This window comes from Sphingobium sp. B10D7B, from assembly GCF_025961955.1.
Lineage (GTDB): Bacteria > Pseudomonadota > Alphaproteobacteria > Sphingomonadales > Sphingomonadaceae > Sphingobium.
On sequence record NZ_JAOQOQ010000001.1, the window covers coordinates 2,607,753 to 2,720,640 of the forward strand.

Sequence of the window (112,888 nt, forward strand, 5' to 3'; positions counted from 1 at the left end):
ATACGGCGACGCAGGCCTCGCCCAAGGGGGCAGGTTCGGTCAGAGCCATTCCATCACCGCCTTCCCGATGTAGAGCATGCCAATCGCGGTGACGATCCACGCCGTATAGCGCCGGAAGTGGCCGTCACTGATCCGGTCCAGCAGTCGCCCGCCAAGCATCGTGCCGACCATGGACAGCGGCACGGCGATGGCGAACACCCACCAGGGCGGCATGGCACTCCGACCGGCAAGCAACATGGGCATACCAAAGACGCCAATCTTCGCGATATGGCTGAAAACCTGCCCCGCCGCCTTGGTCGAGACGATCTGGTGGCGGGTCAGCGGGGTGCGAACGAAGAACACGTCCATCATCGGGCCGGCAACGCCCGCCGTCAGGTTGAGACCAGAGACAGTGAACCCGGCGAGGAAGGCGTGGGAGGGCCGGGATGCATCGAGGGCGATCCAGCGGCGGGGCAGCCAGACGACCAGTGGCACCAGTCCGAGGAGCAGAAACAGCAAGGGCCGCGAGGGCGAGAAGCCGACCATCGCGACCACCGCACCTGCAGCAAAAACGCCCAGTGCGTACGTGCGCATGATCGGCCAGACGACATGTTCGCGATGCACCACCGCGCGCCAGCCATTGGCGACAAGCTGGAGGATGCCATGCGTAACGAACGCCGCGGACACCGGCAGCAGGAAGGCGAGGATGCCCATCAGCAGCAATCCCCCCGCCATACCGAAGATGCCGGAAAGAAACGCGGTGGCGAAGGCCGCGATTATGATCAGGACGCCCGTCATCGTCGGCGCGGTTAGCCGCTTTTGGTCGGCCCGTCACCCGCCTGCTTGCCCATCACCAACGCGCCGCCGCATCAGTCTTGCCGGGCGAGAACGACGCGCCTAGGGCGAAACCGTGTGACGGATCAATGATCGCGACAGCACGGAGGGGCCAGGCATGATGAGCGCGCAGCAGATGAGGGACCAACGGCCATGAGCAGCGGGGGCACCTTCTCTCCCTTGCGCCACCGGACCTTCCTGCTGATCCTGCTCGGCAGCCTGTTCTCGCACTTCGGCAATGCCATCCAGTCCGTGGGCGCCGCCTGGCAACTCACGATCACGGGTCAGCCGGCCGACGTCATCGCCCTCGTCCAGAGCGCGACCAATCTGCCGATCATGCTGCTGGCCCTGCCGGCCGGCGCCTGGGCGGACATGTTCGACAAGCGGCTGGTGATGCTTGGCGCGCAGACCGGCATGGTCTCGCTTTCCATCCTGCTGGCGGCGCTCGCCTTTGTCGGGACGACACCGCCGGGGCTGCTCATCGGCCTCACCGCCCTGCTCGCGTGCGGCGTGGCCTGCTTCAACCCGGCGCTCGCCTCCTCCATCGGCAGCATCGTGCCGCGCAGCGAACTGGCCGCGGGCGTCGCGCTCAACATTCTGGCCTTCAACATCGCCCGCAGCCTTGGCCCGGCCATCGGCGGCGGCATCGTCGCGCTGGGCGGCGCGAAGGCCGCCTTCGTCGTCAATGCCCTCTCCTATCTGATGGTTATCGTCATCCTGCTGCGCTGGCGCACCGCGCCGCCAGCGCCGGCCACAAGGCGCCCGCTGCTGACGGTGATCGGCGAGGGCTTCCGCTTCGCGCTCGGCTCCCCGGCGATCCGCACCGTGCTGGTCCGCGCGATCAGCTTCACGCTCGCCGGCAGCGCCGCCTGGGCGTTGATGCCGCTGGTCGCGACGCAGATGCTCGGCCGGGGATCGATGACCTTCGGCCTGCTGCTCGGCGCACTCGGCCTTGGGGCCGTGATCGGCGCAGCGAGCAGCACCTGGTTCCGCCAGCGCTTCTCGAGCGAGGCGATCATCCGCGGCGCCGGGCTCCTCTATGGCGCGGTGTGCGTATGCGTTGCGCTCGGCATCGGGCTGGTGCCCACACTCGTTCTGCTGGTGCTGGGTGGCGCCGGCTGGGTGCAGGCGCTTTCCGGTTTTGCCGTCGCCGGCCAGATGTGGTCGCCCGCCCCGCTTATCGGGCGCATTACCGCCATGGTGAGCAGCCTCACCTTCGGCGGGATCGCGCTGGGGAGCTGGCTGTGGGGCCATGTGGCGCAGGCCCATGGCGTTGCCAGTGCGCTGCTGTTCTCCGGTCTGGCGATGCTGGTTCTGCCGTTCATCGGCCTGATCTGGCCGATGCCCCGGCACGAGGGCGCTAAGCCCGCCTGAGGCTCTGCGTCCGCGGGGCCTGCTCGCCTCTCCTCTGCCCCACGCTCTTGCCGCCGCTGGCCCACGCGCCTAGGGAAGCAAGGGACCATGGCCGATCCCCGCATCATCGACATCGTGCTCGACGAGAAGACGATATTGTGGCGCAGCGCGGATGTGGAGCAGGAACGACGGATCGCGATCTTCGACCTGCTGGAAGACAATCATTTCGCGCCCGTGCGCCAGCATGAGGACGGCTATGCCGGCCCTTACCGGGTGTTTCTCCGCGTGGCGGACGGGCGGCTGGTGATCGAACTGCGGCGCACGGACGACAGCGCGCTCGAAGCGATCATCCTCGGCCTCGCCAGCCTGCGGCGCGCGATCCGGGATTATTTCGCGATTACGGAGAGCTATTATCAGGCGATCCGCCAGGCGACGCCGAGCCAGATCGAAACCGTCGACATGGCCCGGCGCGCCGTCCACAACGATGCCGCCGAATTGCTGCGCGGGCGGCTGGAGGGGAAGATCGACGTGGATTTCGATACCGCGCGGCGGCTGTTCACGCTGATCTGCGTGCTGCATATCCGCGCATAACAGGACTAACGAAAAGACATGAGCACTACCAAGGCCAAGCGCATGACCAGCGCTCCGGGCGCCCGGCGCCGGCGGATCAAGGTGACGCCGCTGCGCCTCTTCATGCTGCTGCTGGTGATCGGCGGCGGACTGGTGGCGGGCCTCTTCACGCTCGCCCGCAGCTGGACGCCCTCTGCCAAATATTTCCCCGTGCAAGGCATCACGCTGAGCGCCCAGAGCGGCGCGATCAACTGGCGGATGGCCCGCGCGGCAGGTGCCGACTTCGTCTATCTGCGCGCCACTGATGGCGCGCGCGGGCGGGACAGCGCCTTTAATGATTATCTCGCCGGCGCGGTCGCCAACGACATGCGCCACGGCGCGATCCATCGCTATGATCTGTGCAGCAGCGCCTCGGCGCAGGCCACGCGGTTCATCGCCACCGTGCCGCGCGACCCGCAGATGCTGCCGCCGGTGGTGGAAATGGGCTTCGACCTGCCCTGCACGGCGCGGCCCAACCGCGATACGCTGCTCGCCGAGCTGAACACCTTCCTCAACCAGATCGAAACCCACTCCGCCAAGCCCGCCGTGATCCGCACCAGCCGCGAATTCGAGGCGGCCTATGACGTGGCCGGTGGCATCAACCGCACCTTGTGGGTGGACGGCGACTTCTTCGTGCCCGATTACACCACGCGTCCCTGGACGATGTGGACCGCCTCCACCTGGAAGCGGGTCAACGGCATCGAGGGGCCGATCGAATGGAATGCGGTGCGGCAATGAGCGATGAAACGACCCGACAAGACTTGACAGCGCCGACCCCGGACGAGCGCACGCTGATCGACGCCGCCCGCGGCGCCATGGCGCAGGCCCATGCGCCCTATAGCCGCTTTGCAGTCGGCGCGGCCTTGCGGCTGACCGACGGGACGATCCTCACCGGCGCCAATTTCGAGAATGCGAGCTACGGCCTGTCGCTCTGCGCCGAGAGCGTGGCCATCGCTGCCGCCAATGCGCAGGGGCAGCTGCGGGACATCGCGGCGATCGCGGTGACGGGCGGCGCGATGGACGGCGGGGATGGCGGCGTCATCACGCCCTGCGGTCGCTGCCGGCAGATCATCAAGGAGGCGCAGGATATGGGCGGGCGCCCGCTGACGATCCTGTGCGCCACGCCAGATGGCAGCGCCGTGCTGCGCCTTACGCTCGACGCGCTGCTGCCGCACGCCTTCGGCCCGGCCAATCTCGGCATCGGCCCGGGCTGATCCTCCCTATATCATCGCCTCTGGCATTCGGCGCGGCGAGCGATTAGCAACGCCCCCATGGCCATACTCTCCGACAAATGGATTCGCCGTCAGGCGCAAGAAAACGGCATGATCGAGCCGTTCGTGGAAAGCCAGCGGCGCGAGGGCTGCATCAGCTACGGCCTCTCCTCTTACGGCTATGACGCGCGGGTGGCCGAGGATTTCAAGATCTTCACGAATGTCGACAGCGCCGTGGTCGACCCCAAGGACTTCGCCGCCAACAGCTTTGTCGACCGCAAGACGGACGTGTGCATCATCCCGCCCAACAGCTTCGCGCTGGCGCGGACCGTGGAATATTTCCGCATTCCGCGCGATGTGCTGGTGATCTGCCTCGGCAAATCCACCTACGCCCGCTGCGGCATCATCGTGAACGTGACGCCGCTGGAGCCGGGCTGGGAAGGCCATGTGACGCTGGAATTCTCCAACACCACGCCACTGCCCGCCAAGATCTACGCCAATGAAGGCGCCTGCCAGTTCCTGTTCCTGGAAGGCAATGAGCCGTGCGAGACCAGCTATGCCGACCGCGCAGGCAAATATATGGGCCAACGGGGCGTGACGCTGCCCAAGCTCTGACCGCGCCGGCATGGCATCGGAAAGCTTTTGCTAAGCACGATTGCGCTGGCCGGATCGCTCCTGCTCGCTTTATATGGAGCGGCACATGTTTGGCCTCTTCAAATCAAAGTCAAAGCCTGAACCTCTGACCCACGCGCCCGACCTGGGCGAGGGCCGCCGCGTCTATGCGATCGGCGACATTCATGGCCGGCTGGATCTGCTGCTGGAACTTATCGATCTGATCGCAGCCGACGACCATAGCCGCGGCCCGACCGGCAGCACGCAACTGGTGTTTCTGGGCGATTATGTCGATCGCGGGCAGGACAGCAAGGGTGTGATCGACTATGTGCTGCAACTGCGCGACTGGTGGCCGAACATCCTCTGCCTGCGCGGCAATCATGAGGAAGTGTTCGCCATGGCCGTGGAGGGCGATGAAAGCGCGCTGCGCTTCCTCACCCGCATCGGCGGCCGCGAGACGCTCCTCTCCTATGGCGCCAGCGAGGCCGATCTCGATACGATGACGCTGGGCGAACTGCGCGACTGGCTGACGAGTGCGGTGCCGGATACGCATCGCGCCTTCCTCGCCGGGCTGACGGACAAGGCGATCATCGGCAATTACGCCTTCGTCCACGCCGGCGTCCGGCCCGAAGTGCCGCTGGACGAGCAGGACGAAAAGGACCTGCGCTGGATCCGCGAGGAATTCCTGTTCTACGACGAACCGCACGATTATTTCATCATCCATGGCCACTCGATTACCGAGGCGGTCGAGCAGCGCGAAAACCGGATGGGAATCGATACCGGCGCGTACAAGTCCGGCGTGCTGACGGCGGCGGGGCTTGAGGGCACGGAGCGGTGGTTCCTCTCGACCGGTAAATCGGGGGGCTAGGTCGGCTCCGTCGGGCACAACGCAGACATTGCGATGAGTGCAGCCGGACTGCCCTCGCTTCCCGTCACCTACGGCTCCCCACCGCGCCGTTCGTGTCGAGCGAAGTCGAGACACGGTTGGTACAGGCCTCGCGTGTCTCGACTTCAGCCAAAGGCTGAAGTTCATCCCGAGCGCTCGCCTGCGGGCAGTCGAAGGGCTCGACACGAACGGCGCGTCTGTTCTGAGCACATAATGCGATCGCGCCGAGGGGCCATCGCCACGGGGTTGAGGCTGCGCGCAACTGCTTTAAAGGCTTCCGCTCACGCTCTACGAGCGCCTTGTCGGTCGCCGCGCGTTCCCGCCCGGCCGCACGTGTCAGGAATTTGAATCACCATGAATTATCGCCATTCCTTCCATGCCGGCAACAGCGCCGATGTCGTGAAGCACAGCCTGCTGATCGCCCTCGTGCGGGCCTTGCAGCAGAAGCCGGGCGCCCTGACCCTGATCGATACCCATGCCGGCTGCGGACTGTACGACCTTGGCAGCGAGCAGGCCCAACGCACCGGCGAGGCCATGAACGGCGTGCTGCGCGCCTTTGCCGATCCGAACCCCTTGCTTGGCGACTATCGCGCCGCCGTGCAGGCGGTGAACGTGGGAGCCGAGCCGCGCCTCTACCCCGGATCGCCGAAAATTCTGGCGCAGCTTCTGCGCCCGCAGGATTTGCTGATCCTCAACGAAAAGCATCCCGAAGACGCCTATGCCCTGCGCGGTGTAATGCGCGGCACGTCCGCCGCGGTGCACGAGCGCGATGCCTACGAGCTTTGGCTGGCGATGGTACCGCCCCGCACTGCGCGCGGCGTGGTGGTGGTCGACCCGCCCTATGAGCAGACGGACGAACGCGCCCGCATCACCGCCACCCTCGCCGCCGCTCACCGCAAATGGGCGCATGGCGTGACGGTGATCTGGTATCCGCTCAAAGACCGCGCCACGCATCAGCGGTGGAGCGGGCAACTCCGCAAGCTCGGCATCCCGAAATTCTTGCAGGTGGATCACTGGTTATACGATGCCGACCAGCCGGGCATCTACAACGGCGCGGGCCTTTATATCGTTAACCCGCCCTACGCCTTCACGCAGGCGCTGCCGCCTCTGCTGGAAGCCCTGCGGGCCACGCTGGCGCCGGAGGGGCACAGGGGCGAGATTAAGGCCGATTGGTTGAGCGAGTAGGGCAACATTCGAGCCGGGGCGGCAGTGGGTTCGAAAGCCCCCGTTTGCCGGTGGGTCAGCGCATGGCCGGTCCTTCGATACGCTGCTTCGACAGGCTCAGCAGCTACTCAGGACGAACGGAGGCTTGTCGGCTACGGTGTCGTGCCCGGACAGGCTGCTTGTAGAGCATAGGCAGTTTGCCGCCGTTCGGATGACCGTGCTGGGTCTAGGAAGCAATCTTAGCCCCTCCTCTTCAGAGGAGGGGTTGGGGTGGTGCAGCAACGCCTCGGTCACTCACTTCCATGCCGCCCCCGGCCCCTCCTGCGAGCCGTAGGCCAGCAAAGCTCCATAGGAGAGAACGATCGTCCGGATGCCGTTTTCGGTCGCAGATGACGCGGCAGCTATTGCATCCGAGACTGCATCTGCATGACGTGCGCCAAGTCCAATCGAGGCGCTTGTCTGCCTTGGGCTCCTGCCTTCGCAGGAGCACGGGGTGGTTTTTGGTGGTCGGGCGTGTCCGGTATAAGGGGCCTATAGGCCGCCCGCGTGCGGCTGGGTTTCTGCACCCCCTATCCCGCGCCTGCCGGTTCCGGCGAGGCCCACATAGCAAAGGCCGACGGACCTCCGCCGGCCTTTCCCCTAAATCCCGTTCGCAGCGTGACGTCAGGCGACCTGCGCCGTCTCCAGCTCGTCGATGATCTCGTCGGGATCGCGCAGCACATAACCGCGGCCCCAGACGGTCTCGATGTAATTGTCGCCGCTGCATGCCAGGCTGAGCTTCTTGCGCAGCTTGCAGATGAACACGTCGATGATCTTGAGTTCCGGCTCGTCCATGCCGCCATAGAGATGGTTGAGGAACATCTCCTTGGTGAGCGTGGTGCCCTTGCGGAGCGACAGCAGCTCCAGCATCGCATATTCCTTGCCGGTGAGGTGGACGCGATTGCCATCCACTTCCACGGTCTTGGCGTCGAGATTGACCGACAGCTTTCCGGTGCGGATGACGCTTTGCGAATGGCCCTTGGAGCGGCGGACGACGGCATGGATGCGCGCGACCAGCTCTTCCTTGTGGAACGGCTTGGTGACGTAATCGTCTGCACCGAAGCCGAAAGAGCGGACCTTGCTGTCCATCTCGGCAATGCCGGAGAGAATGAGGACCGGGGTCTGCACGCGCGATGCGCGGAGCTTCTTGAGCACGTCATAGCCGTGCATGTCCGGCAGGTTCAGGTCGAGGCAGATGATATCGTAATCGTAGAGCTTACCGAGATCGAGGCCTTCTTCGCCCAGATCGGTCGTGTAGACGTTGAACCCCTCGGTGGTCAGCATCAGCTCGATAGCTTTGGCAGTCGTCGGTTCGTCTTCGATCAGCAACACGCGCATACACCAGCCCCTTTGCTCAATTGGCCGGAGAGCTGCTCGTCACTCAATCCAACCACCAGTAACTATTAACCATATGAAGAGTGAACGCAAAAGGTTAATTTTACGTAAACTGGCCTGAAAGCACGAGTCGCGAGCCATTTGCGTGCTTAATGGGGTGAGAATCAATGCGGCCCCATCCGCTGGGGGCAAGTAAATGGAGCCCGTCCCTCCCCGCGTCTTCCCCCTGCGGGCGATAGCGCCTAGGGAGGCTGCATGTCCTTCACCCATGATCCCCGGAATAGCCGCAGAGGGTCGCCCGCGGGCGATCTGTCCCCCCTTACCGACCGGGTGATCTTCATGGATGGCGAGGCCATCGTGCTGGACAAGCCGGCGGGCCTGCCCGTCGACCGCCCGCGCGACGGCGCGCTGAGCCTGGAAAATCATCTCGACAGCCTGACCTTCGGCTTCCAGCGCTGGCCGGTGGCGGTGCATCGGCTGGACCGGGACACCAGCGGCTGCCTGCTGCTCGCCCGCAACCCCAAGGCTGCCAAGCGCTTCACCCAGGCCTTCGAAGCGCGCGAGGTGGAGAAGGTCTATCTTGCCGTGCTGGACGGCGTGCCGGCGGAGCGCGAAGGCGTGATCGACCTGCCGCTGGGCAAGACCAGCACGCGCGAGGATGGCTGGCGGATGCAGCCGGACCCGAAGGGCAAGCCGGCCGTGACGCGCTGGCGCCTGCTGGAGGCGCGCGATGGCCGCGCCCTCGTGCAATTCCGCCCCGAAACCGGGCGCACGCACCAGCTGCGCGCCCATGCCCTGCACGGCCTCGGCCTCGGCATATTGGGCGACCGTTATTACCCCTCTGCTACACCCGGCGCGCCATGGGATGGCCGGATGCTGCTGCACGCGGTCAGCCTCAAGCTGCCCCGCCCCGGCAAGCCGCCCGTCGAGGCCGAAGCCCCACCGCCGGCGCCTTTTGCAGCGGCGGGCTTTGCCGATGCCCAGGCGCTCAACCGGGATGCGCCCTCACCGGCCGAGGGCTAACGGGGCTGGTCAGACCTGCGCCTTGAACGGCGTGAAGTCAGTCTGCTCATCATAGACGTCCAGCCCTTCGCGCCGCTTGAAGAAATTGACGGCGAGGTAGGTGACCGGCGTCAGCACCGCTTCCCAGCCTACTTTCAGCGCCCAATTGGTGACCATCACGGTCAGCACCTGATCGGTGGACCACAGGCCATAAAAGGCCAGCGGATAGAAGAGCAGGCTGTCGACGCCCTGCCCGACGATGGTCGAGCCGATAGTGCGGGTCCACAGATGCTTGCCTTTGGTCAGCAGCTTCATCTTGGCGAGCACGAAGCTGTTGGTCAGCTCACCGGCCCAAAAGGCAAAGATCGAGGCGAAGACAATCCGCGGCACCTGGCCGAAGACCGACTCATAGGCTGCCTGCCCGTCCCAGCCGTCCGCCGGGGGCAGCGAGACGACCACCCAGCTCATCAGGGCCATGAACAGCATCGCGGCGAAGCCGGCCCAGATGCAGCGCCGGGCGCGGGCGTATCCATAGACTTCCGTCAGCACATCGCCCAGCACATAGCCTAAAGGAAAGAACAGGATGCCGGCGCCGAAGGTGAACCCCCACAGGCTTGCCAGCTTGGCGGCGCCGATGACGTTGGAGAGCAGCAGCACCGCAACGAAGGCAGCCATCACGAAATCATAATATTGCAGCCTGTGCCCGGCGAGCGCGCTGGCATCGACATGGGCGATCGAATGGGGAGCGATCGGGAGCGGAGTCGCGGTGGACGCGGCGTCAGAGGGAGCAGGCATGGCGCGGGACTATGCCGCGCGATATCGCGCCCTGCAATCGATCTTGCAGCCCCCTGCTCCCACGCAAAACCGCGCGCGGCATCGCTTTGCCATTGCCAGACGCCCGGCGATGCGGTTAGCGGATCGTTCCGTGGCCCCGTAGCTCAGCCGGATAGAGCATTCGCCTTCTAAGCGAATGGTCGCAGGTTCGAATCCTGCCGGGGTCGCCACTTCTTCCATTTCGCGTCAGCAAAGGCCGCGGAAACTACGCGCGTGCTGCCTGTGCCTGAGCGCGCCGTCGCTTGGCGGCATAGAGCGCCTCGTCCGCCTCGCGCATCAGCACTTCCATGTGGCTCTCCTCGGCGCGCGCCGTCGCGGTGCCGATGCAGGTGGAGATGCGGATGCGGTTGCCCTCGATGACGAAGGGCTGCGCGATGGCGCGGACGACGCGATCGGACAGCAGCGTGGCATCCTCCGCCTTATCGAGGCCGAACTGGACGATGACGAACTCATCGCCGCCCAGCCGCGCCACGATATCCTCGCTGCGGATGGCGCTGCTCAGCCGCTTGGCCACCATCTGCAGCAGCGTATCGCCGGCGGCATGGCCGTGGGTGTCGTTCACCGGCTTGAACCCGTCGAGATCGAGATAGTGAACGGCCACGATCCCCTTTCCCCGCTTGAGGACCACGGCCTCATCGAACCGCTCGCGCAGGGCAAGGCGATTGGCCAGGTTGGTCAAAGGATCGCGCCGGGCCAATGACCCGGAGGTCAGCCGCTTGCTGATCCCCGTCACGGCAGACTCATGCCGCGTCGCGAGACTCTGCGCGCCGGCATAGAGGAAGGCCAGAATGGAGGCGCCGGTGGCGATCGACATGGCATCGGCACGGATAAAGGCGGCCAGAGCGGTGGGGAGGCTGGCCGCCAGCATGCCCGGCACGGCAACGGGGGGGCGCAGGCCCGACCCGGCGGCGAGGCCGGCACAGAAGCCGACGACCAGACACACCATCAATGGCTGCCCGTCCGACTTCTGCAGGATGACAAGCCCGCTGAACAGGCCAAGCGCGAGGGCAAAGCTGAGCTGGGGTATGAGGAACATGAGCTCGAGCTGTCTGGCCCGGACCGGATGAAGGTCGCTGGCGAGCGCCTGTCCGCGCAAACGCAGCGTGACGATGATCCGCACCCCCATCGCCAGCACCCCGGCCACGCCGAGCGTCAGCGTGAGCCGGTCCCGCGTCTCGTTCACAATAAGGGCAACGCTGAGGGTAAAGGCGACCGCCATGATGGCAGACGGCGTCACATTGACGAACAGGCTGCGCACCAGTTCGACATACACCTTGTCTGCGAGCAGCACCTGCCGGTTGATCATTGGCCTCTTCCCTGCCCCTTTGTACCAGCAAAACACACGGGCGCCGAGAATGTTCGCCGGGAGCCGGAAAAGACGGGAAATGCCAAGACGGCGCAGTGGTTCCCTACGCGCGGAGTTGGCGCGTTATCCGCGGATCAAGGTTCCGGCGGCCCGCAGGCTTTCATCGCTATTGACCAGCATCGACCAGCCCTGCGCATGCTGCTGCTCGAGCAAGCGGCCGATCTCGCGATAGCCCTGCGCGAGCGGGTAGCGCTCGTGCGCCTCCAGCCAGAGCCGCAGCAGCAGCCGCTCGCGACCGGGCGTGTTGGTAAAGCCGGTGCGCGAGTGCATCACCCGGAAATTGTGCCAGAAGATCATCTCCCCCGGCTGCAGGGTGAAGGACACCTTCAGCTCCGGCCGCGCCGCCATGCGCATCAGGACGCGCAACGCCTCCACGAAACGCTCCGGCACCGGCTCGCCCCTGATCTGTGCGGCCTGCACAATGAACAGCACATAATTGTAGATGCCGATATGCCCGTCGATCACGGAGAAGCTGGGCACCTTGTAATCGGTGACGCTCTCCAGGCTTGTCGGGTAATAATAGCCCTCCTCCAACACCGCCAGAACGTCCGGCCGCTCTGCCTGGATCGCCGCATAGACGGCAGCGGCACTGACCAGCCCGCTCACCCCGCCTTCCGGCGAGGTGACGACGGAGGCGAGGCTGAGGATCTCGTGATAGTCGGTGTGCGGCCCGAGCTCGGTATCATTGAGATAGCCGCGCCGTTCGGGATTGGGCTCCTTGCGCACCAGCCCGATGCGATCGTGGCGCGCACTCTGCTCCACGGCACGGCCCAGATGCGTCCCAAGACCGAAGTGCAGGCGCTGGAACGCCTCCAGATCGTAGCGCGCGATGTCGATCCCGCTCAGCAACACGGCGCCGCGCCCGGCCATCAGGTCGTAATTCACCGCTGCCATCAGGCTCGCGATCGCCGGCGCGCCGAAATCCTCCCGCGTAACGGATGTTGGCGCGCGGCCCTGCGTGGCGCGGACGGCAGCGTCCAGCGCGTCGAGCTGCGCCGGTCCCAGCCGCCGGGTGAGGCCCTCGGCACCCCCGCCGAGCGTGCCGGTCCAGGCGCCGGAGGGCTTGCCGAGACGGGTCAGTTCGCTCGGGTCGGGGCGGGATAGGGTCGCGCTGTCAGTCATCAATACTCTCAATTCACGGGATTATTCCGCCGCGGCGGCCTGCTCGGCTTCCGGCATCTTGCCTGCCTGGTCATGCAGGAACACGCCCTGCCTGCGCAACTCTGCCTGCAGGCTGGCCACATCCAGCGCGCGCGGCTGGACGCCGGCGTTCACGCTGAGCGCGGCTGCGGCGCCAGCGGCCTGTCCGGTCAGCCAGCATTGCGGGATCTCGCGCATGAAGCCATGCGAGTTGGCATCGCAGCTGATGTGCTTGCCGCCTGCCAGCAAGCCATCGAGCTTGCGCGGCACCAGCGCGCCATAGGGCACCGAGATCACCGGATATTTGAGGCTGACCGATGGGCTGACGCCGACCTCGTCAGGCAGCGCAATGCCGTCGGCCCACTGGCTGCGCAGGATCTTGCCCATGCCGGCCAGACGCCTTGTGTGGCGCACGCCAAGCTGCGAGCCGCTCTGCAGCATATAGCATTGCTCGAAGCCCGGCGCATGCTCGAGGAAGAACTCGCAATGCGTCTGCATGAAGCGGTGCGAGCGGATCTCCAGTTCGGTCTGGTCATCCACGTCCAGCGCTGACAGGCCGGACTGGCGCGGGCCGAGGAACAGCGCGATGTCGTTGCGCCAGGAGACATAAGGCGGCTGGAAGAAGCCGAGGCGCTCACGGCCGAGCTTGGCGAATTCGGCATATTGCTCGGGCTCATTGGCGCGGAAGGCCAGCCAGCGGTCCATGTCCACACCGCCCAGCATGAAGCCGGTGTTGGCGCTGTGATGGACGTCGCCTTCCTCGATGTCGGTGTCGAACTCGGCCCCGGCGCGCGCGAAGATGTCGCCATCGCCAGTGGTGTCGACCACCACCTTGGCGCGCAGCGCCTGACGTCCGGCCTTGGATTCGAACACCACGCCCTCGACCTTACCGTCGGCGACCATCGGCACCGCTGCCCAGCTGTGGAACACCAGCCGCACGCCGGCTGCCAGCAGCATCTCCTGACTGATCAGCTTCAACCGCTCGGGATCGAGCGTTGGCGACCAGCAGACCGTGCCGTGGAACGCCGCAGTGCGCTGGCCCCAGTAGCTGGCCTTCTTGGGATCGCGCGAGCCCCAGTCGGCGCGCGGTGGTCCGGCAAGGCCAGCGGCGGGCAAGCGCCCGAGCACATCATTGGCAAAGCCCTGGATGACCTGGCGGCCGGTCCAGTCGGTCATCCGGTCGATCCAGATGACGAGGCCGCCGGTGGAAAGCCCGCCCAGATGATTATAGCGCTCCATCAGCACCACATCGGCCCCGGCCTGCGCCGCCGCCCAGGCCGCCGCCGTGCCCGAAGGCCCGCCGCCGACCACCAGCACGTCGCAGCTGTGATACACCGGGATCTCGCGCGCGGGCTCGACCCAGGTCCCCGTGCCATTGGCCCGCGGCAGCACCCGACCACCCGTCTCGAACACGTCAGAGGCCAGAAAACGATCCTCCGACTGGCGAACCTGACGGACCTTCGGCGTCTGCTCTTCAGCCATCTGACATTCTCTCCTCACTGATTCGCCTTGCTTCATAGTCAAGGCAACAAATTTTCGCTCGTGTATAGAGAGCTTGCTAATTATTAGTTCAGATGTAGCTAAACAGGTAGCGAAATGATCGCAGTCCCGGCAAAGGACGGCGAGATATGGATAATCTGCGCGAAGAGGGAGATGCCTGCGGTATGGCCAGAGCGGCAAAAACGGTTGATCTTGCGACGTTGCTCGACGGACGCAAGCTCACGCCCTTCAACTATCTGCTGATCATGCTCTCCTGGCTCGTCACGCTGTTCGACGGGCTGGACATGATGATGATGTCGTTCACCGCCCCCTATATGCAGGACGAACTGCAACTGACCGACATCGAGATCGGCAATGCCTTCTCGGCCGGCACGGTGGGCATGGTCGTCGGCGGGTTGATCTTCACTTATGTCGGCGACCGCATCGGCCGCCGCCCGACCATCATCATGTGCACCTTCGCCTTTGGCATCCTGACCTTCCTCACCGGATTCGCGACCAATTATCCCGCTTTGCTCACCCTGCGCTTCCTCGATGGGCTGGCCATTGGCGGCGCGCTGCCGCTCGCCTGGGCGCTCAATGTCGAATTCGTGCCACCCAAGCTGCGCGCAACGGTGATCGCCTTCATCATGATGGGCTTCAGCCTCGGCAGCGCGGCCGCCGCCCCGCTCACCAACATGATCGCACCCATCCATGGCTGGGAAGGCGTGTATTTCGCCGGCGGTATCGGCTCGGTCGTCTGCGCGCTCGCCATCGCGATCTTCCTGCCGGAATCCCCGCGCTTCCTGGCCAGCAAGGGCATCAAGCCCGAGCTGATCGTCGCGACCATCAAGCGGCTGGACAAGAGCATCGACGTGCAGGCGGACGACCAGTTCATTCTCGCCGACGAGGGCAAGCACAAGCGCAACTTCCGCTTCAGCGACCTGTTCGTCGGCAATCTGCGCCTGCTCACACCGATCATCTGGATCGGCTATGGCGCCAGCGCCCTCGGCATCTTCTTTAAATCCGCCTTCGGCCCGCTGGTGCTGGAGCGGATGGACGTGGCGCGGGAAACCGCCGCCAACGTCTCGGCCATCGGCGCGCTGCTCGGCGCGGTTGCCGGCGTGGTCATCATGCGCTTCTCCGCCCGCTATGGCCTCAAATTCGCTGCTGCCTGCACGCTCCTCATCGTGCCCATGGCCGTCGGCATCGGCATGGAATGGATTCCGCGCGCGATGCTGCTGCCGACCATCGTGGTGCAGAGCATGCTGGTCGGTGGCTGCCATGCGGCGATCATCAGCCAGCTCGCGCTTTATTATCCGAGCGCGATCCGGGCGAGCGCCGGCGGCTGGGCATCGGCGGTCGGCAAGATCGGCGGCATCGTCGGCCCGCTGATCGGCGGTGCGATCCTTGCGAGCGGCATCCCCGCCGTACGCACCTATGCGCTCGCGGCGATCTGCCCCTTCATCCTCTTCCTCTCGATCCTGGTGATCAACATGCTGCTCAAGCGGCCGGAACGTCCGGCGGCTGCGACATAAGGACGATGACTTAGCCAGATCCTCCCCGCTCGCGGGGAGGGGGACCGCCGAAGACGGTGGAGGGGGTCTCGCCCGCCCCCTCCGTCAGCGCTGCGCGCTGCCACCTCCCCATGTATGGGGAGGATTTGAGGCGCGCTTAGCCGAGTGCGCGCTCTATGAGCGCCATGGTCGAAGGGTCGAACCCCTGCGCGCCGTTCTGTTCGATGGACTTGGCGATCTCCTTGCCGAGTTCCACCCCGAACTGGTCGAAGCTGTTGATCTCCATCAGCACGCCATTGGCGAAAGTGCGGTGCTCATAGAAGGCGATCAGCGCGCCCAGCGTGTGCGGGCTCAGCTCATCGATGAGGATCGTCGTCGAGGGGCGGTTGCCCGGATAGGCCCGGGCCGGATCGGCCGCATTCTCGCGGCCCTGCATCAGCGCAGCGCCCTGCGCGAAGCAATTGACCAGCAGGATCTGGTGATGGGCAGGATCGAGCGTGTCGCCCGGTTCGGTCACCGCGACGAACTCCACCGGCACGACATGCGTACCCTGATGGAGAAGCTGGAAGACCGCGTGCTGCGCATCCGTGCCGACACCGCCCCAGGTGATTGCAGACGTCGGTCCATCGACCGGGCTGCCATCCGCCTTCACCGACTTGCCGTTGCTCTCCATCTCCAGCTGCTGGAGATAGGAAGGCAGCAGCCGCAGCCGCTGGTCATAGGCAAAGACGGCGCGGGTCTGGCAGGCCATGACGCGGGCATAGAACAGGTCGACAAAGGCAGCGCGCAGCGGGGCGTTGTCGCGAGCGTCGGCGTGGCGGAAATGCCGGTCCATCGCCGCAGCACCCTCCAGCAGCGCCTCATAGGCATCCCAGCCCAGCGCCAGCGCGGCCGGGAAGCCGATGGAAGACCAAAGCGAATAGCGCCCACCCACGCTTTCGGAAAAGCCGAGGATGCGTGTCTCGTCCACGCCCCATTCGATGGCCTTGTCCGGCGCGGCGGTGAGCGCGATGACCTGGCCATAGGGATCGTCCACCCCGGCCTGCGTCATCCACGCGATCGCGCTGGCGGCATTGAGCATCGTCTCGGTGGTCGTGAAGGTTTTGGAGGCGATGACGAGCAGCGTGAAGACCGGATCGAACCGGGCCATCGCATCCTCCAGCGCCACGCCATCGACATTGGAGACGATGGCGACGTCATAGCGGTCGGCATGGCGGGCAAGCGCATCGACCAGCAGATCCGGCCCCAACGCCGATCCGCCGATGCCGACGTGCAGGATGTGGCGGATCTCGCCGAGCGCGCCGGCCTCGATCGCGTCGATCAGCGTGCGCATCCGCACCTTGTGCTCGCGTGCTGCGGCCACGCTGTCCGGGTTGCCCTCGCCCCGCTCGGCGGTGTGCTCGACAGCGCGCCCTTCAGTCACGTTGATAACCTCGCCGGCGAACATCGCCGCGCGCTTGCCGTTAAAATCAACTGCCTGTGCCAGCGCCTCGAAGGCCGAGAGCGTCGTCTCGGTAAGGTGCGTCTTGGAGAAATCGAAGCGCAGGCCGGCCTCCTCGACCACATGGCCCGCCAGCCGATCCGCATCGTCGCGGAACAGGCTGCGCAGATCGGGAATCGGCGCCGCCTTGATGTCGGTCCAGCAAGCGGTGATGCGATCAGGGTCTGTCATGGTGCGTAAGCGCTCCGGTCTGGCGTTGCTTCATTAAGGGGCGGCATATCCAATGCGCAGGCCTATTGCACGTGCGAAGCGCGCCACAATGCTTGACGCCGCCACCCCCGCCCCGCAAAGACGCTATATTCCCGTCATCGCGACGAACCTGTCTGGAAAGCTGCCTTTCGATGTCCCACAAATCCGAGACACGGGATTTCCTGTGGTTCCTCGTCAAGCTTGTGGTGATCGTGGTGGCGATCCGCTCGCTGCTGATTGCGCCGTTCAATATTCCGTCCGAATCCATGCAGCCGCGCCTGCTGATCGGCGACTATCTGCTCGTCTCCAAATGGTCCTACGGCTATTCGCGCTACAGCTTCCCGTTTCAGCCCGCTTTGTTCGAGGGGCGGGTGATGGGCAAGGTGCCCGAGCGCGGGGACGTGGTGGTGTTCGCCTCGCCGGGCAATCCCAAGGAAGACTGGATCAAGCGCGTTATTGGCCTGCCGGGCGATACCATCCAGATGCAGGACGGCGTCGTCTATCTGAACGGCAAGGCCATTCCCAAGCGGCGAATCGATGATCTGGTGATCCCCGTGACGGCCAACATGCTGCAGGCAGCCAATACCGAGCGCAGCCCCTCGCCCTGTTTCATCGAGGAATTCGAGTTCACGGACGCCAAGGGCGAGGCCTTTTGCCGCTACCCGCGCTATCGCGAGACGCTGCCGAACGGAAAAAGCTACGAAGTGCTGGACCTTATCGACGGTCCGGCGGACAATAGCGCCGTCTCTGTTGTACCGGAGGGCCACGTCTTCGTCATGGGCGACAATCGCGACCGCAGTGCCGACAGCCGCATTCCCGTCGACGCCCGGGGCGTCGGGCCGTTGCCGATCGACCATCTGATCGGGAGGGCGCTGGTCAGCTTCTTCTCCACCGACGGTTCGGCCAATCTGCTCCTGCCCTGGACATGGTTCACCGCTGCCCGGCCTGAACGCATCGGCGAAGGCTTTTGAGCACGGCCGATCTCGACGCCTGGCTCGCCGGCCTTATCGGTCAGGCGCCGGGGCAGCGGGCGCTCTATGAGCAGGCGCTGACCCATGGCAGCGCCAGCGCGACCCATTATGAGCGGCTGGAGTTTCTGGGCGACCGGGTGCTGGGGCTGGTGATGGCCGATTGGCTCTACGTCCGCTTTCCCGCCGAGAAGGAAGGCCAGCTCTCCCGCCGGTTCAATCAGCTGGTGACCGGCACTAGCTGCGCGCAGGTTGCTCGCGAGATTGGCGTGCGCACGCATCTGCGCCTCGGCAAGCAGGCGCGCGACGACGGGGCGGTCGAGAGCGACAATGTGCTCGGCGATGTCGTGGAAGCGCTGATCGGCGCCATGTATCTGGACATCGGCATGGATGCCGCGCGGGCGTTTATCCACCGCATGTGGGAGCCGATGGTCGAGGGACAGGCCAGCGCGCCCAAGCACCCCAAATCCGCGCTGCAGGAATGGGCGGCCGCCCATAACCGCCAGCCGCCACATTATGAGCTGCTGGAGCGCAGCGGGCCGCAACATGCCCTGCGCTTTACCATCTCGGTGTCCATCCGCAGTGCGGGTGAGGCGCAGGGCGAGGGCCATTCCAAGCAGGAGGCCGAGACGGCCGCCGCCATTGCCCTGCTCGCCAAGCTCAAGGCATGATCCGCACCCCCTTTTCAGCCAGCGCGCGCCATGCGCCCGACGGAGTGACCAGTGACCTCAACGCCATCGCCTGACCATCAACGCTGCGGCGTCGTCGCGGTCGTGGGGGCTCCGAATGCGGGCAAGTCCACGCTGACCAATGCCCTGGTCGGCCAGAAGATCGCGATCACCAGCCCCAAGGCGCAGACCACCCGCACGCGGGTAATGGGCATCGCCATCGAGGGTCCTGCGCAGATCATCCTCGTCGATACGCCGGGCATCTTCCAGCCGGACAGGCGGCTCGACCGCGCCATGGTGCAGGCCGCGTGGGGCGGCGCGCAGGATGCCGACCTGATCGCGCTCATCGTCGATGGCCGCGCCGGCCTTGGGCCCAAGATGGAGCCGATCCTCGACGGCCTGTCCCAGCGGCGCGAAACAAAATGGCTGATCGTCAACAAGGTGGACATCGCCGCCAAGGACAAGCTGCTTACGCTGACCCAGCGCCTGCACGAGCGGGTGGATTTCGCTGAGACCTTCTTCGTGAGCGCCACCACCGCGGACGGGCTGGTCGACCTCAAGGCCGCCATGGCCGCCGCCGTGCCGGAAGGGCCATGGCATTTCCCCGAGGATCAGGTTTCGGATGCCACAGACCGCCTGCTCGCCTCCGAAATCACGCGCGAGCAGCTCTATCACCAGCTCCACGACGAACTGCCCTATCAAAGCGCGGTCGAGACCGAGCAATATAAGGAGCGCGCCGACGGGTCGGTAGAGATCCACCAGCAGATCCTCGTCGCGCGGGCAACGCAGCGCGGCATCATTCTCGGCAAGGGCGGGCAGCGGCTGAAGGAGATCGGCAGCAAGGCCCGGGCCGAACTGTCGAGCCTGCTGGGCGTGCCCGTCCACCTCTACCTGCATGTGAAGGTGAAGGAAGGCTGGGACGAGGACCGCCACGTTTATCGTGACATCGGTCTCGACTGGGTGGACTGACCCCATCCCTCGCGCAATCCCGGATTGGATCAATCCGCTCCTCGCGTCGAAACCAGTGGTTGACGCCACGACCCTGCTTTTTCATGGAGCTTAGGTCGCTACCGAACGCCGGGAGGCTCGGTCGCGGGGGTGGGAGGATTGATCGCTTTTGGGAAGAGCGCTGCCCAGTCTGACCGAAGCTATCCTGAGTGCGCCTCTCACCGAGGGCGGCTGGGAGGGCGCCTTGCGTGCGCTCGCCAGAGAGACGCGGTCCTTGTCCGGCCAGTTGCTCGGGATCGGATCGCCAACCACGCTGGCCTTCAACCTCCTCACTGATCCGGTGAACGAGCGTCTCTGCCGCCAGTTTGACAGCGAGGTTGCCAATTATTCCCATGGAAACTGGCGGGTCGCCGCTGCCAGCGGTCCGCTCGATGTGCGCCACGAATATCATTATGATGCCATCAAGGCCGCGCAGAACACCGACATCTATGACGACTTCACGCATGACGCCAACATGCCACATGGCTGCCAGGTGGTGCTCGTCAATGACGGGCAGGTGATGGTCGGACTGGCCGTTCTGCGTACCTATCAGGATGGGCGTACCACCGAGGCTGATCGCGCCGTTTTCACGCAGGCCGCGCCGCTGATGCAGTCCGCCGTCCGGATGCAGCGCACGCTGGAAGGCGAAGGCGCAAAGCTGCTCGCCGGATCGCTGGACACGATGAACACCGCCGCCTTCGTGTGCGACGGGCTGGGCCGGGTGTGCGCCACCACCCGCGCCGGCGAGGCGCTGCTCCGCGCCGAAGATCTGATCATGCTGCGCGATGAGCGGTTGACCGCGCCCAACAGCGCCGAAGCGCGCGAGCTGCGGATGCAGATCGGCGCGATGCTGCAGGCAGGTGACCTGGCGCTGCCGAGTTGCGGGGTGTGGCTGGGCCAGCAGCGCCCTATCGCCCAGCGCCGCCTGTGCGAGATCTTCCGCCTGCCGGCCAAACCCGCCGCGCTCGGTTTCGAGCCGCGGGTGCTCGTCACTGTACGCGCGGCTGGCAACATTGGCGCGATGGAGCGCCAGGCATTGCAGCGCATGATGGGCCTGACGCGGGCCGAGACCGAGATCGCCATGCTGCTGGCTGAAGGCACCTCCCGCGAAATGATCGCCCAGCAGCGCGGCACGAGCCTTGGCACGGTCAACATCCAGATCAAGCGCCTGTTCGAGAAGACCGGCACCAATCGGGAAGCCGAGCTGGTCGCGCTGATCAATCGCCTGCTCCGCTGAGCGGCTTTTCGGACTTTATCAACGTCAACCATCGCGCATGGCTTGACCGGCGGAGGACAAGCGGGCAGCAGCGGCAGCACGAGACTTTTCGAGAGGAGCCGGAATATGAGCGATCGCCGCATGGTGACCATTGCGCCCACCGGGGGCACCACCTTCAAGAGCGCCAACCCGGCGCTGCCCACCCAGCCGCAGGAAATCGCCGATGACGTCTATGCCTGCTACAAGGCCGGCGCCTCGATAGCAGCCATCCACGCGCGGCGCCCGGACGACGAGGCGACCTGCAACCCGGCCATCTATCGCGACATCAACGAGCGCATCCGCGCCAAGTGCGACATCATCCTCAACAACTCCACGGGCGGTGGCAACAGCGGGGACATGCTCATCGAGCGGCCCGACGGCATGTTCGAGAACAGCTTCGAGGAGCGTCTCAAGGGCACCGAGGGCGGCGCGGAAATGTGCACCTTCGACGGTGTGACCGTGGTCGACACGATCAGCGGCAAGGACGTGCTGGTCATCACACCACCCTCGCGCTGCGAAACGCTGGTCAAGGCCATGGTCGACAAGGGCATCAAGCCGGAGTGGGAGGTCTTCTCGCCCGACCACATCCTGCAGGACGTCACGCGCCTGATCCAGAAGGGCTATGACAAGCCGCCCTACTACATCAACATCGTGCTGGGCGGCGAGAAAGGCTTTCAGGGCGCGATGCCCTACAGCACCGACATTCTCGACTTCATGGTGAAGTGCCTGCCGCCGCAGTCGATCTGGTGTATCTCCGGCATCGGCCCGGCCCAGCTTCCGGCCACCACGCAGGCGCTGCTGCTCGGCGGCCATGTCCGCGTGGGACTGGAGGACAATCATTATTATTCGCGCGGCGTGAAGGCGACCAATTTGCAGCTGATCGAGCGGCAGGTGCGCATCATGAACGAGATGGGCATCGAGCCGATGAGTGCGGCGGAGTCGCGGGAGTTGCTCGGTTTGAAGGCGGTCTGAAGTCAGGCGGTGGGGATGAGTGATGTGTCGCTGCCTCAACGGCAGGCACAGGTGCGAGCTTGCTCCCCACCCCAACCCCTCCCCTGAAAGGGAAGGGCTTAGGAGGGTTCGCGCAGCGGTTTGACTCTGCTGCACTGACCATCCAAGGTTGCCCGGTCGATGAACGCGCGGACGGGCTGCTGAGATCTGCCTCATCGAGCATGGAACCGCCCGATTGTCCGCGCTGACCGCGCCGGCCTGACGGCTGCCGGGGATTGGGACGGACAGCATGGCGGACGCATCGATGGGTTTCGGGCTGGGGCAGGCCATCATCCTGATGGGGGCCGGCGTGATTGCGGTGCCGCTGTTCCGGCGGCTGGGCCTCGGATCGGTGCTGGGCTATCTCGCCGCCGGCCTCGCCATCGGTCCCTTCGGGTTGGGGCTGATCAACGATCCGCAAGCGCTGCTGCACATCGCCGAGCTGGGCGTGGTGATGTTCCTGTTCATCATCGGCCTAGAGATGCGGCCGCGCAAGCTGTGGAACCTGCGCAAGCAGATCTTCGGCCTTGGCGCGGCGCAGGTGCTGGCGTGCGGTGCGCTACTGACCCTGCTCGGCATGACGGCCGGCCTGCCTCCGGCCGTGGCGGCGGCAGGCGCGATGGGCTTTGTCCTCTCTTCCACCGCCGTCATCATGCAGATACTGAACGAAGCTGGGGACGCGGGCACCGAGGAAGGCCAGAAGGCGATCTCCATCCTGCTGCTGGAAGACCTCGCCATCGTGCCGCTGCTGGCGCTCGTCGCCTTCTGGGCGGCGTTCCATGGCGCGACGGGCGCGGAAGACGCACCGCCGGTGTGGCAGAGCATCGGCCTGGCACTGGCGGCGCTGGCCGCATTGATCGCGGCTGGGCGCTGGCTGCTCGATCCGCTGTTCGGCCTGATCGCGCGGGCCGGCGCACGCGAAGTGCTGACCGCCGCGGCGCTGCTCATCGTGCTGGGATCGGCCGTGTTGCTGGATGCCGCCGGGCTTTCGATGGCGATGGGCGCTTTCCTCGCGGGCGTGCTGCTCTCCGAATCCAGCTATCGCCATGAGCTGGAGGCGGATGTCGAGCCGTTTCGCGGCATCCTCCTCGGCCTGTTCTTCATCAGCGTGGGCATGTCGCTCGATCTCTCGACGGTGCTGCGCGAGTGGCAGCTGGTGCTGGGCGGCGTCCTCGCCTTCATGGTCGTCAAGGCGATCGGCATCTATACCGTCGCGCGGCTGATGGGCTCGGCCCACAGCGCCGCGAGCCACCGCGCAGCGCTGTTCGCGCAGGGCGGCGAGTTCGCTTTCGTGCTCTATGGCGCCGCGCTGGCAGTGGGCCTGTTCGATGCGCGCATCGCGGCGATCATGAGCGCGATCGTCATCCTTTCCATGGCGCTGACGCCACTGGTGCTGATCGTGCAGAGCCGGATGCGCCGCAACGCGCCGGTTTCGCTCGACGGCGTCGACAAGGCCAAGGACCTGACCGGCCGCATCCTGTGCATTGGCTTCGGCCGGTTCGCGCAGGTGGCGAGCCAGGCGCTGCTCGCGCGGCGCTTCGAGCTGTCGCTGATCGAGAATGATGTCGAGATGATTCAGGCGGCCGGCAATTTCGGCTTCAAGGTCTATTATGGCGATGGCACGCGGCTGGACGTGCTCCATGCCTCCGGCGCAGGGCGGGCCGAGGCGATCCTCGTCTGCGTCGACAAGCCGGATGTGGCCGACAAGATCGTCGAGCTGTGCCGCCATGAATTCCCGCTCGCCAAGCTCTATGTGCGCGCCTTTGACCGCGGCCATTCGCTGCGCCTGATCAAGGCGGGCGTCGACTATCAGATCCGCGAGACGTTCGAATCCGCGCTGGCCTTCAGCGAGGCGGTGTTGACGGACCTCGGCGTGGATGAGGACGACGCACGCGAGGCAATCGAGGACGTGCGCGAGCGCGATGCGCAGCGGGTGGAATTGCAACTGGTCGGGGGGATCACGGCGGGGCGCTCACTGATGCGCGGGAATATGGTGACGCCGGAGCCGGAGCCGTTCTTCCCGCCGCAGCGGGCTGAGGGCAGCTAGGGGGGTTGGGCGGGCCGGAGTATCATGCCCGCGTTCCATTCGTGTCGAGCGAAGTCGAGACACGCCAGAACTGCGCATGGTGTCTCGACTTCGCTCGACACGAACGGGGGTAGGGGTGGGAGTAAATCCCGCTCTTCCCTTTTCCGTTCACCCTGAGCGAAGTCGAAGGGCCCTGCTGAGCGGAAGCCAAGCGAACCTCGCTGCGCTCGGCTTCACCCTTCGACTTCGCTCAGGGCGAACGGTGAGAGGGTAGTCGGCGCGAGAACCGCTCGCCTCAGCCCTCACTGAGGGCAGCCACTAGGGCTTTCACCTTCTTCTGGCGCCATTGCGGGAGCGGAGCGATAAGCCAGTAGCCGGGGCCGTTGCGCGGTTCGCCAAGCGCGGCCACGCGGCCGGTGGCGATATCCGCTTCCGCCAGCAGCGCGGGCACGCAGGCGCGGCCGAGGCCGTTGGCTGCGGCATCGATGGCAAGGCCGGCATCGGCGACGCGGACGACGGCCTTGCCGTCATCGACCGGACAGCCGGGCCAGGCGATGGGCGATTCCAGTCCGCCGCCGCCCGGCGCGCCGACCGTGACGAAGCGCGAGCCCCCGAGCGGCACGCCCTCATGCTCGCCGGCACCGTTGGTCAGGCGCAAGGCGAGATCGAGATTGGCTTCGGTGAAATCCAGCGCATCATCCGCCGCGACGAGCATGAACTGCACGCCCGGCTCCTGCGCCGCATAGGCGGCGAGGCGCGCGCTCAGCCATTTGGCGGTGAGGTCGCGGGGGGCGGCGATGGTGAGATGCTGGCTGCTCTGCCCGGCCTGCATGGCGCGGACCGATTCCTCCAGCTCCAGGAAGGCGCTGCGTAGCGCAGGAAGCCCCGCCTCCGCTTCCGGGGTGAGTTCCAGCCCGCGGGGCGTGCGACGGAACAGCACGACGCCGAGCATATCCTCCAGCGCACGGATTTGCTGGCCGACGGCGGCGGGCGTCACCGCCAGCTCATCCGCCGCGCGGGTGAAGGAGAGATGCCGCGCCGCCGCGTCGAACACGCGCAGGCCGTTGAGCGGCAGGTGGGTGCGCTTCATCCCGAGACCGCCGGCGCCTGCAGCGCGAAGCGGGGGATGCGCACATCCAGCAGGCTGCCGCCGGCATCGAGCATCTGGTAGCTGCCTTCCATCCAGCCGGTCGGCGTGGAGAGCGGGCAGCCGGAGACGTAATCATAAGCCGCGCCGGGATGGATCACCGGCTCCTCGCCGACGACGCCCTTGCCCTCGCGCTTGTAGAGCGCGCCGCGTCCGTCCGCGATGGTCCAGTGGCGCGTGAGCAACTGCACCGGCGCCTTGCGGCCATTCTCGATGCGGATGTGATAGGCCCAGAACCACTTGCCCATGTCCGGCTCCGATTGCTCGGAGAGGAAGTTGACGGACACGCGCACGGTCACGTCATGCGTCGTCTCGGCATAGGCGAAAAGGGCGTTCATCAAGGCATTCATGCTACGACCCGTCCTGTGTCCTGCCTGGCCCCGAGACCGACCCTACTCAAAGGCCGACAGCGGTCAATGCCTGATCCAGATCGGCGATGATGTCCTCCGGGTCTTCCAGCCCGACATTGATGCGCACCATGCCCTCGCCCACGCCGGCCTCGGCGCGGCCCTCCGGCCCCATATTATTATGGGTGGTGGAGGCGGGATGGCACAGCAACGTGCGGGAATCGCCGATGTTGTTGGAGATGTCGCACAGCTCCATCGCATTGAGCAGCGCCATCGCCTGTCCGCGATCAGCGAGGTTGAACGAGAAGATCGGCCCGGCGGCGCTCATCTGCTTCATCGCGAGATTGTGCTGCGGATGGCTCGGCAGGCCGGGATACAGCACATCCACGCCACGCTGCTCCATGAAGCGCGCGACCTTGAGCGCGTTCTCGGACTGGCGATGGGCACGCAAGTCCAGCGTCTCCAGTCCCTTCAGCACCACCCAGGCGTTGAAAGGCGAGCAGATCGGCCCGGTGTTGCGCTGGAAAGGCGAGAGCACGCCGTTGATCCACGCATCCGTGCCGCAAATGGCGCCGGCAAGCACCCGGCCCTGCCCGTCCATCAGCTTGGTGGCGCTGTAGGCCACGACATCCGCGCCGAAATCGAGCGGGCGCTGCAGCACCGGCGTCGCGAAGGCATTGTCCACCACCGTGGTGATGCCATGGGCACGGGCGAGGCCGCAGACATGCTCCAGATCGACGATGTCCATCGTGGGATTGGCCGGCGTCTCGAAGAAGAACACCTTGGTGTTGGGCTGGATCGCCTTTTCCCACGCATCATTGTCCCGCGCGTCGACGACGCTGTGCGTGATGCCGAAGCGGTTGAGCACATTGGAGAGGATCCAACGGCACGAGCCGAAGGCCGCGCGCCCGGCGACGACATGATCGCCCGCGCTCAGCATGCACAGCAGCGCACTGGTCATCGCCGCCATGCCGCTCGCCTGCACCTTGCACGCCTCGGCGCCTTCCATCAGCGCAATGCGCTCTTCCAGCATCTGCACCGTCGGGTTCTGGAAGCGGGAATATTGCATCCCCGTCGCTTCCCCGGCGAAGCGGGCAGCGACTTCCTCCGCGCTGTCATAGGTATAGCCCGAGGTGAGGAAGAGCGCCTCGCTCGTCTCCCCCTGCTCGGAGCGCCAGGTGCCGCCGCGCACGGCCTGTGTCGCGGGCCGCCAGCGGCTGGTGCGGGAACGATCCTGTCCGGTTTGTCTCTTCATGACGTTGCCTTCTAGACCCTGTCAGGGGCCGGTCAATCCAATGGCGTCAGAGCGCCGCGAGCACAGCATCGCCCATGGCAGACGTGCTCATTGAGCCGCCAAGGTCGGCAGTGCGGGCACCACCGGCCAGCGCCTTGGCCACGGCCGCCTCGATGCGATCGGCCGCCTGCGCCTGATCGAGCGAGAAGCGCAGCATCATCGCGGCGGAGAGGATCGTCGCCAGCGGATTGGCCTTGCCCTGCCCGGCAATATCCGGCGCGGAGCCGTGGATCGGCTCGTACAGCCCCTTGCCGTTGGCATCGAGCGAGGCCGAGGCCAGCATGCCGATGGAGCCGACGCACATGCTCGCCTGATCGGAGAGAATGTCACCGAACAGATTGCCGGTCACGATCACATCGAACTGCCCCGGATTGCGCACGAGCTGCATGGCGGCATTGTCGACATACATGTGGGACAGCTCGACATCGGGATATTCGGCGGCAACCTCGATCACCACGTCGCGCCACAGCTGGCTGGTTTCCAGCACATTGGCCTTGTCCACCGAGCAGAGCTTGCCCCTGCGCGCCTGCGCGGCGCGGAAGGCGCTGTGGGCGATGCGGCGCACCTCGGCCTCGTTGTAGGACATGATGTCATAGCCTTCGCGCAGGCCGTCGGCGGTCTTGCGGATGCCCTTCTCGCCGAAATAGACGTCACCATTGAGTTCGCGGACGATCAGCAGGTCGATCTTCTCGGCGACTTCCTTGCGCAGCGTGGAGGCATCGGCCAGCTCGGCGAACATCTTTGCGGGGCGCAAGTTGGAGAAGAGCGTCAGCTCCTTGCGCAGGCCGAGAATGGCCTGCTCTGGCCGCAAGGCGCGCTCAAGCGAATCGCAATCGGGATCGCCCACCGCGCCGAACAGGATCGCATCGGCGCGCTTTGCCAGATCGAGCGTAGCGGGCGGCAGCGGATGACCCTCCGCCTTATAGGCCGCGCCGCCGACCGGCGCTTCCTCATAGGTCAGGCCGGGGATCGCCAGCGCATCGAGCACACGCCTGGCCTGCGCGGTGACTTCCGGTCCGATGCCGTCTCCGGGCAGGATCGCAACGAGCATGGGTTTCCCTTTCTCAATCTGAAGACGGGCGGTGCTGCGAGACAGGCGCGCCGGCCCTGAGGATGTGGGCTGAGCCATTGCCTCAAGCAGGCCGGGTCACGCAACCGCTCTTTTGAGCCGTTCGATCAGCCGCTCGCGCGCGGCCAGCACGTCAGACCGGCGTGGATCGAACAACGACTGGGCGAGAAAATGGCCGGTCAGGTCAAATCCGGCGAGAATATCCGGCCAGCCGGCTTCCCCGCCCTCAGTGAGGAAGGTTGGCAGGGGCAGCAACCGGTCGCGATGCGTGCCCGCCGCCGCTGCCGTCACCGCGCGCCCGGTGCGCGGGCTGACATAGGCCAGCCACTCGCGCGCGCCGGTGACGGCGCATTCCGCCAGATCGAGTCCGAAGCCCAGCTCGGCGAGCAGCAGCAGCTCGTAGCGCACCAGCGCCACGGCCCAGCCACGCGCGGCGGGCGCGGCTTCCACCGCGTCGAGCACCGCGCCCAGCGCGGCGAAGAGCGCCGGATAGGGATGGCCTTCCGGCAGCGTCACCGCCGTGAAGGCGCAAGCCCAATCGATGGCCGCGGCGGGCAGCGGCTCGGCGAGCAGCGGCCCCCGGCTATGCTCCAGCTCGGCCGAGAGGCTGGCGAGCTGATCGGCCGTGCGGGCGCGGAAGGTGCCCCGCACGATATTGCCGGGCAGCAGCACCGGGCGCATCCGGCTCGAGCGGCCGCCCTGCACATAGCCCGCGACCAGCCCCGCATCCGCCGTGAGCGCCCGCACGATCGCGCCATGCTCGCCATGCGCCCGAACGGCGCAGACGATGGCAGTGGCGGCGAGCGTGGACATGGGCGCTTATCTACCGGCTCGCGACCGGTTTAGCGATGCCGATCAGGCTGCAGCGATGATCGGCCCGAATTTGGCGGCGGTGAGGCTGGCCCCGCCGACCAGCGCGCCGTCGACATTGTCGGTGTGGAGGATGTCCGCCGCATTGTCGCCGCTCACCGAGCCGCCATAGAGGATGCGCATGGCATTGCCGGCCTCCGCACCCAGCGCCTTCACGAGCGCGGCGCGCAGCGCGGCGTGCATGGCCGCGATCTGCGGCGGGGTGGCGACCTTGCCGGTGCCGATCGCCCAGACCGGCTCATAGGCGATGGTCAGCCATTGCGGATCGGCGCCCTCGGGCAGCGAAGCGACAAGCTGATCGGCCACGAAGGCGTGCGCCACATCGTCGCCCTGCTCGCGCGTATCGAGCGTCTCACCCACGCACAGCACCACCGAGAGACCGCCCTTGTGCGCGGCGAGCGCCTTGGCGGCGACATCGGCATTGCTCTCACGCTGATATTGCCGGCGCTCGCTATGGCCGACCAGCGTGCCGCGCGCGCCAGCTTCGGCCAGCATGGCGGCCGAGAGATTGCCGGTATAGGCCCCGGCCTCCGCCTGATGGCAATCCTGCGCACCAATGAGCACGGCGCCGCCAAGCGGCGCGGCGGGCGCGATGAGCGTGGCCGGGAGATAGAGCGCCACATCGATATCGTTGCGGGCGGCGGCAAGCTCGGCAATGGCGGATACCTCGCCAAGCTGCCCCTTGAGGCCGTTCATCTTCCAGTTGCCGGCGACGAATTTGCGGCGGACGGTCATAGCTTCACTCTCCTGCACAGGTGATCAATGATCTGGCGGCCCGGATGAACGGGCAGAACGGCTTTGTCCAGCCGGCACCGCATGGCTGCGGAAGCCCCATGGACAGCCGAGCGCGCAAAGGCTTGATGCCGTCGGACGCCCGCCCTAAAGCAGCCCCCAGCCTTTCGCCGCCTTTCTGGACAAAGACCCCATGCAGATTTTCCGTCGTCTTCTCGGTTCGAAATTTGGCGGCGTGTTCGCAATCGGATTTCTCGCGATCATCGCCTTTGCCTTCATCGCGGGCGATCTCACTGGCAACAACGTCAGTTTCGGCGGCAGCTCCAAGACGGACGTCGCCAAGATCGGCGACCGCCCGCTGACCGTCGCCGAGTTGCAGAGCCGCACGCAGATGGTGTTCGAGCGGCAGCGGCAGGAAAATCCGGCGCTGACCATCGACCAGTTCCTGGCCCAAGGCGGCCTTAAGCGCGTGGCCGACGAGCTGATCTCCTCGCGCTCGCTGATTGCCTATGGCGAGAAGCACGGGATGCGGGTGAGCAAGGCGCTCATCGATGCGGAGATCGCCCGCAATTCCGCCTTCACGGACGCAACCGGCAATTTCAGCGAGACGGTATTCCGCCAGATGCTCGCCCAGCAGCGCGTCTCCGAGCAGGATCTGCGGGACGATATTGCCGCGCAGATCATCCAGCAGCAGCTGCTCCAGCCGGTGGGCGTGGGCACCAAGGCGCCGGCCAGCATGGTGCCGCCTTATGCCGCGATGCTGATCGAGGAACGCGCCGGCGAGATGTTCGCGATTTCCGCCGCCAGGTTCGCGCCGCAGACCGCGCCGACCGAGGCGCAACTCCAGGATTATTACAAGCAGCATGGCAGCCAGTTCGCGATTCCCGAGCAGCGCCAGCTGCGCTACGCGCTCGTCAATCTCGCTCGCTTCGAGCCCCAGGCGACGCCGACCGACGCGGAAATCGCCGATCTCTACAAGAGCCGCCAGAGCCAGTTCGCCGGCCGCAAGACGCGCGATTTCAGCCAGCTGATCCTCGCGACAGAAGCGCTCGCCAAGGACGCCGCTGGCAAGGCGAAGGCCGGCCAGTCGCTGCAGGACGTCGCCAAGAGCCTCGGCCTCGCCGCCTCGCGCGTCGATGGCGTGGACGAAAAGCAGCTTGCCACGCAGATGAATGCGGAGATCGCCAAGGCCGGCTTCGCCGCCGCGCAGGGGGGCATCGTCGGTCCGGTCCGCTCGCCCGCCGGCTGGGCAGTGCTGCGCGTGGAAGCCCAGCGTGACGTGCCGGGCAAGACGCTGGCCGAAGCGCGCGAGGAGCTGTCCGCCGAAGTGCGCCAGATCAAGGAGCGCCAGCTCTTTAGCGAATTTCTGAACGATATGGATGGCCGCTTGGGCGCCGGCGCGACGCTGACCGACATCGCCAAGGAGCACAACCTCACCATCGTCGAGACGCCGCTGATCGTGCGCAACGGCCAGTCGCTGCGCGACCCGGCGTTCAAGCCGGACGCGACGCTGCAGGCGTTACTCGAAGGCGGCTTTGCCGCGCGCCAGGATGACGATGCGCAGATCGTGCCGGTGAAGCCCGACGAGGAAGCCGCGCTGCTGACCGTGGCCGAAGTGGTGCCCGCCGGCCCGCCGCCCTTCGCGCAGGTGAAGCCCGCTGTGGAAGCGGCCTGGAAGCTGGCGCAGGGCGTTGGCAAGGCGCGCGAAATCGCCACGCAGCTCGCGGCGCAGTTGGGCAAGGGCGCCGAGCCGGGGCCGCTGCTCGCCAAGCTCGGCATCGCCGACGCGCCGCGCCAGCCGCTCTCCGCCCGCCGCGCCGATATCAACCAGCAGGGCGGTCAGATCCCCCCGCCGCTGAAGGCGCTGTTCAGCATCCGCCAGGGCGGAACGCAGATGGTGCCGCTGGAGAATAATCAGGGCTTCATCGTCGTGCGCCTGGACAAGATCACGCAGAATGATCCCACACAGGTGCCGCAGCTGATGCAATCCACCGCGGCCGGCCTCAGCAATGTGCTGGGCGGGGAATATGCGCAGCAGTTCGTCACGGCGATCCAGCAAGAGCTGGGCGTGAAGCGCAGCGAGGCGGCCATGGCGGCTGTGGAGCAGGAACTGCGCCGCGCCTATGGCGGCAGCGCGGAATAAGGCGGACCCGTTGACCATCGCGCAGGACAGCATCGACGCCGCACGCGCGGCCCTCTCCGCCGGGCGCTCCGCGCTCGTGTGGGCGCGGCTGATCGCGGATACAGAAACGCCGGTCTCCGCTGCACTCAAGCTGATCGAGCCGGAACGGGGCGACTTCATTCTCGAGTCGGTGGAGGGTGGCGCAGTACGCGGGCGCTACAGCCTGATCGGCATCGCGCCGGACCTCGTGTTTCGCGCCACTGGGCGCAGCGCCGAGATCAACCGCGACTGGCGGACCGACCGGACCGCCTTCACGCCGCTGGAGAGTGATCCCCTCGCCGCGCTGCGCGATCTGGTGGCGGAATGCCGGGCAGACGTCGACCCGGCGCTGCCGGCTGCGCTCGCCTGCCTCGTCGGCTATTTCGCTTATGAGACCTTCGGCCTGGTCGAAAAGCTGCCGCGCCCGGCCGACAATGGCCTCGGCACGCCCGACATGCTGTTCGTGCGCCCGACGGTGGTGCTGGTGTTCGATCGGCTGGCAGACGCGCTTTACATCGTCGCGCCGACCTGGGCCGACCGGCTCGGCACTGGCGAGGCCGCCATCGACGCGCTGATCGATACGGCTGTGGGGCGCATCGAGGATGTCGCGGCGCAGCTCGCCCGGCCGCTCGCCGCGCAGACCGGTCAGGCGCCCGCCATCGACCTTGCCGCCATCACGCCGACCCCGGTGATGAAGCCCGGCGCCTATGCGGACATGGTTAGCAAGGCCAAGGACTATATCGTCGCGGGCGACATCTTTCAGGTCGTGCTGGCGCAGCGCTTCACCACGCCCTTCCCGCTTCCGCCCATCGACCTCTACAGGGCGCTGCGGCGGATCAATCCCTCGCCCTTCCTCTACCATCTCGATCTGCCCGGCTTCGCGCTCACCGGCTCCAGCCCGGAGATTCTGGTCCGTGTGCGCGATGGGGAAGTGACGATCCGGCCGATTGCGGGCACGCGACCGCGCGGCAAGACGGCCAGCGAGGATGCTGAGAATCGTGATTCGCTGCTCGCCGATCCCAAGGAGCGCGCCGAGCATTTGATGCTGCTCGACTTGGGGCGCAACGATGTCGGCCGCGTCGCCAGCGCCGGCTCGGTGAAGGTGACGGACAGCTACACCATCGAATTCTACAGCCATGTGATGCACATCGTCTCCAATGTCGTCGGCAAGCTCGACCCTAAGCACGATCCGCTCGATGCGCTGTTTGCGGGCTTCCCCGCCGGCACGGTCTCCGGCGCGCCCAAGGTGCGCGCCTGCGAGATCATCGCCGAGCTGGAGCCGGAAACGCGCGGGCCTTATGCGGGCGGCGTCGGCTATTTCTCGCCGGACGGGAACATGGATAGCTGCATCGTGCTACGCACCGCGCTGGTGAAGGACGGCGTGCTGCACGCGCAGGCGGGCGCGGGCATCGTCGCGGACTCCGAGCCGGCCTATGAACAGCGCGAATGTGAGCACAAGGCCGGCGCGCTGTTCGCCGCGGCGCGGGAAGCCGTGAAGGTCGCGCAGGACGGACGTTTCGGGCAGTAATAGCCTGTTCTCAGCAATGCCGTGCTCCTGCGAAGGCAGGAGCCCAGGGCGGGTAGCGTCGTCCGTTGCGCCCTGGGTCCCTGCCTTCGCAGGGACACGATAGTTCTCAAATACCCCGATCAGCCCTTTGACCGCGCGACAAACGCCCCCTTGGCGCGATCCTTCACCACCTGATCCGCACGGAACACCGTGCCATTCATGGTGATATAGACGCCCGGCGGGGCGATCTGCGCTGTCGCGAAGGCCATGCCGAGATTGAAGGTCGCGTCGCTCTCCGAGAAGCGCGCCGGGGCCAGCGCGCCGACCAGCACGATGGTCTTGCCGGCAATGCCCGCCAGCGCGGCGGCCGTATCCGTCATCGTATCCGTGCCATGCGTGATGACGATGCGCTCGGCGGGCGAGGCCACCACCCGCGCCGCGATCAGCGCGCGATCATCGGCGGTCAGCTCCAGACTGTCCTTGCGGGCCACCTCCTCGATCTCGACCGGCAGCGTTACCCGCGCAATCTCCAGCAGGCGCGCTAGGATCGACTCGCCGATCTGATATTCGCTCAGCGCATCGAAATAGAGCTTGTCGATGGTGCCGCCGGTGGTGAGCACATGGATGCGCGGATTTGTCTGGATCATGCCCGCGCTTATAACCGGCCGGAGCCGCCTTGTCCTGCTTGCGCGGCGGACCGGCGGGCCGTAGAAGCCGGCCATGATCCTCGTCATCGACAATTATGACAGCTTCACCTGGAATCTCGTCCATTATCTGATGGAGCTGGGCGCGCAGGTCGAGGTGGTGCGCAACGATGCCATGTCCGCCGGACAGGCGCTGTCCTCGGGCGCGAAAGCCTTTCTGCTTTCGCCCGGCCCCTGCACGCCCAACGAAGCCGGGATCAGCCTCGATCTCGTCGCGGCCTGCGCCGATGCGGGCAAGCCGCTGCTCGGCGTGTGCCTGGGCCATCAGACGATCGGCCAGCATTTCGGCGGCAAGGTGGTGCGCGGCGGCCTGATGCACGGCAAGACATCACCGGTCACGCATGACGGCACCGGGCTATTCGAGGGCCTGCCCTCGCCCTTCACGGCGACCCGCTATCACTCGCTGATCGTCGAGGACATTCCCGATTGCCTGCTGGTCAATGCCACCAGTGAAGATGGATCGGTGATGGCGTTCCGCCACGCGAGCCTGCCCATCCACAGCGTGCAGTTCCACCCGGAGAGCATCGCGACCGAACACGGCCACGCGATGCTGGCCAATTTCATGCGCCTCGCCGGAATGCCGGTGACCGCGCGCGCAACGGCCTGACCCGAAACCGTTCGTCCCGTTTGAGGGAACGCCCATTTATCTCCCACGTTGGTCGGCCATCATGCGAATGCGCCGCAACAGTGGAGACTATAGGTGAAAATCGACCCTGCGGCCGCGCTCGCCTTGGCCCTTTTACTTGCGGCCTGCAGCGGTCGCGACGACGCGGCCAATCAGCACCCCGATGAGCCTGCCGTGCAACTGATCGCCCATCCCGGCTCTCAAGCCGCCAAGGGTAAGGCCGCGCTGAACCTGACCGAGCGCGAGCTGCTCGATGCCGAGCTCGTCGATACCGACGGCACCGAACTGGGCGATGTGATCGCCCTGAAGCGCGGTCCCGGCGGCGCTGTCGAAGGGCTGGTGATCGCGGTCGAAGGCAGCGTGCCCGAGCAGCATGTCTATCTCCCCCTCGATGGTCTCGCGCCCCTACGCGAGGGCGATGACTGGACGATCGTCACGAGCCTCACCCCTGCGCAGATCGCCGCGCTGCCCAAGGCCAATCCTGACCCGCCGACCGGCCAGCCCGCAGCTGCCACCGCCGGTTCGGCGCCGTCTCACGGAGCAGCCAACGTCCGTTGAGGGCAAGCGCCGGCCACGTCTGGCGCCCGCGACAATCCACCTAATATTAACGCCGGGCTGATAGGACGCCCCTGTCCGATCCCGGTGCGGCTGCCATGGTTGCCGCTTGTTCACGCTCCAGCGGCGAGTTAATAGGTGGCCACAAAGTACGACGAGCCGATCCATGTTGCTCGACAAGATGAGGGGGATGTTCAGGCAGCCAATGGCCGGGCATATACTGGCCGCAATCTTCCCGCCGCACATGTAATGATTTGTAGGCATCTTGCCTCGCCCACTGCTTTCTAGGATGACAGGCTCGATCGGGGGATCGCCGGGCCTTCAACCGAGAACCGATTTTTACCACTTCACGCTTGTTCTGGAGACTATGGATGTCACTGCTGAGGAACGTCTCGCTCGTTGCGCTCGCTTCCCTTTCCCTCACGATCGCCGGCTGCGAGAAAAAAGCCGAAGGTCAGGTCGTGGCCGTGGTCAATGGTGAGGAAATCACCCTGACCGAACTGAACGCCGAGATCGCCGATCTCAACGTCCCTGCCAGCGCCGACAAGGACATGGTGCGCAGCCGCGTGCTGCAGCGCATGGTCGACCGCCGGCTGCTGGTTCAGGCCGCCAAGGAAGCCGGGCTGGACCGCGACCCTGAATATCTGACGCAGGAGCGCCGGATGCGCGAGCAGTTGCTCGTCAACCTGTACGGTCGCAAGACGATGGACACGGTGAAGGTGCCGGATAACGCCGCCATCGACAAATATATCAGCGAGCGCCCCAACGCCTTCGCGCAGCGCAAGCGCTTCGCCCTTGAGCAGCTGCAGATGGACCCGCCCTCCAAGCCAGATGGCCTCAAGGAGCTGGAAACCGCCAAGACGCTCGATGAGGTCGCATCCCGCCTGACCGCCATGGGCATCGCCTTCGAGCGTGGCCGTGGCTCGCTCGACACCGCCGTCATCGATCCGCAGATGCTGGCCCGCATCGAGGCGCTGCCCCCGGGCGAGCCGTTCATCGTGCCGGCCAATGGCAAGCTGGTCGTGAGCGTGATCACCGGCAGCGAAGCGACCCCGGTTCCGCAGGAGCAGGCCCGCCAGATCGCTGCGCAGGCCATGCGCAACGAGGAGCTGAACAAGATCGGCGAATCGCGCCTGAAGGAAGCCAAGGCCAAGGCCAAGATCGAGTATCAGCCGGGCTATGCACCCAAGGACGATGCCAAGGCCGCCGGCGCCCTGCCCGCAGCCGGTAACGCCGCGGCGCCCGCCGCCAAGTAACGGCGAGGCGTTTTCCGCATGATATGAGGAGAGGAGGCACCAGCCTCCTCTCCACCCCCTCGAAGCGTCGACGCGCCAGTCGCCAGACGCGGGAATGAAGGTATGATGATCCTCGACTCTTTGGCCTGGCTCATCATTGCCATACCTGCGCTCTTGCTGGCCGTGCTGGCCGTGGAGCTGGCCCTGGGTCTGATCGCCGGCCGCCCGGCAAGGCCGCGCGCTGCCGCCCCCCACAGCGCCATCATCCTCATGCCCGCCCATAATGAGGCCGCCGGCATTGCCCGTACCATCGCGCTGCTCCAGCCGGCGCTGGATGTGCATATCCGCCTCATCGTCATTGCCGACAATTGCACGGACGACACCGCCGCCGCCGCGCGCGCGGCTGGGGCACAGGTTATCGAGCGCAATGACCCTAGCCAGCGCGGCAAGGGCCATGCGCTGGCCTTCGGGCGGGACTGGATCAAGGCCGCAACGCATGCCGCGCCGCCGGATTGTATTGTTGTGCTGGACGCCGACTGCGAAATCGATGGTGCGTCGCTGCGCGCGCTGATCGACGCGACCTGCGTCCGCCAGCGCCCGGTGCAGAGCTGCTACCTGCTCCGCTCGGCCGCCGATGACGGGGCGATGACGCAGATTTCCAACTTTGCGATGCTCATCAAGAATCGCGTTCGCCAGCGCGGCGCCTCGATTCTGGGATCGCCCGCCATTCTCGGCGGCACCGGCATGGCCTTCCCATGGGCCTTGATCGAATCGGCGCCGCTGGCGACGAGCCACCTGGTCGAAGACCTTGTGCTCGGCCTCCATTTCGCGCGAGCGGGCGCAGCGCCCCGCTATCTGGAGGCCGCGACGACCTGGAGCGACCCTGCGAGCCAGAGCGACACGCTCACACAGCGGGCGCGCTGGGAGCATGGCTATATCCAGACCGCCTTGCAGCAAGGCGCACCGGTCGTTCTTGAAGGCATTGCCAAGGCCAAGCCCAGCCTCGCCTGGTTCGGCCTGAGCCTGCTCGTGCCGCCGCTTGCCCTGTTGATGAGCCTGAGCCTGATCGCGCTTGTGGTGAGCGCCGGGCTCGCGCTGCTGGGCGCCACCACTGCCGCGCCTGCTACGCTGGCGGGGTTGCTCGCACTGGTCGCGCTGCTGCTGGCCTTCGCCTGGATGCGCGATGGGCGCGACACGGTCTCGGCGGCAACGCTGGCGCGCATCCCGCTCTACATTCTTTGGAAAATCCCCGTCTATCTGCGGCTGGTCAAGAAGCGCGAGACAGAATGGGTGCGCACGCGCCGCAAAGGCGAGTGATGAAGCGAGGCGCCAAACCGGTCCCCTGAACCGCTCAACAGCCTCGCATTGATGATCTTTCAACTTGCATTGGCCGCCGCAAAGCGCGCTATGATGGCGCAACGCCAGCAGGTGAAGGAGAGGGCATGACGGGGACGAGCGAAGCGACGAGCGCGCGCGGCTGGGGCGGGTTCGTGCTGATCCTCATCGCGCTGATGGTCGAAGGGTTCGACCTGCAGGCCGCCAATTTCGCGGCGCCCTCCATTCTGGAGGACTTCGGCGTCAGCCGTGCGGAGATCGGCCCACTGCTTTCCGCCAGCCTGTTCGGCGTGCTGATCGGCGCCGTGTTCATCGGTCCGCAGGGCGACAGGCTGGGTCGCCGGACGATCCTGATCAGTTGCTGTATCGGTTATGGCATCATGTCGCTGGTCGGCGCGCTGGCGACCAACCTCACGCAACTCATCGTGCTGCGCTTCCTCATTGGGATCGGCCTTGGCGCCGTGCTGCCTAATGCGTTGGCGCTGGCCGGCGAACTGGCGCCCCGCAAATATCTCGCGCGGGCGATGGCGCTGGTCGGCATCGGCATCACCTTCGGCGGGGTTCTCGCCGGCATCGCCGCCGCCAAGCTTCTCGCGCCTTATGGCTGGCAGAGCTTGTTCATCCTCGGCGGTCTCCTGCCTATTGCGATTGCCGCGCTGCTCTGGATCGGGCTGCCCGAAAGCCCTGTGCTTGATCGCGCACAGACCCATGCGCCGGGCGAGCGCGGCCTTTCGGCCATCCTTTCCCCCGCCCAGCGCGCCCGCACGATCGCGATCTGGATCATCTTCGCGCTGGTGTTGATGGTCGTCTATCTTGTGAGCGGCTGGGTGCCCTTGCTGGTCAAGGATCAGGGCTATTCGACGACGACGGCCTCGTGGATCGCCACCGGCACCCATGCCGGCGGCGTGGTCGGCGGCGTGATCGCCAGCCTGTTGCTGGTGCGCCGCAACTGGTCGGTCGTGGCGCTATTTGCGGGGCTTGGCGCTCTCACACTGGCGATCATCACGGTGCATGACTGGGGCATTGTCGGCCTCACCGTGTTGCTTGTGCTGGTCGGCCTGTTCAGCACCGGCACGCAGAATGGCCTCAATGGCTCATGCGGCGCCACTTACCCAGCAAGTATGCGTGCCTCCGGCCTTGGCTGGGCGCTCGGCATGGGGCGCGTCGGCTCGATTGCCGGGCCGCTGGTCGGCTCGCTCGCAGTGCTGCTGGGCCTGTCGGCGCCGCGCACCTTCTTCATCCTGCCGGTCATCCCGCTGGTGATCGCGGCCGCGCTGGCGCTCTGGCTCGCCCGCCGGACCGGCCCCGCCGCGCCCGAGACCAGCGCTCAGGACAGCCCGGCTCCCCTTTCCGCCCCCATCATGGAGACTGCCCGATGACGAAGATGCGCAAGATCGCCACCGAAGAAGCCTGGTCGATCCCCGAGGTCGCTCATGCCCTGCGGGATGTGACGCGCGGGCCATCGCAAAGCCTCGACAAGCTGCTCGTCGGCGGCATCTACGATCCGCCCGAAAACGCGACCGGCTATGCCGCGATGAACTTCCTCGATGGCCTGCTCGATATCGAGGAAAAGCGCCTGCCGGAAATGGACGCGCTGGGCGTGGACATGCACCTGCTCTCGCTCACCGCACCGGGCGTGCAGATGTTCGATGCCGACACGGCGACCGATCTGGCCGCGCTCGCCAATGACCGGCTGGCCGAGATCTGCCGCAAGCGCCCGGACCGCTTCGCCGGCCTGGCCAGCTTCGCCCCCCACAGCCCCAAGCGCGCGGCGAAGGAGATGGAGCGAGCGATCAACGACCTCAAGCTCAACGGCTTCATCCTCAACAGCCACACCCATGGCGAATATCTGGACGATCCCAAATATTGGCCCTGCCTCGAAGCCGCCGAAGCGCTCGACGCCTGCATTTACATCCACCCCCGCGCTGCCTCCGACACGCTGAAGGGGCCTTTGCAGGATTACGGCATGGACAGCGCCATGTGGGGCTATGGCGTCGAGGTCGGCACACATGTCGTGCGGATGATGGCCAGCGGCGTGTTCGATGCCTTCCCCAAGCTCAAGATCTGCATCGGCCATATGGGTGAGGCCATCCCCTTCTGGATCTGGCGCATCAACTTCATGAACACCCGCGCCCAGAAAATCAGCCGCGCGCCGAAGACGAAACTCAGCATCGCGGAATATTTCCAGCGGAATTTCGTGGTGACGACGAGCGGCGTCGAAGACCCGCTGGCGCTGCGCTACACCATCGACAAGCTCGGCATCGATAATGTGCTCTGGGCGATCGATTACCCTTATCAGCCGCAGCAGCCGGCTGTGGATTTCATGGATGCGGCGCCGGTGACCGACGCAGAGCGCCACGCGCTGTACCACGGCAATGCCGAGCGCATCTTCCACATCGCGCCGCTCACCGACTGACGGCGCTCATTGAGCGCAGAAAGAAGGGCCGGGCGTCATCGACGGCCGGCCCTTCTTTCTGCATCTTCAGTCCGATCAGAAGTCAACCGAGAGCGACGCCTTGTAGGTGCGCGGCGCGCCCTGCAGGAGCTGGGGGCTGAACGCATCGAAGGCGGAAGCCCAGTACCGTTCATTGGCGACATTATCGACGTTGAAGCGGAAGGTGACCGGCTGCGAGCCCAGTACCGCGACATAGCGCGCGCCAAGATCGACGCGCGTCCACTCGGGCAGGCGCAGAGTGTTGGCATTGTCGGCCATCTGCTTGCCGGTGTGGACGACCCGCCCGGTGAGCGTGAGGCCGGGGACAAATGCGGTGTCCCACTCGAGTCCGGCGTTGACGAGATAGTCCGGAATGCCCGGCACGCTGTTGCCTTCATTGACGCCATTCAGCGTCTCGCGGAACTTGGCTTCATTCACCGAGGCACCGGCGATGAGGTACAGGCCCTTCGTCAGTTCGCCATCCAGTGAGACCTCGATGCCCCGATTGCGCTGCTTGCCATAGGCGCCGTAGCGCAGCAGGCCCGACCCTTCCGGATCGGGAATCGCATAAGCGCTGGGCTTATCGGTCTGGTAGAAGGCGAGTGAAGCCGCCATGCCGCCGATGTTGAGCTTGCCGCCAAACTCATATTGGGTGGACTTGAACGGCGCCAGCAACTCACCACGATTGATGACGGCCGCCTCGTTCGGCGCGGTGGCGCCGCGCTGCAGGCCCTCGATGCGATTGGCGAAGAACGACAGGCCCTCTACCGGTTTGATGACGAGACCAGCGACCGGGGTCAGCTCGCTTTCGTCATAAGTGTCATCCAAGCTTCCGTCCCCTGTGGAGTAGGTACGAACCTTGATTGCCTGAATGCGCACGCCTCCCGTCAGCAATATCCGATCCTCCCAGAAGCCGAGCGTATTTGATGCAAATACGCTCGCCAGACGGCTGCGCTCGATCGGATAGGGATCATTGATATCGCCACCGGCGAACGTCACCGCCGAGGACCGGGGAAGCACGACCGGATTGTAGATGTTGGTCATGCCGCTCGACGTATAAAACTCGTAAGCATTGCGATTGGTGAGCCAGTTCACCGAGCCGCCGATATTGGCCTGACTGCTCACAACATCATTGCCGAACTTGGCGCGCAGGCCGGCCTGAACGCTCTCATTGTTATCCGTGCGGGGGATGTACGAACTCGAATAATCCGCAGCGCCGGTGGCGGCGTCCGCCACCGTGATGCTGCCGTAGATGCCATGCTCGCTGCTGTCGCGCGCGCCGGCCGAGGCATAGAACAGCACGTCGCCGGCGAGGTCGTATTCCAGCTTGGCGATGCCGAAAATGTCGCGCGCCGTGGTATAGGTCCATGGCTGGGCATAGTTGGTGTCGGGCGCGGGTGCGGCGGGGATGGCGCCGGCGAACCGAAGCTTGGGCCGCAGGCCGCGCACATGCATCCGCTGATAGGCCACATCCAGCGACATGCGCAGCGGCCCGGAACTATAGTCGAACGCGCCGCCGACCAGATAGGTGCTGCGGAACTCGTCGTCGATAGCGACATCGCCGCGACGGGCCACGGCATTCAGGCGCACGCCGAACGCGCCGTCTCCAAAGCGCTGGCCGACATCGAGGCTGCCGCCGAAATGCTCGCTGGAGGTATAGTTCAGCGTCGCGCGCTTCAGGCCTTCCGCCGTTGCCCGCTTGGGGACGAGGTTGACGCTGCCGCCCAGGCCACCACCACCGGGCGCCGCGCCGTTGAGAAAGGCGCTCGCGCCGTTCAGCACCTGCACCGACTCGTAAAGCTCCGGCGCGACGAGCTGGCGGGGGACGATGCCGTAGAGACCGTCAAAGCCGACATCGTCGCTGGCCAGGGTGAAGCCGCGAATGACGAACACTTCCTGCGCGTTGCCAAAGCCGTAGGTCGTGCGGACCGAGGGATCGTTCTCCAAGACCTGTCCCAGCGTCTGCGGCTGCTGGTTGAGGATGAGCGCCGCGTTATAGCTCTTCACGCTGAACGGCACATTCTCGGCCGGCTGATTGCCGAGCACGCCGACGCTCCCCTCGCGGCTCACCTGCGTGCGATTCTCGCGCTGCGCCGTGACGATGATCTCGCTGGCCTCCTGCGCCGCGGCAGGCATGGCCACCGCGGCGACCGAGGCGATCAGCGCAGCTTTCAACATTTGGCTGGAACGATGGAAATTCATGCTTCTTTTCCCTTTGAAACGCGCTTGCATGGCGGCTTGTTCTCATGATCGGCGATATCGGAAAGCCCAGAGGGTGGCAGCGAGCGGCGCGGCCAGCGCGATCCAGGACAAAGCGTCGGCCCAGCCGTCCCCCGTCAGCGCGCTGACCAGACCGACGATGCTGAGCAGGGCGAGGGCGAGCGGCATCGCGAAGATGCGGCCGAGCGGCGTGCGGCGGCTCATTCGGCTGGCGCCACAAGGCCGCCACTCTCGACCTCCCGCACGCGGGCGGCGAGCGGGGCGCGGCGCTTGCCGAGCCAGAGGTAGAGGCCCGAGCCCAGCACGACGATGGTGAACAGCGTCAACGCCGCCCACAGCAGCTTGAGCGGCAGCCCGCCATAATCACCGAAGTGCAGCGGCTGCGAATAGAGCAAGGCCAGCGTGTACCAGGGCATTGGCCGCACATCGGTCAGTTCGCCAGTCTCGGCATCGATGAGCGCCGGGGTGAGGGCGCGCTGGGTGAGCGGCGTGTTACCTTGGAAGAACACCGCATAATGGTGCTTGCTGCTGTACGAGCCGCCGGGAAAGGCGATGAATTGGGGATTGTTGCCGGGCAACGCCTGCCGGGCGGCGGCCATGGCCTTGTCCAGCGAACCATAGCGCTCGAGCGGCAAGGCCGGGCGACCGGCATAAGCGCCGGTCATCTCGGCCAGTTCGCTCATCTGCCAGACCTTGATGATGGGCGTCGCCAGCGCGTTTATGACCCCGGTCAGGCCCACGACACTCATCCAGGCCAGCGCCACGATGCCGAGCAGATTATGATAATCCAGCCATTTGAGCCGGCGGCTGCGGCTGACCCGGATCGTCCCGAACTCCAGCTTGCGCATGAAGGGCGCATAGAGAACCACGCCGGAGACAATTGCGGCGAAGAACAGCACGCCCATCGCGCCGAGGAACAGCATGCCCGGCAAGCCCAGGAACATGTCGGTATGGAGTTGCAGGAGGAAGTGCATCACGCCCTCCTCGACCACTTGCCCCGCCGGCTCCCCGGTCACGCGGTTGAAGAGCTGGATGGTCATGGCACTGCCCGGCGAATCCGGTGCCGGGGCAGTGGTGACCGTGAGAATCGGCGTCTCATTGTCGAAGGCCATGAATACCGGCACCTCGCCCGGTCGTGCGGCCAGTGCCTTGCCGAGCATGACGTCCAGCGGCTGCAGGCCCGGCCCGTCGCCGGACGAGCCCGCCCCCTGCATCGCCGGTGCCTCCCCGGTCATCACCTCGATTTCGTCATGGAAAATCAACGGCAAGCCGGTCAGGCAGAGCATCAGCAGGAACGCCGTGCAAATCAGGCTCGTCCATTTATGGACGAGATACCAGATGCGGAGACTGCGCGTTCTCAACGAGACACAAACCTTGATATTGCGAGCGATTTGCATGGGCGCTTAATAGGAAGCCCTCGCAATTGCAACATGAGCCGGCGGCAATTCGGCGCATAAACCCTGCGTCGATTGGCGCAGACGAGTTGTCCCGCGAACACCACGGCCAACCAGCCCTTGCCCCCACGCTGTCCATGGCTATGACGGCGCGGTGACCTCTTCAATCGTGATCGGGACGGATGCGCACGGCGCGCCGGTGCCCATGGACATGGAAGAACTGCTGGCCACCCGGCTGCTCGTTCAGGGCAATAGCGGGTCCGGAAAGTCGCATCTTCTGCGCCGGATGCTGGAAGAAAGCGCCGGGCTGCTGCAGCAGGTGGTGATCGACCCGGAAGGGGATTTCGTCACGCTGGCCGAGCCGTTCGGCCACATCGTCATCAACGGTGCGGCGCATAATCCCGGCGAGATCGAGACGCTGGCGGCCAAGGTCCGGGCGCGCCGTGCCTCCGTGGTGCTGGCGCTGGACGAGCTGGAGCTGGAAGCGCAGATGCGCTGCGCCGCCCAGTTCATCGCCGCCTTGTTCGATGCGCCCCGCGAGCATTGGTATCCCGCTCTGGTGGTGGTCGACGAGGCTCAGATGTTCGCCCCGGCCGCCGCTGGGGAAGTGGCTGACGACATCCGCCGCATGTCGCTCGCCGCGATGACCAACCTGATGTGCCGAGGCCGCAAGCGCGGCCTCGCCGGCGTGATCGCCACCCAGCGCCTTGCCAAGCTGGCGAAGAACGTCGCTGCAGAGGCGTCCAACTTCCTCATGGGCCGCACCTTCCTCGATATCGACATGGCGCGCGCGGCCGATCTGCTCGGCATGGAGCGACGGCAGGCCGAGCAGATTCGCGATCTGGAGCGCGGGCGCTTCCTCGCGCTCGGCCCGGCGATCAGCCGTCGCCCGGTCTCCGTGAAGATCGGCGCGGTGAAAACAAGCGCACGCACCTCATCCCATTCGCTCATTCCGCTGCCCGGCGAGCCGACCAGCGATCTTGAAGATCTGCTCGCGCCGCAGCCGGGCGAGGAACAGCCCGAACTGTTCGCCGCGCTGATCGCGCCGCCCCCGGCCGTCGACAACAGCGCCCGGCTGGAGCGCGAAGACCCGCCCACTGCCGAGGGCCACTTGTCTGTGGATGAAGAGTCGGCCGTCGAGACAGCCAGTCCTGCCGCCACCGAGACGCCGGACCGCCCTGCCCGCGAGCCGGTGATCCGCGCGGTTTTGGCCGACATGGCTGCGGAGGAAGACTGCACCTATCGCTCGACCGCGGCGCTATTCCAGGATTTCGCGGTGCGCTGCCGGATGCAGCGGATCGGCAATCCCGGCATCGATCTGCTCAGCTTTCGCCGGCGCTTCGCGGTCGCCGTGGCGGGTGGCGAGGAGGATGAAGATCCGCGCTGGCAGGCCGCGCTCGCGCTCTCCAGCCGCGTCCAGGACGATGTGCTCGCGCCGTTCCTGCTCATCGCCCGCGCCGCGATCAAGGGGCAGCCCTGCCCCGACGACGAGGCTCTGGCCCGCGCTTATGGGACGCGCTCGGTGGGGCGAATCCGGCGGTTGCTGGATTATCTGGAAAAGGGCGACCTCATCGTCGTGCGGACCGACTTCGGTGGGCGGCGTTCGGTTGGCATTCCCGAACTCGGACTGGCCACCGCCCCGGCTGAAGGCTGACCGCCGCCAGGATGCGCTAAGCGGTGGCTGGCGGAGACTTCTGCATCGCCTCATAGGCCCGGCGCAGCAGTTGCTGCAGCGTCTTCACCTCTTCCTCAGACAAGGCATCATGAATCGGCTGCTCGACATCCTGGGCGCGGGCGATCATCTGCGCGGCAAGGCGCTGGCCTTCGGGCGTGAGCGACAGCGTGTTGCGCCGCCGGTCCCGCGTCGAGCGCATCCGGCGGGCAAGACCGCGGGCTTCCAGATCGTCGATGATCGCCACCATCGCCGAGTCGTCCATCGCAACTTCCCGCGCGATTTCGGATTGGGAGCAATCGGGATTCGCCTCGATCAGTGCCATGGTAGAGAGGGCGCCGTGGCGAAGGCCGAAGGACGAATAGACGTCCACGATCCGCACCGACAGCTCATTCCGTAACAGCCGAACGACTGTGCCCACTGCCTGATCGAGCGCACCCCAGTTCAGGCCGGTCTCCTCCGGCCGCTTCCCGTCTTTCATAACACTCCCCTTCGACCCGGTGCCTTATTTGGCTTGCCGCTTGTGTAACTTATAGCAATGATTGTGGTGCCCGACTATTTGGATCGTCGATCACCTGGGGCTACTCAAAAAAGGCGATGCTGCGGCATTCGATGCTCTCGCGCGGCACCGCGTTGGGCAGACTGTTATCCCAAAATGCCGTATGCGGCACCCGCCAGGCACCGCTGCGGTCGCTATCGTGGAATTTGAACAGCAGGGCTTCATCCCGCACCATGTTGGAGAAATACCACCAGCGGTGAGCGGGATTGTGCCGGAAGATGTGCGCAGCCGGTTGGCGATCATCGTCCATCGGCGCGAACATGGCGTCGCCTTCGGGTATCTTGTCGACGATCCACAGGATATTGGTGGTGCCCTCATCATCGCCGACACTGCGCGCATCGCATAGGGCCAGCGGACAATCTTGTGGCGGCGGCGAATAGCTGCGCCAGAAGCTGGAGACGATGAACCGGCGGAACCCCGGCCCGTCCGGACGGGCCTTGCGATAGGCGACCTCGGCGGCGCGCTGCTGCCGGGCGGGGTCGGTATCGACGTGTACCTCGCCAGCAGGCGGCTGCACGCCCTCGGCATGGCGATAGGGCGCATCCAGCTTCTTCTGCCGGCTGGCAAGATCGCCGGACGTGCGGATCATCCAGCCACCGACGACGACGAGATCGGCGCCGGTTGCCTGTTGGACATAGCGGGAGACCTCGCCCGGGTAGACGCGATTGACCTCGTCCCGGTCGGTGAAATCGGCGACGTCACTCGGCGCATCGAGCAGCACGAAGCCCTGCCGATCGAGCGTGAAATGTGGGCGGATGGCGCGCGCGTCGCGGATCGTGACGGGGAATGGCCCGTAGCGGCCGGTGTTCACCTCCACCCCGGCGGAGACGAACCGCCGATTGATCGCGGGGCCGGGCAACAGATACTGAAGCTGCGCCTCGACGCTGCGCACCGTGGCTTCGGGATCCATGACCTCATTACTCATTATCTGCTCTCCTAAGCGACGCCCGACTCTTTTGCCGCACCATGGCAGGCTATCCCGCTCCCCCGCAAGCGCCTGCATGGGCAACTATTCTTCGGCACCTCTTGGCGAACGCGCGCCCGCCTGTCATGGCTGGCACAGAATGAGTTTGACTAACAATCCATCGGAGGGAGGAACCAGCATAGCGTCGGACGACGCCGCGGCCTTGCGTCGCTCGCGGCTGGCCGCCATCGTTCTGGCCGCGACGTCCTTCATGGTCGCCATTGATTTGATGGTGCTGCTCACTGCCCTGCCGCGCATGGCGCAGGACTTCGCCGTGCCGCTGACCCTGCTGAGCGCGACGATCACCATCTACATTCTCGTCACCGTGCTGGTGCTGCCGATCAGCGACTGGGTGGGCAAGCGCTTCGGCACGCGCCGGGTCTGCACGCTCGCGATTCTGGGGTTCGTGCTGGCCTCGCTGGGGGCTGGCCTGTCGCCTAGCCTTCCCGTCTTTCTGGCGATGCGGATGTGTCAGGCGGCCTTTGGCACCCTGATCGTGCCGGTCGGCAGCATCGCCCTGCTCAGCATCACGCCCAAGCGCTATCTTGTGACGGCGATGACGATCAGTTCCACCCCGGCCCTGATCGCGCCGGTGATCGGCCCGCCCATCGGCGGCCTCATCACCACCTTTCTGGACTGGCGCTGGGTGTTCTTCCTGAACGTGCCCACAGGCCTCCTCGCCTTTGTCCTCACCCTGCGCTTCATCCCCAATATCCATGCTGTGGAGCGAAGGCCCTTTGACGGGCGCGGCTTTGCGCTGGTCGGCGGGTTCCTCGCCTGCATCATTGCCGGGTTCGAGCGGCTGGGCGCCAAGGGCGGCGGCTGGCAGCAAGGGCTGCCGCTGATCGCGCTCGGGATTTTCCTGGGCTGGCTGTGCTGGCGACACATCCGTCGCGTGCCCCACCCGGTCGTTCCGCTCGATGCGCTGCGCCACCGCAGTTTCTTCGTTTCCACGATCGGCGCGGGAATGCCGGCGCGCACGGCCTTCATGGCGACGGCGTTCATCATCCCGCTGATGATGCAGGTCGGCCTCGGCCTCACCGCCTTTCAAGCCGGGCTGCTGCTGCTTGCCCAGAATGCCGGCGACCTCGCGCTCAAGGCGATCGCCACGCCTTCGGTACGATGGCTCGGCATCCGGATGGCGCTGACCAGCGGGGTGGTGACCATGGCGCTCTCCTTTGCCGTCTGTGCGCTCCTGACCCCGACCATGCCCTTCTGGCTGCTGGTGGCGATCATGGTCTTCGTCGGCATGGCCCGCTCGGTTCACATGACCGCGATCATGGCGCTGCGCTTTGCCGACGTGCCGCAAAGCGAAGTCGGCGGGGCGACTGTGCTCGGCAATATCGCCAACCAGATTTCGCAGGCGCTGGCGATTTCCGCCGCGGCCGCCCTGCTCAACCTGCTCTCGCTTGGCGCGGAACCGACCCTCGCCGATTTCCAGATCGCGATGCTGGTCTTTGCGGGCCTCGCGCTGGCCGCCGCGCCTTTCTATGCGCGCCTTGCGAAGGATACCGGCGCCGCCGTGACCGGCCGCGAGACACGCGGCCTGCGCGCGATTCGCAGCGAGGAGGTTTAGATGAGTGCTACAGCCTCCGCGCGACCCCGCTGCTTTTCCGTCTGCGTCAAAGCGTGGCTCTATCTCAGTCAAAGCCTCGCTTCGGGCAAAAGGATAGTGAGCTTCCTAGCCAACGGACGGACAGGGCGCTCCATGGGAGCCTTGCGCCGCGTCGTCTGGCTGCCGGTCATTGCGTCCCAACGGCGAAAGCCGCCCGACCTTTCCGCCTGACAGAGGCGGGCAGGCGGCTCACGCGGGGACGAAGAAACGACCGGCAAAGCGAAGAGGAGGGGAGATTCACCAATGAACAAAGTTCGTCATAACCGCGCACGCACCGTGTCGCGCATGGCGCTGAGCGCCGGGACGATGTTGTCCTGCGCGCTGATGCTCGCAATGCCGGCAACTGCCCAGACCGCCGCGCCGCAGGGCGCCGCCGAGGGCAATGTCGACGACATCATCGTCACCGCGCAGATGCGTGCGCAGAATGTGCAGGACATTCCGCTGGCAATCACCGCCATCAGCGGCGACCAGCTCGAAGCACGCAGCCAGACGCGCCTGACCGACATCACCGCGCAGGCACCGAACGTCATCCTACAGCAGAACCCCTCGGGCTCGGGCAACTCGATGCGCGCCTACATCCGTGGCGTCGGCCAGGGCGATGCCAGCCCCTCGGTCGAGCCAGGCGTGGGTATCTATGTCGACGATATCTATTTCGGCACCGTCACGGCCTCGGCCTTCGACCTGACCGACCTCGAGCGCGTCGAAGTGCTGCGCGGCCCCCAGGGCACGCTGGCCGGCATGAACTCGCTGGGCGGCGCGGTGAAGCTCTACTCGCGCAAGCCCGAAGGCCGAGGCGGCTATGTCGAACTGACCGCCGGTTCGCTCAACCGCCGCGACATCAAGGCGAGCGCCGACTTCACCGTGGTGCCCGATGCCGTGTTCGCCCGCATCACCGGCGTGTCGCGCAATCGCGATGGCCATGTCACGCGCTACGATTATGCCTGTCTCAACCCCAATGATCCCTATGTGCAGCCGGGCACCAGCGTGGTGCAGCCGGGCGGCGCGGCGATCCCCAGCCTGGCGTCGGGCGGCAATTGCAAGCTCGGCACGCTGGGCGGCCAGAGCATGTACGCCGTGCGCGGATCCTTGCGCATTGCGCCGGTCGGCAGCCCGCTGGAGATCAACCTGTCGGGCGACTACACCCACGACACCTCCACGACGCAAGCCTCCGTGCTCATCGCCAGCGCCGAGCTGACCGGGCGGCAGAATAACAGCATTCCCTATCAGGGCGCGCCGTTCGACAACCGCTTCGTGACCTATGGCCAGTATCGTCGCGCCGGCGCGGTGCTGAACGATCCCTATGCGACCTACGCCAACTTCTACGATCCGGGCGTGACCTATCGCGCGGCGACGACGGCGTCTGCGGGTGGCCCCGGCACGGCCGGCGCGCCCAATGGCCCGACCTATGCCGAACCCCTGAGCGGTGTGAAAGGCTGGGGCGTGTCCGCCGAGATCAACTACACGCTGGGCGACAATCTCGCGCTCAAGTCGATCACCGGCTACCGCAAATATGATTCGCGCAGCTCGGACGACAACGACAACTCGCCGATCGCTTTCATCGGCGGCGTCTACAGCGACTTCTCGCACAAGCAGTTCAGCCAGGAACTGCGCCTCTCGGGCAAGGTGCTGGACGATGCGATCTCCTTCACCATCGGCGGTTTCTATTATGATGCAGACACGCGCTATAACGCCCGCATCCACACGCCGTTCTCGGGCTTCGGCGAATATGCCGTTTCCCCCTGCGGTGGCGCGCTCCCGGCGTGCGTGATCGCCAAGCCGACCTTCTCGTTCATCAATGACGATACAGCCAGCCTGCGCACCTATGCCGGCTTCGGTAACGTTGCGTGGAACATCACGCCTGCGCTGACACTGGAAGCCGGCATCCGCGTGAGCCACGAGAAGAAGGACTATCTCTACAACCGCCTCAACCCCAATGGGGTCGGCGACTACCTGCCGCTCAGCAACGCCACCAATCCGCTGACTGGCCAGGTTGGTACCTATAAGGAAACGCTGACCGACTATCGTGCGGCGCTCTCCTACAAGATCACGCCCGACATCATGGCCTATGCGCAGTTCGCGACCGGCTTCAAGGGTGGCGGCGTGGCACCCCGTCCGTACAGCTTCCAGCAGATCCGCCCGTTCGGCGCGGAAAAGCTGAAGTCGTATGAGATCGGTATCAAGGCGGACCTGTTCGACCGGCTGCTGCGGATCAACGCCAGCGGCTTCCGCATGGACTATACCGACTATCAGGGCATTCCGCAGGTCTGCCTCGACTCCAACAACAATCCGCTCCCGGTCAACCAGGGCGGCGTACCCGGCTTGTGCGGCCAGTATCTGAATATCGGCGATGCCCGCGTGAACGGCTTCGAGCTGGAAACCACGCTGCGCCCGGTCGAGGGTTTCACCATCGACGGTTCGCTCAGCCTCACCGACTTCAAGTTCACCTCCATCAACTATCCCACGACCTCCATCGTCGTCGGCGCGAGCCGGCCCGGCGTGGGCAAGTGGAAGTGGAGCCTGGGCGCGCAGTATCAGGCTGATCTGGGTAATGTTGGCACGCTGACGCCGCGCATCGACGTCTCTTATACGGACGGCTATTGCGGCGACTTCCTCTGCACGCCGATCGCCATCGTGGACAGCTACACGCTGGCCAATGCCCGCTTGACCTATGAGACAGTGGACAAGGACTGGTCGGTCGCGCTGGAAGTGACCAACCTGTTCGACAAGCTGGTCTACCTCAACAAGTTCACGAACGCCTGGTATGCGACGGCTCAGCCCGGCCTGCCGCGCCAGTGGGCCGTGACCGTGCGCCGCAAGTTCTGATCAAGCGGTGCGCAACACAGATTGATCCGATAGAAAGAAGAGGAGAGGGGCAACCCTCTCCTCTTTGTCGCTGGGGCGACGACAGAATGATAAATTGGGAGAGTGGCATGACATATTGGCGGACCGGTTCGAGCGCATTCCTTCTGTCCCTGCTGGCGATGACCGCCCCGGCGGCCCTCCAGGCCCAGCCGAGTTCAGCGCCGCCGCCGGGCGTGGGCGCCGATCTCGCCGCACAGGCCGCCGTCCAGATGATGGAAGAAAGCCGGGCGCCAGACAGCACAGGCACCGGGCCATACAAGGCCATCAAGCGGCAATATGAGAATTTCCCCGGCTTCGTCGTCTATCAGCCCGCCGACCTGAGCGCGCTGGGCGCTCGCAAGATGCCGGTCTATGTGTTCGGCAACGGCGCCTGCACCGAAGATGGCGCCTCATCCCGCCAGCATTTGCTGGAGGTCGCCTCCCATGGCTATCTCGTCATCGCGCCGGGCGGCATCTACAGCGGCCCGGGCGTGACCGTCACGCCGCAGACCTGGGAGCAGCATCGCGACAAGACGCGCTACCAGCAGCTGGGGCAGGCCATCGACTGGGCTGCGGCCGAGAATGGCCGCGCGGGCAGCCCGTTCAAGGGCAAGATCGACACTGCGCATGTCGCGGCCTCCGGCTATTCCTGCGGCGGCATTCAGGCGCTCAAATATGCCGGCGACAAGCGCGTCAGCACCTTCGTCATCATGAACAGCGGCATCATGAACGGGCCGGTCCCGGGCGGCTCGGGCGAGATGTCTGCGCAGAAGAGCCTGCTCCAGAAGATCGACAAGCCGACCCTCTATGTGCTCGGCGGCAAGACGGACATCGCCTACCCCAATGGCATGGACGATTATGCGCGGCTCACCCACATCCCCTCCGCCGTGATCAACACCGACGTGACGCACGCCGGCACCTATGCCGAGCCGAATGGCGGACGCGCGGCGCAGGCAGTGGTGGCGTGGCTCGACTGGCAATTGCGCGGCGACAAGGCGGGGCGAGCGTGGTTCGTCGGGGATGATTGCAAGCTGTGCAGCGATCCTGCGTGGACGATCGAGAGCCACAAGCTGGACACGCTGCCATGAGCAGCTTCCTGCGGGCAGCGCTGGCTCTGGCGCTGATCGCGCCCGGTGTGGCGATGGCGCAGCAGGGTGGCGCTTCTGACAGAGCGCTCGCCCAGCGCGTGCAGGTGCTGGAAGACCGCGAGGCGATCCGCCGCGCGATCATTGCTTATGGCGAATATCTCGATGCGCGCGATTATGCCGGCTATGCCGGGCTGTTCGCCAGCGACGGGACTTGGTCCGGCGGGCTGGGCAGCGCCACCGGGCCGGCGGCGATCCAGAAGCTGCTTGAGGAGAAGCTGGGCAAGCCGGAAGCGGGCTTCGTCAACAAGCGCAGCTTCCACCTCGTCACCACCGAGGTGATTGACGTGACCGGCGACACCGCCATCGCTCGCTCCCGCTACATGTTCTACACCGCCGACGGGGAGGGCCGCCCCGCGACCACGCTGGCCGGGCGCTATGTCGATCATTTCGTGCGCGAGAACGGCGCCTGGAAGATCAAGACGCGGACCAGCCATGGCGTGATCCCATGGCGCGATGGCGACAATCCAGAGCGCCCGCCGCTGCCGCCGCAATTGCACGGCGCCGTGAAGAACTGAGGGGGGCAGGACGACGTCGCCGGCTCGCCCTCACCGTTCGTCATTCCCGCGAACGCGGGAATCCAGTTCGGCCTCGCGTTGACGAGCAGGGTTGCAGCTGGATTCCCGCGTTCGCGGGAATGACGGGAGTGGGGTGCAGAAGGCGCCCCCGAAGCGCCTTACTCCTCGCGGTGGGTGCGCAGCTCATCGCCCCGGATGGTCGCGACATGGAGCACATTGGTGGACCCCGGCGTACCGAAGGGGACACCGGCGAGCACGATGATCTTGTCGCCTGCCCCCGCAAAGCCGTGGCGCATGGCCATGCGCTTGGCCTTGCCGATCATTTCCTCGAAGCTGCCGATATCCTTGGTGCGCACGGCATGGACGCCCCACATGAGGCCCATGCGCCGCGCAGTATCCATGCGCGGAGTAAGCGCGAGGATCGGTGCGCCCGGCCGCTCGCGCGCGATGCGCCGCACGGTGCTGCCCGAGGTGGTGAAGCACACGATGACCTTGGCCGAGACGGTGTTGGTGATGTGCTGGCTGGCGCCGGCCAGCGCGTCCGAGGTGGTCGGGTCCGGCATGGTCTTGGTGAAATGCAGCCGGTCGAGATAACCCGGATCATGCTCGACGCTGTGGGCGATGCTGTCCATCATCGCCACGGCTTCCTCCGGCCAGTCGCCCGCCGCCGTCTCCGCCGAGAGCATCACTGCATCCGCGCCGTCATAGACCGCCGTGGCGACGTCCGACACCTCGGCGCGGGTCGGCGTGGGCGCCTTGATCATCGATTCCAGCATCTGCGTGGCGACGACGACCGGCTTGCCCAAGCGCCGGGCGCTTTCCACGATCTGCTTCTGCAGCGGCGGCACGGCATAAGGCGGCAGTTCCACGCCGAGATCGCCCCGCGCGACCATCACCGCGTCGGACATCTCGACGATTTCCTCCAGCCGGCCAAGCGCGGCCGGCTTTTCGATCTTGGCGAGCAGATAGCCATAGCCACCCATCAGCTTGCGCGCCTCGGCCAGGTCATCGGGCCGCTGGACGAAGCTGAGCGCGATCCAGTCCACGCCCGCCTCGATGGCGAAGGAAAGATCGCGCCGGTCCTTCTCGGTCATCGCCGCCATCGGCAGCACGACGTCCGGCACGTTGACGCCCTTGCGCTCGGACAGCGAGCCGCCGACCTCGACCAGCGTATCGATGACATCGTCACGCACCGCCCGCACGCGCAATACAAGCTTGCCGTCATCGATGAGCAGGCGCATCCCTTCCTGCGCGGCGGCGAAAATCTCCGGGTGCGGCAAAGTGACGCGGCTGCTGTCGCCGGGCGCGGGGTCGCGATCCAGCCGGAAGGTTGCGCCCTTTTCCAAAAAGACCGCGCCTTGCGCGAAAGTGCCGATCCGCAGCTTCGGCCCCTGCAGGTCGGCGAGAATGGTGGTCGGGCGGCCGAATTCCTTTTCAAGTCCCCGGATGATCGCGACATTGGCGGCATGAACGTCGTGCGTGCCGTGGCTCATGTTCAGCCGGAAGGCATCGGCGCCAGCCAGGAACAGCTTGCGGATCATCACCTCGCTGCTGCTCGAAGGGCCGAGGGTCGCCAGAATGCGAACCTTGCGGGTGCGGGGAGTGAGCTTCTTCATTTGGCCTCTTGCTTCGGTGCGTTCTCTGCCCACATGGCGAATGCCGTGGCGGCCACCGGCGTGGCCCGAGGTTGGAACCGGACATGAAGGTGCAAGCAATGACGATAGACACGCTCGATGACAAGACAGCGGCAGAAGCTTTTCGCCGGCTCGTCCACCATCTGCGTCACCGCACCGATGCGCAGAATGTCGATCTGATGGGTCTGGCGGGCTTCTGCCGCAACTGCCTGGCCGACTGGGTGGCCGAGGCCGACGGCACGCTGGACAAGGCGGCTGCACGCGAACTTATCTACGGCATGCCGCAGGATGAGTGGAAGACGCGCTACCAGACCGAGGCGACGCCGGAGCAGCTCGCGCGGATGAAAGACAGCGTGGCGAAGAACAATCACTGAGCGACGGCACGTCTAAAAAAGCCGTTTCTCATACGCCGCGCGATCCCGTAAAGCGCGGACATGCTCGCGCGCCTGACCCGCACTGATACCAGCACTGTTACCGGCACCGGGCAGGCCCGTGGCCTGATCGCCGCGTGGCTGGCGCTTGTGCTGCTCGCGCGGCTGCTGGTGCCGGCCGGTTTCATGCCCGCCGTGCAAAACGGTCCCGTGGTCGTGCTCTGCACTGGCGCCGGCATGATCACCGGCTGGATCGATGCGGACGGCACGGTCCACAAGCAGCAGGACAAGCAGAACACCGCCCCGGATCCGCCCTGCGCCTTTGCCGGGATCGGCGCCTCGCTGGACAGCATCCCGCCCGCGATCGCGCGGGTCGCCGTGGCGATGGCGACGGTACCCATCCTCAGCCCGAGCACGGCCGTGAGCATCGGACGCGGTCTGGCCGCGCCGCCGCCCCCGCAGACCGGCCCGCCGCATCAGCCCTGACGCTCCCATCCGTGTCGCCTCGCGCGACATCCCCATTTCGGCAAGCGCCCGCGCGCTGCCCGTCAAGGCTGATCCTTTCATGACCCGATTGCTCTACTGCTGCGCAGCCATGCGCCGCCCTCCCCTCGCCCGTGCGCCATTGTCCGCCGGAGGCCGCCGATGAGCGCGCGCTCCACGACCGGCGGCGGCTTCTATCAGGCCGTCTGGCGCTGGCATTTCTATGCCGGGCTGATCGTCCTCCCGATACTGCTCTGGATGGCGATGACCGGGGCGCTCTATCTCTACAAACCGGAAATCGAGCGGCTGGTCTATGCGGACTGGTCGCATGTGACGCCAAAGGATGCGCCCCAGCCGCTGAGCGAGATGATCGCCACCGTCGAGCGGGAATCCGGCCAGCAGGTGAGCCAGATCCAGCGGCCTGCCGAGCCGACAGAGAGCTGGCGCATGACCCTGCAAGACGCGGACGGCACGCGCCGGCTCGCCTTTGTCGATCCCTATCGCGGCAAGCTGCTCGGCACCGCGCAGGCCGGCGGCATCATGCAGACCGTGCGCGATCTGCACAGCCTCATCATCACCGGACCGGTGGGCAATGCGCTGGTGGAGATCGTCGCGGGCTGGGCGATCCTGCTGGTGCTGACCGGGCTCTACCTGTGGTGGCCCCGGCGCGGCAGCCCGGTCGTCGGCCTGCGCGGGCAGGCGCGTGGGCGACTGTTCTGGCGCGATCTACATGCCTCGACCGGCTTGCTCGCCGGCGGGGTGATCCTGTTTCTGGCGATCACCGGCCTGCCCTGGTCCGGCTTCTCGGGCAAGCAGTTGCAGGGCTGGGTCGCCCGTGCGGAACTGGGCCGCCCCAAGGCGCCCGGTCCCAACCCCTGGGAGGCGCCGGCGCCACGCGCGCATCACGGCCACGGCCATGACGAGGGCGCAAAGCAGAGCCTGCCCTGGTCGATGCAGGAAGCGACGCCGCCCGCCGCATCGGGCAACGACGACATCGGCGTCGACCGGGCTGCGGAGATCGCCGGCAAGCGCGGCCTCGCCGCCCCTTGGACGCTCACCCTGCCGATGGCGGACGGCGCGCCCTATCTCATCTCACGGTCCTTGCGCCGAGCGCAGGATGCGCGTGCTATCTACATCGATCCGGCAAGCGGCGCGGTGATGCAGGATGCCCGCTTTGCGCATTTTGGCATCGGCGCGCGGGCGATCGAATGGGGCATCGCGACCCATCAGGGCCAGCAATATGGCGAGATCAACCGTATACTGATGCTGCTCGGCTGCCTCGCGCTGATGCTGCTGTGCCTGACCGCGCCCGTGCTCTGGTGGAAACGCCGCAAGAACGGGCGGCTGGAGGCCCCTGCCCGGCCCACCGATCCCCGCAAGGCGCGCGGCGTCGCGGCGATCATGCTCGCCATCGGCCTGTGCCTGCCCCTGACCGGCCTCACGCTGGCGGCCGCCTTGGCGCTCGACATGCTGATTGGACGCTGGCGAAACCGAGCCGCCATGGCGAGCTGACCAAGCGACGAGTCGTGATACCGCCGGAACAAGGGCGGTTGTACGGCGTTATTCAGCACGAGCCGGTGCCACGCGCGCCGGTCGCTTGTTTGAATATTACGAGGATGAGTCCGATGAAGAAGATCCTGCTCGCCACGGCGCTGATGGCGTTTGCGATGCCCATGGCACCGGCCATGGCCGATCCGCCGCACTGGGCGCCCGCGCACGGGAAGCGCGCGAAAGACCGGGACAATGGCCGCGCCCTTTCCCATAACGACCGCATATGGCGCGGCGACGATGGCCGGTACCGCTGCAAGCGCAATGACGGCACGACCGGTCTGCTGATCGGTGCCGGCGTCGGCGCGCTCGCCGGCCGCGCGATCGACACGAAGGGCGACCGCACGGTTGGCACCTTGCTCGGAGCCGTTGGTGGTGGCCTGCTCGGTCGCTCGATCGACCGGGGCGAGGTGCGCTGCCGCTGATCCACTCCGAAATCTGAACATCATCGATGCCTGCTTTCTCCCGAGAGCAGGCATCTTTGTCATTTACAGCCGGCGCCGCGCTCGCTAGAGGCGCGCGCCATGTCCATGATGATCGTTCAGCCGATTATTACCAAACCGACCCGCATCAGCGGGGCGGTTCGGATGCGCGCGGCCTAAAGAGCCACGATCAGCCGGACAGGAAGCCCCGCGAAGTGCGCGGGGCCGACTTTCCAGACGAAAGCCTGACCGCCGCGTCCTTCAATCAACAGGAAGGAACGTATAGATGGTTGCCCGCTTTTCCCCCGATGCCCGCCTGAATGTCGGCGTGGTCGGCGCCACCGGCCTCGTCGGCTCGATGATGCGCCAGTTGCTCGCCGAGCGCGATTTCCCGGTCGGCACGCTGCGTCTGTTCGCCTCGGCCCGCTCGGCCGGCTCGCAGGTCGAGTTCAAGGGCCAGCAAGTGACGGTGGAAGATGCCGCGACCGCCGACTTCGCCGGGCTCGACATTGTGTTCTTCTCCGCGGGCGGCTCCACCAGCAAGGCGCTGGCGCCCAAGGTTGCCGCAGCCGGCGCCATCGTGGTCGACAACAGCTCGGCCTGGCGTTCCGACCCGGACGTGCCGCTCGTCGTCTCCGAAGTGAACCCGCATGCGCTGGCAAACCTGCCCAAGGGCATCGTCGCCAACCCCAATTGCACGACCATGGCCGCCATGCCCGTGCTCAAGCCGCTGCATGAGGCCGCCGGCCTCAAGCGCCTGATCGTGGCGACCTATCAGGCCGTCTCCGGTGGCGGCATGGAAGGCATCGACGTGCTGGCGCGCCAGATCGCTGCCGTGGGCGACAAGGGCGCCGCGCTCGCCTTCAACGGCAAGGCCGACTTCGTGCCCCAGCCCGAGAAGTGGGCGGTGCCGATCACCAACAACATCGTGCCGCTCAATTATGTGCTGGGTGAGGACGGCTATACGGAGGAAGAGCTGAAGCTGCGCGACGAGAGCCGCAAGATCCTCGAAATTCCCGGCCTGCCCGTCTCCGGCACCTGCGTGCGCGTGCCCGTGTTCACCGGCCACGGCCTCTCCATCAATGCCGAGTTCGAGCGGCCGATCGATGCGGAGACAGCGCTGGCGCTGCTCGGCAAGGCGCCGGGCGTGGTGGTGAGCGATGTGCCCAACGCACTCGACGCGACGGGCGCGGACCCGGTGTTCGTCGGTCGCGTGCGCCCGGACCGCACGGTTGAGCATGGCCTCGCCATGTTCGTCGTCGGCGACAACCTCCGCAAGGGCGCCGCGCTCAATGCCGTGCAGATCGGCGAAGTGCTCGCCGGGCGCTAAAATCCATATCGTGCCTCCCCGGCCGCTGGTCGGGGAGGACATAGAGCGCTGCTCTCAGAGGCGCTTGCTCAGGAAGAAGCGCTGCTGGCCGACGGGATGATCGTCCAGCTTGCCGAACACGCTAAAGCCCAGCTTCTCGTAAAAGCCGCGCGCCTGGAAGGCATAGGTATCCAGCCAGATACCGACACAGCCATGGGCCCGCGCCACCCGCTCTGCCTCGGCCATCAGCGCCTTGCCGTGGCCACCGCCGCGATGCTCCGCCGCGATGGCGAGAAGCTCCACGAACATCCAGTCATAGGAGCATTTGCCCCAGATGCCGCCCACGCGCTCGCCCTGCTCGTCGGTCAGCAGAATGGCGATAGGGCGGATATTCGGATTCCCCGCTTGCGCGATGTTATAGGCCAGCAAGGGTGCGAACACGGCATTGCGGTCGGCCTCGGAGGGCTGCTCGGGCACAGTGATATGAAGAGGCATAGGCTGATTAGTAGGCCGAATGCAGGGCATGGCAAGGGCGACGACCGGCTCGGCTGCGCGTCCGAAATCGCATGCCCACGCGAGCATACTTGCTTTTTCCGCAAACGCCCTCTATGTGCATCGCAGCATTCGGCGCCAGGACTAGTGATCCGGCGCAATCCCGCGCAGCGTGAGGCCCCGCATCTTGCACAAGGGCCGCCGGGACGGACGGATGCGAGAATCGCTCAAGCTTCCTTATTCACGCAGGGTCGCCCGTTTGGAGACCACTGCTGCGCCCGCTCGCGACAGACGCGAGGGCGACGCATGTCATATCGAAAGTCTATTCATGTCTTTTTTCAATGAGCTTGGCCTTGCCGAGCCTATCCTCCGCGCCCTTGAGACCAAGGGTTATGCGGACCCCACGCCGATCCAGCAGCAGGCCATTCCGGCGCTGATGCAGGGCCGCGACCTGCTCGGCATCGCGCAGACCGGCACCGGCAAGACCGCAGCCTTCTCGCTGCCCTCGCTGCACCGGCTGTTCAACAATCCCCAGCCCCGCAAACCGGCCTCCTGCCGGATGCTGGTGCTCTCGCCCACCCGCGAGCTGGCGGCGCAGATCGCCGAGAACATGCGCGGCTATGCCAAGTATCTCAGCCTCAACGTGCAGGTCGTCTTTGGCGGCGTGCCGGTGGGCAAGCAGGCCCGCGCGCTGGTGCCGGGCACCGACATTCTCGTCGCGACGCCGGGCCGACTGCTCGACCTGATCGACCAGCGCGCGCTGACGCTGCGCAATGTCGAGATCTTCGTGCTCGACGAGGCCGACCAGATGATGGACCTGGGCTTCATCAAGCCGCTCACGCAGATCGCCAAGATGCTGCCGGCCGAGCGCCAGAGCCTGTTCTTCTCCGCGACCATGCCGCAGGCGATCGCCGAGCTGGGCAAGCGCTTCATCAACGATCCGGTCAAGGTCGAGGTTGCGCCGCAATCCACCACCGCCGAGCGCGTGGAGCAATATGCGACCTTCATCGACCAGAAGGAGAAGCAGGCGCTGCTGACCCTGCGCCTGCGCGATGCCATCGCGTCCGGCGCGCTCGACCGGGCGCTGGTCTTCACCCGCACCAAGCATGGCGCGGACCGCGTGGCGCGGCACCTCGTCGCCGCCAAGATCAGCGCGGCGGCCATTCACGGCAACAAGAGCCAGGGCCAGCGCACTGCTGCCCTGCAGGGCTTCCGCACCGGGAGCGTGCAGGTACTGGTTGCGACCGACATTGCCGCGCGCGGCATCGACGTGTCGGGTGTGAGCCATGTCTTCAACTTCGAGCTGCCCAATGTCGCCGAGCAATATGTCCACCGCATCGGCCGCACGGCCCGTGCCGGCGCCGATGGTATTGCGATGAGCTTCGTCGCGCCGGATGAGAAGCCCTATCTGCGCGACATCGAGAAGCTGACCCGCGTCAAGCTGGCAGTGATGCCGCTGCCCGAGGACTTCGTGGTGGAAGCCCGCCGCCTGCCGCTGCCCTCCAAGGCTGCTGTTGCGGACGCCGTCGGCGATGCCGATGGGCGCCGTCAGGGACGTGGTCAGGGTCGAGACCAGGGCCAGGGCCGTCGCCCCGACTCGCAGCAGCGCCGTGATCGCCCGGAACGCGGCCGGTCCGACGACCGTCGCGAAGCCGGCGCCGGGGCACCGCGCCATGATGGACGGGGTGAGGGACGCGGCGAGCGCCCGGCCCGCTTCGACCGTGCACCCGGTCAGGATGGCCAGCGCCGCAATGCCGGGGAACGCGGTGAACGCCCCTTCCGTGGCGAGCGGGACGGCCAGACCGCCCGCCCGGCGCGCGCGCCTCGCGATGGGCAGGACGCCCAGCGCGGCGGCCAGCGCAATCCCGGCGGCCGCTATCATGATGGCCACGCCCCGAACCGTCCCGGCTTCGACCCGCTGGCCCAGCGCCCTGAACCTGCCGCGACCATGGATGCCGAGCGCCTGCCCAAGCGCCTGCGCCCTGTCTATGCTGCCGCATCGGGCGAACAGCGCCAGACGGACACCCGCTCTGAGGGCGATCGCGCCCGCAAGCCGGGCGGTCAGCGTCCGCGCCACTTCGGCGGCGGACGTCCGCAAGGCAATCCCGGTGGCGGTCGTCGCAGCGGCGCCGGCCGCGCGGGCTGATCCGTCAGGCCGATAGCATTGAAATCCGACGAGGGGGGAGCGCTGCTTCCCCCTCACTGCATTCCGCCTAGTGCAAGTGCCGCAATTTATCGGGATTGCGCACCACATAGATGCCAATGATGCGCCCCGCCTCGATCTCGAAGGCCGTGGTCTGCAGCTCGCCATCGGCCTCGCGCGTCACGAACCCCGGCAGGCCATTGATGAGCGCTGTGCGCACAAGCTGCGAGCCATGCTTGCGAAACAGCACCGCCAGCGCCTTGTGAAACAGCAGCACATTGCGTCGCCCGAGAACCTCGGCGACCGCTGCCGAACGCTTGCCCCCGCCATCGGCATGCATGCTGACATCAGCGGCCAGCATCGCGCCGAGCGCGGTCATGTCGCCGGTGCGCGACGCCGCAAAGAAGGCGCTCGCGATCTCCAGACCGCGCTGCTTCTCAACCTCGAAGCGGGGCCGCGCCTGCCGCACATGGTCCCGTGCCCGGGCGGCAAGCTGGCGACAGGCCGCCGGCTCCCGATCGATGGTGGCAGCGATTTCCTCGAACGAGACGCCGAACACATCATGTAGCAGGAACGCCGCGCGCTCGAGAGGTGAGAGCCGCTCCAGTGCGAGCATCAGCGGCAGGGTCACATCCTCCTGCTCCTCCTCATCCTCGATGACCGGTTCGGGCAGCCACGGCCCGACATAATGCTCCCGCTGGACCCGCGCCGACTTGGCATGATCCAGGCAAAGCCGCGTGACGGTACGGCGGAGGAACGCCTCCGGCTCGCGCACCTCCGCGCGTTCGACCCGCATCCAGCGAATGAATGCCTCCTGCACCACATCCTCGGCATCGGCGACCGAGCCGAGCATCCGGTAGGCGACCCGCACCAGCCGCGGACGCAGCGGATCGAAGCTGATCGCTGCATCCTCCTGCTGATGAGGGGACATGGGATGCCCTGCGCGCATCAGGCCGCCAGCTTGCGGGTCGCCGGGGTTTCGATCCACAGGTCGAAGCCGACCGCGAGGCGGTTCCAGCCATTGATGATGTTGATCAGCAGCGTCAGCTTCACCTGCTCTTCCTCGCTGAAGTGGGCCGCGAGCTGTGCATAGGCTTCGTCCTTTCCGCCATGCCCTTCGGACAGACGCGTAAGCGCCTCGGTCCACGCCAGCGCGGCCCGCTCCCGTGCGCTATAACATGGCGCCTCGCGCCAGACCGAGAGCAAGTAGAGGCGCTGCTCGCTCTCGCCCTTTTCACGGGCTTCGGCGGTGTGCATGTTGAGGCAGTTGGCGCACTGGTTGATCTGCGAGGCGCGGGCCTTCACCAGCTCCACGAGCGCAGGCTCCAGGCTGTCGTTGATGGCGAGCGAGGTCGCCATCCATTGCTTGATGAGCGCGGGCGCGGCGGTGAAGGGATCGAGGCGTGCGGTCATGATCGTGTCTCCTGTCCATCGGGTTTGCACTGGCATGACGAGTGGGCGGGCAGCGATTGTGACATGGCGGGAAATTTTTTCTGCCGCCGGCGCAATGGCTACGCCGTCCGGTGCGATCGATGCCTAGACAGGGAGGGCAGCGGCTGGCTAGGACCGCGCATTCGATTCTGACACATTCCATCCGGAGACCTTGCAGACATGAGCGACAACATCGCCGCCGACCAGTTGCGCCTTCTCATCGAGCGCATCGAGCGTCTCGAAGAAGAAAAGAAGGGCATCTCGGACGACATCAAGGATGTCTATGGCGAAGCCAAGGCAACAGGCTATGACGTCAAGATCATGCGCCAGATCGTCCGCCTGCGGAAGCTGCCGCCGCATGATCGCCAGGAGATGGAGGCGATCCTCCAGACCTATCTGGCGGCCCTTGGCATGGAATAAGCCGCACGCACGGCGAGAGGAGCGGAGAGATGGCCGATAATCCCTGGGGCAATGCCCCGACCGAGATGATCGTCACGACCACCAACAATATCGATGGCCGCACGGTGCAGCGTTATTGCGGCGTGGTGACCGGCGAAGTGATCGTGGGTGCCAATCTCTTCCGCGATCTCTTCGCCAGCGTGCGCGATATCGTTGGCGGGCGGGCCGGCGCCTATGAGGAAGTGCTGAGCCGCGCCCGCGAGGAAGCCATGGCGGAAATGCGCCAGCGCGCAGCCGCAGCCGGTGGCAATGCGATCATCGGCGTGGACCTGGACTATGAAGTGCTCGGCTCGGGCGGGTCGATGCTGATGGTCTCGGCCACCGGCACGGCGGTGCTACTCGCAGACCCGGCCTGAGTTAACGCCGGACGCGCCGCCGCCACTCAGGGGGTGGACGGCGCCAGCGGCTTGAGCTTTCCGCGATTGAAATCCGGCACCGGAATGGGCGCATCGAGCATGGTCCATTGCGCGCCGACCAGCGCCAGCCAGCTCGTATAGGGATGCCAGTTACCGTCCCGGCGCTGCTCCCACTGGCAATCGAAGGCGCCCGGCGCGTCACTGGTTTCCGCGCAGGTCACGGCGCGCAGATCACCGGCATCCACCGCCCCACTGCCATGATCCCGCAAGGCCTGCGAGAGCGCGTCCGGACTCGGCGCGGGTGGCGCGGCGGGCGCCTGTGCCGCCAGCGGCGCCCCGACCGGGAGGGCGAGCGCGACCAGCCCCGTAAGGACAGCCATGGCCGCGCCGTGCATGACGCCTGTTACTCCGCCGCCTTGGCCACGCCGACCAGAGCCGGGCGCAGCAGGCGATCCTTGATCATGTAGCCGGCCTGCATCTCCTGCACGATGGTGCCCGGCGCTGCGTCTGCGGAGGGCATCTCAATCATCGCCTGATGCTTGTTGGGATCGAGCGGCTCGCCCACAGAAGTGAACTTCTCCACGCCATGCTTGCGCAGCGCGCTCTCCATCTCCTTGCCGGTGGCATCGAGGCCGGCGATCAGGCCTTTCACCTTTTCATCCGCGCGCAGTTCGGCCGGAATGGCTTCCAGCGCGCGGCTGAGATTGTCGGCCACGGAGAGAATGTCGCGGGCGAAGGCGGTCGCGGCATAAGCGCGGGTATCGGCCAGTTCCTTCTCCAGCCGGCGACGGACATTCTGGGTATCCGCGACAGCGTAGAGCGTTTCCTGCTTGGCGTTGGCCAGATCTTCCTCCAGCGCGGCGATGCGCGCGGCGGCGATCTCCTCGCGGCTCAGCGTCTCGCCCGCGCCCTCGGCGATGTCAGCGGCCAGGGTCTCATTCTCATTGTTGGTCTGGTCAGTCATGTCTTCCGTCATTTCATCAATCTGCTGAGGGTCTGTGCGGTGAAGTCCACCATGGGGACGACGCGGGCATAGTTCAACCGGGTTGGGCCGATCACACCGACCACGCCGACCACCTGCCCGCCGGGTCCGCGATATGGCGCTGCTATGACCGAAGAGCCGCTCAGGGAAAAGAGCTTGTTCTCCGAGCCGATGAAGATCTTGGTCGCGGCACCGGCGCGGGCGCTGTCCAGCAGGCGGGCGATCTCGCTCTTGCCCTCCAGCTCATCCAGCAACTGGCGCACGCGCTCGAGATCAGCAGCGGATTGCTCGTCGAGCAGATTGGCTTGGCCGCGCACGATGAGCACGGGCCGGTCCTCGGTATCGCGACTCCACGCTGCCACGCCCCGCGCGACCAAATGGCGCGAAGCCTCATCGAGCGCCGTTTCCTCCGCCTCGATCTGCCCGCTCAGCCAGGCCTGCACCTCACTCAGCGTGCGACCGGTGGCGTGGGCGGAGAGATAATTGGCCGCCTCAACCAGCATGGAAGGCGTCGTGCCGGCCGGCAGATCGACAATGCGGTTCTCGACCGTGCCATCCTGCCCGACCAGCACGGCCAGCGCCTGCCGGTCCGACAGCCAGGCAAAGCCGAACTGCTTGAGCAATGTTTCGCGGCGCGGGACCATCACCAGCCCGGCGCAGGCCGAGAGGCCGGAGAGCAAGGCAGACGCGGCGTTGAGCGCTTCCTCGATCGGCCCTTCACCGGTCAATTGCCGCTCGATGGCGCGCTTCTCGTCCTCGGAGGGCTCGGCGACCTGCATCATCGCGTCCACGAAGAGGCGCAGACCGGATTCGGTCGGCATCCGCCCCGCCGAGGTATGCGGCGCAGCGAGCAGCCCCGCTTCCTCGAGATCCTGCATCACATTGCGGATCGACGCCGGCGAAAGGTTGAGCCCGCTCAATCGGCTGATCGTGCGCGAACCGACCGGCGCTCCGGTGCCGATGTAGGATTCCACGACGACGCGAAAGATATCGCGCGCGCGATCGCTCAAAAGGTTGATGGGCGGCCCGGACATGCCCCGTATGTAGGACGGCGCGCGGCGCTGGCCAAGTCGCAACAGGGGCGCTAGAGCGCGGGCAAATTTCAGCAGACTAAAAGGACATGCTCATGCGCCCATCTGGCCGCGCCCCCGACGAAATGCGCACGATCGCCATGGAACCCGGCTTTACCGTTCATGCCGAAGGCAGCTGTCTCGTTTCCTTTGGCGATACGCGGGTGCTCTGCACGGCGAGCGTAGAAGAGCGGGTGCCGCCGTTTCTGCGCGGCAAGGGCGAAGGCTGGGTGACGGCGGAATATGGCATGCTCCCCCGTGCCACGCACACGCGTGGGTCACGCGAGGCAGCCAAGGGCAAGCAGTCTGGGCGCACGCAGGAGATTCAGCGGCTGATCGGCCGCTCGCTCCGGGCGGTGGTGGATTTGAAGGCACTCGGCGAGCGGCAAATCACGCTCGATTGCGACGTGATCCAGGCCGATGGCGGCACTCGCACGGCCAGCATCTCCGGCGCCTGGGTGGCGCTGCGGATCGCGGTCGACAAGCTGCTCGCCAGCGGCGCGCTGACCTCCGATCCGATCCAGGCGAAGGTGGCGGCGGTCTCCTGCGGCATCTATCAGGGCAATCCGGTGCTCGACCTCGATTATATCGAGGACAGCAATGCCCATGCCGACGCCAATTTCGTGCTGCTTTCCAACGGCAATATCGCCGAGGCGCAGGCGACGGCGGAAGGCGCGACCTATGACGAGGAAGCGCTGCTGCGCCTGCTGCGCCTTGCGCGCATCGGCTGCACCCAGATCTTCGCCGCACAAGACCGCGCCACGGGGCGGTGAGTTACCTCCCGTTCGTGTCGAGCGAAGTCGAAACACGGAAGGACTATGCTGGACGTGTCTCGACTTCGCTCGACACGAACGGAAAGAGAGCGCTGAATGAACCGCAAACTGGAACCCGGCAAGCTCGTCATCGCGAGCCACAATGAAGGCAAGGTGCGTGAGATCAGCGCGCTGCTCGGGCCTTATGGCATGGCGCCGGTGTCTGCCGGATCGCTCGGCCTGCCCGAGCCGGAGGAGACCGGCACCACCTTCGCGGAAAACGCCGCCCTCAAGGCGCTCGCCTCCGCCACCGCCTCCGGCCTGCCCGCGCTGGCCGATGACAGCGGCCTCGATGTGGCGGCGCTGGGTGGAAGACCCGGCGTCTACACCGCCGACTGGGCGGAGCGGCAATGGTTCGAGGGCGAGCCCGGGCGCGACTGGTATATGGCGATGGGCAAGGTCGAAGGCCTGCTCTGCGCGCAAGGCCCGCAGGCGGACCGCAGCGCGGCCTTCGTCTGCACGCTCTGCCTCGCCTGGCCGGATGGCGAGACCGTTTTGTTCGAGGGCCGCGTCGCCGGCAGTCTCGTCTGGCCGCCGCGCGGCGCGCAGGGCTTTGGCTATGATCCGGTGTTCCTGCCGACCGGGGCGACGCAGACCTTTGGCGAGATGCCCATGGAGGCCAAGCAGGCCGTCAGCCACCGTGCCCGCGCATTCGAGCAACTGGTTACGGCGCTGTTCTGAAAGGACGCCCCGCGCTCAGCGCCCGGCATAATCGACAGACGCGCGGTGCCCGTAGACATTGCCCGCCGGATCGTAGCGGCACACCAGCACGTCCAGCGTCGCCGTGGGGTGAAGCGCACAGCCGACGCGGCGCGTGCCGGCCCAGATGATCTGTGAATAATGGCCAACATCCGCCCAATTGCCGCTGCGCGAAATGTCCGGCACCGGCGCATCTAGGTAGAGCGCGCGCTCTTCCAGCCAGCTTGCCGCCATTTCCTCATAGGCATAGGCATCGCGGGTGCCGGCCCACAGATTCTCGCCATAGTTGCCCGCGCCGCCGGATTTGTGATGGGCCGCAATCGGGTCCGGCTCCTGCGCCAGCCGGGTGGCGCTCTGCGCCGCATCGGCTGCGAGTTCATCGCTCCACGCCAGCTTCGGCACGCCCCGCGCGGCGCGTTCGCCATTGTGAGCAGCCAGCATGATATCGCGGAAATGCGTCACATCGCGCGGCATCGCAGCAGAAGGCGCATCGCCAGCCAGCACGGGCGCCGGCGTCAGGGTGCAGAGCGCGATCAGGCCCATCGCCGCCCGCATACGCCGTCGCACCACTTCTCGCCCTTTGCCCGCGTCCATGTGCGTCCGCCGTTCCCCCTGCGGTTCCGGTGTGGAACCTAGCTCAGTATGAACGGTTGGGAAAACATTTTCTTCACCAATAAATTGCGTTAAATCATTGTTAATTAATATTTAACCACTGAACCGTGGCATATTCGCCATGGGCTGACTTTGGCGCGCAGTCCGCTATAGCGGCGGCCATGGCCTCTCCCGCGCCGCTTGCCCTCTATATCCACTGGCCGTTCTGCGTGGCCAAATGCCCCTATTGCGACTTCAACAGCCATGTCCGCGACACCGTGGATCAGGCCGCGTGGCGCGCCGCGCTGCTGGCCGATCTGGCCCATGAAGCCGCGCTGCTGCCGGGCCGGACGCTGGGCAGCATTTTCTTCGGCGGCGGCACGCCCTCGCTGATGCCGCCCGAGACGGTGGCCGCGCTGATCAATGCGGCGGCGGGCCACTGGGCGGTCGCGGACGACATCGAGATCACCATGGAGGCCAATCCGAACAGCGCCGAGGCCGCGCGCTTTGCGCAGGTGGCATCCGCCGGGGTGAACCGCCTTTCGCTGGGCCTGCAGGCGCTGGATGATGCGGCCCTGCGCTTTCTGGGCCGGGCGCACGGCGTGGACGAAGGCCTCAGGGCGCTGGCGGCCGCGCAGGCCTGCGTGCCGCGCGTCAGCCTCGACCTCATCTATGCGCGCCCCGGCCAGAGCGAGGCGGACTGGGAGCGCGAACTGGCCCGCGCGCTCAGCTTCGGCACCGATCATCTCTCGCTCTATCAACTGACCATCGAGCCCGGCACGCGGTTCGAAACCGACGTGCGCCGGGGCACGCTGGTGCCCGCCGATGCGGACCATGCCGCGACGCTGTTCGAGTTGACGCAGGCCATGACGCTGGCGGCCCGCCGCCCGGCCTATGAAGTCTCCAACCACGCCGCGCCGGGGCAGGAGAGCCGGCACAACCTCGCTTACTGGCGCTATGCCGATTATGCCGGCGTCGGTCCCGGTGCGCATGGTCGGCGCGGCGGCATGGCCACCGTGCGTCATCGCAAGCCCGAAAACTGGATGGCGGCGCTGGATCGCAATGGCCATGGCCTCGCCGAGGAGCGCGTGCTGCCCGCCGGCGAACAGGCGGCCGAAGCGCTGATGATGGGCCTGCGCCTTGCCGAAGGGATCGATCTGGCCGCGCTCAGCCAGCGCACCGGGTTGGACCGCCCGTCGCTAGTGGACAAGGACGCCATTGCAAAGCTGGTCGGCCATGGCCTGCTCGAGCAAACCGGCGAGCGCCTACGCGTCACCCCGGCTGGAATGCTGCTGCTCGATGCCATTCTGGCGGAAATCGTGGTGACAGGCTGAGGCCGTCGCAGTCAGCCATGAAAATCGGGAGGTCGAGAGCGGCCAGTCCGCAAAGAATCGGCGTGAAGACGATTGCGGGATGGCTCGAGCCAAGGCTCATTCCTCTGGAGACGAACGCGCGGGCCGGCCTGCGCCTGTACCGGCCACCGGCCCAGACTCAGGCGCTTGACGCGACCGCCTCGCGATCGTCGCCTGTCACTCCCGCCACTTCCCCCGCCCAGCTTTTACCGACGCGCGCTTGGTCTTGCCCTCGACGCGGCGCACTTGCGAGGCCTTGGTGGGCTTGGTCGGCTTGCGCTTCTTGGGCACGATGGTGGCCTGCGCGATCAGATCGCACAGCCGCTCGCGCACTTCGCGCCGGTTCTCGAACTGCGAACGCGAGCCCTCGCTGCGCAGGATGAGCACGCCCTCCCCTGTCATCCGCGCGCCGGCCAGCACGGCAAGGCGCGTCTTGACTGCCTCCGGCAAGGAGGGCGAATCAGCGACATCGAAGCGGAGAATGACCGCGCTGTCGGTGGTATTGACATGCTGACCGCCAGCCCCGGACGCGCGCGTGGCGCTCTCGAGAAGCTCGTCCTCATCGATGCTGATCGATCGCGTGATCTGGATGCGCGGCATGGCCCCTCATCACCCGGCGCGGGGCACTGTCGCAAGAGCCAATCGCTGCCGGGCCTGACGATCAGTTTCCGGTGGTGGGGGCGCCGGGAGACAGCAGCGGCGCCTCACTCGGCACCGAAGGCGAGGACGCGGCGGGAGGCGGGGCCGGATTCGCAGACGCGGGCTGCGATGTGGTGCGTGCAGGCGCGGATCGGACCGGCGGCGGTGAGGCCTGCCGCTCGCTCCGCGCTGCGGGCGCAGGTGCGGCTGTCGCGGCGCGTGGCTGCGCCTGTGTTCGAATTTGGGCCGGGCGCGCGGCAGGACTGGGCGCCGGCGCAACCGCCGACACCGGCGGCGCGGCGGCGTCAGGGAGAGGAATGGCGGGCGCGGTGCTGTTCGCAGCGGCCTCGGGCGCCGCGCTCTCCACCGTAGCGGCGGGCTCGCTCGAGGGACCGAAGGCGCCCAGCCGCTCGCCGAGCATGAGCGCCCCCGCCGCAAACAAAGCCAGCGCAATCAGTCCGACCAGGCCCATTGCGGCGATCCACACCGTCCCCATCCGGCGGACGTAGCGGGCGGAGGTCGTCGCCGCATCGCTCAGCTCGCCGGAGAGAGAAACCTCGGTCCAATCCGTCATCGCTCGCCGCATCGCTCCAGCCAGTGGGACCGTGAGCGCCAGGCCAACGAGCGACGCCAGCAGCGCCATCATCATGCCGCCAAAGAAGGTGAGCGCCACTTGCGGGAGGGCATCCGGCCCCAGGCTGTCCCGCGCGAGCAGGCTCAGGCACAGGCCGCCGGCATTCAGCAGAACCAGCATCGTGAGCGCCCAGCGATAGAGCGCGGAGGCCTCCTCCACCAAGCGCGTCATGCCGGTGCTAAGCCGCTCGACGCCACGGCGCCCGACGTCCCGGCCCAGCGCCCGCATCTCCTCCGCTTCGCTCACGCCTGCCTGCCCGATCGGCTCCATGGCTGCTTCCCCGTTTCGTTAACCGCCCGATAATCCTGCGCCTGAAGACCATGCGGCGGCCCGATCCGCAAGAGCCAAGAGGCTGGCGCGGGGGACAAGCGGCGCCTAAATGGGCAGGCATGTACGATTTTTCTCCCGCAACGGGCAGCCACAAGCCCGCTCTTTATGCCGATCTCCTCGCTGCGGCCCGTGCGCTGACCGAGGGCGAGCCGGACGCCATCGCCAATATGGCAAATGTCGCGGCGCTGATCTGGCAATATGTGCCTGATCTCAACTGGGCCGGCTTCTACCGGCTGGTCGATGACGTGCTGGTGCTCGGCCCGTTTCAGGGCAAGCCTGCCTGCATCCGCATCGCGCTGGGCAGCGGCGTGTGCGGTACGGCTGCGGCGACCCGGCAGGTCCAGCGCGTCGAGGATGTCCACGCCTTCCCGGGCCACATCGCCTGCGATGCCGCCTCCGCATCGGAACTGGTCGTGCCGGTGATCCACGAAGGCGCGCTGATCGGCGTGCTCGATCTCGACAGTCCCCGCCCCGCCCGCTTCGACGAGGCCGACGCCGCCGGGCTGGACGCGCTCTGCGCAGCAATCGCCCCCGCTCTGGCAAGCTGACGCACAGGCCTTTCGGCTGATCCACTTTGGGACGCGCGACGGGGCGAGCGGACTCGCCAAGCCGCTAAGGCATTGATAGCCTCCCCTTATCGCTCGCACCACGGCGCACGGCCGCAAGGCGCAACATCGCGGCCAAACGCCCCGAGCGAACTGGAACCGGGGGGCTTTCCAGCAGGGGTCCGGCAGCTTTCGAGCGGCCGGACCCTTAGCGTTTATGGACGGGTGGTGTGCACGAGGCGCTCTTGCACGAAAGGGCGGCCTTTCGATTGTAAATGCGAAAGCTGCCCTCGCTGACACGACGCCAATGCAGCCCGAACCTCCGTTCGTCCTGAGTAGCCGCTGAGCTTGTCGAAGCGGCGTATCGAAGGACTGCCCATGCGCGGGGATACTTCGATACGGCTCTTCGATTGCGCCTGCGGCGCTACTCAGACCCTACTCAGCACGAACGGTGAAGGTCGGAGATGCCTACCTGCTCGCCATTGGCGCCCCTCCCAGCGCAAGTCGCCGCGCACCCTCGACAAGCCCCTCCAGACGGCCGCAGGCCGATTATTTGAGCACGCGCCCCTCATGGTCGCGAGTCAGGCTCTGTTCCGGGCGGCCGGCATTCGGAGCGTCGGACTGGCCAGCCGGCAGCACCAGCCGCTCCCAGCCGGCGCGGCCGAGCTTTTCCATCGGCTGATAGCGGACCTTGTAATTCATCCGGTCCGAGCCTTCGACCCAGTAACCGAGGTACACATAGGGCAGGCCGGCGCGTTGGGCGCGCAGGATGTGGTCGACGATGATGTAGCTGCCGAGGCCATTGCGGCCTTCCAGCTCTGGCTCGAAGAAGCTGTAGATCATCGACAGCCCATCGCCCTGCTTGTCGGTCAGGCAGGCGCCGATCAGCCGCCCGGGGCGGCCGTCTTCCCCAGGCTCGCGATATTCGATGAGATAGGTCTCGACCGGCGTCTGCTCGACCATGTCGGCGAAGTCGATCTCGTCCATCTCGGTCATTCCGCCGGTCGGGTGGCGGGCGGCGAGATAGCGTTGGAGCAGCGAGAATTGCTCGTCGGTGGACCAAGGCTTGCACGCCCGCACCACCAGATCGCTATTGCGGCGCACGAGGCGGCGTTGCGTCGCATTGGGCTTGAATTCGTTCGCCACGATCCGCACCGAAACGCAGGCGGTGCAATCCGCGCAGCTCGGGCGATAGGCGACGTTCTGGCTGCGGCGAAAGCCGATGCGGCCCAGCGCGTCATTGAGCTCGGACGCATGCTCGCCGGTCAGCTCGGTAAACACCTTCCGCTCCGTGCGCCCAGGCAGATAGGGGCACGGTCCGGCATTGGTCATGAAGAACCGCGGAAAGCGGAAAGCAGCGCTCACATCAACTCCCAGCGGCCCGGCAAAGGCCCGTGATTCAATGGCTCAGGAGACTATGCCTCTATCCCCCCAGTGTGAAAAGAGCATTTACCACGGATTTTTCTGTGCTCGATGAGGCAGGCTTCGCGCTGCGAGGCAATCACGAGCCTTGCTTCTCGCGCCATCCTGATCGATAGTAAGGTAACGAATAATGGAGAGCCTGCCATGGTGATGCTGACCGATGCCGAACAAGCCATGCTGGACGGAGAGTCCGGCGCCGCGACGCAAAAAGCCATGGAACTGCTGATCCGCTATGCCGACGCGCTTGGCGCGGAGCGCTTCGTCGAGACAAACAACGTTGCCGGCGTGCCCGGCTCCGCCCCGCAATGGGTGAAAGATTATTACGCGGCGGATGGCGGCGATTATCGCGCCGTCTTCTCCCGCTTCGATCTCGACAGCGACGAAGTTGTGGACGTGCCGCGCATGAACGCCTTTTCGTGCCATCTGCAGGGCGGCATGGACCCCACGCTCTGGCAGGAACAGGGCATGACGGCGGAGGCGCACGACAATTTCGTCTCCGACGAGGCGGAAGTCGCCGCGCACGGCATCCAGATCCTCAAGACCTGCACGCCCTATCTCGCCGGTAATGTGCCCGTGATGGGCGAGCATTGCGCGTGGATGGAATCCAGCGCGGTGGTGTTCGCCAACTCCGTCATCGGCGCACGGACCAATTGCGAGGGACGCGAATCCACCAGCGCCGCGATGCTGGCCAAGCGCATTCCCGACTGGGGCTTCCACCGGGACGACTTCCGCAAGGGGCAGCACAGCGTGGACGTGCAGGTGCCGGTCGACAGCATCTTCGAATGGGGGATGCTCGGCTATTTCGTCGGCGATGCGGTGCAGGACACGATCCCCGTCATCACCGGGGACATCAGCGAGGCGAGCCTCATCCGCCACAAGCATTTCGGCGCGGCGGCGGCCTCGTCCGGCGGCGTCGAGATGTATCACATGGTCGGCATCACCCCCGAGGCGCCGAGCGTGGAGACGGCCTTCGGCGGCGCGGCGAAAGGCGAGCGCTTCGTCTATGACGCGGCGGCGCGGCGGCGCATCTACGAGACGCTGAACAGCGTCGGCTCCAGCGAGGATGTCGATTATGTCATGCTCGGCTGCCCGCATTATTCCATCGAGCAGATCGCCCAGGTCTGCGCTCTGATCGAGGGGCGCAAGGTGAGCGCCAACAGCGCCTTGTGGGTGTTCACCAGCCGCGCGGTGAAGGCGACGGCGGACGCCAATGGCTATTCCAAGATCCTGCGTGATGCGGGCGCCTACCTCATGACCGACACCTGCTCGGCAATCAGCCAGGCGGTGCCCAAGGGCACGAAGGTCGCGGCGCTCGATAGCGCCAAGCAGGTGCATTATCTGCCCGCGATGATGGGCATTGAGGGCTGGTATGGCACCACCGCCGACTGCGTGGATGCGGCCTGTACCGGCAAGTGGAAAGGAGCCCTGGCATGAGCGACGTTCTGGACAAGCCCCGCCTCATCATCCGCGGTCGCTCTGTCGTGCCCGGCGTCGCCGAGGGCGAGGCGCTGGTGACGCGCGAGACGATCTCCGGCTGGGGCGGCGTCAACCCGATGAGCGGCACGGTGATCGAGAGCCGCCATGAGCTGAAGGGCCAGAGCTTTGCAGGCAAGGTGCTGGTCTTCCCCGGCGCCAAGGGATCCTCGGGCTGGTCGAGCATCTTCCACATGTCCAAGCTGCGCGGCGCCTCGCCGGTGGCGATGGTCTTCAACATCATGACCACCAAGGCCGCGCTCGGCGCGGTGGTGATGCGCACGCCGACCGTGACCGAGTGCGACCAGGACCCGCTGGATGCCATCCGCACCGGCGACTGGGTGCGGGTGGATGGCGATGCCGGGACGATTACGGTTTGGGATCGAAAGCCGGGGTGAACGGCAGGTGCGGATCGGCCTTCCCCTGATCCTCATCCCTCGTCATTCCCGCGAACGCGGGAATCCAGCTTCGACACTGCCCCCAGCGGAAGCGCTGACCTGGATTCCCGCGTTCGCGGGAATGACGAAGTGTGAGGTTATCCGCGCAGGTCTAGGCTCGATACCTCACCGCCGCGCCATGATGCTCTGCGCCACGGCTTCGGCGACCTTGATGCCGTCCATCGCCGCCGAGAGGATGCCGCCGGCATAGCCCGCGCCCTCGCCGGCGGGGAACAGGCGGGCGACGTTGAGGCTCTGATAATCCTTGCCGCGGGTGATGCGGATCGGCGAGGAGGTGCGCGTTTCCACGCCGGTCATCACCACGTCCGGGTGATCGTAGCGCGCGATTTGGCGGCCAAAGGCGGGGATCGCCTCGTGGAAGGATTCCAGCACGAACTCCGGTAGGCAGGTGGCGAGGTCCGTCATCTTGACGCCCGGCTTGTAGGAGGGGGTGATGCTGCCCAGCTCCGTGGAGGCGCGCCCGGCCAGGAAATCCCCCACCTTCTGCCCCGGCGCGCAATAGTTTGAGCCACCCGCGACGAAGGCCAGCGATTCCCAATGCCGCTGCAGCGCGATCCCCGCCAGCGGCCCATCGGGATAATCGCGGGCGGGATCGATGCCCACCACCAGCCCCGAATTGGCATTGAACTCGGCGCGGGAATATTGGCTCATGCCATTGGTGACGACGCGCCCTTCCTCGGATGTCGCCGCGACCACCCGGCCGCCGGGGCACATGCAGAAGCTGTAGACGGTGCGCCCGTTGGCGCAATGATGGCTGAGGCTATAGGCGGCCGCGCCCAGCACCGGATGCTTGGCGTATCGCCCGTAGCGCGCCTCATCCACCCAGGCCTGCGGATGCTCGATGCGCACGCCGAGCGAGAAAGGTTTGGGCTCGATGAAGACGCCGCGCTCGTGCAGCATCTCGAAGGTCGGCCGGGCGCTGTGGCCGACGGCGAGGACGACATGATCGGCCTCCAGAAAGCTGCCATCGTGCAAATGGAGCCCGCGCAGGGCCATGTTGCCATCCGCGCTGCGATCCAGCTCCAGCCCGTCCACCCGCGTCTGCCAGCGATATTCGCCGCCAAGCCCCTCGATGGTGCGGCGCATGCTCTCCACCATGGTGACGAGGCGGAAGGTGCCGATGTGCGGATGCGCCTCGGTGAGGATGTCCTCCGGCGCGCCGGCGCGGACGAATTCCTCCAGCACCTTGCGGCCGAGGAAGCGCGGGTCCTTCACCCGGCAATAGAGCTTGCCGTCCGAAAAGGTGCCCGCGCCGCCCTCGCCGAACTGGACATTGCTGTCCGGGTTCAGCTGTGAGCGGCGCCACAGGCCCCAGGTATCCTTGGTCCGCTCCCGCACCACCTTGCCGCGATCCACGATGATCGGGCGAAAGCCCATCTGCGCGAGGATCAGCCCCGCGAACAGACCGCACGGCCCGGCGCCGATGACCACCGGGCGCAGGCCGGACCAGCCCTCCGGCGCGCGGGCGACGAAGCGATAGTCCGTATCCGGGCGCGGCCGCACATCCTTGTCGCCCGCGAACCGCGCCAGCACGGCGGCTTCATCGCGCAGGGCGACATCCACGGAATAGACGAGCAGGATCGCACTCTTGCGCCGCGCATCATTGCCGCGCCGCACGACCTCATGGCTGAGCAAATCGGCCGGCGGAATGCCAAGGCGCGCGGCAATGGCGGGCGCGAGAGCATCGTCCGGGTGATCGAGGGGCAGGGTGAGACCGGTCAGGCGGATCATCGCGCCGCCCTAGCGCGTGTGGGGCGGGAGGGGAATGGGGTGTTGGGGAGCGAGAGGATAAGAATTCGGTGACGAAGAACCTCATTTCCGTAACTACGGCAAGTTGACCTATTAACTGCCGGAGGTATTGCCAAACCACATTGGAATTATCGTAGGGACTTTTCGAGTGCGTTGGACCGGTAAATTGCCCTTGGCGGCTTTTGCGATCCTTGCTGCATGTAGCGGCGGTGGAGGTGGCGTCAACAACACACCCCCGCCGCTTCCATCCCCATCGCCGACACCAACGCCGGCGCCAAACGTGACCGTAAATGATCTCCATTCCAGCCAGACTTTTGCAGTGTCCGCACCATCCGCGGCGGTGGAATTTGATCTTTACACCTTACAGAGCAGTTCGGGTGTTTATGATCGTAAGGCGCTCACCATAAGTTACGACGCAGTAAACAATAGTTACACGTTAACTACGCCGATTCGTTCGCAAACCTTCACTCCAGAGGACAAAGAAGCGGGCAATTCTCCCAATCAACTATCTTACGTGATCGGCGGAGCTTCTAGCGGTACAAGGGATGTACTGATGATTGCGCATCAGCAATTTTCACAGACTGATCCCAACCAATTTGTAGGCTTCGGCTATTGGCAACACGATGAATTGGAAGGCGCGAAGCAGAAGGCTTCGTTCAGTATGTTCACTTATGGATTCCCAACTCCCGAAGCTAATATCCCCAGAGTCGGAACAGCAGCCTGGGACATCGACTTATTTGGCATCGCCAATTCGAGCGGCTACTCACCGCAGGGTCTGGGAGGATCCGGCGTTTTCAACGTGGATTTTTTGACCGGCGACTTTGCAGCAACTGCTGACGTGCAGATAGTCAATCTAGTCACGATGGAACCGGGCGAGTTCACATCCAAATTCGAGGCCCTCGGCAGGCTCGGCAGTGCTAACAGCTTTGCAGGCACGGTACTGGTTGTTGGACCGCACGCATATGCTGGATCAATCGAAGGGCAGTTCTTCGGGCCCAATGCCGAGGAGATCGGCGCAACGATTCTCGCTACGCTGCAAGGCGATCCAACCCTGAACAGAGAGGGATTCGTGGGCACAATCACTGGCCGACGCAACCCCAATCCCAATCCGATAAATCTCAATCTCATGAACCTCCAGCAGGATTTGATGGTAGAGACAACTGTCGCACAATTCAGATCAGGGACGGATCCCGGCACGGCGTTTCCTGCGGGGACCACTACGATGCTTCAAGATTTTCTCGGGCAGGTAGTTACGCTCGCTACGGACGGCAGCGTAAAACTGACCGCTGACTTTCTACCGGGATTGAACGCCACCTTCGCCAGCACCGACCGGGTTGGACAAAATTCGCGTTTCGTGACCTACCAGAAGACTATCGATGAGGTTCCGACAGAGCTCGGGATTTTTCGTCCAGGCCTCGCCAACGCTGACATCGCTCTCTCCTATGCCAGCTTTGGCTACTGGTCCACGCACACCGTTAAGGAGAACGGAGGCTTCGATGCCATTCGCAGCTATTTCCCTTACGGGTTCCAAACGCCTCTAAATATGCTGGCCGTCAAGACGGGCAGTGCTCACTATAGTGGCGTGGTCTACGGGACCGGTGCGTTCGGTGACGCGCAACCGTTCGAAGTGGGCGGATCTTCAAATTTCGATTTCGACTTTGCCATGAGCAGATATACAGGCGCCCTAGATCTGCATCAAATTTCCGCAGGGGGATCAGCGGGTGCAGCCTTAGGCCGGTGGACCATCAGCAGCGGCTATATTACGTCTGGAATCCCTTATGGTGGCGGGCTTGTTGGCCCCGTCGAACACTCCAGTGGGGGCTCAATTCTGCCGCGCTTTTACGGTCCAAACGCCGAAGAACTCGTAGCTCGCTTCGTTATTGGGACGCCTACTACAGGCCAGCCTAGACCTGGGGAGGTGTGGATTGCAGGGGTGACGGTCGCCAAGCAAGACTGAGAATGGCCGTCATCACAAACGGTTGAGGTCATGATCGCAATCAGGACTCTGTTCCCCTACTCCCCCTCCCCCTTCAACACTCCCGCCACCAGCGGCCCCACCCGTCCCACAATCGTCTCCACGCCTTGCGGATTGGGGTGGATGCCGTCGGGGAGCATGAGGGTGCGGTTGCCGATCACGCCATCGAGGAAGAAGGGGTAGAGCGGGGCGTCGTATTTCTTCGCGAGATCGGTGAAGATCGGATCGAAGGCCTTGGCGTATTCGGCGCCCATATTGGGGGCGGAGACCATGCCGGTGAGCATGATGGGGATGCCGCGCTTTTGCAGCTCGGCGAGGATCGCATCGAGATTGGCGCGCGTTTCCTTTGGCTCCAGGCCGCGCAGCATGTCGTTGCCGCCGAGGCCGACGATCACGAGGTCCGGCTTGCGCTCCAGCCCGTCGAGCGTGAAGGCGAGGCGCTGGCGGCCGGCTGCGGTGGTATCGCCCGAGACGCCGGCATTGACCACCTGCGCGGGCACGCCCTGCCCCTCCAGAGCGCGCTCCAGCACGGGGGCAAAGCCCTCGCGCGCGCCGAGATTGTAGCCGGCGTAGAGGCTGTCCCCGAAGACCACGACCAGCTTGCGGTCCGCGACCGGGGCGCTGCTGGCGTCAGGGCCATTTGCCGTATTGGAGAGGGCTGCGGCGGCGTTATTGCCGGCACTGGCATCCCCCTGAGTGTCGGGACTTTGTGAAGAACAGGCGAGCAGTGCTTGGACAAGCAGCAGTGAGACACCATAACGAGTAAACGTCTTTGCCACGCGAGGCCCTTTCCGCATGCATGCACCCATCGATGCCTCCCATATCGCCATCCGCGCCCGCAATGTCACCCTCTCGCTCGGCACGGGCGAGGCGAAGGTGGATATCCTCAAGGGCGTGGACCTGGACATAATGCGCGGGGAGAGCATTGCGATCCTCGGCGCCTCGGGATCGGGCAAGTCCTCGCTCATGGCTGTGCTCTCCGGTCTGGAGCAGGCGAGCAGCGGCAGCGTGAGCGTGGCAGGCACGGATTTCAGCACGCTGGATGAGGACGGGCTGGCGCGGGCGCGGCGCGGGCAGATCGGCATCGTGCTGCAGGCCTTCCACCTGCTCCCGACGATGACGGCGGTGGAGAATGTCGCAGTGCCGCTGGAGTTGGCGGGGCTTGAGGACGCCTTTGCGCGAGCGCGCGCGGAGCTGAGGGCGGTGCGCCTTGGCCATCGCATCGACCATTATCCTGCCCAGCTTTCCGGCGGGGAGCAGCAGCGTGTGGCGATTGCCCGCGCAGTGGCGCCAGGGCCGCAGATCATCTTTGCCGATGAGCCGACGGGCAATCTGGACGGGCACACGGGCGCGGCGATCATCGACCTTCTGTTCACCCGCCAGCAGGCGAGCGGGGCGACGCTGATCATCATTACCCACGACCCGGATCTCGCGCAGCGCTGCGACCGCATCGTGGAAATTCGCGACGGGCTGATCGTGGAGGGCGCGCCCGCATGAGGGCGGCGCGCATGAGGGCTTTGGGCCTGCGGGCGAGCTGGTCCATTGCCCGGCGCGACCTGAACGCAGGCCTGCGCGGGCTGCGGCTGCTGTTCGTCTGTCTGTTACTCGGCGTGGCGACGCTGGCGGCGATCGGCAGCCTGACGACCTCCATCACCAGCGAGATTTCCGCACGGGGGCAGACGATCCTGGGCGGCGATATCGAGGCGCGGATGAGCCAGCGCGAGGCGAGCGAAGCCGAGAAGCAGACGCTGCGCGCGCTGGGGACGATGAGCGAGACCATCCGGCTGCGGGCGATGGCGAATGCAGTGGGGGCCGGCGATACGGATGGCCCGGCGGCGGTGCTGACCGAACTCAAGGGCGTTGATGGCGCCTATCCGCTTTATGGCACGCTGCTGCTCCGCGCGGGGAGCTATGCCCAGTTGCCCGCCGACCGCATCCTGATCGGCGAGGCGCTGGCGGAGCGGCTGCAGATCAAGCCCGGCGGCGCGCTGCGCTATGGCACCGCGACCTTCACCATCGCCGGCATCATCGCCGACGAGCCGGACCGGGTTGGCGAAGGCTTCACGCTGGGGCCGGTCGCCATCGTCTCGCTCGACGGGCTGCGGCGCACCGGGCTGATCCAGCCGGGCAGCCTCTATGAGAGCAAATATCGCGTGCGCGTGGCGCCAGGCACCGATGTCGAGGCGCTGCGCAAGCGGTTGGAAGACGACCAGGCCGAGGCGGGCTGGTCGTTCCGCGACCGGGAGAATGCGGCGCCGGGCACCAGCCGGTTCATCGAGCGGATGGGGCAGTTCCTGAGCCTCATCGGCCTCACGGCGCTGGTGATCGCGGGCATCGGGGTGAGCAATGGCGTCTCCTCCTATCTCGCGATCAAGCGTGGCGGCATCGCGACCTTCAAGGTGCTGGGGGCAACCTCGGCGGATATCGAGCGGATCTATCTGATGCAGATCGGCACCGTGGCGGCGATCGCCATTGCCTGCGGGTTGATCGCGGGCGCGCTGCTGCCGCCGGCGCTGATCGCCGTGCTGGGTGACGTGCTGCCGGTGCAGCCGGGCTTCCGCATCCATCCACTGCCGCTCATCACCAGCGCGGCTTATGGCCTGCTGATCGCCTATATCTTCACCCTGCCGCCGCTGGACCGCGCGCGGACGCTGCCGGTCGCCGCGATCCTGCGCGCGCATGTCGAGCCGCGCAGCCGCTTGGACCGGCGCAGCGTGGCGGGCGTGGTGCTGGGCGTGCTGGCGGTGCTGGCGATTGCGCTCGGCACGGCGCGCGAGCCCTTGTTCTCGGCTGCAGTGCTGGGGGCGACGGCGGCGGTGCTCGGCCTGCTGCTGCTGCTCGGCTGGGGCATCAGCGCGCTGGCAAGGCGGGTGCCGCGCCCACGCCGGCCGCTCTGGCGCCTCGCCATCGCCAATCTCTATCGCCCCGGCGCGCAGACCAGCGCGCTGGTGATCGCGCTGGGGCTCGCCCTCACGCTGTTCGTGACGCTGGCGGGCGTGCAGACCAGCCTCACCGCCGAGATCGACCGGACGGTGCCCAAGAAGGCGCCCAACCAGTTCGTGCTCGATATTCCGTCCGATCAGGAAGCGCGCTTCCGGCAGATCGTGGCGCAAGAGGCGCCGGCGGCGGAGCTGAACGTCGTCCCGGCGCTGCGCGGGCGCATCGTCGCTTATGCCGGGCAGCGCGTCGCCGACATGGAGACGCTGCCCGAAGGCGCCTGGTTCCTGCGCGGCGAGCGCGGCGTGACCTATAGCGCGACGCTGCCGGAGGGAAGCGATCTGGTCGCGGGCCAGTGGTGGACGCCCGATTATGCCGGTCCGCCGCTCATCTCGCTGGACGAAGAGGCAGCGAAGACCCTCAACCTCAAGATCGGCGACAGCATGACGGTGAGCGTGCTCGGCCGCGAGATCGAGGCGAAGATCGCCTCGCTGCGCAAGGTGAACTGGGACAGCATGGGGTTCAACTACGTCATGGTCTTCTCCCCCAACGCGCTGGCGAGCGCGCCGCACAGCCTCACCGCCACCATCACCATGGACGAGGCGCAAGGCGCGGGCGTGACGCGCGCGCTGCTGGCCGCCTTCCCCGGCGTCTCCGTGATCGCGGTGGCGGAGGTGGTGGAGCAGATCAGCGGGCTGCTGGAGCAGATGTCCGGCGCCATCGTGGCGGCGGCCTCCATCGCCATCTTCGCGGGCGTCGCGGTGCTGATCGGCGCCATCGCTGCCTCGCGGCAAGCGCGCAGCTATGACAGCGTGATCCTCAAGACGCTGGGCGCGACGCGATGGCAGATCCTCGGCACGCAGGCGATGGAATATGCGCTGCTCGCTGCCACGCTGGCGCTGGTCTCGCTGGCGCTGGGCATGGGCGCGGCCTGGTACGTGATTGTGCAGGTCTTCGAGTTCGGCTGGGCGCCGGACTGGGGCGTGGTGCTGGCGACACTGGCGGGCGGCGCGATCATCACGCTGGGCATTGGGCTGGCTGGATCGATCCCACTGATGTCGCTGCGGCCCTCGCGGGCCCTGCGAGAATTGTAAGGGTCGGGATTTTTGTCCACAACTTATGTAGAATTGTAGACATAAGTCCGCTTTACAGGCACCTATGGTCCAAATTATGGTTAATGCATCTCAGAAGCATGACCATTTCACGGATCATCAAACGGCCGATGAAGCATTCCTTGAGCCTTTTGACAGGTCTTTTTTCGCTTTACGGCTTGCCTCGGCCTTGGGCGATCGCAAAGCAGCTTTCCGGTAAGTTCGCCTCGCTGGCGGAGCTGGTCCACGCCCCCCCGGACGTGCTCAAACTGCAGGGCGCTTCAGAGGCCCAGATACGCGCGATCAAGGATTTTCGCAGTCTTCATCCCAGTGTGCTGGCATCGGAAGCACTGAAGGCCAGACAGCCGCTCGATGCTGCCAAGCTGAAACGTCACCTTGCCGCGGAAATCGGGCATTGCCGCGTCGAGCATTTCCATGTGGTCTATCTGAGCCAGCTCAAACACGTCATCGAGAGCCGTACCCACTGGTCCGGGGGATATGACAGCACCCCGGTCTATGTCCGCGAAATCGTCATGACCGCGATCATCCTCGGGGCGGCGCACATCATTCTTGCCCACAACCATCCCTCCGGCATCGCCGAACCAAGCAAGGCCGACCGGATCATGACGGACCAAATCTGCAAAGCGGCGCGCCCCTTGGACATTCATGTGGCAGACCACTGGGTTATCGCCGGTCAGGCCGTCTTCAGCTTCGCCGAACACGGCCTGTTGTAGCGGCTGCGGCAATGGCTCACCGGCCTGGTACGGTCAAAAAGAAGCGGGTTCGCATCATCCAGCTGGCGGAACGTTTGTTCAGGATGCAGCCAGTCGGCTGGATGCTTCGCGGGCGGAGATTGATATCTCTGAAAAGGCGGGGAGAGCAGCCCTTTTTTCTTTTGTCACCCCGGGTCAAGCCCGGGGTGACGGCGTGAGAAGGGCCGCGATGGCGTCGTGTCCCAACAGTCCGCTTTTGCGCGCTCTCCTGTGAAGAACGGCAAAGTATCCAGCCAGCCCAACGCTCTCCTGGTCCCAGGAGAGGGCTAACGGATCAGCTCAGAACAGCTGATCGAACGCCGTTTCCAGCCGCTTGAGGCTGCCGGGCACGTCCTTGAGCTTGTCGAGGCCGAAGAGGCCGATGCGGAAGCTGCGATAATCCGGGCCTTCATCCACCATCAGCGGCACGCCGCCGGCGACCTGCAGGCCGAGCGCGGCGAAGGGCTTGCCGGTCTGCATCGCGGCATCCTCCGTGAACACCACGACCACGCCCGGCGCGGCGAAACCATCGGCGGCGACCGACCGCACGCCGCGCTCCGCCAGCATCGCCCGCACGGCATTGCCCTGCTCCCACTGCGCGGCGCGCAGCGTCTCGAAGCCGATCTGCTTGGTCTCCATCATCGCCTTGTGGAAGGTGCGCAGCGCATCGGTGGGCATGGTGGCATGATAGGCATGGCCGCCGTTCAGATAGGCTTCCATGATGCTGTTCCACTTGGCGAGATCAATCGCGAAGCTGGTCGACTGGCGGGCGCGGCAGCGCTCAAGCGCAGCAGCGTTCATCATCACCAGCCCAGCCGATGGCGGCGCGGACCAGCCCTTTTGCGGGGCGGAAATGAGGATGTCGACGCCGGTCGCGACCATGTCCACCCAGATGCAGCCCGAGGCGATGCAATCCAGCACGAAGAGGCCGCCGACCTCATGCACCGCGTCCGCGACGGCGCGAATATAATCGTCCGGCAGGATCATGCCCGAGGCGGTCTCGACATGCGGCGCGAAGACGACGGCGGGCCGCTCGGCACGGATGGTGGCGACGACCTCGTCGGCAGGCGCGGGCGCGAAAGGCTGGTCCGCGCCGCCATTGCCGATGCGGCGGGCCTTCATGACCGTTTCCGACGCGGGGATCGATCCCGCCTCGAAAATCTGCGTCCAGCGATAGGAGAAGAAGCCGTTACGGATGACCATCACCTTTTCGCCGGTGGCGAATTGGCGGGCGACCGCCTCCATCGCATAGGTGCCGCCGCCGGGGACGACCACCGCGCGCTCGGCGTTGTAGACTTCGCACAAGGTGGCGTGGATATCGCGCATCACGCCCTGGAAAGCCTGGCTCATATGATTGAGCGAGCGATCCGTGAAGACCACCGAATATTCGAGCAGGCCATCGGGATCGATATCGGGGCGCAGGGCGGGCATAGATGGTTCTCCTTGCTTCAGGCAGCGCATCCTGATGCTGCCCGTTCGTGCGACGGCGCTGACTCGATGCCACGCAATCGCCGCTGGCCGCGCATAGCGGGGCATGGTGCGGGATGCCAGTTGATCCTTCGCATCACCGCTCGGTGCTTGGATGAAGCGAAAGATGCAGATCGCGCTTGACGACGTCCACAGCGATCGGCATGACGCTGTTAATGCGATTCATTGTCATTAGCAGATCAGTGCAGTCGCAACGCCTTCACCCGCGCGAACCCCTCTTCGCGCGGCGCGGACGTTCCCGGCCTGCAGGTGCAGCGGGCCGGGGACGTCCTTCCACCGGCGATATGCGCGCTGGCCTTGCCGGCGCCAGCGCCGCCTGCCATCGCCCCTGACTGCCACGGGAGAGATTGCCTATGTATGCGTTTCTGGATTGCCCGCTTTCCTTGCTCGATCGTGGCGGCCGTCTGCTCGTCTGGGCCATGCGGCACTGGGCAAAGGCGGTCTCTTGCGGGCGCTGCCCGTGCGGCGATGTCGGCCCCGCCTTTCACAAGGCGGATCTCATGGCCGGCTTCCCGCATTTCCACATGATGATGGCGGTGCTGAACGGTCACGCGCGCGAGAAGCTGTCCTTTGCGGACGTCGATAGCCCCCGGCTCAGCGATGGCGAGGCGCTTCTGCTCAGCCTGATCCGCCTGCCCGGCGGGGCACACGCGGATCAAACGCCCGCGACGGTCGCGCTTGTCGTGCAGCCCGAGGGCGCCCCGGCGCTACGTATGGCGCTGGATTCGCTCGGCGCGGCGCTACGGGCGGTTGAACTCTGGCCCGCGCTGCCCATGTTCGATCCCGCCACTGTAAGGTTCCCCAATGAATGACATGACCCATCACGGCTTCGAGCTCGAGCCGACCGGCGCACTCAGCGTGGAATCCGTTCGCTGGGTGAAGCACTGGAACGACCATCTCTTCAGCTTCGCGATCACGCGGCCGGCGAGCTTCCGCTTCCGCTCCGGCGAGTTCGTGATGCTCGGCCTGCCGGGTGAGAATGGGCGGCCGCTGCTGCGCGCCTATTCCATCGCCAGCCCCGCTTATGCCGAGGAACTGGAATTTCTCTCGATCCGCGTCGAGGATGGCCCGCTCACCTCGCGCCTGTGCAAGATTCAGCCCGGCGACCGTCTCTATCTTGGCCGCAAGCCCACCGGCACGCTGGTGATGGACGCCCTGCGGCCCGGCAGCCGCCTGTTCCTGCTCTCCACCGGCACGGGCCTCGCGCCCTTCCTCAGCCTCGTGCGCGATCCGGATGTCTATGAGTATTTCGGCCAGGTCATGCTCGCACACAGCGTGCGCACGGTCGCCGATCTGGCATGCCGCACCGATCTGGAAAGCCAACTCGCCGGCGATCCGCTGGTGCAGGATCAGGCCCTGCTGCAATTCCATTACTGCCCCACGGTGACGCGCGAGCCTTTCCGCACCACGGGGCGGCTCGATGCCCTGATCGACGACGGCACGCTGTTCCGCGGCCTGAGCGGCCCCGCGCGCCTGGACCCCGAAACCGACCGGGTGATGATGTGCGGATCGATGGCGATGATCCGCGACTTTTCCGCCCGCCTCGACGCGCTCGGCTTTGAGGAGGGCTCGAATGCCAAGCCGGGGGATTATGTGATCGAGCGGGCGTTCGTGGATTAGGTTTTAGGTGCAGAGGGTTAATCGCGAAGGCGCTTCACCTTCGTCATTCCCGCGAACGCGGGAATCCAGCTCGGACGTTACTTCCCGGCGCAGGCGTGGAACTGGATTTCCGCGAGCGCGGGAATAACGAAATCCTGGTCGCCCACGGCGATCAGGCGCTCCAACTGACTGCAAGCGCGCCCAGCGCCTTGAGCGCGGCTTCGTCTTGCGGCCGGACGTCTTCGGCGAAGGTCGGCGTCTCGACATAACCGATCACGATCAGCGGACTGTGTCCGCCCGGCGGGACCAACACCGCCAGATCGTTTGTCTTGTTGCCAACGCCCTGGCGCATCCCGGTGCCCGTCTTGTCCATGCCCTGCCAGTCGGCGGGAATGCCGGCCCTGATGCGATTGCGCCCGCTCTGGGTCTGCACCATCCAGTCCCTCAGTCGGTCGCGACTGGCCGCGCTGAGCACATCGCCAAGCACGATCTTGCGCACGGTTTGCGCCATTGCCGCTGGCGTGGTGCTGTTCTGCTCTGTGCCGGCCGGGATCACATTGATCTCCGGTTCATAGCCATCCAGCCGGCTCGTGCTGTCGCCAATCTCCCGCCAAAAGCGGGTCAACGCTTCCGGGCCGCCGAGCCGGCGCATCAGGATGTTGGCGGCGGCATTGTCGCTGGTGATCTGAATCGCCTGGGCCAAGGTGAGGATAGGCAAGCGCCCTTTGGCGAGATTTTCTTCCACCACGGGCGCGTAGGCGACGAGGTCCGCCTGACTGAAGCTCAATTCTTCCGCCAGATCGAGGCGCCCGGCGTCGCTTTCGCGCAGGGCCATCGCCGCCAAGGACAATTTGAAGGTCGAGCAGTGACAGAAGCGCTCGTCAGTCCGCCAGCCGAAGCTGCGTCCGCTGCCGGTATCGAGCACGAGCGCGCCCAGCCTGCCGCCGATCGCGCGCTCCATCGCCTGCAGGCGGGCCACCGGGTCATTCATCCCCTCCCGCTTGTCGGCACAGCCGGCCAGCAGAACACTCGCGCCCATAGCCAGGGCAAAATCGCGACGATCGATCATCCGGCTTTGATAAGCGGGACGAACCGGTTTCGCCAACCCTTCCTGACTGCGCCGCGCGTTGCCTCTGCATTCTGAGCGAGAAAACGCCCCCGCGCGGCCATTGGGTGCTGCATCATCAGGCAAAACTGTGCATTAGGTTTGTCAGATGCTGACGATATTGCTGATTTCCTTCCTCGGCGCCTGCCTGATGCCGCTACTGGCCTACGTCATTGGGCGTGGTGCGGGCATGGTGATCGCCCTCTTCCCCTTCGGCCTGCTCGCGGCGTTCGTAAACATGGCGCAGTTCGTGGAACGGGGCTGGGTGAAGGGGGAAGCAGCCGAATGGGCACCCTGGCTCGGCCTTGATTTCACGCTTCGCCTGGATGGCTTCTCCTTCCTGCTCTGCCTACTCATCACCGGGCTGGGCGGGTTGGTGACGATCTATGCCGGCGGCTATCTCACCAACAAGTCGCCGGCCGAACGTGCCCGTTTCTTCTGCTACATCCTGCTCTTTCTCAGCGCGATGCTCGGCGCGGTGCTGGCCGAGAATCTGCTCGTCTTCCTCGTCTTCTGGGAAGCGACGAGCATTCTCTCCTTCCTCCTCATCGGCTTTGAGGGACGCAGCGCCCGCGCCCGCCGGGCGGCCCTGATGTCGCTGCAGGTGACGGCGTTCGGCGGTCTCGCCTTGCTGTTGGCCGTCGCGATGATCGGCCATGTGCTCGGCACCTATTCCATGGCGCAGGCGGTGGCGCGGGTTGGCGAATTGCATGACAGCCCGTGGGGCACGGCGATCGTCGTGTGCATTTTGATCGCGGGTTTCACCAAGTCCGCGCAATTCCCGTTCCACTTCTGGCTGCCCAACGCGATGCAGGCCCCAACGCCCGCCTCGGCCTATCTGCACTCGGCGACGATGGTGAAGCTGGGCATCTATCTGCTCGCCCGGTTCGAGCCGGTGATCGGCGCGGAAAGCTGGGGACGGGGCGCGCTGATCACCGTGGCCTGCGTCACCATGCTCGTCGCCGCGTTGCAGGCCTTGCGGGCCGAGAACTTCAAATCCGCGCTGGCTTATTCCACCGTCGCATCGCTCGGCATTCTCGTGCTGCTCGTCGGGCTGGACGGGCCGGCGGCGTCGGTGGCGATGATCGGCTTCTTGTTCGCGCACGCGCTCTACAAGGCGGCATTGTTCTTCTGCGCGGGATCTGTGCTGCACGCGACGGGCCTCTACAGTTTGCGCGCTATGGGCGGGCTTGCCCGGCATCTGCCGCTGACGGCGCTGGCCTGCCTTGGCGCCAGCCTCTCCATGGCCGGCATCCCGCCGTTCATCGGATTCATCTCCAAGGAGTTCCTGTTCCAGGCGCAGTTGGAGAGCAGTTGGGAAGTCATCCCGCTGGCCATCGCCGTGATGGTCAACGCCGTCATGGTCGGCGTGGCCGGGGTGGTGACGCTGCGGCCGTTCTTCATGGGCCGCGGCAAGGTGAACAAGGTGCAGCATGGCGAGACCTTCTCGCTCGTGATGCCCCCGCTGCTTCTCTCTGCCGCCGGCCTGTTCATGAGCCTCGCGCCGGACTGGATCACGCGCGTCGCCATCCGCCCGGCGGTCGCCTCGGTCTACGGTCGGGCCGTGGAGGTGGACCTGACCGTGTGGCACGGCCTCACGCCGATGCTGCTGCTGAGCTTTGTCGTGGTCTCCATCGGCGCGCTGATCGTGGCCTTCTGGCGCAAGATCCACATCTGGCTGCGGCAGACCAAGCAGTTCAACACCTATGAGATCGAGCCGCTGTGGGAAATCAGCCTGCGCAACCTGATCCTTTCCTCCCGCAAGTTGACGGACGCGCTCCAGCATGGCGACCTGCGCCGCTATCTGCTGGCGGTGGTCGGCGGCGCCGGGTTGCTGATCGCCTGGTCGGTGGCGAAGGCCGGCGTCGCGCCTGACATCCCATTCCCCGGCGATTTCCGGCCGGGCGAGGCGCTGGTCGCGCTCATCGGGCTCGGCGGAGCCATTGCCGCTGCTCGCGCCAATACGTTGCTCAGCGGCATGATCGCCACCGGCCTTGCCGGCTTTGCCGCCGCGATTACCTTTTTGATGAACGGCGCGCCCGATCTTGCGCTCACCCAGTTCACCGTCGAAGCGCTGCTCGTCGTGCTGCTCTCCGCCCTGTTACTGGCCGTACCGCTCGCCAGCCCGGCGACCCGCACCCGCGCCATGCGCAAGCGCGATGCCCTGCTCGCAACCAGCATCAGCGCGCTGCTGTTCCTGGCGGTGATGGACATGGCCGCGCGCGAACATGTGTCCGCCGCCAGCCACTTCTTTGGTCAGATGAGCCTCGCGGCGGCGCACGGCCATAATGTCGTCAACGTCATCCTCGTGGATTTCCGCGCCATCGATACGCTGGGCGAGACAATCGTGATTGCCATTGCGGCCGTCATGGCGCGCTCGCTGCTGCGCAGCCGGGGCAGTGAAGGGCCGGTGCCCGGTCCCGAGCCGGTCCACTTCTCGCTGCAGGTTGCCGGGCGCTGGATCAGCCTGCTGCTGCTGCTCGCCTCGCTGGTCATTCTGTTCCGCGGTCATAACCAGCCAGGCGGCGGCTTCGTCGGCGGGCTGGTCGCGGCTCTCAGCTTTGCGCTGCTGGCACTGGCTTATGGCGTCAATCACGCCCAGCGCGTGCTGCGCCTGCGCACCCTGACGCTGGTGGGCCTGGGCATGCTATGCGTGCTGCTCGCTGGCCTGCCCGGCCTGATAACCGGCGAGCCATTCCTGACGCATCTCTGGTGGGAGCCGGGCGGCCTCATCCCGGCCCTCTCGACCACGTTGATCTTTGATCTGGGCGTCTATCTCGTGGTACTCGGCGCGGTGCTGGCCTTCCACTTCGGCCTCCAGCGGGAGGCGACGCGATGACCCTGCTTTATGGCGCCGTCGGCGCAGGCATCATCGCCTGCGCGCTTTACATGATCCTCTCGCGCAATCTGGTGAAGATGCTGCTTGGCTTTTCGATGCTGGCGACGGGGGTCAACATCCTCATCTTCCTTGCCGGGCGCATCCAGAGCCGGCAGCCGCCCATTGTGGGCGAAGGCCAGCGCGCGCTGGGCGAGTCCGCCGATCCGATTACGCAGGCGTTGATCCTCACGGCGATCGTCATCGGCTTCGCGCTCACGGTGATGCTCGCCGTTTTGGTGCTGCGCGCCTGGCGTCACAGCCACAGCATCGATGCGCGCAACGTCGATTCCGCCGAAGCGCTGGGCACGCCGCAGGAGCGGGAGCTGACCGATGACTGATGCGCTGCTGCTGCCCGCGCCCGTCATCCTGCCCTTCATCGGTGCGGCACTGGTGCTCATCCTGCGCGCGCGCATCGCGCTCACCCGCGCCATCGGCCTGATCACGAACGGCCTGCTATTGGTCGTCTCGCTGCTGCTCTTCGTGCAGGCCAATGGCGGCAACCTCGTCCCGCTCACCGTCTTCGGCGGCTGGCCGCACGGCATCTCGATCAGCTTCTCGGCGACGATGCCGGGGCTGGTGCTGGTGGTTGTCACGGCGCTCATCGCCTTTGCCGCAGCGATCTACGCGCTGGTCGACGTCGGCCCGCGCCGCCGCCGCGCCGGCTATGACGCGCTGATGCTGGCGATGACCGGCGCGGTGAACGGCGCGTTCCTGACCCGCGATCTGTTCAACCTCTACGTCTGGTTCGAGCTGGCGCTGATCGCCGCACTGGGCTTGCTGACGCTGGACCGCCGCCCGGCGCAGATCGACGGCGCCATCCGTTATGCCAGCTTCTCCATGCTGGCGGCGACCTTCATCCTGCTCGGCGTCGGCATGATCTACGGGATCACCGGCACGCTGGACGTCGGCGCGGCCGCCGCTGCACTCGCCAGCCGCCCGCCCAGCTTCGCCTCCGCCACAGCGACCGCGCTGCTAATGGCCGGGTTCGCGCTCAAGGCCGGGCTGTTTCCCTTCCACCTCTGGTTGCCGGCCTCCTATCATACCGGGCCACTCACCGCCGTGGCCGTGTTCGCCGGCCTGCTCACCAAGATGGGCTTTTATGCGCTGCTGCTCGTCTTCGCCGGGGTGTTCGGCGTGGGCGCGGGCGGCATCGGCGCCGCGCAGATGGTGCCAGTGTTCGGCTGGATCGCGGCGGCGACCATTCTCATCTGCTGCGCGGGCGCGCTGGCACACACAGACATGCGCCGCATCCTCGCCTACCATATCGTCGCGCAGGTGGGCTACATGACCATCGGATTGGCGATCGCCACGCGCGAGGGGATTGCCGGCGCGGTGTTCTACATGGTCCACTCGATCATCGTGCAGGCCAATCTGTTCCTTGGTGCCGGCCTGGTCCGCCGGGCCAGCGGAAGCTGGGATCTCACGCGGGCAGGCGGCATGGCGCGGACAAACCCGCTCTTTTCGCTGGTGCTCGCCGTGCCGGTGCTGTCGCTGGCGGGCATCCCGCCCCTCTCCGGCTTCTGGGCCAAGTTCATCGTCATTCGCGAAAGCTTTGATGCAGGCATGGCCTGGCTGGGCATTATCGCGCTGATCGGCGGGCTGATGACCATCGTCTCCATGTCCATCTTCTGGTCCGATGCCTGCTGGAAGGAACCGCGCGGCAAGCCGGTGCGCAAGGTGCCGCTGGCGGGGTTGATCGCCATGGCGATCCTCTCCGGCGCGACCATCGCCATCGGCCTGCTGCCACAAAGCCTGTGGACGCTCTCACTCCTCTCCAGCCGCGCGCTAGCCGCCGTCAGCGGAGGCGGCTTATGAGGCCCGCCCGCCGCCTGCGCGCCGGACTGGCGCTGGTCGCGATGTTCCTGTGGGATCTCCTCGTCGCCTCGCTCGCGGTTGCCAGGATTGTCCTGTCCCCGCGCATCCGCACCGCCCCTGCGATCATCCGCGTGGAGACGGACTTGCAGCGGCCTTGGGCCATCGCCCTGTTCGCCTATTTCATGTCGCTCACCCCCGGATCGACCTGCCTGCATGTCTCCGAGGACCAGCGCAGCCTCTACGTCCATGTGCTCAACACCGCCGATGCGGCGACGACCATCGCGCGGTTCAAGCGGATCTACGAGCGCTGGATCATGGAGTTGGAGCGATGATCGATATGGCGACGCTCACCACTGTTCTCGCCGTGCCGCTGGCGCTGGCCTTCCTGCTCGCCGGCTGGCGCATGGTGACCGGGCCGAGCTTTGCCGACCGGTTCGTGGCACTCGACATGCTGACCGCCATCGCCGTCGGGTTCGCGGCGCTGACCACGCTCGCAACCGGGCGCGGCGCCTTTCTGGACATCGCTCTCGGCATCTCGCTCATCAACTTCGTCGCCACGGCAGCCTTCGCCGTGTTCCTGGAACGCAAGCGGAGGCGGCAATGATGATCCTCGCCATAGCCCTGCTGATTGGCGGCACCGCCTTCCTACTCATCGCCGCCATTGGCATCGTGCGGCTGCGCGATCCCCTGCAGCGGATGCACAGCGCCACCAAGGCCGGCACGCTTGGCGCAACGCTGATGCTACTCGGCGTCGTGCTGGCGGCCGACATCGCGGAGCTGAACTGGACCAGCGGGCTGACGATCCTGTTCCTGCTCATCACCCTCCCGATCGGCGCGCAGCTGCTCGGCCGCGCTGCATATGTTTCCGGCACGCGACTTGAAGGGCTGGCGCATGATCCGCTCAGCGACGAACTGGAGCGCCATCCCGGCAAGCCTGATGAGCTGACACGGGACAGCTAGGCCTCAGCACCCCCGAGGACGAACGAAAAATCCTCATGTTTCGCTTGGCCAGATATGTTGCATATCTGCAACAATGCGGCGCCACTAGTGATGCATCGTAACCACGAGAAGGTTGACCCCGTTAACCGGGCTCCATAAGCGGCCCGTCCGCCTCGTGCAGAAGGCGAGATTAAAACAAGGAAAATACAATGAAACTTGCTGTTCTGGCTTCCGCAGCCGCCGTGATCGTTGCCACCCCTGCCGCTGCGCAGGAAGGCCCCACCTTCTCCGGCCTGAGCCTCGCGGTCCTCGGCGGCTATGATTCGGTGCGGCTGAGCGACGGCGTCGACAATGGAAGCAGCGATGATTTCGCTTATGGCGTGAGCCTCGGCTACAATGCCGATCTCGGTTCCGCTGTGGTTGGCGTCGAAGTGGAAGCCGCTGACTCCGAGGTCAAGGAATCGGTCACGGACCAGTTCGTGACGGGCGATGAGCTGTCCCTGTCAGCAGCGCGCGATCTGTACGTCGGCGTCCGCGCTGGCGCCAAGCTCGCCCCCAACGCGCTGATCTACGCGAAGGCCGGCTACACCAACGCCCGCCTCAAGGTGAGCTACACCGACGGCGTCGACTCCGTCAGCGACGGCGACAACCTCGACGGCTATCGTCTCGGTGCCGGCGTTGAGTACAGCTTCGGCCGCTTCGGCATCCGTGGCGAGTACCGCTTCTCCGACTATGGCAAGCTGAAGTTCGACGATGTCGACACCGGCATCAGCATGCAGCGCCATCAGGTCATGGTCGGCCTCGTCGGCAAGTTCTGATCCAGCGTTTTCGCTAAACGGGAAGGGTCGGCCTTGCGCCGGCCCTTCTTTTTGTGCGCGACATGGCCAAGCCGGGCGCGCCGGTTCCAATCTAGGCGACGACGGCGCTCACCAGCAAAGCCTTGCCGGCCAGCATGACGCCCTGGCCCGGCACATGATGTGGCGCAAAGGCCGCCGCGAGGCGAGCATGCGCCTCGGGCATCCGGTCAGACGCGACCTGATTGCCGATGTGCATGGCCGACAGCACGAAGGTCGCAGCATCCTGCGCGCTCGCGCCGGGTCCGCCGACGGGGAGGTCGCGCAGGCACGGCGCCACGTCCATCTCCGCAAAGCCGGCATGCGCCAGCACCTCTCCCAGCCATGCCGTATCGGCAAAGGCGAACGGGCCGGGCGCTCTGGGATCCGGCCGCCCATCCGGTGCCGGCAGCAGATCCTTCAGCGCCTGCTGCATCAGCTGCATCCAGGGATTTTCCGGTGGCGCCGCCCAGACCGCGAGATCGATACGGCCGCCGTCGCGAACCTGCCCGCGCAGATTGCGAAACGCCACCTTGGGCTCGGCAAAGAACATCGACCCGAAGCGCGAAAACAGCCGGTCGAATGGCGCGCCGTTGATCGGCGCGGCACCGGCGTCGGCACAGACGAAGCTGACATTCTGCAGGCCGCTGAGCGTTGCACGCGCACCGCAGGACAGGATGAGGTCGGACGAGATATCGACGCCGGTGACATGCCCGTCCGGCGCGACCGCCCGGGCAATGGCAAGGCTGGTGCCACCGCCGCCGCAGCCGACATCGATCACACGCTCGCCCGGCTGGAAGTCCGCCCGAGCCAGCGCCACCGCGCCGATCGGGTCGATCATCCCCTCAAGCCGATCCAGATTGGCGAGCCAGTTGCGCCCCATGTCGCCAGCCCAGCCTTCAGCAGTTTTGCTGATCTCCACCCCGCTGCCATCGGCACCCATGCCTTTGTCTCCCGACCCATGATGCGGCCCCTGCCGTCATGACTGTCCGGCAGGCCGCTTGCTCAATAGATGACAATGTCCCGTCCCTCTGTCGAGCGGCGATGCGCGCGACATCAAATGCTTTGCGCTTGCATGTTTCCGCGCAGCGCAAGCTCCAGCATCCGCGCCGCCAGTTCGCGCTCGCCCATCACGACGTCACCGATCCCCAGCTTGATCAGATGCTCCACCTCGCCGTCCGAATGAGCCCGCGCGACGATGCCGATCCCGGGGCGCAGCGCCCGCGCCTTCTGGGCGATGGCGCCGGCGTCGAACCCCTCGGGAATGGCGATGAGCAGGCTGGTCGCGCGGTCGATGCCTGCCGCCTCCAGCACCCGCCGGTCCAGCGCGTTGCCGGTCACGGCCTCATGACCGTCGCGCCGCGCGGCATCGGTCAGTTCGGCATTGCTCTCAATGACCACCAGGGGCTTGCCCCGCTCCCGCAGCGCCTTGGCGATGAGCCGCCCGACCCGACCATAGCCGACCAGCACGACATGCGTGAGCGTCGCAGAAGGCGCGGCGACTGGCGGCGCATCGACCTTGGCAGCCTCGCTCGCGCGATGGGTGATGTAGGAAAACAGGAACGGATGCAGGAAGATCGAGATGATCGCGCCGGCCAGAATCAGGTCGCGCGCTTCGGACGGAAGCACGCCGAGGCCAAAACCCAGCGTGACGAGAATGAACGAGAATTCGCCGATCTGCGCGAGGCTGGCTGCAACCGTCATCGCCGTCTCGCGCGGATAGCCGGAGACGCGGACGATGGCATAGGCAGCGAGCGATTTGCCGACCGTAATGATCAGCACCGTGGCGAGCAGCGGCAAGGGCTGGCGAAGGATGACCATCGGGTCGAACAGCATGCCGACCGAGACGAAGAACAGCACCGCGAACGCATCCCGCAACGGCAGCGTCTCCTCCGCCGCGCGCCGGCTGAGCGGGGTTTCGCCGAGGATCATGCCCGCAAAGAAGGCCCCGAGCGCGAAGGACACATCGAAGATGAAGGCCGACCCGGCGGCAACGCCCAGCGCAATCGCCAGCACCGCGAGGCGGAACAGCTCGCGCGAGCCGGTATGCACCACCCAGTGTAGCGCCCAGGGAATGATCCGGCGCCCGACCAGCAACATCACCGCGACAAAGCCGCTCACCTTGATGATGGTCATCAGCACTGGCCAACCCATCGCCGAGAGGCCTTCGCTCTGCGGATCGAGCGCAATGCCGGCCAGTACCGGCAGCAGCACCAGCGCCAGGACCATCACCAGATCCTCGACGATCAGCCAGCCCACGGCGATGCGCCCGCGCTCCGTCTCGACCAGATCGCGTACCTGCAAGGCCCGCAGCAGCACGACGGTACTCGCGACAGACAAAGCGAGGCCGAAGATGAAGCCGGAAAGCACGCCCCAGCCCATCAGCCAGGCGAGTCCCATACCTAGCACAGTGGCCGTCGCGATCTGTACAATCGCGCCAGGCACGGCGATGCGGCGCACCGCCATCAGATCCTTCACCGAAAAATGAAGCCCGACGCCGAACATCAGGAGGATGACGCCGATTTCCGCAAGTTCATTGGCCAGGCTGGGGTCAGCGACGAAGCCGGGCGTGAACGGCCCCACCATCACGCCGGCAACGAGATATCCGGCAATCGGCGAGACCCGCAGCCGCATCGCCAGCGCGCCCATGAAAAAGGCAGCGACAAGGCCGGCGACGACAGTGGCAATAAGCGGCGTGTAATGCGGCATTCTGTACGGCAGCTCCTGTTGAGGCGAAATCCTATGGTGCGGAACGCGAATGTTGCAGCGTCTCTGCCAGAAAGGCATCGCACGACGCCGCAACCATCGCTTCGTCGCAAGGACTTTAATGGCTTGACGGCCATGCGCAACGATGGTCATTGCCTTCAAGCACTTAGGCTGGCCGCACCGACTATGACGAGGCCGCGGACCATCCGCGTTGCTGGCCGTTGCGCCGAGCGCCGCTTTCCGCTAAGGGCCGCGAGAAATTCCGGCCGGATGACCCGTGTCGGCCGTCCACAAGCCCAGAGAGATTATCATGAGCCCCCGTCCCAACGCTCTGCGGAACGTTGCCATCATCGCGCACGTCGATCATGGCAAGACCACCCTCGTCGACCAGCTTTTCCGCCAGTCCGGCACTTTTCGAGACAATCAGCGCGTCGATGAGCGGGCGATGGACTCCAACGATCTGGAGAAGGAGCGCGGGATCACGATTCTCGCCAAGCCCACCTCCATCGAGTGGGAAGGCACGCGCATCAACATCGTCGACACGCCCGGCCACGCCGACTTCGGCGGCGAGGTGGAGCGCATCCTCTCGATGGTCGATGGGGTGGTGCTGCTGGTGGACAGCTCGGAAGGCGCGATGCCGCAGACCAAGTTCGTGACCGGCAAGGCGCTGGCCCTCGGCCTGCGTCCAATCGTGGTCGTCAACAAGGTCGACCGGCCCGATCAGCGCATCCAGGAAGTGCTGGACGAGGTGTTCGATCTGTTCGTGAGCCTCGACGCGACCGACGAGCAGCTCGACTTCCCCGTGCTCTATGCCTCCGGCCGCAACGGCTATGCCAGCACCGACCCGACCAAGCGCGAAGGCACGCTGACGCCGCTGTTCGAGACGATCGTCAACCATGTGCCGCCGCCGGCGCTGGACATCGACGCGCCGTTCACCTTCCTGGTAACGCTGCTGGACCGCGACAACTTCCTCGGCCGTATCCTCACGGGCCGCGTGACCTCCGGCACCGTGAAGATCAATCAGCCCATCCATGCGCTGGACATGGACGGCAAGGTCATCGAGACCGGCCGCGCCTCCAAGATCATGACGTTCCAGGGCCTCGACCGCGTGCCGGTCGATGAAGCGCGCGCCGGCGACATCATCAGCCTCGCCGGCCTGACCGTCGCCACCGTGGCCAACACCATTGCCGACACCTCGGTCTCCGAGCCGATCAAGGCGCAGCCCATCGATCCGCCGACGCTCTCCATGCGCTTTGCGGTCAACGATTCGCCGATGGCGGGCCGCGAGGGCGACAAGGTGACCAGCCGCATGATCCGCGACCGCCTGTTCCGCGAAGCCGAGAGCAATGTCGCGATCAAGGTCACCGAGAGCGCGGACAAGGACAGCTTCGAGGTCGCCGGTCGCGGCGAGCTTCAGCTGGGCGTGCTGATCGAGACGATGCGCCGTGAAGGCTTCGAGCTCGGCATTTCGCGCCCGCGCGTGCTGTTCGGCGAGGACGAGAACGGCAACCGCACCGAACCTTATGAGACGGTCGTCATCGACGTGGACGATGAATTCTCGGGCACGGTTGTCGACAAGATGAACCAGCGCAAGGCCGAGATGACCGACATGCGGCCCTCGGGTGGCGGCAAGACCCGCATCACCTTCTCGGCGCCCTCGCGCGGCCTCATCGGCTATCATGGCGAGTTCCTCTCCGACACGCGCGGGACCGGCATCATGAACCGGCTGTTCGAGAAATACGGTCCCCACAAGGGCAAGATCGAAGGCCGCAAGAACGGCGTGCTGATCTCCAACGGCGCCGGCGAGGCCAATGCATATGCGCTCGGGCCCCTTGAGGAGCGCGGTGTGCTGATGGTCGGCGTGGGCGAGGCGCTCTACGAAGGCATGATCATCGGCGAGAACGCCAAGCCGGAAGACCTTGAGGTCAACCCGATGAAGTCCAAGGCGCTCACCAACTTCCGCGCCAGCGGCAAGGACGACGCCGTCCGCCTGACGCCGCCGTGGAAGCTGACGCTGGAGCAGGCCATCGCCTATATCGACGATGACGAACTGGTCGAGGTGACGCCCAAGACCATCCGCCTGCGCAAGCGCTACCTCGACCCCAACGAGCGCAAGCGCGCCTCGCGGTCCAAGGCCGCTTGAGCCAAGGGGCGCTTGTCCAACCGGACGAGCGCCCTTTTTTTTGGGGGAAGAGGCGGCGTGCGCCGAACGACCCCATTCCCAGTCCCGCTCAAGGGCGTTGTGCGCGCGAGGGACAAGCTCCAAACCCTCTCCCCTTGAGGGAGAGGGATGCGCAGACTTGGCAGCCTGCTGCCTTAGTCGAAGCTGGGAGAGGGGTAAGCGATCCAAAGGATCTCGAGGATCAGAGATCCGCCACCCCTCATCCAACTCCGCCTAACCGCCAGATGGCGACAAGGCTCCGTATCCTTCTCCCTCAAGGGGAGAAGGTTGAATTTGACCCGCGCCACATCGTCCTCGCAACCTAGCGCGCAGGCGTGGGCGTTGCTGTCCCAGTCGTCCGCATCGCGGCGACAACCCGTTCCGCCTCGGCATGGGCCTCCGCCTCGACACCCTGATAATCCCGCGTGTAGCGCTGGGCGAAGCCCTGGACGCCCCATTGGCGATACTGGTGCACATGATGCAGCTCATGCGCCCAGAGGCCGACATCCGGGGCGGCATCCTCGGCGGAGCGGAAGAGCACCACATCGTCCAGCGTGATCGCCGCGGCATTGCTGCGGTTGAAGGTATTGGTCTGCAGGCTGAACTCGTGACCCTGGCCAACGCGATAGCGCACGCGGTCCAGCAGGGCGTCCGGCATATGGCCGCGCAGCCGAGCGCGAATGGCGGGCGGGATCGGCTCGACGCCGGCGGCCACCGCATCGTTCCGCGAGGCGGTGATCCAGCTCGCCAGCGCCTGCGCCGCGAACAATTGCCCCGCACCCTGCAGATCAGTCAGCAAGCGCCGGCCGGCCTCGTCAAATGCCGGTACGACCTGGCGGGCGGCGTCCTGAGCCCGCGCGGGAACGGTGAAACCGGATGCGGGAATCAGAAGCCCCACCGCGGCAAGCGGCACGACCAGCAGGGAGGGAAAGGAGAAACGGGGCATGACACCACCTCTACGTCCGCACGGCTGAACCCGCTTTTAACGCCTTACGCGTCCCACGCCCTTCGCGACCATCCTTCCACACATATCACCGCATCCAGGGCACGCCCCATGGGCAGATGAACGGCCTGTTTCGCGGGCGTTCAGGCCGGTCTGGCAGAAAGGATGGATCGGACGAGCGAGGCCGCGCGCAACGCCGACATTGGACACAGGAGAATGACATGCCTCTTACCCCCCGCCTCGCTTCGGTCGCCTTCGCCGTTGCGGCCACATTCGGCCTCATGCCGCTCGCTGCGGCACCGGCTCAGGCCCAAAGCAGCCTGTCGATCAGCTATCGGGATTATGATCGTGGCGCCTATCGTGATGGCTACCGCGACGTCCGCCGCGACCGCCATTATCGCGAACGGTCTTATCGCAGCGACCGCCGGGACTGGCGACGTCACGACCGCGGCTATCGTAGCGGCTACGGCTATAACGACCGTCGCCGCTGCTGGACCGAAACCCGCTGGGACCGCTGGCGCGGCGAGCGGTATCGCGTGCGCATCTGCCGCTGATCATGCCAACCGCACGACCGGGGCCGGACAGTCTCCGGCCCGGCCGCCCTCGCGGACTGCCCCATGCGCGCTCCTGAGAAGCGTTGACTGGCCGAAAGCTCTTCGGCAAGGACGAGCCATGGTTGATACTCCCGCATCCGACACGCCCGCCGCACCGCAGAGCGAGACGCCGCCCGACCGCCTCTCCACGAATCCGCGCAGCCCGCATTTCGACATGGAGACGCTGCAGCGGGGTATCGGCATCCGCTTCAAGGACCGGGTGCGCACCGATGTGGAAGAATATTGCATCTCCGAAGGCTGGATCCGCGTCGCCGCCGGCAAGACCCGCGACCGCCATGGCCAGCCGCTGACCATCAAGCTCTCCGGCCCGGTCGAGGCGTGGTTCGAGGACATCAAGCAGGATTGAGCCCTGATGGCCCGCGACAGGCGCGCGGGCCAAACCATCTGCGTTGATGGCCTCGCCGATAGTGGCGGATGATCGCCATCCGATCGAAAGAATTGCCTTCCCGCCCGCCTCGTTTATGGTAGCGTTATCAAACGCGAAGTTGACGCGACTGGGGAGGATCAGATGGCGGCTATGTCCTGTCATATGCATGCAAGGGGCGTGTCGTCGTCTCGCCGTGAATTGCTGGCTTCCGTAGCCTCGGCCACGCTGGTGAGCAGGGTTCTCGCGCCAGTCACCGCGCGTGCGGCCCTGCCCTTTCCTGCTAAACCCAAGGGCGCGCTCAGCGTGGCGCCGCGTCTTCAGCCCTTCGACATGGCAGATGTGACGCTGCTGGACAGTCCGTTTCTCGCCGCGCAGCGGGGCACGGAAGCCTATCTGCTTTCGCTCGAGCCGGACCGGATGCTGGCCAATTTCCGCACAAATGCCGGGCTCGCTCCCAAGGCGCCGGTCTATGGCGGCTGGGAATCCGAGGCGACCTGGGCTGACATCCACTGCCACGGCCACACGCTCGGCCATTATCTCTCCGCCTGCGCACTGATGTTCCGGTCCACCGGCGATGGGCGATTCAAGCAGCGCATCGATTATATCGCCGACGAGCTGGATGCCTGCCAGCGCGCATCCGGCGTGGGGCTGGTCTGCGCCTTTCCTGAAGGCGCCGCGCTCGTCGCCGCGCATATCAGGGGCGAGCCGATCACCGGCGTCCCCTGGTATACGCTGCACAAGATTTTCGCCGGACTGCGCGATGCCTGGCAGCTTGCCGGCAGCGACACCGCCCGTCTCGTGCTGCTGCGCATGGCCGATTGGGCGGTGGTTGCCACCCGGCCGCTCGACACCGCCGCCTTCGAGGCGATGCTTGCCACCGAGCATGGTGGCATGAACGAAGTGCTCGCCGATCTCTATGTGCTGACTGGCAAGGCCGATTATCGCACGCTCGCCGAGCGCTTCTCGCAGAAGGCGGTGATGGAGCCGGCCGCCAAGGGGCGGGACCTGCTGGATGGCATGCACGCCAACACACAGGTGCCCAAGTTCGTCGGCTTCCAGCGCGTCTATGAGGTGAATGGCGATAAGGCTTATGGCGATGCCGCGGCCTTCTTCTGGCGCACGGTCGCCCGCACCCGCTCCTATGCGACGGGCGGCCATGGCGATGCCGAGTTCTTCTATCCGCCGGCAGACTTCGCCGCGCATGTCTTCTCGGCCAAGGGCTCTGAAACCTGCGGCCAGCATAATATGCTCAAGCTCACCCGCGCGCTGTTCCTGCACGATCCGCAGGTGGAGCTGGCCGACTTTTACGAGCGCGCGCTCTATAATGGCATTCTGGCGTCACAGGACCCGGAGACCGGCCTCGTCACCTATTTTCAGGGCGCGCGGCCGGGCTACATGAAGCTCTATTGCAGCCAGATCGATTCCTTCTGGTGCTGCACCGGATCCGGCATGGAGAACCATGCGAAGTATCGGGACTCCATCTATTTTCATGATGCCGAGGCGCTGGTCATCAACCTGTTCATCCCCTCATCGGTGCGCTGGCGGGAGAAGGGCGCGGTGCTGACCCAGACAACCCACTTCCCCGAAGAACCGTCCACCACCCTGCGCTGGTCTCTGGCCCGCCCCATCCGCGCGACCCTGCGCCTGCGCCACCCGCGCTGGAGCCGGACGGCGCGCGTCAGCCTGAACGGCGTCCCGCTGGCGCAATCGACGAAGCCGGGCAGCTATCTGGAGCTGGACCGCAGCTGGCGGGATGGCGACATGCTGACGCTCGAACTCGACATTCAGGTGCGCGCCGAGGAATCGCCCGTTGCGCCGGGGATCGTCGCGTTCACTTATGGACCGGTGGTGCTCGCTGGCGCACTCGGCACGGAGGGGCTGGCACCGGGATCGGATGTGGTCGTCAACGAGCGCCTCTATGGCCAGTATATCGATACGCCCTTCTCCCCGCCCCAACTGGCGGGCGATGCCGAGACGATCGCGGGGCAGCTCCGCCCCGGCGCCGCCCCGCTGGAGTTCATGATCCCCGACCGGGAGGGCCGCCCCGTGCGGCTGATCCCCTATTACCAGATCCGTCACGAACGCTACGCAACCTATTGGCCGCTGCAGCCTGCCACCGGTTGAGGATCGCTCCAGAATCTCCTGATCGGCCTGTGCTTCAGAGCGGCTTAGCGGTCCCATACCGCGATCTCGTCTTGCGAATGCTTCTCAATATATGCAATGGAGGCGCTCGAACATGATTCGCGCAGGCTGATCGCTGCGCGTCGCCAATCATCGTCGGGGGGCATGTGGACGGACAGCGGGTGGACAGGCAGCGGGCGGATGAGCCGGCAGCGTCGGCAGGCGGCGCGGCAGCCATCGCGCGCGGGGCGTCCGTGTCGGCATCTCCCTCCAGTGCCGCTCGGCCCACGCAAAAGGCCCCGGGCAAGCGCAAGGCGCGCGCCTTCTGGCTCAAGCAATTGCACAGCTGGCACTGGATCAGCGCGGCGATCTCGCTGATCGGCATGATGTTGTTCGCGATCACCGGCATCACGCTCAACCACGCCGATTCCATCGGTGCCGCGCCGAAGGTCGAGGAGCGAACCGCGACCCTGCCGTCCGCCCTGCTCGCCCAGATCGAGGCGGCGCCTGCTTCAGCCGATGCGCCGCTGCCCGCCCCGGTCGCCGCGCATCTGCGTCAGGCAGTCTCGCTCGACGCAACCGGGCGCGCGGCGGAATGGTCGGACGAGGAGGTCTATGTCGCCCTGCCCGGCCCAGGCAGCGATGCGTGGATCACCATCGATCGCGCGACCGGCGCCGTGACGGCCGAGCGCACCGATCGCGGCTGGATTTCCTACTTCAACGATCTGCACAAGGGCCGCAACACCGGCGGCACGTGGAGCTGGTTCATCGACATCTTCGCTGTCGCCTGCATCGTCTTCACCCTCACCGGCCTGCTGCTGCTCCAGCTTCACGCCCGGCATCGCCCCTCCACCTGGCCGCTGGTCGGGCTGGGGCTGCTCATCCCGCTCGTCATCGCCCTGCTGTTCATTCACTGAGGACCCGCTCTCCCATGAAGAAGACTTCCCTCGTCCTTGCCGGTCTCGTCGCCACGCCTGCCACGGCCGGCACGATCAGCGTGACCATTCCCCGCCTCAATGTCGCCGAATATCACCGCCCCTATGTCGCGGCATGGGTCGAGCCGACCGGCGGCGGCGCGGCGCAGACCATCTTCGTCTGGTATGACGTCAAGCTGCAGGGCCGCGAGCCTGGCACGAAGTGGCTCTCCGATCTGCGCACATGGTGGCGCAAGGGCGGCCGCAGCCTCAAGCTGCCCGCCGATGGCGTGAGCAGCGCCACCCGCGCACCGGGCACCCACAAGATCGCCCTGCCCGCCACGCTCAAGCCGGGCCAGTACACGCTCTATGTGGAAGCCGCGCGCGAGACCGGCGGGCGCGAGATCGTCTCCATTCCGCTGCAGGTGCCCGCCAAGGGCGGCTCCGCCACCGGCAAGTCCGAACTGGGCGCCATCACCATTTCCGCTCGCTGAGCTTTCCAAGACCCGAAAGGCCACGACCCCATGCGCATCAAGACCGCTCTGCTTGCCGCCGCCGCGCTGATCGCCGCCACGGCGATGCCCGCCAATGCTCACCGCCAGTGGCTGCTCCCCTCCGGCACCATCTTCTCGGGCGAAGACCCGTGGGTGACGGTGGACGCGGCCAGCTCCAATGACCTCTTCTACGCCGATCACAACGCCATGCGGCTCGAAGCCGTCAAGGCCTGGCGGCCGGACGGCAGCGAAGCGCAGATCAAGAATGCCGCCACCGGGCGCTATCGCTCCGTGTTCGACGTGCAGCTCGACCAGCCGGGCACCTGGCGGATCGGCAGCGCGCAATCGGGCGTGATGGGCACGTTCAAGGTCGATGGCGTGGAGTGGCGCCTGGGTGGACGGCGCGGACCGCCGCCGGCACCGGGCGCGCAGGCTCCCGCCAATCAGGTGAGCAGCGTCACGGAGATCCCGGCCAATGCGACCGACCTCAAGCTGACCGAAACCAGCGGTCGCAACGAGTTCTTCGCCACCAAGGGCGAGCCGAGCGCCATCAAGCCGCTGGGCAAGGGCCTGGAGATGGTGCCGATCACCCATCCCGCCGAGCTGGTGCAGGATGAGCCGGCCAAGCTGCGCTTCCTGGTCGATGGTCAACCGGCGGCCGGCCTCAAGGTCACGCTGGTGCCGGGCGGCAAGCGCTATCGCGACAATGAGGGCGTGTTCGAGGTGACCACTGATGCCGACGGCGTGGCCACGGTGAACTGGCCGATGGCGGGCATGATCTGGCTCAATGCCTCGCTGAGCGACGACAAGCCGGCGACCCCGCGCGTCACGGCGCGGCGGATGAGCTACACCGCCACGCTGGAAGTGATGGCCCCCTGAGCGTGCTCGGCGCCGTTCCGCGCATCGTCGTGCCCCCGATCCAGTCCGGCGCCCTCGCCGGGATCGACCCGGGCGCGCCGGTGCGGGAGATCGGTGGCGAGACCATGGGCACCATCTGGCGGGCGCGCTTCTGCGCCCCGCCGGATGTGGACGCCGAAGGGCTCAAGCAGGATGTGCAGGCACGGCTCGATGCCATCGTGGCGGATATGAGCCACTGGGCGCCGGATTCCGCCCTCAGCTGCTTCGGCGCGGCGCCTGCTGGGCAGTGGGCCACCTTGTCCGCAGACTTTGCCGCCGTGATGGCGACCGGCCTCGCTCTTGCCGAGCGTACCGATGGCGCGTTCGATCCGGCCATCGGGCGCTTGACGGATCTCTACGGGCTGGGGCCCATCCCCATGCAAAGCGAACCGACGGACGAAGCGCTTTCGCAGGCGCTGGCCCGATCGGGCTGGCGACGCCTCGCGTTCGAGCCAACGACTCGCCGGTTGCGTCAGCCGGGCGGGCTGTGGCTGGACCTCTCAGGCATCGCCAAGGGCTATGCCGTCGATGCTGTGGCGGACCTGCTGGCCGAGCGCGGCGTGGCGCATTGCCTCGTCGAAGTAGGCGGCGAACTGGTGGGCCGCGGGATGCGTCCGGATGGCGACCCGTGGTGGGTCGACCTTGAAATTCCGCCGTCCATGCGCGCCCGGCCGATCCGCATCGCCCTGCATCAACTGGCCGTTGCGACCTCCGGCAATTATGTGCGCGGCGCCCACACGCTCGATCCGCGCACGGGGCGGCGGGTGGAGAACGGCGTTGCCTCGGTCAGCGTCCTCCACGCCCGCGCCATGGATGCCGACGCCTGGGCCAGCGCGCTCACCGTGCTCGGGCTCCACGCTGGCGCCGCCTTGGCGATCCGCGAGGGTCTGGCCGTCCACATGCTCGCCCAGGACGGCGCGACGACCCGTGAATGGATCAGCCCTGCGCTGGCGGAGATGCTGGGCGATTGAGCCCCGCCAGTTACTTCGCCTTCATTTCCCCATTTCATTGGGATCGAACTTGAGCATCGCCGCGCTTTTGAGTGCCGGGTCCCAATGTTCGGCGATCAGGCCGTTTTCGATCCGGTACACATCGAACCAGCTGGTGACATAGGGCTTGCCCGCCTCGTCCTTCATCGGGCGCTCGCTCATCACCAGCACATAATCGCCCTCTGCTACGATCCTGATGATCGGCAGCGTGATAGTCGGCGAAATCGGGCGGGCGGGGCGTGAGCCGCGCAGGAAGGCCGCCAGCGCATCCCGGCCCGAGGCGACATTGGGATTATGCTGGATATATTCCGGCGTGAAGAAGCGCTCGACCAGATCGGCATGGCCGCCCTGCACGATATGGCGATACATGTCGTAAACGAGCTTCTTGTTGGCGGCGAGCTTTGGGTCCGGGCTGGCGAGCATCGCCTGCTGCGCCTCGGCCGAGGCCGCGACCTGAGCATGCCCCGGGCTGGTGACCATGGTCATGGCAATTAACAGCGCCGCGATGGCCGGAATGCGTGCGAAAACCCTCATGCTCTCTCCCCTCTCCATTCCGCCCGTGCGTCCCGTGCCGGCGGCTCTGGCCTTTGTGCCCCAAAAGTCCCATGCTGGCGAGCCTGAGGGAGAGACCGCATGGACGATCGCAACAATCGCCGGGCCGTAGACCTGCTCAACAGCTTCCCGTTGCTGCTCATTCCGGTGCTGATCTACAATCTGGTGGCGCTGTTCGCCGGCGCGCCGCAGCCGGATCAGACCGAGCCGGCGCTGGCCGCCGTGATGCGGGGCGAGGCTTTCACGCTGCCCATGCTCTCGGGCGTGGTGCTGATGCTGAGCTGGGGTGACATGCTGTTGCTGCTCACCATCGTCTTCCTGCTGGTCGAGGTGGTGCGATCGACGCGGCGCGGGGCATCCTCCATCGCCAATCTACTGCTGACCATGGCGGTGTTTCTGCTCTGCGCAGTAGAGTTTTTCGTGATGCCGCGCTTTGTGAGCGCCACCTTCTTCCTGCTCACGATGATCGTGCTGCTCCATGGCCTGACCGGCCTGTCGCTGTGGCTGGCGGACCGGCGCCAGACCGGAGCGACGCCGGCCGCCTAGCGCGAGGCCAGTTCCGCAGGCTTCGGCGCCGGGCCAGCCGCCGCCGCGTCGGCCGTTGCCCCGCCGCGCAGCAGCGTCCCGCAAGCCGGGGCCTGCGCTTCGTCCGGGTCGACAAAGCCGAAGATAGCCCGCACATCCGGCAGCATCATGGATAAGCCGAACAGGCGCTGGGGCCGGAACAGATCGACCGGCTCGCGCAGCACGGTCGGCGCGGCCAGCGTGCCGCCGATCAGGATCGGCGAGGGGCGACCGAACCATTCGCGGGTCTTGCCCTGCGCCTGCAAGCGCAGATCGAGCCGCTCGCCGCGCAGATCGAACTCGCCGCGCCCGGTGACGACATGACCATCGGTATCGATCAGGATCGGGTCGGCCGTCGCCAGCCCGTCGCGGACCGAAAAGGCGATCAGTCCGCAATTGAGGTGGGTCGCGTTATTCGCAGCCTCGCCATCGCCGCCGATCCCCAGGCGCTGGCCGAGGCGCCAGAATATCCCTCCCGTCCAATCCACGCCGTTGCCGCTGCGCGTGCCGAACATCGCAGCACGCAGATTGGTCATATCCAGCTCCGATGCGCTCGCCCGTGCCATGCCCACGCGCCCGGCCGGCAGCACCAGGGCGATGCGGCCATCGGCATGACCGAGCGTCTCGCGCAGGGTCTCGCCGCGCCCGCTCAGCTGGATGCGCCCGCGTGCCAGCGCCGTCGTCTGGCGCGGGGCGAGGCCCCAACTGGCCAGCAGCGGCCCCATCGGCGTGGGCGAGAGGCGAATATCGTAGCGGGCAAGCGCCGGGCCTTGCCGCGCATCGATGTAGATATCCGATGAGACGAACCCGCCGGCGAGATCGACACTGGCCGGCGACAGCATGAACCGCCCATCGATAAGCGCGAGCCGCATGGCGAGATGCGCGGGCTTGAACGCGGAGGCCGCGTCCCCGACGCCCTCGATCTGCTCGGCCTTATAGTCGACCACGGCATCGAAACTGCGCAGCGCCTCGGGAGACAGGGTGGCATCCGGCAGCAATGAGGCGACCGGTTGAGGGCCTTCATCACCGGATGGGGACGTCGCACTGCGCAGCCCCAGCACAGCCATGCCGTCCGCCAGATGCAGGGCCTCGGACGCCAGAGACGCCACCACGCGCGGACGGGCGCCGCGTTGATCGAGCGTGAGGCTGCCGCTGAGATCGGTCTCGCCAAGCTGCCCTGCGATGCGGCTGAAATGCCAGCCGCCACGCCGTTGCGCGAGCCGGGCCGTCAGCGAAAAGGAGGGCGCCGCCGGAAGATCGATGCGCGCCAGTGCCGCCAGCGCGGCAAGGTCGGGACCGCGCGCCGTCACGCGCAGGTCCGCCCCGGCCAGCCGGAACGGGCTGTCGCTTTCCCCTTCCAGCCGCAGGTCCAGTGTCTCCGCGCCCGCGCGCAAGGCAAAGCGGAACGGTTGCCCTTCGGCCGAGTTGCTGGAGCCATTCATGCGGAAGCCATCACCGACAAGACTGGCCCGCCCGGTGAAACGCACCGCGCCCGGACCGCTGCCGACCAGCTTGAGCCAGCTCTCGATCCCGTCGCGCTCGTCCCGGTAGCGCAGCACGACATCGTCCGCGTCCACCCGCTGCACGCCAGCGACGGCAAACAGACCGTCCTTGCCACCGAGTTTCCAGTTGGCCGCGCCCGTGCTCGCCTGCCGCTCCAGATCGAGCGTGCCGCCGCGCAACCCGAGCGCACGCGGGCCAGGGCGCCCGATCAGCAGATCGAATGTGGAGAAGCGCGCCGTCAGAGCGCGGACATTGAGCAGATCGGGCGCCTGCGCCCAACCGGCATTGGCGATACGCACATCGTCCGCAGCCAGTTGCAGGGAGAAAGGCGTCACCAGCAGGCGGACATCGCCCTCGATCGCGACGGTACGGCCCAGCGCTATGCTCGCCCGGCGCTCGATCGGCTCGCGCAGCAGCGCGGTGCCAAGACCGGCGGCCAGCCCGGCCCAGCCGAGCAGCGGCACAGCCAGCGCTGCCCAGAGCAGCGGACGGCGACGGCGCGCGGCCCAAGGCGTGGCAGGGTGAGGATCGCCCAAGGGCGGCAGGTGCGGGGGTGCGGTCACGGCGCGCCTGCACTGGCGCGCCGGATCGTCAGCGCTGCCGCCGCCCCACGCTCATCCCCGGAGTTCATGCCGCCGCACTAGCGCCGGCAAGCTGAACCGCCGCTGAGCGCTGGCGCGACCTACTTCTCGAAGGCCGCGCTTATGGTGAGTTCGACCCGGTCGGAGACGATGGGGATCGCATAGGTTATGCCGAAATCCGACCGCTTGATCGCCGCCGTCGCCTCGAAGCCGAGCGTCGCCTTGCCGTTATAGGGATGCTTGCCGGCCCCGGTGAATTCCGCTTCAAGCACCACCGGCTTGGTCACGCCGTTGAGTGTCAGGTCGCCGGTGATCTTCGCAGCCGTGGCACTTGTCGCGACGACGCTGGTGGAGACGAAGCGGGCCGGCGCCGGATCGGGGCCGAAAAAGTCCGGTTTACCGCCATCCTTGCCCGCGCGCAGCAAATGGCCGTTGAGGCCGGCACTGGCCGTCACCACGTGCGCGACCGGAATGGACACATCCACCTTCGCGGCTGAGAGCTTGGCCGGATCGATCTCCAGTGTGCCGGTGATGTCCCCGAAAATGCCGAAATAGTCGTTGAAGCCGAAGTGGTTGGCGCGCCAGCCGACGAGCGTATGGCCCGCATCGGCCTTGTAGGTGCCGGCCGCGACCCGGCTGACATCCTTCTGCCCGGGCAGTTGCGCCTCATTCTGCGCGGCCAGCGGCGCCACCACGAGAATGGCCGGCAGGGCCACCAATGCGGTCGCCAGAGCGATCTTCGTTCTTTTCATCATTCCACGGTCCTCCAACCAGTCAAGAAAAGGCGTAGGGATATCGGGCGCTCAGAGCGGCGAATCCGGATTGAACAAGGTCCGCCACATATGGGCGCTCGGGCTGCTGTCGAAGCCGAGGCCCTCCGCAGGCTGACGGAAATGGCGTCCGATCACATCCTCGAACGGGTCCAGAGAGACCTGCGCATTGGGATCGAAGGCGTAGAGATCGTTCACGGTCACAAGGCGCGCCGCCATGTACCAGCGGTGTTTGCGGACCATCGCGAACTCCCGCTGCACATGCGGCGGCGGGACATAATCCTCGCCGAACATCTCGCGATAGATGTCGGGATAGGTGTAGCCCGTCTCCGCGTCCGGGAAGAAGCGCAGCGCGGCATGATGCCGGATGGCGAAGGCGACCTTCTCGGAGACATAGGGCTCGAAAAGCTGCGCACTCCAGAAGCCATGATTCGCGCGCATCATTGCCATCGACAGGTCGTGGACGAGGCAGGCGAAGACGATATCCTCATCCATGTTGCGCTTGCGCGCCTGCGTGGCGCTCTGCAGGCAGTGGTTGGACGTGCTCTGAAAGCGCAGGCGAATGAAATCGGCGAGTTTGGGCTTTTCCGGCATCGGCGCCAGCACGTCGACCGTCCCCTGCTCGGCGATGAAGACATTGCCGACACCCCGCCGGTAGTGGCGCGTGGGGATCTGCGCATCGACCTGCGCGACGCTGGGGAAGGTGCGCCCCACTGGACCAAGATTATCCGCCAGCGCATGTTCCAGCGCATCGGCCTTAGCCTCCGCACTCATCGCCGCGACCGCGGCCGCACCGCCGAGCGAGGCGATGAACGCACGCCGCCCGATTGCGCCGACAATATCCTCCGCTGCTCCCGACTGCACGCGATCCCTCCCCGTCTGCCCCAAGACTTTTCAATTGACTTTGTGAACTCCATTGACGGATTTGCGAACAGATTTGTATCTGGATCATGACGTTGCACAGTGTTTTTCCGTCAATCGGAAAACTGACAGGTGCTAATTGACAGTGCTATCCGAATAGCACGCGCAATGGAGGGGAATGATGGGCGGCACGCAAAGCCGGGGCCGGATCGGCGCGGCATGGTCATGTCCATGGGGGACGCGATACGGGGCACACGCACCAACCGCGCGCGCTACTTGGATGCACGCGGAATGACCAGCCCGCGCGGCTCGGCAGAGCGAGTCATCTATCTCCTCAGGCTGGTGATCGAGGGCAGCGAGCAGTTCACGCTCGGCGAGCTTGCGGAGCGGTCGGGCCTGCCGCTCAGTTCCGTCCACCGCCTGCTGCGCCCCCTGCTCACCGAGGGCATCGTCGAGCGCGGCGATGGCCAGACCTACCGCACCGGGCGCGAACTCACGCGGCTGGCATCGCAGTTGATGGCACAATTCGATCCGGTGCGCAGCGCGCGGCCGCTGCTTGCCGGGCTGGTGCGCAAATGGTCGGAGACGGCCGTGCTGTGCCTCTATGCCCCGGTTCGGCGCCGCGCCGTGGTCGCCGCTGTGGCCAATGCCGCCTGCGACCATTGCCCGGCGCTGGAAGAAGGCATCGAGATCGAGCTACCTTGGGGATCGCTCGGCCAGGCCATTCTCGCCAGCCTGCCACCGGGCGAGAGCGAAGCCATCTTCCGGTCCATCACCCGCAGCCCCATCGCGGGCAGACCGCCGGCAAAGCGCGCGCAGTTTCTCGAGCAGATGCGGCGCATCCGCGAAGAGGGCGTCGCGCGCAATCTGGATGAGGAGCTTGGCCTCGCCGGGGTCGCGGCGCCGGTTTTCGATGGCGCGGGACGGCTGATCGGCTCGCTCGGCGTCGTCATGCCCCTGCCCCGCTTCCACGCGGCGCGCGATGCCGATCTCGTTCGTGACGTGGTGAGGGCCGCGAACAGCTTCGCAGGCCGCGCCGCCGACAGCACAGGGCGCGCCCATTCCTTCCACATTCCGGAATTGCGGCCCGATGTCCATTGAGAGGATTGACGCCATGGCGCCCCCGCTCCTGTCTAGCAGGCAAAGCTGCACAGAGTGCGCAAGGGGGAGAGGCGGGGTGACACATATTGGCGGATTACGGGGCAAGCGCCATGCGGCCGATTACTGAGCCGCTGCCCCTGGGCCGGGAGAGCGCGGCCGCCCCATCCTCTCTGCCCAAGGAACAGCGGGCGCCCTGGCCCTGGCAATCGACATGGCCATTCGCAATGCTGATGGTCGTCTCCATCTTCAACTATCTGGACCGGTCCCTGCTCGGGCTCGCCTTACCGGCGATCAAGGCGGAGATGGGCGTTTCCGACACCGCGCTCGGGCTGGTTTCGGGCGTTGCTTTCATCGTGATCTATTCGCTGATGGGCCTGCCCATCGCGTGGGCGGCCGACCGGTTCAATCGCCGTACGATCATTTCCATCGGACTCGCCTTCTGGAGCGCCGTCACGCTCGCGACTGGCTGGGTTACCAACATTTGGCAACTTGCTTTCGCACGCTTCTGCCTGGGCGCGGGAGAGGCCAGCAGCACGGCGCCGGCCAATTCCATGATCGCCGACCTATTTCACCCCACAAGGCGCCCGCTGGCCTTGGCGATCTACGGGATCGCCGCGACCATCTCGCACATCGTGCTGTTCCCGGTCGCCGGCTGGATCGCGGAAACCTATGGCTGGCGCGCCATGTTCATTGCCGCCGGCGTGCCGGGCATCGTGGCAGCGCTGGTCTTTCGGCTCACGGTCCGCGAGCCGGCCCGCACTGCTGCTCGGCCGGCGCACAACCGCTCGCCGATTGCCGCGATCAGAACCGACGTGCGCGCGCTGCTGGCCAACCGATGCTATGCCTGGATGCTGCTCGGCATGACGTTCATGGGGTCCAACATCTGGGCGACCGGCTCCTGGACGCCGACCTTCTTCCAGCGCGTCCACGGCCTGACCATGGCGGAAGCGGCGACGATCATCGGCCCCTCACGCGGTTTTCTCGGCGCGGCGGGCATTCTCCTGGGCGGCCTGCTGGTCGATCGGCTGCGCAAGAGCCAGTTGCGCTGGC

General features: G+C 66.1%; 108 protein-coding genes and 1 tRNA gene (2 of these 109 only partly in view). 67 read left to right on the forward strand and 42 right to left on the reverse strand.

Features of this window, described 5'->3' with window-relative positions:
* Positions 1 to 49, reverse strand: partial view of a ferritin-like domain-containing protein gene (locus M2331_RS12390; protein ID WP_181560561.1) — the start only. 758 nt of this gene lie to the left of the window's left edge; the window shows 49 of its 807 coding nt (coding positions 1–49); the start codon lies at positions 47 to 49; its stop codon lies beyond the left edge, outside the window.
* The gene (locus M2331_RS12395; RefSeq protein WP_181560562.1) at positions 40 to 777 is read right to left on the reverse strand and encodes a sulfite exporter TauE/SafE family protein; all 738 of its coding nucleotides are present in this window, start codon (positions 775 to 777) and stop codon (positions 40 to 42) included. The genes M2331_RS12390 and M2331_RS12395 overlap by 10 nt, the downstream gene beginning before the upstream one ends.
* Before the next feature lie 189 nt (positions 778 to 966).
* Between M2331_RS12395 and M2331_RS12400 the strand changes: the two genes are divergently transcribed.
* The 7 genes from M2331_RS12400 to M2331_RS12430 all read left to right on the forward strand — a co-directional run bounded on the left by M2331_RS12400 (position 967) and on the right by M2331_RS12430 (position 6,669).
* Complete coding sequence (locus tag M2331_RS12400) at positions 967 to 2,187, forward strand: MFS transporter (protein WP_181560563.1); 1,221 nt, start codon at positions 967 to 969, stop codon at positions 2,185 to 2,187.
* 87 nt (positions 2,188 to 2,274) lie between these two features.
* A complete protein-coding gene (locus tag M2331_RS12405; protein ID WP_181560564.1) occupies positions 2,275 to 2,757 on the forward strand; it encodes a UPF0262 family protein in 483 nt (160 codons plus the stop codon).
* 18 nt (positions 2,758 to 2,775) lie between these two features.
* Positions 2,776 to 3,513 carry a GH25 family lysozyme gene (locus M2331_RS12410; protein WP_264592381.1) on the forward strand — a complete coding sequence of 246 codons (738 nt, stop codon included), beginning with the start codon at positions 2,776 to 2,778 and terminating at the stop codon, positions 3,511 to 3,513.
* Positions 3,510 to 3,989, forward strand: a complete 480-nt coding sequence (locus M2331_RS12415; protein WP_181560565.1) for a cytidine deaminase — start codon at positions 3,510 to 3,512, stop codon at positions 3,987 to 3,989. Before M2331_RS12410 ends, M2331_RS12415 begins: the two co-directional genes overlap by 4 nt.
* Before the next feature lie 57 nt (positions 3,990 to 4,046).
* Positions 4,047 to 4,601, forward strand: coding sequence for a dCTP deaminase (dcd, locus tag M2331_RS12420; protein WP_181560566.1), 555 nt, complete (start codon positions 4,047 to 4,049; stop codon positions 4,599 to 4,601).
* An 85-nt stretch (positions 4,602 to 4,686) separates the two neighbouring features.
* A complete protein-coding gene (locus tag M2331_RS12425) occupies positions 4,687 to 5,466 on the forward strand; it encodes a metallophosphoesterase family protein (protein ID WP_181560567.1) in 780 nt (259 codons plus the stop codon).
* 372 nt (positions 5,467 to 5,838) lie between these two features.
* Positions 5,839 to 6,669, forward strand: a complete 831-nt coding sequence (locus tag M2331_RS12430) for a 23S rRNA (adenine(2030)-N(6))-methyltransferase RlmJ (protein WP_181560568.1) — start codon at positions 5,839 to 5,841, stop codon at positions 6,667 to 6,669.
* A 642-nt stretch (positions 6,670 to 7,311) separates the two neighbouring features.
* Here the strand turns inward: M2331_RS12430 and ctrA are convergent.
* The gene (ctrA, locus tag M2331_RS12435) at positions 7,312 to 8,025 is read right to left on the reverse strand and encodes a response regulator transcription factor CtrA (protein WP_181560569.1); all 714 of its coding nucleotides are present in this window, start codon (positions 8,023 to 8,025) and stop codon (positions 7,312 to 7,314) included.
* Between the two features lie 336 nt (positions 8,026 to 8,361).
* On the opposite strand from ctrA, the gene M2331_RS12440 reads away from it, so the two are divergent.
* On the forward strand, positions 8,362 to 9,045 hold the full coding sequence (locus M2331_RS12440; RefSeq protein ID WP_264592452.1) for an RluA family pseudouridine synthase: 684 nt from the start codon (positions 8,362 to 8,364) through the stop codon (positions 9,043 to 9,045).
* Between the two features lie 9 nt (positions 9,046 to 9,054).
* On the opposite strand, the gene M2331_RS12445 is transcribed toward M2331_RS12440, so the two are convergent.
* A complete protein-coding gene (locus M2331_RS12445) occupies positions 9,055 to 9,819 on the reverse strand; it encodes a queuosine precursor transporter (RefSeq protein ID WP_181560571.1) in 765 nt (254 codons plus the stop codon).
* Positions 9,820 to 9,951: 132 nt separating this feature from the next.
* On the opposite strand from M2331_RS12445, the gene M2331_RS12450 reads away from it, so the two are divergent.
* Positions 9,952 to 10,028 (forward strand) — tRNA-Arg (locus M2331_RS12450).
* 35 nt (positions 10,029 to 10,063) lie between these two features.
* On the opposite strand, the gene M2331_RS16595 is transcribed toward M2331_RS12450, so the two are convergent.
* The 3 genes from M2331_RS16595 to M2331_RS12465 form a co-directional block, all read right to left on the reverse strand.
* The gene (locus M2331_RS16595; protein WP_181560572.1) at positions 10,064 to 11,164 is read right to left on the reverse strand and encodes a diguanylate cyclase domain-containing protein; all 1,101 of its coding nucleotides are present in this window, start codon (positions 11,162 to 11,164) and stop codon (positions 10,064 to 10,066) included.
* A 123-nt stretch (positions 11,165 to 11,287) separates the two neighbouring features.
* Positions 11,288 to 12,346, reverse strand: a complete 1,059-nt coding sequence (locus tag M2331_RS12460) for a TauD/TfdA family dioxygenase (RefSeq protein ID WP_181560573.1) — start codon at positions 12,344 to 12,346, stop codon at positions 11,288 to 11,290.
* 21 nt (positions 12,347 to 12,367) lie between these two features.
* Positions 12,368 to 13,846 carry an FAD-dependent oxidoreductase gene (locus tag M2331_RS12465; RefSeq protein ID WP_181560574.1) on the reverse strand — a complete coding sequence of 493 codons (1,479 nt, stop codon included), beginning with the start codon at positions 13,844 to 13,846 and terminating at the stop codon, positions 12,368 to 12,370.
* Between the two features lie 146 nt (positions 13,847 to 13,992).
* Here M2331_RS12465 and M2331_RS12470 point away from each other — a divergent pair, with 146 nt between their 5' ends.
* Positions 13,993 to 15,378: an MFS transporter gene (locus tag M2331_RS12470; protein WP_264592383.1), complete on the forward strand. Its 1,386-nt coding sequence runs from the start codon at positions 13,993 to 13,995 to the stop codon at positions 15,376 to 15,378.
* Between the two features lie 136 nt (positions 15,379 to 15,514).
* On the opposite strand, the gene pgi is transcribed toward M2331_RS12470, so the two are convergent.
* Positions 15,515 to 17,029 (reverse strand): glucose-6-phosphate isomerase, encoded by a 1,515-nt coding sequence (pgi, locus tag M2331_RS12475; protein ID WP_181560575.1) that lies wholly within the window; start codon positions 17,027 to 17,029, stop codon positions 15,515 to 15,517.
* 170 nt (positions 17,030 to 17,199) lie between these two features.
* Between pgi and lepB the strand changes: the two genes are divergently transcribed.
* From lepB to M2331_RS12505, 6 genes are all read left to right on the forward strand, one after another.
* Positions 17,200 to 18,018, forward strand: a complete 819-nt coding sequence (lepB, locus tag M2331_RS12480) for a signal peptidase I (protein WP_181560576.1) — start codon at positions 17,200 to 17,202, stop codon at positions 18,016 to 18,018.
* A complete protein-coding gene (gene rnc / locus M2331_RS12485) occupies positions 18,015 to 18,686 on the forward strand; it encodes a ribonuclease III (RefSeq protein ID WP_181560577.1) in 672 nt (223 codons plus the stop codon). The genes lepB and rnc overlap by 4 nt, the downstream gene beginning before the upstream one ends.
* A gap of 51 nt (positions 18,687 to 18,737) precedes the next feature.
* Positions 18,738 to 19,652 carry a GTPase Era gene (gene era / locus M2331_RS12490; RefSeq protein WP_181560578.1) on the forward strand — a complete coding sequence of 305 codons (915 nt, stop codon included), beginning with the start codon at positions 18,738 to 18,740 and terminating at the stop codon, positions 19,650 to 19,652.
* A gap of 223 nt (positions 19,653 to 19,875) precedes the next feature.
* The gene (locus tag M2331_RS12495; protein ID WP_181560579.1) at positions 19,876 to 20,907 is read left to right on the forward strand and encodes a helix-turn-helix transcriptional regulator; all 1,032 of its coding nucleotides are present in this window, start codon (positions 19,876 to 19,878) and stop codon (positions 20,905 to 20,907) included.
* Positions 20,908 to 21,012: 105 nt separating this feature from the next.
* A complete protein-coding gene (locus tag M2331_RS12500; RefSeq protein WP_181560580.1) occupies positions 21,013 to 21,897 on the forward strand; it encodes a 3-keto-5-aminohexanoate cleavage protein in 885 nt (294 codons plus the stop codon).
* A 268-nt stretch (positions 21,898 to 22,165) separates the two neighbouring features.
* Complete coding sequence (locus M2331_RS12505) at positions 22,166 to 23,962, forward strand: monovalent cation:proton antiporter-2 (CPA2) family protein (protein WP_181560581.1); 1,797 nt, start codon at positions 22,166 to 22,168, stop codon at positions 23,960 to 23,962.
* 274 nt (positions 23,963 to 24,236) lie between these two features.
* Here the strand turns inward: M2331_RS12505 and M2331_RS12510 are convergent, their stop codons facing one another.
* From M2331_RS12510 to tpiA, 6 genes are all read right to left on the reverse strand, one after another.
* Complete coding sequence (locus M2331_RS12510; RefSeq protein ID WP_181560582.1) at positions 24,237 to 25,031, reverse strand: LysR family transcriptional regulator; 795 nt, start codon at positions 25,029 to 25,031, stop codon at positions 24,237 to 24,239.
* Positions 25,028 to 25,426: a Co2+/Mg2+ efflux protein ApaG gene (apaG, locus tag M2331_RS12515; protein WP_181560583.1), complete on the reverse strand. Its 399-nt coding sequence runs from the start codon at positions 25,424 to 25,426 to the stop codon at positions 25,028 to 25,030. The genes M2331_RS12510 and apaG overlap by 4 nt, the downstream gene beginning before the upstream one ends.
* A gap of 58 nt (positions 25,427 to 25,484) precedes the next feature.
* Positions 25,485 to 26,690, reverse strand: coding sequence for an O-succinylhomoserine sulfhydrylase (metZ, locus tag M2331_RS12520; protein WP_181560584.1), 1,206 nt, complete (start codon positions 26,688 to 26,690; stop codon positions 25,485 to 25,487).
* Positions 26,691 to 26,736: 46 nt separating this feature from the next.
* Positions 26,737 to 27,780: a 3-isopropylmalate dehydrogenase gene (leuB, locus tag M2331_RS12525; RefSeq protein ID WP_181560585.1), complete on the reverse strand. Its 1,044-nt coding sequence runs from the start codon at positions 27,778 to 27,780 to the stop codon at positions 26,737 to 26,739.
* Positions 27,781 to 27,876: 96 nt separating this feature from the next.
* Positions 27,877 to 28,611 carry a DNA repair protein RecO gene (gene recO / locus M2331_RS12530; RefSeq protein ID WP_181560586.1) on the reverse strand — a complete coding sequence of 245 codons (735 nt, stop codon included), beginning with the start codon at positions 28,609 to 28,611 and terminating at the stop codon, positions 27,877 to 27,879.
* 42 nt (positions 28,612 to 28,653) lie between these two features.
* Entirely contained in the window at positions 28,654 to 29,403 is a 750-nt protein-coding gene (gene tpiA, locus M2331_RS12535) for a triose-phosphate isomerase (protein ID WP_181560587.1), read from the reverse strand.
* 190 nt (positions 29,404 to 29,593) lie between these two features.
* Here tpiA and M2331_RS12540 point away from each other — a divergent pair, with 190 nt between their 5' ends.
* Positions 29,594 to 31,543, forward strand: coding sequence for a peptidylprolyl isomerase (locus tag M2331_RS12540; protein ID WP_181560588.1), 1,950 nt, complete (start codon positions 29,594 to 29,596; stop codon positions 31,541 to 31,543).
* Between the two features lie 10 nt (positions 31,544 to 31,553).
* Positions 31,554 to 33,089, forward strand: coding sequence for an anthranilate synthase component I family protein (locus tag M2331_RS12545; RefSeq protein WP_264614671.1), 1,536 nt, complete (start codon positions 31,554 to 31,556; stop codon positions 33,087 to 33,089).
* A 119-nt stretch (positions 33,090 to 33,208) separates the two neighbouring features.
* Here the strand turns inward: M2331_RS12545 and M2331_RS12550 are convergent, their stop codons facing one another.
* Complete coding sequence (locus M2331_RS12550) at positions 33,209 to 33,715, reverse strand: asparaginase domain-containing protein (RefSeq protein ID WP_181560590.1); 507 nt, start codon at positions 33,713 to 33,715, stop codon at positions 33,209 to 33,211.
* Between the two features lie 73 nt (positions 33,716 to 33,788).
* Between M2331_RS12550 and M2331_RS12555 the strand changes: the two genes are divergently transcribed.
* From M2331_RS12555 to M2331_RS12580, 6 genes are all read left to right on the forward strand, one after another.
* Positions 33,789 to 34,379 carry an anthranilate synthase component II gene (locus M2331_RS12555; RefSeq protein WP_181560591.1) on the forward strand — a complete coding sequence of 197 codons (591 nt, stop codon included), beginning with the start codon at positions 33,789 to 33,791 and terminating at the stop codon, positions 34,377 to 34,379.
* A 93-nt stretch (positions 34,380 to 34,472) separates the two neighbouring features.
* Entirely contained in the window at positions 34,473 to 34,955 is a 483-nt protein-coding gene (locus tag M2331_RS12560; protein WP_181560592.1) for a PRC-barrel domain-containing protein, read from the forward strand.
* A gap of 368 nt (positions 34,956 to 35,323) precedes the next feature.
* Positions 35,324 to 36,208 carry an EpsD family peptidyl-prolyl cis-trans isomerase gene (locus M2331_RS12565; RefSeq protein WP_181560593.1) on the forward strand — a complete coding sequence of 295 codons (885 nt, stop codon included), beginning with the start codon at positions 35,324 to 35,326 and terminating at the stop codon, positions 36,206 to 36,208.
* A 102-nt stretch (positions 36,209 to 36,310) separates the two neighbouring features.
* Positions 36,311 to 37,504 carry a glycosyltransferase family 2 protein gene (locus M2331_RS12570; protein ID WP_264592384.1) on the forward strand — a complete coding sequence of 398 codons (1,194 nt, stop codon included), beginning with the start codon at positions 36,311 to 36,313 and terminating at the stop codon, positions 37,502 to 37,504.
* Positions 37,505 to 37,629: 125 nt separating this feature from the next.
* Positions 37,630 to 38,901 carry an MFS transporter gene (locus tag M2331_RS12575; protein ID WP_181560594.1) on the forward strand — a complete coding sequence of 424 codons (1,272 nt, stop codon included), beginning with the start codon at positions 37,630 to 37,632 and terminating at the stop codon, positions 38,899 to 38,901.
* Positions 38,898 to 39,938, forward strand: a complete 1,041-nt coding sequence (locus M2331_RS12580; protein ID WP_264592385.1) for an amidohydrolase family protein — start codon at positions 38,898 to 38,900, stop codon at positions 39,936 to 39,938. Before M2331_RS12575 ends, M2331_RS12580 begins: the two co-directional genes overlap by 4 nt.
* A gap of 75 nt (positions 39,939 to 40,013) precedes the next feature.
* Here the strand turns inward: M2331_RS12580 and M2331_RS12585 are convergent, their stop codons facing one another.
* From M2331_RS12585 to M2331_RS12595, 3 genes are all read right to left on the reverse strand, one after another.
* Positions 40,014 to 42,134, reverse strand: coding sequence for a TonB-dependent receptor (locus tag M2331_RS12585; RefSeq protein WP_264592386.1), 2,121 nt, complete (start codon positions 42,132 to 42,134; stop codon positions 40,014 to 40,016).
* A gap of 66 nt (positions 42,135 to 42,200) precedes the next feature.
* A complete protein-coding gene (locus tag M2331_RS12590; protein ID WP_181560596.1) occupies positions 42,201 to 42,380 on the reverse strand; it encodes a hypothetical protein in 180 nt (59 codons plus the stop codon).
* Complete coding sequence (locus M2331_RS12595; protein ID WP_181560597.1) at positions 42,377 to 43,537, reverse strand: PepSY-associated TM helix domain-containing protein; 1,161 nt, start codon at positions 43,535 to 43,537, stop codon at positions 42,377 to 42,379. The genes M2331_RS12590 and M2331_RS12595 overlap by 4 nt, the downstream gene beginning before the upstream one ends.
* A 187-nt stretch (positions 43,538 to 43,724) precedes the next feature.
* Here M2331_RS12595 and M2331_RS12600 point away from each other — a divergent pair, with 187 nt between their 5' ends.
* The gene (locus M2331_RS12600) at positions 43,725 to 45,224 is read left to right on the forward strand and encodes an ATP-binding protein (RefSeq protein ID WP_181560598.1); all 1,500 of its coding nucleotides are present in this window, start codon (positions 43,725 to 43,727) and stop codon (positions 45,222 to 45,224) included.
* A 16-nt stretch (positions 45,225 to 45,240) separates the two neighbouring features.
* On the opposite strand, the gene M2331_RS12605 is transcribed toward M2331_RS12600, so the two are convergent.
* Entirely contained in the window at positions 45,241 to 45,723 is a 483-nt protein-coding gene (locus M2331_RS12605; RefSeq protein ID WP_181560599.1) for a MarR family winged helix-turn-helix transcriptional regulator, read from the reverse strand.
* Positions 45,724 to 45,823: 100 nt separating this feature from the next.
* Positions 45,824 to 46,726 (reverse strand): CmcJ/NvfI family oxidoreductase, encoded by a 903-nt coding sequence (locus M2331_RS12610; RefSeq protein WP_181560600.1) that lies wholly within the window; start codon positions 46,724 to 46,726, stop codon positions 45,824 to 45,826.
* A gap of 139 nt (positions 46,727 to 46,865) precedes the next feature.
* Here M2331_RS12610 and M2331_RS12615 point away from each other — a divergent pair, with 139 nt between their 5' ends.
* From M2331_RS12615 to M2331_RS12630, 4 genes are all read left to right on the forward strand, one after another.
* Complete coding sequence (locus tag M2331_RS12615; protein ID WP_181560601.1) at positions 46,866 to 48,341, forward strand: MFS transporter; 1,476 nt, start codon at positions 46,866 to 46,868, stop codon at positions 48,339 to 48,341.
* Positions 48,342 to 48,623: 282 nt separating this feature from the next.
* Positions 48,624 to 51,203, forward strand: coding sequence for a TonB-dependent receptor (locus M2331_RS12620; RefSeq protein WP_181560602.1), 2,580 nt, complete (start codon positions 48,624 to 48,626; stop codon positions 51,201 to 51,203).
* 107 nt (positions 51,204 to 51,310) lie between these two features.
* Positions 51,311 to 52,309, forward strand: a complete 999-nt coding sequence (locus M2331_RS12625; protein ID WP_264592387.1) for a hypothetical protein — start codon at positions 51,311 to 51,313, stop codon at positions 52,307 to 52,309.
* Positions 52,306 to 52,884, forward strand: a complete 579-nt coding sequence (locus M2331_RS12630) for a nuclear transport factor 2 family protein (RefSeq protein ID WP_181560603.1) — start codon at positions 52,306 to 52,308, stop codon at positions 52,882 to 52,884. The genes M2331_RS12625 and M2331_RS12630 overlap by 4 nt, the downstream gene beginning before the upstream one ends.
* A gap of 158 nt (positions 52,885 to 53,042) precedes the next feature.
* Here the strand turns inward: M2331_RS12630 and pyk are convergent, their stop codons facing one another.
* Positions 53,043 to 54,500: a pyruvate kinase gene (gene pyk, locus M2331_RS12635; RefSeq protein ID WP_181560604.1), complete on the reverse strand. Its 1,458-nt coding sequence runs from the start codon at positions 54,498 to 54,500 to the stop codon at positions 53,043 to 53,045.
* Positions 54,501 to 54,598: 98 nt separating this feature from the next.
* Between pyk and M2331_RS12640 the strand changes: the two genes are divergently transcribed.
* From M2331_RS12640 to M2331_RS12660, 5 genes are all read left to right on the forward strand, one after another.
* Positions 54,599 to 54,892: a DUF1244 domain-containing protein gene (locus M2331_RS12640; RefSeq protein WP_181560605.1), complete on the forward strand. Its 294-nt coding sequence runs from the start codon at positions 54,599 to 54,601 to the stop codon at positions 54,890 to 54,892.
* 60 nt (positions 54,893 to 54,952) lie between these two features.
* On the forward strand, positions 54,953 to 55,375 hold the full coding sequence (locus tag M2331_RS12645) for a hypothetical protein (RefSeq protein WP_264592388.1): 423 nt from the start codon (positions 54,953 to 54,955) through the stop codon (positions 55,373 to 55,375).
* 159 nt (positions 55,376 to 55,534) lie between these two features.
* The gene (locus M2331_RS12650; RefSeq protein ID WP_181560606.1) at positions 55,535 to 56,884 is read left to right on the forward strand and encodes a PepSY-associated TM helix domain-containing protein; all 1,350 of its coding nucleotides are present in this window, start codon (positions 55,535 to 55,537) and stop codon (positions 56,882 to 56,884) included.
* 113 nt (positions 56,885 to 56,997) lie between these two features.
* Positions 56,998 to 57,345 (forward strand): glycine zipper 2TM domain-containing protein, encoded by a 348-nt coding sequence (locus M2331_RS12655; protein WP_181560607.1) that lies wholly within the window; start codon positions 56,998 to 57,000, stop codon positions 57,343 to 57,345.
* A gap of 283 nt (positions 57,346 to 57,628) precedes the next feature.
* On the forward strand, positions 57,629 to 58,672 hold the full coding sequence (locus tag M2331_RS12660) for an aspartate-semialdehyde dehydrogenase (protein WP_181560608.1): 1,044 nt from the start codon (positions 57,629 to 57,631) through the stop codon (positions 58,670 to 58,672).
* A gap of 54 nt (positions 58,673 to 58,726) precedes the next feature.
* Here the strand turns inward: M2331_RS12660 and M2331_RS12665 are convergent, their stop codons facing one another.
* Positions 58,727 to 59,146 carry a GNAT family N-acetyltransferase gene (locus tag M2331_RS12665; protein ID WP_181560609.1) on the reverse strand — a complete coding sequence of 140 codons (420 nt, stop codon included), beginning with the start codon at positions 59,144 to 59,146 and terminating at the stop codon, positions 58,727 to 58,729.
* A 325-nt stretch (positions 59,147 to 59,471) separates the two neighbouring features.
* On the opposite strand from M2331_RS12665, the gene M2331_RS12670 reads away from it, so the two are divergent.
* Complete coding sequence (locus M2331_RS12670) at positions 59,472 to 61,289, forward strand: DEAD/DEAH box helicase (protein WP_181560610.1); 1,818 nt, start codon at positions 59,472 to 59,474, stop codon at positions 61,287 to 61,289.
* A gap of 67 nt (positions 61,290 to 61,356) precedes the next feature.
* On the opposite strand, the gene M2331_RS12675 is transcribed toward M2331_RS12670, so the two are convergent.
* Together M2331_RS12675 and M2331_RS12680 are read right to left on the reverse strand one after the other, a co-directional pair.
* A complete protein-coding gene (locus tag M2331_RS12675) occupies positions 61,357 to 62,217 on the reverse strand; it encodes a sigma-70 family RNA polymerase sigma factor (RefSeq protein ID WP_181560611.1) in 861 nt (286 codons plus the stop codon).
* 17 nt (positions 62,218 to 62,234) lie between these two features.
* Positions 62,235 to 62,699, reverse strand: a complete 465-nt coding sequence (locus M2331_RS12680) for a carboxymuconolactone decarboxylase family protein (protein ID WP_181560612.1) — start codon at positions 62,697 to 62,699, stop codon at positions 62,235 to 62,237.
* Between the two features lie 198 nt (positions 62,700 to 62,897).
* On the opposite strand from M2331_RS12680, the gene M2331_RS12685 reads away from it, so the two are divergent.
* Both M2331_RS12685 and M2331_RS12690 read left to right on the forward strand, forming a co-directional pair.
* On the forward strand, positions 62,898 to 63,137 hold the full coding sequence (locus M2331_RS12685) for a DUF2312 domain-containing protein (RefSeq protein ID WP_181560613.1): 240 nt from the start codon (positions 62,898 to 62,900) through the stop codon (positions 63,135 to 63,137).
* Positions 63,138 to 63,202: 65 nt separating this feature from the next.
* Entirely contained in the window at positions 63,203 to 63,532 is a 330-nt protein-coding gene (locus M2331_RS12690) for a heavy metal-binding domain-containing protein (RefSeq protein ID WP_181561513.1), read from the forward strand.
* A gap of 26 nt (positions 63,533 to 63,558) precedes the next feature.
* On the opposite strand, the gene M2331_RS12695 is transcribed toward M2331_RS12690, so the two are convergent.
* From M2331_RS12695 to hrcA, 3 genes are read right to left on the reverse strand one after another with little or no spacing between them, the layout of a single operon-like run.
* Positions 63,559 to 63,912 (reverse strand): hypothetical protein, encoded by a 354-nt coding sequence (locus M2331_RS12695; RefSeq protein ID WP_181560614.1) that lies wholly within the window; start codon positions 63,910 to 63,912, stop codon positions 63,559 to 63,561.
* Between the two features lie 23 nt (positions 63,913 to 63,935).
* Positions 63,936 to 64,496, reverse strand: coding sequence for a nucleotide exchange factor GrpE (grpE, locus tag M2331_RS12700; protein WP_413715147.1), 561 nt, complete (start codon positions 64,494 to 64,496; stop codon positions 63,936 to 63,938).
* Positions 64,497 to 64,504: 8 nt separating this feature from the next.
* Entirely contained in the window at positions 64,505 to 65,548 is a 1,044-nt protein-coding gene (gene hrcA, locus M2331_RS12705; RefSeq protein WP_181560616.1) for a heat-inducible transcriptional repressor HrcA, read from the reverse strand.
* A gap of 92 nt (positions 65,549 to 65,640) precedes the next feature.
* Here hrcA and rph point away from each other — a divergent pair, with 92 nt between their 5' ends.
* Positions 65,641 to 66,357, forward strand: a complete 717-nt coding sequence (gene rph, locus M2331_RS12710) for a ribonuclease PH (protein WP_181560617.1) — start codon at positions 65,641 to 65,643, stop codon at positions 66,355 to 66,357.
* Between the two features lie 96 nt (positions 66,358 to 66,453).
* Positions 66,454 to 67,077 carry an RdgB/HAM1 family non-canonical purine NTP pyrophosphatase gene (rdgB, locus tag M2331_RS12715; RefSeq protein WP_181560618.1) on the forward strand — a complete coding sequence of 208 codons (624 nt, stop codon included), beginning with the start codon at positions 66,454 to 66,456 and terminating at the stop codon, positions 67,075 to 67,077.
* Between the two features lie 15 nt (positions 67,078 to 67,092).
* On the opposite strand, the gene M2331_RS12720 is transcribed toward rdgB, so the two are convergent.
* Complete coding sequence (locus M2331_RS12720) at positions 67,093 to 67,689, reverse strand: CAP domain-containing protein (RefSeq protein ID WP_264592389.1); 597 nt, start codon at positions 67,687 to 67,689, stop codon at positions 67,093 to 67,095.
* Between the two features lie 179 nt (positions 67,690 to 67,868).
* Here M2331_RS12720 and hemW point away from each other — a divergent pair, with 179 nt between their 5' ends.
* Positions 67,869 to 69,020, forward strand: a complete 1,152-nt coding sequence (gene hemW / locus M2331_RS12725) for a radical SAM family heme chaperone HemW (RefSeq protein WP_181560619.1) — start codon at positions 67,869 to 67,871, stop codon at positions 69,018 to 69,020.
* A gap of 195 nt (positions 69,021 to 69,215) precedes the next feature.
* On the opposite strand, the gene arfB is transcribed toward hemW, so the two are convergent.
* Both arfB and M2331_RS12735 read right to left on the reverse strand, forming a co-directional pair.
* Positions 69,216 to 69,638 (reverse strand): alternative ribosome rescue aminoacyl-tRNA hydrolase ArfB, encoded by a 423-nt coding sequence (gene arfB, locus M2331_RS12730; RefSeq protein WP_181560620.1) that lies wholly within the window; start codon positions 69,636 to 69,638, stop codon positions 69,216 to 69,218.
* A 61-nt stretch (positions 69,639 to 69,699) separates the two neighbouring features.
* Positions 69,700 to 70,581, reverse strand: coding sequence for a hypothetical protein (locus tag M2331_RS12735; protein ID WP_181560621.1), 882 nt, complete (start codon positions 70,579 to 70,581; stop codon positions 69,700 to 69,702).
* A 119-nt stretch (positions 70,582 to 70,700) separates the two neighbouring features.
* Here M2331_RS12735 and M2331_RS12740 point away from each other — a divergent pair, with 119 nt between their 5' ends.
* Positions 70,701 to 71,189 (forward strand): GAF domain-containing protein, encoded by a 489-nt coding sequence (locus M2331_RS12740; protein ID WP_181560622.1) that lies wholly within the window; start codon positions 70,701 to 70,703, stop codon positions 71,187 to 71,189.
* Positions 71,190 to 71,735: 546 nt separating this feature from the next.
* Here the strand turns inward: M2331_RS12740 and M2331_RS12745 are convergent.
* On the reverse strand, positions 71,736 to 72,551 hold the full coding sequence (locus M2331_RS12745) for an arginyltransferase (protein ID WP_264585756.1): 816 nt from the start codon (positions 72,549 to 72,551) through the stop codon (positions 71,736 to 71,738).
* A gap of 201 nt (positions 72,552 to 72,752) precedes the next feature.
* Here M2331_RS12745 and M2331_RS12750 point away from each other — a divergent pair, with 201 nt between their 5' ends.
* Entirely contained in the window at positions 72,753 to 74,042 is a 1,290-nt protein-coding gene (locus tag M2331_RS12750; protein ID WP_264587857.1) for an aconitase X catalytic domain-containing protein, read from the forward strand.
* Complete coding sequence (locus M2331_RS12755) at positions 74,039 to 74,479, forward strand: aconitase X swivel domain-containing protein (protein WP_181560623.1); 441 nt, start codon at positions 74,039 to 74,041, stop codon at positions 74,477 to 74,479. Before M2331_RS12750 ends, M2331_RS12755 begins: the two co-directional genes overlap by 4 nt.
* A gap of 165 nt (positions 74,480 to 74,644) precedes the next feature.
* Here the strand turns inward: M2331_RS12755 and M2331_RS12760 are convergent, their stop codons facing one another.
* Positions 74,645 to 76,270: an NAD(P)/FAD-dependent oxidoreductase gene (locus M2331_RS12760; protein ID WP_181560624.1), complete on the reverse strand. Its 1,626-nt coding sequence runs from the start codon at positions 76,268 to 76,270 to the stop codon at positions 74,645 to 74,647.
* Between the two features lie 298 nt (positions 76,271 to 76,568).
* Here M2331_RS12760 and M2331_RS12765 point away from each other — a divergent pair, with 298 nt between their 5' ends.
* On the forward strand, positions 76,569 to 78,245 hold the full coding sequence (locus M2331_RS12765) for a hypothetical protein (RefSeq protein ID WP_181560625.1): 1,677 nt from the start codon (positions 76,569 to 76,571) through the stop codon (positions 78,243 to 78,245).
* 56 nt (positions 78,246 to 78,301) lie between these two features.
* Here M2331_RS12765 and M2331_RS12770 read toward each other — a convergent pair whose 3' ends face one another.
* Positions 78,302 to 79,060: an arylesterase gene (locus M2331_RS12770; protein ID WP_181560626.1), complete on the reverse strand. Its 759-nt coding sequence runs from the start codon at positions 79,058 to 79,060 to the stop codon at positions 78,302 to 78,304.
* Here M2331_RS12770 and M2331_RS12775 point away from each other — a divergent pair.
* From M2331_RS12775 to M2331_RS12785, 3 genes are all read left to right on the forward strand, one after another.
* Positions 79,059 to 79,760, forward strand: a complete 702-nt coding sequence (locus tag M2331_RS12775) for an ABC transporter ATP-binding protein (RefSeq protein WP_181560627.1) — start codon at positions 79,059 to 79,061, stop codon at positions 79,758 to 79,760. The two genes, M2331_RS12770 and M2331_RS12775, sit on opposite strands and share 2 nt — an antisense overlap.
* An 11-nt stretch (positions 79,761 to 79,771) precedes the next feature.
* Positions 79,772 to 82,294: an ABC transporter permease gene (locus M2331_RS12780; RefSeq protein WP_181560628.1), complete on the forward strand. Its 2,523-nt coding sequence runs from the start codon at positions 79,772 to 79,774 to the stop codon at positions 82,292 to 82,294.
* Positions 82,295 to 82,392: 98 nt separating this feature from the next.
* On the forward strand, positions 82,393 to 83,025 hold the full coding sequence (locus M2331_RS12785) for a JAB domain-containing protein (RefSeq protein ID WP_181560629.1): 633 nt from the start codon (positions 82,393 to 82,395) through the stop codon (positions 83,023 to 83,025).
* 318 nt (positions 83,026 to 83,343) lie between these two features.
* Here M2331_RS12785 and M2331_RS12790 read toward each other — a convergent pair whose 3' ends face one another.
* Positions 83,344 to 84,474, reverse strand: coding sequence for an aminotransferase class V-fold PLP-dependent enzyme (locus M2331_RS12790; RefSeq protein ID WP_181560630.1), 1,131 nt, complete (start codon positions 84,472 to 84,474; stop codon positions 83,344 to 83,346).
* 410 nt (positions 84,475 to 84,884) lie between these two features.
* On the opposite strand from M2331_RS12790, the gene M2331_RS12795 reads away from it, so the two are divergent.
* Entirely contained in the window at positions 84,885 to 85,343 is a 459-nt protein-coding gene (locus M2331_RS12795) for a hypothetical protein (RefSeq protein ID WP_181560631.1), read from the forward strand.
* Positions 85,336 to 86,151, forward strand: coding sequence for a ferredoxin--NADP reductase (locus tag M2331_RS12800; RefSeq protein ID WP_181560632.1), 816 nt, complete (start codon positions 85,336 to 85,338; stop codon positions 86,149 to 86,151). Before M2331_RS12795 ends, M2331_RS12800 begins: the two co-directional genes overlap by 8 nt.
* Before the next feature lie 151 nt (positions 86,152 to 86,302).
* Here M2331_RS12800 and bla read toward each other — a convergent pair whose 3' ends face one another.
* Complete coding sequence (gene bla, locus M2331_RS12805; RefSeq protein ID WP_181560633.1) at positions 86,303 to 87,199, reverse strand: class A beta-lactamase; 897 nt, start codon at positions 87,197 to 87,199, stop codon at positions 86,303 to 86,305.
* Positions 87,200 to 87,344: 145 nt separating this feature from the next.
* Between bla and mbhE the strand changes: the two genes are divergently transcribed.
* The 7 genes from mbhE (at position 87,345) to M2331_RS12840 (ending at position 93,685) form a co-directional block, all read left to right on the forward strand.
* The gene (gene mbhE, locus M2331_RS12810; RefSeq protein WP_181560634.1) at positions 87,345 to 90,074 is read left to right on the forward strand and encodes a hydrogen gas-evolving membrane-bound hydrogenase subunit E; all 2,730 of its coding nucleotides are present in this window, start codon (positions 87,345 to 87,347) and stop codon (positions 90,072 to 90,074) included.
* Positions 90,071 to 90,451 (forward strand): sodium:proton antiporter, encoded by a 381-nt coding sequence (locus tag M2331_RS12815; protein ID WP_264571306.1) that lies wholly within the window; start codon positions 90,071 to 90,073, stop codon positions 90,449 to 90,451. The genes mbhE and M2331_RS12815 overlap by 4 nt, the downstream gene beginning before the upstream one ends.
* Positions 90,444 to 91,928: a complex I subunit 5 family protein gene (locus M2331_RS12820; protein WP_181560635.1), complete on the forward strand. Its 1,485-nt coding sequence runs from the start codon at positions 90,444 to 90,446 to the stop codon at positions 91,926 to 91,928. The genes M2331_RS12815 and M2331_RS12820 overlap by 8 nt, the downstream gene beginning before the upstream one ends.
* Positions 91,925 to 92,260 carry a Na+/H+ antiporter subunit E gene (locus M2331_RS12825; RefSeq protein ID WP_181560636.1) on the forward strand — a complete coding sequence of 112 codons (336 nt, stop codon included), beginning with the start codon at positions 91,925 to 91,927 and terminating at the stop codon, positions 92,258 to 92,260. Before M2331_RS12820 ends, M2331_RS12825 begins: the two co-directional genes overlap by 4 nt.
* Positions 92,257 to 92,532, forward strand: a complete 276-nt coding sequence (locus M2331_RS12830) for a monovalent cation/H+ antiporter complex subunit F (RefSeq protein WP_181560637.1) — start codon at positions 92,257 to 92,259, stop codon at positions 92,530 to 92,532. The genes M2331_RS12825 and M2331_RS12830 overlap by 4 nt, the downstream gene beginning before the upstream one ends.
* Positions 92,529 to 92,888 carry a monovalent cation/H(+) antiporter subunit G gene (gene mnhG / locus M2331_RS12835; RefSeq protein ID WP_181560638.1) on the forward strand — a complete coding sequence of 120 codons (360 nt, stop codon included), beginning with the start codon at positions 92,529 to 92,531 and terminating at the stop codon, positions 92,886 to 92,888. The genes M2331_RS12830 and mnhG overlap by 4 nt, the downstream gene beginning before the upstream one ends.
* 188 nt (positions 92,889 to 93,076) lie before the next feature.
* On the forward strand, positions 93,077 to 93,685 hold the full coding sequence (locus M2331_RS12840) for an outer membrane protein (RefSeq protein ID WP_181560639.1): 609 nt from the start codon (positions 93,077 to 93,079) through the stop codon (positions 93,683 to 93,685).
* Between the two features lie 91 nt (positions 93,686 to 93,776).
* On the opposite strand, the gene M2331_RS12845 is transcribed toward M2331_RS12840, so the two are convergent.
* Together M2331_RS12845 and ybaL are read right to left on the reverse strand one after the other, a co-directional pair.
* Entirely contained in the window at positions 93,777 to 94,643 is an 867-nt protein-coding gene (locus tag M2331_RS12845) for a class I SAM-dependent methyltransferase (RefSeq protein WP_181560640.1), read from the reverse strand.
* 113 nt (positions 94,644 to 94,756) lie between these two features.
* Positions 94,757 to 96,409: a YbaL family putative K(+) efflux transporter gene (gene ybaL, locus M2331_RS12850; RefSeq protein WP_181560641.1), complete on the reverse strand. Its 1,653-nt coding sequence runs from the start codon at positions 96,407 to 96,409 to the stop codon at positions 94,757 to 94,759.
* A gap of 307 nt (positions 96,410 to 96,716) precedes the next feature.
* Here ybaL and typA point away from each other — a divergent pair, with 307 nt between their 5' ends.
* Positions 96,717 to 98,549 carry a translational GTPase TypA gene (gene typA, locus M2331_RS12855; RefSeq protein ID WP_181560642.1) on the forward strand — a complete coding sequence of 611 codons (1,833 nt, stop codon included), beginning with the start codon at positions 96,717 to 96,719 and terminating at the stop codon, positions 98,547 to 98,549.
* 340 nt (positions 98,550 to 98,889) lie between these two features.
* Here the strand turns inward: typA and M2331_RS12860 are convergent, their stop codons facing one another.
* Entirely contained in the window at positions 98,890 to 99,513 is a 624-nt protein-coding gene (locus M2331_RS12860) for a DUF4157 domain-containing protein (RefSeq protein WP_181560643.1), read from the reverse strand.
* A gap of 218 nt (positions 99,514 to 99,731) precedes the next feature.
* On the opposite strand from M2331_RS12860, the gene M2331_RS12865 reads away from it, so the two are divergent.
* The 7 genes from M2331_RS12865 (at position 99,732) to M2331_RS12895 (ending at position 105,888) form a co-directional block, all read left to right on the forward strand.
* A complete protein-coding gene (locus M2331_RS12865) occupies positions 99,732 to 100,064 on the forward strand; it encodes a hypothetical protein (protein ID WP_264571314.1) in 333 nt (110 codons plus the stop codon).
* Between the two features lie 118 nt (positions 100,065 to 100,182).
* A complete protein-coding gene (locus M2331_RS12870; protein ID WP_181560644.1) occupies positions 100,183 to 100,470 on the forward strand; it encodes a DUF3297 family protein in 288 nt (95 codons plus the stop codon).
* A gap of 249 nt (positions 100,471 to 100,719) precedes the next feature.
* On the forward strand, positions 100,720 to 102,615 hold the full coding sequence (locus M2331_RS12875; protein ID WP_319801503.1) for a glycoside hydrolase family 127 protein: 1,896 nt from the start codon (positions 100,720 to 100,722) through the stop codon (positions 102,613 to 102,615).
* A gap of 251 nt (positions 102,616 to 102,866) precedes the next feature.
* Entirely contained in the window at positions 102,867 to 103,529 is a 663-nt protein-coding gene (locus tag M2331_RS12880; protein ID WP_181561520.1) for a PepSY-associated TM helix domain-containing protein, read from the forward strand.
* 14 nt (positions 103,530 to 103,543) lie between these two features.
* On the forward strand, positions 103,544 to 104,020 hold the full coding sequence (locus M2331_RS12885; RefSeq protein ID WP_181560645.1) for a DUF2271 domain-containing protein: 477 nt from the start codon (positions 103,544 to 103,546) through the stop codon (positions 104,018 to 104,020).
* Positions 104,021 to 104,050: 30 nt separating this feature from the next.
* Entirely contained in the window at positions 104,051 to 104,899 is an 849-nt protein-coding gene (locus tag M2331_RS12890; RefSeq protein WP_181560646.1) for a DUF4198 domain-containing protein, read from the forward strand.
* 104 nt (positions 104,900 to 105,003) lie between these two features.
* Complete coding sequence (locus tag M2331_RS12895; RefSeq protein ID WP_181561521.1) at positions 105,004 to 105,888, forward strand: FAD:protein FMN transferase; 885 nt, start codon at positions 105,004 to 105,006, stop codon at positions 105,886 to 105,888.
* Positions 105,889 to 105,909: 21 nt separating this feature from the next.
* Here M2331_RS12895 and M2331_RS12900 read toward each other — a convergent pair whose 3' ends face one another.
* Positions 105,910 to 106,440, reverse strand: coding sequence for a nuclear transport factor 2 family protein (locus M2331_RS12900; RefSeq protein ID WP_264592390.1), 531 nt, complete (start codon positions 106,438 to 106,440; stop codon positions 105,910 to 105,912).
* Positions 106,441 to 106,539: 99 nt separating this feature from the next.
* Between M2331_RS12900 and M2331_RS12905 the strand changes: the two genes are divergently transcribed.
* A complete protein-coding gene (locus M2331_RS12905; RefSeq protein WP_181560647.1) occupies positions 106,540 to 107,004 on the forward strand; it encodes a hypothetical protein in 465 nt (154 codons plus the stop codon).
* Here the strand turns inward: M2331_RS12905 and M2331_RS12910 are convergent.
* The 3 genes from M2331_RS12910 to M2331_RS12920 all read right to left on the reverse strand — a co-directional run bounded on the left by M2331_RS12910 (position 107,001) and on the right by M2331_RS12920 (position 110,740).
* The gene (locus tag M2331_RS12910; RefSeq protein WP_181560648.1) at positions 107,001 to 109,088 is read right to left on the reverse strand and encodes an AsmA family protein; all 2,088 of its coding nucleotides are present in this window, start codon (positions 109,086 to 109,088) and stop codon (positions 107,001 to 107,003) included. The two genes, M2331_RS12905 and M2331_RS12910, sit on opposite strands and share 4 nt — an antisense overlap.
* Before the next feature lie 119 nt (positions 109,089 to 109,207).
* The gene (locus M2331_RS12915; RefSeq protein WP_181560649.1) at positions 109,208 to 109,861 is read right to left on the reverse strand and encodes a YceI family protein; all 654 of its coding nucleotides are present in this window, start codon (positions 109,859 to 109,861) and stop codon (positions 109,208 to 109,210) included.
* 48 nt (positions 109,862 to 109,909) lie between these two features.
* Positions 109,910 to 110,740, reverse strand: a complete 831-nt coding sequence (locus tag M2331_RS12920) for a hypothetical protein (protein ID WP_181560650.1) — start codon at positions 110,738 to 110,740, stop codon at positions 109,910 to 109,912.
* A 288-nt stretch (positions 110,741 to 111,028) separates the two neighbouring features.
* Between M2331_RS12920 and M2331_RS12925 the strand changes: the two genes are divergently transcribed.
* Positions 111,029 to 111,838, forward strand: coding sequence for an IclR family transcriptional regulator (locus M2331_RS12925; RefSeq protein WP_181560651.1), 810 nt, complete (start codon positions 111,029 to 111,031; stop codon positions 111,836 to 111,838).
* 110 nt (positions 111,839 to 111,948) lie between these two features.
* Positions 111,949 to 112,888, forward strand: the 5' portion of a protein-coding gene (locus M2331_RS12930; RefSeq protein ID WP_181560652.1) for a spinster family MFS transporter. The gene runs 395 nt beyond the window's last position; the window shows 940 of its 1,335 coding nt (coding positions 1–940); its start codon is at positions 111,949 to 111,951; its stop codon lies off the right edge, out of view.

Coding starts and splice junctions, on each gene's coding strand:
- M2331_RS12925 (WP_181560651.1), top strand. CDS start 111,029: ATGACCAGCCCGCGCGGCTCGGCAGAGCGAGTCATCTATCTCCTCAGG.
- M2331_RS12440 (WP_264592452.1), top strand. CDS start 8,362: ATGGATGGCGAGGCCATCGTGCTGGACAAGCCGGCGGGCCTGCCCGTC.
- M2331_RS12755 (WP_181560623.1), top strand. CDS start 74,039: ATGAGCGACGTTCTGGACAAGCCCCGCCTCATCATCCGCGGTCGCTCT.
- M2331_RS12460 (WP_181560573.1), bottom strand. CDS start 12,346: ATGACTGACAGCGCGACCCTATCCCGCCCCGACCCGAGCGAACTGACC.
- lepB (WP_181560576.1), top strand. CDS start 17,200: ATGTCCCACAAATCCGAGACACGGGATTTCCTGTGGTTCCTCGTCAAG.
- M2331_RS12750 (WP_264587857.1), top strand. CDS start 72,753: ATGGTGATGCTGACCGATGCCGAACAAGCCATGCTGGACGGAGAGTCC.
- M2331_RS12675 (WP_181560611.1), bottom strand. CDS start 62,217: ATGTCCCCTCATCAGCAGGAGGATGCAGCGATCAGCTTCGATCCGCTG.
- M2331_RS12620 (WP_181560602.1), top strand. CDS start 48,624: ATGAACAAAGTTCGTCATAACCGCGCACGCACCGTGTCGCGCATGGCG.
- bla (WP_181560633.1), bottom strand. CDS start 87,199: ATGATCGATCGTCGCGATTTTGCCCTGGCTATGGGCGCGAGTGTTCTG.
- ctrA (WP_181560569.1), bottom strand. CDS start 8,025: ATGCGCGTGTTGCTGATCGAAGACGAACCGACGACTGCCAAAGCTATC.
- M2331_RS12625 (WP_264592387.1), top strand. CDS start 51,311: ATGACATATTGGCGGACCGGTTCGAGCGCATTCCTTCTGTCCCTGCTG.
- M2331_RS12895 (WP_181561521.1), top strand. CDS start 105,004: ATGGGCACCATCTGGCGGGCGCGCTTCTGCGCCCCGCCGGATGTGGAC.
- hrcA (WP_181560616.1), bottom strand. CDS start 65,548: ATGTCCGGGCCGCCCATCAACCTTTTGAGCGATCGCGCGCGCGATATC.
- grpE (WP_413715147.1), bottom strand. CDS start 64,496: ATGACTGACCAGACCAACAATGAGAATGAGACCCTGGCCGCTGACATC.
- M2331_RS12785 (WP_181560629.1), top strand. CDS start 82,393: ATGACCATTTCACGGATCATCAAACGGCCGATGAAGCATTCCTTGAGC.
- M2331_RS12670 (WP_181560610.1), top strand. CDS start 59,472: ATGTCTTTTTTCAATGAGCTTGGCCTTGCCGAGCCTATCCTCCGCGCC.
- M2331_RS12470 (WP_264592383.1), top strand. CDS start 13,993: ATGGATAATCTGCGCGAAGAGGGAGATGCCTGCGGTATGGCCAGAGCG.
- M2331_RS12660 (WP_181560608.1), top strand. CDS start 57,629: ATGGTTGCCCGCTTTTCCCCCGATGCCCGCCTGAATGTCGGCGTGGTC.
- M2331_RS12865 (WP_264571314.1), top strand. CDS start 99,732: ATGCCTCTTACCCCCCGCCTCGCTTCGGTCGCCTTCGCCGTTGCGGCC.
- M2331_RS12445 (WP_181560571.1), bottom strand. CDS start 9,819: ATGCCTGCTCCCTCTGACGCCGCGTCCACCGCGACTCCGCTCCCGATC.
- M2331_RS12645 (WP_264592388.1), top strand. CDS start 54,953: ATGCTCGCGCGCCTGACCCGCACTGATACCAGCACTGTTACCGGCACC.
- M2331_RS12840 (WP_181560639.1), top strand. CDS start 93,077: ATGAAACTTGCTGTTCTGGCTTCCGCAGCCGCCGTGATCGTTGCCACC.
- apaG (WP_181560583.1), bottom strand. CDS start 25,426: ATGAACGCCCTTTTCGCCTATGCCGAGACGACGCATGACGTGACCGTG.
- M2331_RS12690 (WP_181561513.1), top strand. CDS start 63,203: ATGATCGTCACGACCACCAACAATATCGATGGCCGCACGGTGCAGCGT.
- pgi (WP_181560575.1), bottom strand. CDS start 17,029: ATGACAGACCCTGATCGCATCACCGCTTGCTGGACCGACATCAAGGCG.
- M2331_RS12720 (WP_264592389.1), bottom strand. CDS start 67,689: ATGGACGCGGGCAAAGGGCGAGAAGTGGTGCGACGGCGTATGCGGGCG.
- M2331_RS12800 (WP_181560632.1), top strand. CDS start 85,336: ATGAATGACATGACCCATCACGGCTTCGAGCTCGAGCCGACCGGCGCA.
- ybaL (WP_181560641.1), bottom strand. CDS start 96,409: ATGCCGCATTACACGCCGCTTATTGCCACTGTCGTCGCCGGCCTTGTC.
- M2331_RS12760 (WP_181560624.1), bottom strand. CDS start 76,270: ATGATCCGCCTGACCGGTCTCACCCTGCCCCTCGATCACCCGGACGAT.
- M2331_RS12890 (WP_181560646.1), top strand. CDS start 104,051: ATGCGCATCAAGACCGCTCTGCTTGCCGCCGCCGCGCTGATCGCCGCC.
- dcd (WP_181560566.1), top strand. CDS start 4,047: ATGGCCATACTCTCCGACAAATGGATTCGCCGTCAGGCGCAAGAAAAC.
- M2331_RS12830 (WP_181560637.1), top strand. CDS start 92,257: ATGATCGATATGGCGACGCTCACCACTGTTCTCGCCGTGCCGCTGGCG.
- M2331_RS12395 (WP_181560562.1), bottom strand. CDS start 777: ATGACGGGCGTCCTGATCATAATCGCGGCCTTCGCCACCGCGTTTCTT.
- M2331_RS12575 (WP_181560594.1), top strand. CDS start 37,630: ATGACGGGGACGAGCGAAGCGACGAGCGCGCGCGGCTGGGGCGGGTTC.
- M2331_RS12505 (WP_181560581.1), top strand. CDS start 22,166: ATGGCGGACGCATCGATGGGTTTCGGGCTGGGGCAGGCCATCATCCTG.
- M2331_RS12550 (WP_181560590.1), bottom strand. CDS start 33,715: ATGATCCAGACAAATCCGCGCATCCATGTGCTCACCACCGGCGGCACC.
- M2331_RS16595 (WP_181560572.1), bottom strand. CDS start 11,164: ATGATCAACCGGCAGGTGCTGCTCGCAGACAAGGTGTATGTCGAACTG.
- M2331_RS12555 (WP_181560591.1), top strand. CDS start 33,789: ATGATCCTCGTCATCGACAATTATGACAGCTTCACCTGGAATCTCGTC.
- typA (WP_181560642.1), top strand. CDS start 96,717: ATGAGCCCCCGTCCCAACGCTCTGCGGAACGTTGCCATCATCGCGCAC.
- M2331_RS12860 (WP_181560643.1), bottom strand. CDS start 99,513: ATGCCCCGTTTCTCCTTTCCCTCCCTGCTGGTCGTGCCGCTTGCCGCG.
- M2331_RS12885 (WP_181560645.1), top strand. CDS start 103,544: ATGAAGAAGACTTCCCTCGTCCTTGCCGGTCTCGTCGCCACGCCTGCC.
- M2331_RS12425 (WP_181560567.1), top strand. CDS start 4,687: ATGTTTGGCCTCTTCAAATCAAAGTCAAAGCCTGAACCTCTGACCCAC.
- M2331_RS12775 (WP_181560627.1), top strand. CDS start 79,059: ATGCATGCACCCATCGATGCCTCCCATATCGCCATCCGCGCCCGCAAT.
- M2331_RS12570 (WP_264592384.1), top strand. CDS start 36,311: ATGATGATCCTCGACTCTTTGGCCTGGCTCATCATTGCCATACCTGCG.
- M2331_RS12820 (WP_181560635.1), top strand. CDS start 90,444: ATGACTGATGCGCTGCTGCTGCCCGCGCCCGTCATCCTGCCCTTCATC.
- recO (WP_181560586.1), bottom strand. CDS start 28,611: ATGTCCACGCTCGCCGCCACTGCCATCGTCTGCGCCGTTCGGGCGCAT.
- M2331_RS12430 (WP_181560568.1), top strand. CDS start 5,839: ATGAATTATCGCCATTCCTTCCATGCCGGCAACAGCGCCGATGTCGTG.
- M2331_RS12695 (WP_181560614.1), bottom strand. CDS start 63,912: ATGGCTGTCCTTACGGGGCTGGTCGCGCTCGCCCTCCCGGTCGGGGCG.
- M2331_RS12655 (WP_181560607.1), top strand. CDS start 56,998: ATGAAGAAGATCCTGCTCGCCACGGCGCTGATGGCGTTTGCGATGCCC.
- M2331_RS12795 (WP_181560631.1), top strand. CDS start 84,885: ATGTATGCGTTTCTGGATTGCCCGCTTTCCTTGCTCGATCGTGGCGGC.
- M2331_RS12585 (WP_264592386.1), bottom strand. CDS start 42,134: ATGTTGAAAGCTGCGCTGATCGCCTCGGTCGCCGCGGTGGCCATGCCT.
- M2331_RS12410 (WP_264592381.1), top strand. CDS start 2,776: ATGAGCACTACCAAGGCCAAGCGCATGACCAGCGCTCCGGGCGCCCGG.
- M2331_RS12400 (WP_181560563.1), top strand. CDS start 967: ATGAGCAGCGGGGGCACCTTCTCTCCCTTGCGCCACCGGACCTTCCTG.
- tpiA (WP_181560587.1), bottom strand. CDS start 29,403: ATGACCGTCCGCCGCAAATTCGTCGCCGGCAACTGGAAGATGAACGGC.
- M2331_RS12630 (WP_181560603.1), top strand. CDS start 52,306: ATGAGCAGCTTCCTGCGGGCAGCGCTGGCTCTGGCGCTGATCGCGCCC.
- M2331_RS12735 (WP_181560621.1), bottom strand. CDS start 70,581: ATGGAGCCGATCGGGCAGGCAGGCGTGAGCGAAGCGGAGGAGATGCGG.
- M2331_RS12650 (WP_181560606.1), top strand. CDS start 55,535: ATGAGCGCGCGCTCCACGACCGGCGGCGGCTTCTATCAGGCCGTCTGG.
- rdgB (WP_181560618.1), top strand. CDS start 66,454: ATGAACCGCAAACTGGAACCCGGCAAGCTCGTCATCGCGAGCCACAAT.
- M2331_RS12680 (WP_181560612.1), bottom strand. CDS start 62,699: ATGACCGCACGCCTCGATCCCTTCACCGCCGCGCCCGCGCTCATCAAG.
- mbhE (WP_181560634.1), top strand. CDS start 87,345: ATGCTGACGATATTGCTGATTTCCTTCCTCGGCGCCTGCCTGATGCCG.
- M2331_RS12815 (WP_264571306.1), top strand. CDS start 90,071: ATGACCCTGCTTTATGGCGCCGTCGGCGCAGGCATCATCGCCTGCGCG.
- M2331_RS12605 (WP_181560599.1), bottom strand. CDS start 45,723: ATGAAAGACGGGAAGCGGCCGGAGGAGACCGGCCTGAACTGGGGTGCG.
- M2331_RS12685 (WP_181560613.1), top strand. CDS start 62,898: ATGAGCGACAACATCGCCGCCGACCAGTTGCGCCTTCTCATCGAGCGC.
- mnhG (WP_181560638.1), top strand. CDS start 92,529: ATGATGATCCTCGCCATAGCCCTGCTGATTGGCGGCACCGCCTTCCTA.
- M2331_RS12915 (WP_181560649.1), bottom strand. CDS start 109,861: ATGATGAAAAGAACGAAGATCGCTCTGGCGACCGCATTGGTGGCCCTG.
- M2331_RS12870 (WP_181560644.1), top strand. CDS start 100,183: ATGGTTGATACTCCCGCATCCGACACGCCCGCCGCACCGCAGAGCGAG.
- M2331_RS12590 (WP_181560596.1), bottom strand. CDS start 42,380: ATGAGCCGCCGCACGCCGCTCGGCCGCATCTTCGCGATGCCGCTCGCC.
- M2331_RS12610 (WP_181560600.1), bottom strand. CDS start 46,726: ATGAGTAATGAGGTCATGGATCCCGAAGCCACGGTGCGCAGCGTCGAG.
- pyk (WP_181560604.1), bottom strand. CDS start 54,500: ATGAAGAAGCTCACTCCCCGCACCCGCAAGGTTCGCATTCTGGCGACC.
- M2331_RS12640 (WP_181560605.1), top strand. CDS start 54,599: ATGACGATAGACACGCTCGATGACAAGACAGCGGCAGAAGCTTTTCGC.
- hemW (WP_181560619.1), top strand. CDS start 67,869: ATGGCCTCTCCCGCGCCGCTTGCCCTCTATATCCACTGGCCGTTCTGC.
- M2331_RS12565 (WP_181560593.1), top strand. CDS start 35,324: ATGTCACTGCTGAGGAACGTCTCGCTCGTTGCGCTCGCTTCCCTTTCC.
- arfB (WP_181560620.1), bottom strand. CDS start 69,638: ATGCCGCGCATCCAGATCACGCGATCGATCAGCATCGATGAGGACGAG.
- leuB (WP_181560585.1), bottom strand. CDS start 27,780: ATGCTCGTTGCGATCCTGCCCGGAGACGGCATCGGACCGGAAGTCACC.
- M2331_RS12780 (WP_181560628.1), top strand. CDS start 79,772: ATGAGGGCTTTGGGCCTGCGGGCGAGCTGGTCCATTGCCCGGCGCGAC.
- M2331_RS12500 (WP_181560580.1), top strand. CDS start 21,013: ATGAGCGATCGCCGCATGGTGACCATTGCGCCCACCGGGGGCACCACC.
- M2331_RS12405 (WP_181560564.1), top strand. CDS start 2,275: ATGGCCGATCCCCGCATCATCGACATCGTGCTCGACGAGAAGACGATA.
- M2331_RS12825 (WP_181560636.1), top strand. CDS start 91,925: ATGAGGCCCGCCCGCCGCCTGCGCGCCGGACTGGCGCTGGTCGCGATG.
- M2331_RS12845 (WP_181560640.1), bottom strand. CDS start 94,643: ATGGGTGCCGATGGCAGCGGGGTGGAGATCAGCAAAACTGCTGAAGGC.
- M2331_RS12465 (WP_181560574.1), bottom strand. CDS start 13,846: ATGGCTGAAGAGCAGACGCCGAAGGTCCGTCAGGTTCGCCAGTCGGAG.
- M2331_RS12510 (WP_181560582.1), bottom strand. CDS start 25,031: ATGAAGCGCACCCACCTGCCGCTCAACGGCCTGCGCGTGTTCGACGCG.
- M2331_RS12740 (WP_181560622.1), top strand. CDS start 70,701: ATGTACGATTTTTCTCCCGCAACGGGCAGCCACAAGCCCGCTCTTTAT.
- M2331_RS12665 (WP_181560609.1), bottom strand. CDS start 59,146: ATGCCTCTTCATATCACTGTGCCCGAGCAGCCCTCCGAGGCCGACCGC.
- rph (WP_181560617.1), top strand. CDS start 65,641: ATGCGCCCATCTGGCCGCGCCCCCGACGAAATGCGCACGATCGCCATG.
- metZ (WP_181560584.1), bottom strand. CDS start 26,690: ATGAAGAGACAAACCGGACAGGATCGTTCCCGCACCAGCCGCTGGCGG.
- M2331_RS12790 (WP_181560630.1), bottom strand. CDS start 84,474: ATGCCCGCCCTGCGCCCCGATATCGATCCCGATGGCCTGCTCGAATAT.
- M2331_RS12540 (WP_181560588.1), top strand. CDS start 29,594: ATGCAGATTTTCCGTCGTCTTCTCGGTTCGAAATTTGGCGGCGTGTTC.
- M2331_RS12905 (WP_181560647.1), top strand. CDS start 106,540: ATGGACGATCGCAACAATCGCCGGGCCGTAGACCTGCTCAACAGCTTC.
- M2331_RS12415 (WP_181560565.1), top strand. CDS start 3,510: ATGAGCGATGAAACGACCCGACAAGACTTGACAGCGCCGACCCCGGAC.
- M2331_RS12900 (WP_264592390.1), bottom strand. CDS start 106,440: ATGAGGGTTTTCGCACGCATTCCGGCCATCGCGGCGCTGTTAATTGCC.
- M2331_RS12615 (WP_181560601.1), top strand. CDS start 46,866: ATGAGTTTGACTAACAATCCATCGGAGGGAGGAACCAGCATAGCGTCG.
- M2331_RS12580 (WP_264592385.1), top strand. CDS start 38,898: ATGACGAAGATGCGCAAGATCGCCACCGAAGAAGCCTGGTCGATCCCC.
- M2331_RS12770 (WP_181560626.1), bottom strand. CDS start 79,060: ATGCGGAAAGGGCCTCGCGTGGCAAAGACGTTTACTCGTTATGGTGTC.